Annotated in this window: 46 protein-coding genes (2 of these 46 only partly in view); 21 read left to right on the top strand and 25 right to left on the bottom strand. The window is 69.8% G+C overall.

The annotated features are described in order from the left end of the window. The 3 genes from ACIA8G_RS28455 to ACIA8G_RS28445 all read left to right on the top strand — a co-directional run. A protein-coding gene (locus tag ACIA8G_RS28455) for a DUF4360 domain-containing protein (RefSeq protein ID WP_396421771.1) crosses the window boundary here: on the top strand, positions 1 to 103 show its final stretch. Its footprint begins 521 nt before the window's first position; the window shows 103 of its 624 coding nt (coding positions 522–624); its start codon lies beyond the left edge, outside the window; it ends in the stop codon at positions 101 to 103. 57 nt (positions 104 to 160) lie between these two features. Beyond that, positions 161 to 808: a DUF4360 domain-containing protein gene (locus tag ACIA8G_RS28450; RefSeq protein WP_396421736.1), complete on the top strand. Its 648-nt coding sequence runs from the start codon at positions 161 to 163 to the stop codon at positions 806 to 808. 91 nt (positions 809 to 899) lie between these two features. Further along, positions 900 to 2159 (top strand): hypothetical protein, encoded by a 1260-nt coding sequence (locus tag ACIA8G_RS28445; protein WP_396421735.1) that lies wholly within the window; start codon positions 900 to 902, stop codon positions 2157 to 2159. Here ACIA8G_RS28445 and ilvA read toward each other — a convergent pair. After that, positions 2152 to 3387 (bottom strand): threonine ammonia-lyase IlvA, encoded by a 1236-nt coding sequence (ilvA, locus tag ACIA8G_RS28440; protein WP_396421734.1) that lies wholly within the window; start codon positions 3385 to 3387, stop codon positions 2152 to 2154. The two genes, ACIA8G_RS28445 and ilvA, sit on opposite strands and share 8 nt — an antisense overlap. A 101-nt stretch (positions 3388 to 3488) precedes the next feature. Between ilvA and ACIA8G_RS28435 the strand changes: the two genes are divergently transcribed. Together ACIA8G_RS28435 and ACIA8G_RS28430 are read left to right on the top strand one after the other, a co-directional pair. After that, positions 3489 to 4304 (top strand): lytic polysaccharide monooxygenase, encoded by an 816-nt coding sequence (locus ACIA8G_RS28435; protein WP_396421733.1) that lies wholly within the window; start codon positions 3489 to 3491, stop codon positions 4302 to 4304. A gap of 83 nt (positions 4305 to 4387) precedes the next feature. Next, complete coding sequence (locus ACIA8G_RS28430) at positions 4388 to 5620, top strand: ThuA domain-containing protein (RefSeq protein ID WP_396421732.1); 1233 nt, start codon at positions 4388 to 4390, stop codon at positions 5618 to 5620. A gap of 5 nt (positions 5621 to 5625) precedes the next feature. Here the strand turns inward: ACIA8G_RS28430 and ACIA8G_RS28425 are convergent, their stop codons facing one another. Continuing rightward, entirely contained in the window at positions 5626 to 6036 is a 411-nt protein-coding gene (locus tag ACIA8G_RS28425) for a hypothetical protein (protein ID WP_396421731.1), read from the bottom strand. A 149-nt stretch (positions 6037 to 6185) separates the two neighbouring features. Here ACIA8G_RS28425 and ACIA8G_RS28420 point away from each other — a divergent pair, with 149 nt between their 5' ends. From ACIA8G_RS28420 to ACIA8G_RS28395, 6 genes are all read left to right on the top strand, one after another. Continuing rightward, on the top strand, positions 6186 to 6623 hold the full coding sequence (locus ACIA8G_RS28420; RefSeq protein WP_396421729.1) for a helix-turn-helix domain-containing protein: 438 nt from the start codon (positions 6186 to 6188) through the stop codon (positions 6621 to 6623). Between the two features lie 3 nt (positions 6624 to 6626). Then, entirely contained in the window at positions 6627 to 7139 is a 513-nt protein-coding gene (locus tag ACIA8G_RS28415) for a hypothetical protein (RefSeq protein ID WP_396421728.1), read from the top strand. Continuing rightward, positions 7139 to 8248, top strand: a complete 1110-nt coding sequence (locus ACIA8G_RS28410; protein ID WP_396421727.1) for an MAB_1171c family putative transporter — start codon at positions 7139 to 7141, stop codon at positions 8246 to 8248. Before ACIA8G_RS28415 ends, ACIA8G_RS28410 begins: the two co-directional genes overlap by 1 nt. A 177-nt stretch (positions 8249 to 8425) precedes the next feature. Next, the gene (locus tag ACIA8G_RS28405) at positions 8426 to 9490 is read left to right on the top strand and encodes an ATP-dependent DNA ligase (protein WP_396421726.1); all 1065 of its coding nucleotides are present in this window, start codon (positions 8426 to 8428) and stop codon (positions 9488 to 9490) included. Then, positions 9487 to 10086, top strand: coding sequence for a YigZ family protein (locus ACIA8G_RS28400; RefSeq protein ID WP_396421725.1), 600 nt, complete (start codon positions 9487 to 9489; stop codon positions 10084 to 10086). Before ACIA8G_RS28405 ends, ACIA8G_RS28400 begins: the two co-directional genes overlap by 4 nt. Before the next feature lie 222 nt (positions 10087 to 10308). Then, the gene (locus tag ACIA8G_RS28395) at positions 10309 to 13887 is read left to right on the top strand and encodes a hypothetical protein (protein ID WP_396421724.1); all 3579 of its coding nucleotides are present in this window, start codon (positions 10309 to 10311) and stop codon (positions 13885 to 13887) included. A gap of 39 nt (positions 13888 to 13926) precedes the next feature. On the opposite strand, the gene ACIA8G_RS28390 is transcribed toward ACIA8G_RS28395, so the two are convergent. The 4 genes from ACIA8G_RS28390 to ACIA8G_RS28375 form a co-directional block, all read right to left on the bottom strand. Beyond that, a complete protein-coding gene (locus ACIA8G_RS28390; protein WP_396421723.1) occupies positions 13927 to 16527 on the bottom strand; it encodes a glycoside hydrolase family 3 protein in 2601 nt (866 codons plus the stop codon). A gap of 95 nt (positions 16528 to 16622) precedes the next feature. Then, entirely contained in the window at positions 16623 to 17270 is a 648-nt protein-coding gene (locus ACIA8G_RS28385) for a hypothetical protein (protein WP_396421722.1), read from the bottom strand. 32 nt (positions 17271 to 17302) lie between these two features. Next, a complete protein-coding gene (locus ACIA8G_RS28380; RefSeq protein ID WP_396421721.1) occupies positions 17303 to 17959 on the bottom strand; it encodes a YdcF family protein in 657 nt (218 codons plus the stop codon). A 75-nt stretch (positions 17960 to 18034) separates the two neighbouring features. Then, on the bottom strand, positions 18035 to 19681 hold the full coding sequence (locus tag ACIA8G_RS28375) for a glutamate--tRNA ligase (RefSeq protein ID WP_396421720.1): 1647 nt from the start codon (positions 19679 to 19681) through the stop codon (positions 18035 to 18037). A gap of 100 nt (positions 19682 to 19781) precedes the next feature. Here ACIA8G_RS28375 and ACIA8G_RS28370 point away from each other — a divergent pair, with 100 nt between their 5' ends. Both ACIA8G_RS28370 and ACIA8G_RS28365 read left to right on the top strand, forming a co-directional pair. Beyond that, on the top strand, positions 19782 to 20402 hold the full coding sequence (locus tag ACIA8G_RS28370; RefSeq protein ID WP_396421719.1) for an L-threonylcarbamoyladenylate synthase: 621 nt from the start codon (positions 19782 to 19784) through the stop codon (positions 20400 to 20402). After that, positions 20399 to 20944, top strand: coding sequence for a DUF4240 domain-containing protein (locus tag ACIA8G_RS28365; RefSeq protein ID WP_396421718.1), 546 nt, complete (start codon positions 20399 to 20401; stop codon positions 20942 to 20944). The genes ACIA8G_RS28370 and ACIA8G_RS28365 overlap by 4 nt, the downstream gene beginning before the upstream one ends. Positions 20945 to 20959: 15 nt before the next feature. Here the strand turns inward: ACIA8G_RS28365 and ACIA8G_RS28360 are convergent, their stop codons facing one another. Continuing rightward, on the bottom strand, positions 20960 to 22768 hold the full coding sequence (locus tag ACIA8G_RS28360; RefSeq protein ID WP_396421717.1) for a S8 family serine peptidase: 1809 nt from the start codon (positions 22766 to 22768) through the stop codon (positions 20960 to 20962). Positions 22769 to 23025: 257 nt separating this feature from the next. On the opposite strand from ACIA8G_RS28360, the gene ACIA8G_RS28355 reads away from it, so the two are divergent. After that, positions 23026 to 24054 carry a hypothetical protein gene (locus tag ACIA8G_RS28355; RefSeq protein ID WP_396421716.1) on the top strand — a complete coding sequence of 343 codons (1029 nt, stop codon included), beginning with the start codon at positions 23026 to 23028 and terminating at the stop codon, positions 24052 to 24054. Positions 24055 to 24326: 272 nt separating this feature from the next. Here the strand turns inward: ACIA8G_RS28355 and ACIA8G_RS28350 are convergent, their stop codons facing one another. Then, positions 24327 to 24908, bottom strand: coding sequence for an NUDIX domain-containing protein (locus ACIA8G_RS28350; protein ID WP_396421715.1), 582 nt, complete (start codon positions 24906 to 24908; stop codon positions 24327 to 24329). Positions 24909 to 25030: 122 nt separating this feature from the next. Between ACIA8G_RS28350 and ACIA8G_RS28345 the strand changes: the two genes are divergently transcribed. Further along, positions 25031 to 26134: a helix-turn-helix domain-containing protein gene (locus ACIA8G_RS28345; protein ID WP_396421714.1), complete on the top strand. Its 1104-nt coding sequence runs from the start codon at positions 25031 to 25033 to the stop codon at positions 26132 to 26134. Positions 26135 to 26184: 50 nt separating this feature from the next. Here ACIA8G_RS28345 and ACIA8G_RS28340 read toward each other — a convergent pair whose 3' ends face one another. Together ACIA8G_RS28340 and ACIA8G_RS28335 are read right to left on the bottom strand one after the other, a co-directional pair. After that, the gene (locus ACIA8G_RS28340; protein ID WP_396421713.1) at positions 26185 to 27078 is read right to left on the bottom strand and encodes a ParB/RepB/Spo0J family partition protein; all 894 of its coding nucleotides are present in this window, start codon (positions 27076 to 27078) and stop codon (positions 26185 to 26187) included. A gap of 79 nt (positions 27079 to 27157) precedes the next feature. Next, positions 27158 to 27550, bottom strand: coding sequence for a CoA-binding protein (locus ACIA8G_RS28335; RefSeq protein WP_396421712.1), 393 nt, complete (start codon positions 27548 to 27550; stop codon positions 27158 to 27160). Positions 27551 to 27669: 119 nt separating this feature from the next. Here ACIA8G_RS28335 and ACIA8G_RS28330 point away from each other — a divergent pair, with 119 nt between their 5' ends. After that, positions 27670 to 28095, top strand: a complete 426-nt coding sequence (locus ACIA8G_RS28330) for a YciI family protein (protein WP_396421711.1) — start codon at positions 27670 to 27672, stop codon at positions 28093 to 28095. Here ACIA8G_RS28330 and ACIA8G_RS28325 read toward each other — a convergent pair. Together ACIA8G_RS28325 and ACIA8G_RS28320 are read right to left on the bottom strand one after the other, a co-directional pair. Continuing rightward, positions 28089 to 28853 carry a PucR family transcriptional regulator gene (locus ACIA8G_RS28325; protein ID WP_396421710.1) on the bottom strand — a complete coding sequence of 255 codons (765 nt, stop codon included), beginning with the start codon at positions 28851 to 28853 and terminating at the stop codon, positions 28089 to 28091. The two genes, ACIA8G_RS28330 and ACIA8G_RS28325, sit on opposite strands and share 7 nt — an antisense overlap. A 115-nt stretch (positions 28854 to 28968) precedes the next feature. Then, positions 28969 to 29904 (bottom strand): PucR family transcriptional regulator, encoded by a 936-nt coding sequence (locus ACIA8G_RS28320; RefSeq protein ID WP_396421709.1) that lies wholly within the window; start codon positions 29902 to 29904, stop codon positions 28969 to 28971. Between the two features lie 140 nt (positions 29905 to 30044). Between ACIA8G_RS28320 and ACIA8G_RS28315 the strand changes: the two genes are divergently transcribed. Further along, complete coding sequence (locus ACIA8G_RS28315; protein WP_396421707.1) at positions 30045 to 30758, top strand: Crp/Fnr family transcriptional regulator; 714 nt, start codon at positions 30045 to 30047, stop codon at positions 30756 to 30758. Between the two features lie 25 nt (positions 30759 to 30783). Beyond that, the gene (locus tag ACIA8G_RS28310; RefSeq protein WP_396421706.1) at positions 30784 to 31206 is read left to right on the top strand and encodes a DUF6069 family protein; all 423 of its coding nucleotides are present in this window, start codon (positions 30784 to 30786) and stop codon (positions 31204 to 31206) included. Between the two features lie 51 nt (positions 31207 to 31257). Here the strand turns inward: ACIA8G_RS28310 and ACIA8G_RS28305 are convergent, their stop codons facing one another. From ACIA8G_RS28305 to ACIA8G_RS28260, 10 genes are all read right to left on the bottom strand, one after another. Next, on the bottom strand, positions 31258 to 32259 hold the full coding sequence (locus tag ACIA8G_RS28305) for a beta-ketoacyl-ACP synthase III (RefSeq protein WP_396421705.1): 1002 nt from the start codon (positions 32257 to 32259) through the stop codon (positions 31258 to 31260). A gap of 13 nt (positions 32260 to 32272) precedes the next feature. After that, a complete protein-coding gene (locus ACIA8G_RS28300) occupies positions 32273 to 33967 on the bottom strand; it encodes an aldehyde dehydrogenase family protein (protein ID WP_396421704.1) in 1695 nt (564 codons plus the stop codon). Positions 33968 to 33980: 13 nt separating this feature from the next. Beyond that, a complete protein-coding gene (locus ACIA8G_RS28295; RefSeq protein WP_396421703.1) occupies positions 33981 to 34664 on the bottom strand; it encodes a PAS domain-containing protein in 684 nt (227 codons plus the stop codon). A gap of 382 nt (positions 34665 to 35046) precedes the next feature. Then, complete coding sequence (locus ACIA8G_RS28290; protein WP_396421702.1) at positions 35047 to 37737, bottom strand: ATP-binding protein; 2691 nt, start codon at positions 37735 to 37737, stop codon at positions 35047 to 35049. Beyond that, positions 37737 to 40346, bottom strand: coding sequence for a LuxR C-terminal-related transcriptional regulator (locus ACIA8G_RS28285; protein WP_396421701.1), 2610 nt, complete (start codon positions 40344 to 40346; stop codon positions 37737 to 37739). Before ACIA8G_RS28285 ends, ACIA8G_RS28290 begins: the two co-directional genes overlap by 1 nt. Before the next feature lie 150 nt (positions 40347 to 40496). After that, on the bottom strand, positions 40497 to 40946 hold the full coding sequence (locus tag ACIA8G_RS28280) for a hypothetical protein (RefSeq protein WP_396421700.1): 450 nt from the start codon (positions 40944 to 40946) through the stop codon (positions 40497 to 40499). 73 nt (positions 40947 to 41019) lie between these two features. Further along, on the bottom strand, positions 41020 to 42720 hold the full coding sequence (locus tag ACIA8G_RS28275; protein WP_396421699.1) for a 3-hydroxyacyl-CoA dehydrogenase family protein: 1701 nt from the start codon (positions 42718 to 42720) through the stop codon (positions 41020 to 41022). A 13-nt stretch (positions 42721 to 42733) separates the two neighbouring features. Then, the gene (locus ACIA8G_RS28270) at positions 42734 to 72535 is read right to left on the bottom strand and encodes an SDR family NAD(P)-dependent oxidoreductase (RefSeq protein ID WP_396421698.1); all 29802 of its coding nucleotides are present in this window, start codon (positions 72533 to 72535) and stop codon (positions 42734 to 42736) included. A gap of 24 nt (positions 72536 to 72559) precedes the next feature. Beyond that, complete coding sequence (locus tag ACIA8G_RS28265; RefSeq protein ID WP_396421697.1) at positions 72560 to 100099, bottom strand: type I polyketide synthase; 27540 nt, start codon at positions 100097 to 100099, stop codon at positions 72560 to 72562. Between the two features lie 35 nt (positions 100100 to 100134). After that, positions 100135 to 107919, bottom strand: coding sequence for a type I polyketide synthase (locus tag ACIA8G_RS28260; RefSeq protein WP_396421696.1), 7785 nt, complete (start codon positions 107917 to 107919; stop codon positions 100135 to 100137). A 268-nt stretch (positions 107920 to 108187) separates the two neighbouring features. Here ACIA8G_RS28260 and ACIA8G_RS28255 point away from each other — a divergent pair, with 268 nt between their 5' ends. From ACIA8G_RS28255 to ACIA8G_RS28245, 3 genes are read left to right on the top strand one after another with little or no spacing between them, the layout of a single operon-like run. Beyond that, on the top strand, positions 108188 to 109210 hold the full coding sequence (locus ACIA8G_RS28255; protein ID WP_396421695.1) for an FkbO/Hyg5 family chorismatase: 1023 nt from the start codon (positions 108188 to 108190) through the stop codon (positions 109208 to 109210). A gap of 35 nt (positions 109211 to 109245) precedes the next feature. Continuing rightward, entirely contained in the window at positions 109246 to 110454 is a 1209-nt protein-coding gene (locus ACIA8G_RS28250; RefSeq protein WP_396421694.1) for a 3-deoxy-7-phosphoheptulonate synthase, read from the top strand. A gap of 22 nt (positions 110455 to 110476) precedes the next feature. Further along, positions 110477 to 112084 (top strand): bifunctional 3-(3-hydroxy-phenyl)propionate/3-hydroxycinnamic acid hydroxylase, encoded by a 1608-nt coding sequence (locus ACIA8G_RS28245; RefSeq protein ID WP_396421693.1) that lies wholly within the window; start codon positions 110477 to 110479, stop codon positions 112082 to 112084. A gap of 75 nt (positions 112085 to 112159) precedes the next feature. Here ACIA8G_RS28245 and ACIA8G_RS28240 read toward each other — a convergent pair whose 3' ends face one another. The 3 genes from ACIA8G_RS28240 to ACIA8G_RS28230 form a co-directional block, all read right to left on the bottom strand. Then, positions 112160 to 113014, bottom strand: coding sequence for an IS3 family transposase (locus ACIA8G_RS28240; protein ID WP_396421692.1), 855 nt, complete (start codon positions 113012 to 113014; stop codon positions 112160 to 112162). Further along, on the bottom strand, positions 113011 to 113343 hold the full coding sequence (locus tag ACIA8G_RS28235) for a helix-turn-helix domain-containing protein (RefSeq protein WP_396421770.1): 333 nt from the start codon (positions 113341 to 113343) through the stop codon (positions 113011 to 113013). The genes ACIA8G_RS28240 and ACIA8G_RS28235 overlap by 4 nt, the downstream gene beginning before the upstream one ends. Positions 113344 to 113648: 305 nt before the next feature. Further along, positions 113649 to 115343 carry the 3' portion of an AAA family ATPase gene (locus ACIA8G_RS28230; protein ID WP_396421691.1) on the bottom strand. Its footprint extends 1056 nt past the window's final position, so 1695 of the gene's 2751 nt are visible here — the last part of the coding sequence; its start codon lies beyond the right edge, outside the window; it ends in the stop codon at positions 113649 to 113651.

Raw genomic sequence — 115343 nt, 5'->3', positions numbered from 1 at the left:
TGTGAACGCGGGAACCGCGTCGAAGGCCAACAGCTTCATGACGATGGATTCCACGGACAGCAGCGTCAGCACCAAGTACCAGTTCTCCTGGAAGCGCTGCTGACCCAGGCACCAATACCGCCGCCCGTTCTTTGTTGAACCCTCGTCGGAAAGGTGCCCCATGCTCAACACAGTGGCCGCGGCCGCGTTCGCGATGTCGACCATCATCATCCCGCCTGGAGGCGCACCCGGCACCACGCCTCCGCCGGACAACATCACCATCGACGTCGTGACGATCAACGGCTCTGGCTGCCGGGCGGGAACGGCCGCGGTCGCGGTCTCGCCCGACAACAAGGCCTTCACCGTCACCTACAGCGAGTTCATGGCGCAGGTCGGGCCGCAGGCGCTGCCGACCGACTTCCGCAAGAACTGCCAGCTCAACCTGCGTGTCAACGTGCCGTCCGGTTTCACCTACGGCATCGCGTCCACCGACTACCGCGGCTTCGCGCACCTCGAGGGCGGCGCCACCGCCCTGGAGCGGGCCAACTACTACTTCCAGGGCATGTCGCAGACGGAGTACCGGCAGCACAACTACCGGGGCCCGTTCAGCGACGACTGGCAGGCGACCGACACGACCGACGTGGCCGCGATCGTCTACCACCCGTGCGGCGAGAAGAGAAACTTCAACATCAACACCGAGCTGCGGGTCGCCGCAGGCACCTCGGACCCGAAGAAGGTCACCAGCTTCATCGCGATGGACTCGACGGACGGGTCGATCGAGACGACCTACCACTTCGCGTGGAAGACCTGCCCTCCTCCGAAGCCGTAACCCCTCACCACGTGCCGGGCACTTCGATCAGGGAGTGCCCGGCACGCCTCTGCCTGAGAAGATCGTCCCCGACGATGTCTGGGGGACGACGATGACGACAAACCTGCCCGTGCTCGCCGGGGTGGATCTGGGCAAGAAGTTCCGCGCGATGGTGAACAAGATCGCCTGGAAGGTGCCGCGGCACCGCGGGCGGATCACGGTGCTGCTCGACGACCTGCCGGACTCCTCCGCCCGCCTGGACCTGGTGCGGCTGGCGGTGATCGTCGCGCTCGAGCGCAACGCCAAGAGCGTCCAGGTTCTCCCGATCACCGCCTGCGACTGGAACGGGGGCCAGTCCGAGTGGTTCATCTCCCGGACCGAGCCCGCTCGCGGGTTCACGTTCGCCAACGGACAAGAGCAGTCCGGCGAGCGCACGGTGACCCTGGCCGAGAGCGGCGACCGGATCGTGCGCGTGGCGATCAACGGGAAGAGTGTCAAGGTCCGGCCACCATCCGAAGTGGAGTGTCGGCGGCTGCTGGAATCCGGGGCGCTGGGGACACAGCTGCGGTTCCCGGTCTTCCCCAGCTCGGGTCCCTCGATGCTCGCGCGCGGGGCCGGGCCGCGCGAGCTCGTGCTGTGGCGGTGCGGCCTCGCGACGACCACGTTCCGGCTGCCGGGCCCCGTGCTCGCCGCGACCCACGTGGCCGAGACGTCCACCGAGTCGCTGATCGCGTTGATCGAGGCCGACGGCGAGCTGGTGGTCCACGCCGAGGGCTACCCGGCCGACGGTCTGCGCAGGCTGCACGTACCGATCGACTTCAGCGTCGCGGACGAGGCCGAGCGGGACCTTTCCCCGCTGTACCTCGACATGGACGAGCCGTGGCAGTTCAGCACCTACTTCCGCCGTGCGGGGACCTGGTGGCGGTTGCGCTGGGACCACGGCACGATCTCACTCACCGCGTCGACGTCAGCGGTGCACCGGCCTGGGTCCTTTCCCTTCCACACCAAGCACTGGGGCGCGCCCGACGTGCTGCTGGGGCCTGGCCACACCTACGCCGCCGCAAACGGACCCACGTGGAAGACGTGGGGGACGGAGTGGGACGACACGGTGATCCCCGTCCCGCCGGACGAGGACGTGCTGGGTCTGACGAAGATCGAGGGCGAGCCGGCGCTGCTGACCCGCGAAGGCGGCGTCCTCCGAGCGAGGACGTCGGAAAACGGGCGCACCGTCGTCGACTTCGCCGGGCCCGTGATTCCTCACCACGAGCTGCCGTGGGTCGCGGTGCAGCGCTCGGCCCACCTGGTCGAGGTGCTGGACGTCGCGACCAGCGCGGTCCTGCACCGCGTCGGCACCGCCGGAGCGATCAGATGAGGAAGCGGTAGGCCGTCGACCCCGGCGCCAGGTGCTGGATCTTCAGCGGGGACTCCTTCATCCGCCCCCACAGCAGGTCGTAGTCCTCGCGCCGGCCGAGCTCGATGCACACCAGCGCCGCACCGGTCTCCCGGTTGTCCCGCTTGATGTACTCGAACAGCACGATGTCGTCGTCCTTGCCCAGCACCTCGTCGAGGAACCGCCGCAGCGCGCCCGGCTCCTGCGGGAACTCCACCAGGAAGTAGTGCTTCAGGCCGCGGTGGATCATCGAACGCTCGACGACCTCGGCGTACCGCGAGACGTCGTTGTTGCCGCCCGACAGCAGGCACACGACCGTCGAGTCCGGCGCCACGGAGATCTCCTCCAGCAACGCCGCCGACGCGAGCGCGCCCGCGGGCTCCGCGATGATGCCGTCGATCTGGTAGAGCTCCAGCATCTCGGTGCAGACCGCGCCCTCGGCCACGGTGAGCAGCTCGGCACCGCTGTCGCGCACCATCGGGAACGTCACCTCGCCGGCCCGGCGCACCGCGGCGCCGTCGACGAACGAGTCCACCTCGGGCAGCGTCACGGGGTGGCCCGCCTGGATGGCGGCGATCATGCTCGCCGCACCGGCCGGCTCCACGCCGATGATCTTGGTGCGCGGGAAGCGCTCCTTGAACCACGTGCCGACGCCCGAGAGCAACCCGCCGCCGCCCACCGGGCACACGACCACGTCGGGAGCGCCGCCGAGCTGCTGCACGATCTCCAGGCCGACGGTGCCCTGCCCGGCGACGGTGCGGGGGTCGTCGAAGGCCGGGACGAGGGTCGCGCCGGTGTTGAGCGCGTACTCCTTCGCCAGCGCGGCCGCGTCGTCGTAGGTGTCGCCGTCCACGACCAGCTGCACCATGCCCTGGCCCAGGGCGGAGATGCGGTCGCGTTTCTGGCGCGGGGTGGTGCGGGGGACGTGCACGCGGCCCTCGATGCCGAGGCGGCGGCACGCGTAGGCCATGCCCTGGCCGTGGTTGCCCGCGGAGGCGCAGACCGCGCCGCCGAACGCGAACTCGGTCTGGCAGAGCAGGTTGAACGCGCCGCGCAGCTTGTACGACCGGCCGACCTGGAGGTCCTCGCGCTTGAACCACACGCGCGCGCCGGTCCTCTCGGACAACCGCTGGTTGACCTCCAGCGGCGTCGTGCGTGCGACTCCACCGAGCCGGGCTGCGGCCGCGGACACCTCATCAGCGAAGGACATGTCAATACATCTTCCGTGAACGACTCGGGTCTGGCACGCGTACCCCTAGAAAGACAGGGGAGGTGCCCGTGTTTCGCCTTGTGGGCGTGCTATCGCTGCTCATGTTGCTCTCTGCGGTTCCCGCGCACGCCCATGGTGCGCCCACTGACCCGCCGAGCAGGGCTTTTCTCTGCTCGCCAGGCCAGCCCACAGCATCATCCTCGCCGTGCCGCGCTGCCATTCAGGCGGGGTTGCCGTCCAAGGAGTGGGACAACATCCGGCTGCCGAACGTGCAGGGACGGGACGCGGCCAAGGTCCCCGACGGCAAGTTGTGCAGCGCCGGCCTGACCAAGTACGCGGGTCTCGACCTCGCGAGCGCCGAGTGGCCGGCCACGAAGCTCAAGAGCGCGGACTTCACCTACCGGGCGACGATCCCGCACCAGGGCTCGTTCCGCTTCTACGTCACCCGCGCCGGCTACACGCCGAGCCGGGCGCCGCGGTGGGCGGATCTGGAGCAGTTCCTGACGGTCCCCACTCCCCCGCTGGTCAACGGCGCGTACGAGTTCAAGGTGCAGCTGCCGGCGAACAGGACCGGGCGGCACCTGATCTACACCGTCTGGCAGAACACCGACACACCTGACACGTACTACTCGTGCACCGACGTCGAGATCCCCGCCGCCGCACCGAAGCCGGCGACACCCACGCAACCCCAGCAGGCCGCGCCGGCCGCGCCACCTGCTCCGACCAGCCAGTCCACGCCGGCCTCGGCCACACCGTCGACGCCGAAGTCGAGCACGCCACGACCCGTTCCTGTTGCGTCGAGTGCCGAACAACCTCCGTCCACCGCCGCACGTTTCGGCATGTCAGCCGTGGTCGCGGCATTGGGCGGGCTGGCCGTACTGGGTGGAATCGTCCTGTGGCGCAAGAGAATTCTGTGAACGTCCCGGTCCCCAAGAGGTCTGGACCATCTCTACGATGATCTTCGGGCGCGCAACCCTGCGAGTTGAAGGTGTGTGCCCGCATGGCTCGAAAACTCTCGGTCTTACTGGCGTTGCTCGTCACCGCGCTGTTCTCGGTCATCGTCTCGGTACCGGCCCAGAGCGTTCCGTTCAAGGTCCTCGGCTTCTACAGCGGAACCTGGGACGCCGCCCACATCGCGTTCGTCAACGAGGCGAACCCGTGGCTCACCAGGGCGGCCCAGCAGAACGGCTTCACCTACGAGGCCACGAACAACTGGGACAGGCTGAACAACCTCACGCCGGCACAGGCGCAGGTCGTGCTGTTCCTCGACGACCAGCCGCACAACGCCGCGCAGCGCAACGGTTTCCAGCGCTACATGGAGACCGGCGGCGGCTTCTTCGGCTTCCACGTCTCGGCGTTCACGCAGAACGCGAGCGAGTGGAACTGGTACCACAACACGTTCCTGGGCAAGGGAAACTTCGTCAACAACACCTGGGGCCCGACCACCGCGACGCTGAAGGTCGAGACCCGCACGCACCCGTCGACCCTGCGCCTGCCGGAGAGGTTCACCTCCTCGGTCAGCGAGTGGTACAGCTGGTCGCGTGACCTGCGCACGAACCCGGACATCCAGATCCTGGCGAGCGTCGACCCGTCGAGCTTCCCGCTCGGCACCGACCCGAACCAGCAGTGGCGCAGCGGGTACTACCCGATCATGTGGTCGAACAAGAACTTCAAGATGGTCTACGCGAACTTCGGCCACAACGCCATGGACTACCCGAACAACAGGCCGTTGTCGTCCACGTTCGACTCGCCCACCCAGAACAACTTCCTGATCGACAGTCTGCTGTGGCTGGGCGGTGGCGGCACTCCCCAGCCGCAGCCCGAGTGGAAGACCGTCGTCAACCGCGGCAACAGCAAGTGCATCGACGCGCGTTCGGCCGGTCTCGACAACGGCACCGTCATCCAGCAGTACGCCTGCAACGCGACCACTGCGCAGAACTTCCGCGCGGTGGCGACGAGCGACGGCTACTCGCGCATCGAGTACCGCAACGACACGTCGAAGGTGCTGGACGTCAGCGGTGTGTCCACTTCGGACGGAGCGGGCATCCACCTGTGGACCTACGGCGGCGGCAACAACCAGCAGTGGCGGGTGACGACCGCGGCGGACGGCTACTCGACGCTGACGGCCCGGCACTCCGGCAAGTGCCTCGCGGTGGTCGGCAGTGCCGACAGCACCCAGCTGGTGCAGGCGACCTGCAACGGCTCGGCGGCGCAGAGCTTCAAGATCGGCTAGATCGGCTAGTCAGAGCGTGAGTGGTCGTGGTCGCGGCACAGATCGTCGGCGCGGCCATGACCACTCACGACCGTCCGCACCCGTTCCTCCGGCAACCTGCTCTCGGCCCCCGGCGTGGCGCCCAGGAAGCCGTACATGTCGTTGAGCTGGTGCAGCGCCTGCACGGCATCCCGCCACACGGGGCAGGGCCAGGCGCGGTGCCGCCCGTACCAGGTGTGGCACGACTTGCACCGATGCCGCTCGTTCGGCTCGTGCATCCGCAGCAGCCCGCGCCACCAGGGCAGGGCCGCGCGCAGCTGTTCGCGCAGCTCGAAGACCTCGTTCGGTGAGTCCGTCTGCGCCAGCTGGTTCATGGTCTTGTAGACGACGTCGACCACGGTCCGATGAAAAGATCCCTGTCGTTCCGCAAGCGCCATGTCCGATGCTCCTCCTCACCACGGTTGAGACCGGCTCGCCAGGAGTCTATGTTGGCCATTGGTGGGGTTTCAACTGGCGAAAATCCCGTCACCCAGATAGCCCTTTCCATGGGTGGAAACGCTACTGCGCGCAACGGGGGGAGCAGGCAATGGCGGGGGAACGGTCCCTGGCTGACAAGCTCAACCACCTTTTCGCCTGTCACACCGCGCGCTCCGGCCAGGAGTACAGCAACGAGCAGGTCGCGGGGGCGATCGCCGACACCGGCGTGACGATCTCCCAGAGCTACATCTGGCAGCTGCGCAAGGGCAAGAAGGACAACCCGACTTTCAAGCACTTGCAGGCCCTGGCAGGCTTCTTCGGTGTGCCCGTGAGCTACTTCTTCGACGACGAGGTCACCGACCGCGTGAACGAGCAGCTCAAGTCGTTGAAGGACGAGCAGAGCAGGCTCAACGAGATCGCCTCGGGCAGCGACGCGCAACTCATGGCGATGCGGGCCGGCGAGTTGTCGCCGGACCGCCGTCGTCTCGTCATGGAATTGCTGGACGTCGTCTACCGACAGGAACAGGCTGAGCGCGGCGAAGGATGACCGGTGGCCGAACGAGAACTGCGCAGGCGGTGCCGACGCCTGCTGAACGAGCTGGACATCCAGCCGCCGCTGGACGTCGAGGAGCTGTGCCGGCGGGTCGGTGAGCAGCGGGGCAAACCTGTCCGGCTGCTGGCACACCCGATCCCGGTGCCGGGCCCGTTCGGCGTGTGGATCGCGACCTCCAAGGCCGACTACATCCTGTACCAGCAGGAGACGTCGAAGGCGCACCAGAACCACATCATCCTGCACGAACTCGGGCACCTGCTGGCCGGTCACACGAGCGGCGAGCAGGACGACGACCTGCTCGCGGGCCTGTACCCGGACATCGAGCCGGACGCGGTGCGGCGGGCGCTGCGGCGCACCTCCTACGACACCGCGCACGAGCGTGAGGCCGAGACAGTCGCGACGATCATCCTCGAGTGGGCGTCGGTGCTGGACAAGGTCGCGCCGCGGGCCTCCGAGGGACCGGCCCGCCGCATGTCCAAGTCGCTCGCGGACAGGCTGGGGTGGCTGTAGTGGAGTACCTGAAGTCGACCCAGGGCCTGGTCGCGTTCTCCGTGCTGCTGGTCATGCTGTACCTGCTCTGGCGGCGCCCGCACGACCCGCGCCTGCGGTCGGTCACGTGCCTGGTGGCGGGCTGGGCGCTCGGGCACCCGTTCGGCAGGGCGGCCGCGGACGGCAGGTGGTTCCTCGGGCTCGACCCGATGATCTGCCAGCTGATCCAGCACACGCTGCTGCAGATCGGCGTCTACGGCCTGATCTGCTTCTTCATCTTCTCCGCCCTGGACGACGCGCCGGCCCGCAGGCAGGCGCTGCTCCAGCTGGCGCCGCTCGTCGTGTGCGTCACGATCATGACGTGGGCCGTGCTGACCATCCCGGACGACCTGCGGGTGGCGGCGGCACGGGTGCCGAACTCGCTGGGCGGCGGCCCCACGGGCGTCCTCGCGATCACGGTGTTCTACGCGCTGGCCAACGGCTACCTGCTCTACGGGTTCGCGACGATGTTCGTCTGGGCCCGCCGGTACGCCCGCGGCGCCGAACCGCGGCTGCGCCGGGGCCTGCTGATCACGTCGACCGGTTTCGCGCTGCTGGTGCCGGCCGACGCGATCTTCGTGGCGTCGAACATCTCGCGCTACTTCGCCGAGCCGCTCCCCCGCTGGCTGCTGACCACCGGCGTGTGGTTCCTGCTGCCCGGCGTGGTGCTGTGCTGCGTCGGCGTGGTCTACCCCTTCGCCGCGATGCGGACCTCGGCGACGCGGCTGTGGCTGCGGCACCTGCGCACCTACCACAAGCTCGCTCCACTGTGGACGCTGCTCAACCAGTCGTTCCCCGAGGACGCGCTGCACCGGGTGCCGTCGCGGCGCGACGCGTTCTCGTTGCGAGGGGTGCACCGGCGCTACTACCGGCGGGTGATCGAGTGCCGGGACGGCCTGGTGCGGATCAGCCCGTACGTCGCCGAGACGCCGGACGAGCTGACGCTGGCGCAACGGCTGCGGTCCGGGCTGGAGACGCGCAGGGCGGGTGCGGTCACGTTGCGGCGGCCGATCGCGCTGGCCGTTCCCGAGGACGACGGGCTGGACGCGGACGTGCGGGAGCTGGAAAAGCTCGCGGTCGCCCTGCGCTGAGCAGGCCGTGTCTGGCCCATCTCGTCCGCGATAGTCGCGCCTGAGGGGGTTTGTGGCGGCACCGCCGCGACTTCCGAATACGCCCGGTATGAGGAAGCCGCGGCGGCACCGCCACAAACCCGCTCAGACGTGACTCTCATCGAACGGATGGGCCAGACACGGCCTATGGTCACGGGTGTGGACCTGCCCGTGATGCCGCCGGTGAAGCCGATGCTCGCGAAGTCAGTGCCCGAGCTGCCGCGCGGGGACGGCCTCGCGTACGAGCCGAAGTGGGACGGCTTCCGCTGCATCGTGTTCCGCGACGGCGACGAGATCGAGCTGGGATCGCGCAACGACAAACCGCTCACCCGCTACTTCCCCGAGGTGGTGGAGCTGCTGCGGGAGTCGCTGCCGCCGCGGTGCGTGGTGGACGGCGAGATCGTGCTGGTCACGCCGGACGGGCTGAGCTTCGACACCCTCCAGCTGCGGCTGCACCCGGCCGCGTCCCGCGTGCGCAAGCTGTCCGTGGAGACGCCTGCTTCGTTCGTCGCGTTCGACCTGCTGGCGTGCGGCGACCGGGACCTCATCGGGCTGCCGCTGGGCGAGCGCCGCAAGGTGCTGGAGGAGATCGTCACCGAGATCCCCGGCATCTACCTGACACCGTCCACGACGGACCCCGAGGTGGCGCAGGACTGGTTCACCCGGTTCGAGGGCGCGGGCTTCGACGGGGTGATGGTCAAGCCGCTGGACGGCGTCTACGAGCCGGACAAGCGCGTGATGTGGAAGGTCAAGCACGAGCGGACGGCCGACTGCGTGGTCGCCGGCTACCGGTGGCACAAGGACGGCGAGACGGTCGGGTCGCTGGTGCTCGGGCTGTACCAGGACGGCGAGCTGCACAACGTGGGCGTGGCGAGCAGCTTCACCGCGGTCCGGCGCCGCGAGCTGGTCGAGGAGCTGCGGCCGCTGCTGAACCCCGCCGACCACCCGTGGGCCGCGTGGGCGACGTACGAGGGTCCGGGCATGAACAGCCGGTGGAACCCCGAGAAGCAGCTCCAGGTCGTGCTGCTGGACCCGTCGCGGGTGGCCGAGGTGCGCTACGAGCACGTGCAGGGCGGGCGGTTCCGGCACACCGCCCGGCTGGTGCGGTTCCGGCCGGACAAGACGGCCCCGGAGTGCACGTTCGAGCAGCTGGAAGAGGTCGCGCCTGCTGAGCTGGACGCCCTGTTCGGCGAGGCGGAGCGGCGTCGGACAATCGGCCGGTGAAGGTGATCAGGCGGGACGGCACGCACGAGATCGAGATCCAGCGGTCGCGGTTCCTGTGCCACGTCGCCCGCGTCGCCTCCGACCAGGAGGCCGCCGAGTTCTTCGCGCGGATCCGCAAGGAGCACTGGCAGGCCACCCACAACTGCACGGCGTTCCGGACCCGCGACACACAGCGGTCCTCCGACGACGGGGAACCCGCCGGCACGGCCGGGGTGCCGATGCTGGAAGTGCTGACGCGCCGCGATCTCGTCGACACCGCCGTCGTCGTCACCCGCTACTACGGCGGCATCAAGCTCGGCGCCGGCGGGCTGGTCCGGGCCTACGGCCGCGCCGTGTCGGAGGCCATCGACGCGCTGGGCACGCTCACCCGTGAGCGGCACGAGACCCTGCTGCTGGCCGCCGACCACGACCAGGCGGGGAAGCTGGAGAACGCGCTGCGCGCCGCCGGGTACCATGTCGCGGACACCGAATACGGCCGGGACGTGACCTTCACCGTGCTGACGCGCGATCCGGAGGGGTTCGAGGTGTGGCTCGCCGCGCAGACCGGCGGTGCGGTCAGCGCGATCAGGGGCGAGCCCGTCGACCTGGACCACTAGGTAGGTCCTGAGCGCGCGGACGGCGCCCCACCCTCAGAGAGGCGCCGTCGGCGACGATCGGTCAGGCCGCTAGGTCTTCGGGTCCGGCGGCGGGTTGTCGGGTTTGCGGGTCTCGACGAGCAGGTCGCGAATGTCACCGTTCATGTGCTCTTCATAGAGCGAACGCGTTGTTCGGTTCCGCCGACTGGACGCCGAACAAACAACAAGAGAACAATCCGCCGGGTGCCGAGACCCGAGCGCCCGCTGGATTCCGACGATGACGAGCTGCTCAGGTTCGCCGCGGACTTGAGATTGTTGCGTGAGAAAGCAGGTAAGCCGACCTACCGCGAGCTGAGCAAGGCCGCGCACTATTCGGTGACGGTGCTCTCCGAGGCAGCGAACGGCAAGAAGCTGCCCAGCCTGGCCGTGACCATCGCGTACGTGCACGCGTGCGGCGGTGACGTCGAACAATGGCGGCGAAGATGGCACGAGGCGGCCGAGCTCGCGAGACCGGCCGATCCGGAGCGCGAACCGCCGTACCTCGGGCTCGGCGCGTTCCAGGCGGAGGACGCCGAACGGTTCTTCGGCCGGGAAAAGCTCGTCGGACAACTGCTGGAGAAAGCGAGCGATCGTCCTTTTGTGGGCGTTTTCGGCGCTTCCGGCTCCGGCAAGTCGTCGCTGCTGCGGGCCGGACTCGTGGCCGCCCAGCCCGCGGACGTCTTCTCCCCCGGCGCGCACCCGATGGCCGCGTGGAGCGAGGTGACCGCCGAGCTGGTGGTGATCGACCAGTTCGAGGAGGTCTTCACCCTCTGCCGCGACGAGGACGAGCGGGTCGCGTTCATCGACGCGATCACGTCGGTGGTCGGCAAGAAGGTCGTCATCGGCGTCCGCTCCGACTTCTACGGCCACTGCGGCCGCTACCCCGCGCTGGTCGACGCATTGCACGACGCGCAGGTCCTGGTCGGCGCGATGAGCCCGCAGGAGCTGCGGCGGGCGATCACCGAACCGGCGTTGCGCGCCGGCTACACCGTCGAGGGCGCGCTGGTGTCGGTGCTGGAGGCCGAGCACGCGCCGTTGCCGCTGGTCTCGCACGCGCTGCTGGAGACGTGGCGTCGTCGTCGCGGCACCCGTCTGACCGTGGCGGGCTACGAGGAAACGGGCGGCGTCCGGCACGCACTGGCCCAGAGCGCCGAGGCCGCCTACCTGGCGCTGGACTCCGGTCAACAGGCCATCGCGCGCAAGATCTTCCTGCGGCTGACCGCGCTCGGCGAGGGCACCGAGGACACGAAACGCCGGGTCAGCCGCGACTCTCTCGACAACGATGACGACACGTTGTTCGTGCTCGACCACCTCGCGCGCGCACGCCTGATCACGCTCGACGACACCGGTGTCGACCTCACGCACGAAGCGGTGATCCGGTCGTGGCCGCGGCTGTCCGGCTGGCTGACCGCGAACCGCGACGGCCTGCGCGTCCACCACCAGCTCACCGAGGCGTCGGCGACCTGGGAGTCGCTGAACCGCGACTCAGGTGCGCTCTATCGGGGCGTGCGGCTCGCACTGGCCCGTGAGTGGGCAACGGGCGACGACGACTCGATGTCCACGCGCGAACGCCGGTTCCTCAACGCGAGCGTGGAAGCCGAGGAGGCCGAGCAGGAGGGCGTGCGGCGCCGCACGCGGCGGCTGCGCCAGCTGGTCGCGATGCTGACCGTGCTGCTGGTGCTCGCGGTGACGGCGGTCGGCTACGCGATCAGCGCCGAACGCGAAGCCACGAACCAGCGAAACCTCGCCATCGCGCACAAGGCCGTGAGCGACGCGAAGGCGTTGCAGAGCCAGGACTCGACCCTCGCCCTGCAGCTCGGGCTCGCCGCGCGCGATCTCGTCGACGACGGCGAGACCCGCGACAACGTGCTCAGCGCCCAGTCCGCGCCCTACTTCACGCGGGTGGCGGCCCACGACAAGGACGTGTCCGCGATCGCCGTCGCCGGCCAGATGGCGGCGACGGTGAGCTGGGACGGCAAAGCGAAGCTCTGGGACATCTCCGACACCACGAACACGCGCGAGCTCGGCAGCGTCACCACCACCTCCGAGCTCAACGCCCTCGACCTGAGCAAGGACGGACGCAGGCTCGCGTTCAGCGCCGACAACAGCGTGCCGTTGTACGACGTGAGCGATCCGCGCTCGCCCCGCCGGGCCGGCGTGCTCCCCGGCGGCACGGGTTCGGTGGAGTTCAACTCCGACGGCACCCGCGTGGTCACCGCGCTCTCCGACGGCACCGCGCGGCTCTGGGACATCAGCGACCTCGACCACCCCCGGGAGATCGCCCAGCTGAGGGCCGACGTGCTGCACGTCAAACGCGCCACCATCAGTCCGGATGGCAAGCTCGTCGCCGTCGGCGCCGGCCGGGTCGTCACGCTGTGGGACGTGACCGGAACGCCGGTGAAGCGCGGCACGCTCACCGGGCACACCGACCTGATCGAGTCCATCGCGTTCTCCCCGGATTCCACCAGAATCGGCACCGGCGGCTGGGACCACGTGACCCGCCTGTGGGACGTCCGCGACCCGGCCGCACCGGTGTCGCTGGCCGTGCTGACCGACATCACCGCGATCGTGTGGGGGGTCGCGTTCTCCCCGGACGGCACGATGTTCGCCGCCACCGGCAACCTGACCACCCAGCTGTGGAACGTCACCGAGCCGCGCCCGCGCAAGCTCGCCACGATCCCCGGCGGCGTCTACGCGGCCGAGTTCACCCCGGACAGCGGCACGCTCGTGATCTCCGAGGGCGCCAAGGCGATGCGGCTGCAGCGACTGCGCGACCTGCCGCTCGCCGGGCACGAGAACAACGTGTCGATGGTGACGTTCCGGCGCGACGGCGAAGTCCTCGCGAGCAGCAGCTGGGACGGCACGGTGTGGCTGTGGCAGCTGACACCGGAGCGCACCCGCGAACCGTTGGCGCGGATCATTTCCGACACGGGCGCCATCCTGCGCTGGGTCGAGTTCAGCCCGGACGGCACGCTGCTCGTCACCGGCTCGGACGACGCCGCCGTCCGCCTGTACGACGTGCGCGACGTGCGGAAACCGGTGCTGCTGCGCCAGTTCGAGACCGGCGACGGCAACGTCGCCTCGGTCGCGTTCTCCCCGGACGGCCGCACCCTCGCGGTCGGTGCCAACCGGGTGGCGTCGCTGTGGAACGTCACGAACCCGGCGCAACCGGTGCGGCTGTCCCGCATGGACGGCTTCCCGAACACGGTGTGGTCGGTGGCGTTCACCCCGGACGGCAGGGGCCTGACGGCCAGCACGGGTCTGCGCAGCAGGATGTTCGACATCGGCGACCTCACGGCGCCGCGAGAGCTGCCGTTCCACCTGCCGGACGGCGGCGTGCCACGCGGCGCGATCAGCGCGGACGGACGCTACCTCGCCGTGGTCGTCGGCGACACGGAGATCGTGTTGCTGGACGGGACGGGGCAGCGGGAGATCGGCAGGCTGACCGGGTTCGAGCGCAACGCCTACACCGTCGCGTTCCACGGAGACCGGATGGCGACCTCGCACGCCGACCACCTGGTGCGGTACTGGGACATCAGCGACGCGGCGCATCCGAAGCTGATCACGACTTTCACCGGGCACGCGGTGGACGTGGGCACGGTGGCGCTGAGCCCCGACGGTTCCTACCTGGCGTCCGGCAGCAACGACACCACGATCCGGTTGTGGGACGTGGACGTCGCGCGGACGATCGCGCGGATGTGCGCCCGCCGGCTCCCGCCGATGACGCGGAAGGACTGGCAGGAGCACTTCCCGGACGTGCCCTACCGGCAGATCTGCCGGTAGGGCACGTCGTCGGGCTACTTCGTCTGGCTATTTTTCTGGCTATGTGCAGGGAACGACGTCCGGATCAGCGCCCGCCTTGGGCACCCACCGCACGTTCGCGAACGACGCCTGGAACGCGCCGTCCGTGTAGACCAGGAACGGCGTGTTGACGTTCTCCAGGTCCAGTCCCTTGTCGGAGAAGCACGACACCGGCACCTTGACGGTCGCCTTCTGTCCAACGGGGAGGTTGCGGAACACCTGCGTCGCGTCGATCTCGGCCATGCACGGGTACACGCAGTGCGCGCTGATGACCGTGCGGTTGGCCGGAGCCGCGTGCACGATCACGTCGAACACGATGGCCGCGTTGGCGTTGCCGTAGCCGCGCAGGTCGCTGCCGGTCGGGCTCTGCAGGTAGACCTGCCCGGGCCCGGTGCCGGTCCACGTCGTCTTCAGCGCGTCCTGCTGCACGTTGACGTCGGACTGCACGACGTTGATCTCGGCGTGCGAGGCCTGGCCGTCGGGGCCGATCTCGGTGCCGCCCCAGTTCTCCGCCGAGCCGATCAGGCTCTTGTACGGCGCGACGTCGGTGCGGTTGAAGATCTCCAGGTCCTCAGTGGCCGTACCACCGCCACCGCCGGAGCACAGCGCGCCGGGGCTCGTCTCGTCGAGCTTGCCGACGTTGCCGGTCTGCCAGTCGCGCAGGCCGTAACCGAGCTTGAACAGCGGGGTCTTGGCCGGTTCGCCGGGCAGTGCCGGGCACGCGGCACCGGGCCACGTGTAGGACAGCTTGCCGCTGAACCCGTTGTGGCGTCCCTTGATCAGCAGGTCGGCGATGCCGCCGCCCTCGGTGCCGGGCAGCCACGCGGCGACGAACGCGTCGGAGCGGTTGATCTCCTTGTTCATGTACAGCGCGCGGCCACCGACGTAGACGGTGATGACCGGCTTGCCCTTGCCGGACACCTTGTCCAGCACGGCGAGGTCCTGCGGCTGCAGGCGAGCGGACTCGAACGACCGCTTGCCGAGGTCGCCCACGCCCTCCGCGTACGGCGTCTCACCGATGACGGCGATGACGGCGTCGAACTGCGCCGGGTCCACGTTGTCCGCGGTCTCGGCGAACGTGACGTTGGCGGCGCCCAGGGTGTCCTGGATGCCCTTGAGGATGCTGGTGGCGTTGGGGAAGTCGGCGTTGGTGTTGCCGGTGCCCTGCCACGACAGCGTCCAGCCACCGGTCTGGTTGCCGATGTTGTCCGCGCTCTTGCCGACCACGAGCACCTTGCTGCGCTTGGACAACGGCAGCACGCGCTTGTCGTTCTTCAGCAGCACGGCGGACTCCCGCACGGCCTCGCGAGCGAGTTCCTTGTGCAGCAGCGCCTTCTGCTCGCCCGCGTGGTCACGCAGCGACGGCTTCGGCGCGTCGAACGTGCCGGCCCGCAGCTTGACGCGCAGGATGCGGGTCACGGCGTCGTCGATGCGCGCGAGCGGGATCTCGCCGGACTGGACCTGCGCCATCGTGTTGGTGATGAACGCCTTCCAGTCGTGCGGCACCATGATGATGTCCATGCCGGCGTTGATCGCCTGCGGGCAGCTGGCGTTGGTGCAGCCGGTGACCTGCCCGATGCCGTTCCAGTCGGAGACGAGCAGGCCGTCGAAGCCCATCTTCTCCTTGAGGATGCCGGTCTGCACGTACTTGCTGCCGTGCACCTTGCCTTCCTTGATGACGTCGTTCGTCCAGCTGTTGAACGAGATCATCACCGTCTGCGCGCCGGCGGCCAGAGCACCGTAGTAGCCCTGCCCGTGGACGTTGATCATGTCCTTCTCGGAGGCGGCGTTGATGCCCTGGTCCTTGCCACCGGTCGTGCCGCCGTCACCGATGAAGTGCTTGGCGGTGGCGATCACGCCGTCCTCGCCGATGCGCTTCTTCGCGTTGTCCTGCAAGCCCTTGATGGCCTCGAAGCCGTACGCGCGGGTGATCCGCGGGTCCTCCGAGAACCCCTCGTACGTGCGTCCCCACCGGTCGTCCTGGACGACGGCGAGCGTGGGCGAGAACGCCCAGTCCTGGCCCGTGGCCCGGATCTGCTCGGCCGTGGCCTCGTTGATGTCGCGGATGAGGCACGGGTCGTGCGCGGCGCCAAGCCCGATGTTGTGCGGGAAGACGGTCGCACCGAAAACGTTGTTGTTGCCGTGCACAGCGTCGATGCCCCAGATGACGGGAATCTTGGTGCGCGACTGCTTGGACGCCTCGAAGTAGGCGTCCGCGAGCGCGAGCCAGTCCTGCGGCGTGGCCTTCTTGTTGGCGCCGGGCCAGCTACCGCCACCGTTGAGGACGGAGCCGAACCCGTAGGTCTTGACGTCGTCGGCCGTGATCGCGGCGATCTCGGGCTGCGTCATCTGGCCGATCTTCTCGGCCAGCGTCATGTCCTTGAGGATGGCCTTGATCCTGGCCTCGTCCTTGCGATCACCCTTGAGCTGGCTCTCGACCTTGGGCCAGTCCTTGAGGGTGGACAGGGACTTCTCGATGCGGGCGCACCCGTTCTCCGTGCGGGGCTGCCCGATTACCGGCTGTGTCGGACCGTGCTGCGCCTCGGGCGCTGCAGCGGCCGCTGTCGCGCTGGCGGCGAGCGTCAGCCCCAGCACTGCGGCGAGAGTGCTTCTCCAATGCATGCCGCAGATCCTCAACGGCGTGTTACGTCCACGTCAATGGGAACGCTCTCACGACTTTGTTCCGGAACTCCTGGGAGGAAGCTCCCATACCGGGCTCAGGCGTCTTTCGGCCTTCTTTCAGCCTTCGCCCGGCCCTGCCGACGGTGCTCCGGTCGGGCGGTCTCAAGTGGAGTGGGTGCCCTCGACCAGTCCTGCCGGGAAGGCGTCCAGGGGACCCGTTCGGCCGCGGCGGGGTCGGTGAACGCCAGCACCGACTCGTCGAGCCGGTGGAACTCCAGCTCGTCCTCCCACGTCTCGTACAGTTCGCCCGCCATGAGCAGCAGCGGCCGCCCGCCGATGACGAGGAGCACCTCGGCCAGCTGACCCTCGTCCGCGTAGGCGGTCACCTCCTCGACCTCCCCGACCGGCAGCTCCCGCAACGCCCTCCAGCGGGTGACCCCGCCGTCCTCGGCCCACCGGCTCGAGTCGTGAAGTTTGGCGTCGAACTCCTCCGACCGGTTCCGCCACAGCCCGCTGACGGCTTCGTCGTCGTACGTGCAGATGCTGAACAACCCGCCGTCGTCGAACACCGCCTGCAACCCCCACAGCTGCAGGCAGGGCACCGCCGGGTCGTGGAACTGCGGGCCGCTGCCCGGCACGTCCTCGCGCAGCGCCCACTCGACGCCGACCCAGGACTCGACGCGCCTGCCTCGCAGGTCCGCGAAGTCCCCCGCCCAGCCGGCCCTCCAGCTCTCCTCTGTCACACCGGCAGTATGTGCGCGGGCTCAGCGGAACGTCACCGAATTACGCGGCTGTCGAACCCGGCCTCGAGCAGGCGGCGGTACGCGTCCATCACGTCCGCCGGCACCCGCTGCTCGACCGCGAACCCCTGCCTGGGGTACTCGATGACCCGCTGCAGGTCGCCGACGAGCATGTCCACCACGAGCTTCTCGTCACCGATCGACCGGACGTAGTCGTCGAACTTGAGCGGTTCGGAAGCGCACACCACCTCGGCCTCCGGCCACACCTTGCGGCACGTCGCGAAGGAACGCCGCTCCATGTAGGGCTTCGAGATCAGCAGCACCGAGCGTGGCCGATGACCGTGCGCGGCGAGCAGCGAGCGGGAGAGAGTCACGTTCTGACCGGTGTTCCCCGCCTCTGACTCCACCAGGATCGCGCCGTCCGGCACACCCAGCGCCACGGCGTGCTCCCGGTAATGCACCGCTTCGCCACGCGGAAACCGAGCCGCCGTGGTCGGGCTGTTGCCGCCGCTGAACACGAGCAACGGGAACAGGCCGGCGTGGTACAGCTCGGCAGCGAAGGTCGCCACCCCCAGGTCGTGGCTGCCGAGTCCGATGGCGACGTCGACCGGCCGCAGTTCGTGGCCCATCTGGTGGTAGTCCCAGATGGCCTCGGCATCGCGCCGCTGCTCGTCGGTGATGGACTCGGTCACGGGTGGCGCGCTCCTCTTGGAGGAATACGGAACGGCCCCCGCTCCACCAGGAACCGGGGGCCGCCACAACAACCATCAGCCAGCGAGCGCACGCACCCGCCGCAGCACCTCATCAGCACCAAGCGTCCGAGCCACAGCATGCAGATCCGGGCTGGCCTTCGACCCGGTCAACGCCACCCGGATCAACTGCGCGGCCTCACGGATGGAGCCGGGATAAGCGTCCGGGTTCTTCTTGAGCTCCTTGGGGTTAGGCGCGAACCCGTGCTTCGAGGCGAGCGCGCGGATCTGCCCGAACCACTCCTGGCCGTCCTCGAGGTCGGCGTACCCGTCCGCGAAGTCGGCGGCGAAAGCCGATATGAGCTCCGGCGCCAGACCGCCGAGGCGCTCGTCCGAGCGGTCGGACACGAGCGGGAACAGCGACGGGAAGAAGAAGCCGTAGGCCGTGCGGAAGTCGGACCACTTGCGGAGGTCCTTGCGCGGGTTCGCGACCTCCGGGCCGCGCTCGACCTTCAGGGCCGCCAGTGCCGCGTCGCGCTCCGAGGCCAGGACCGTGACCAGTTCGGGGTCGTACTCCGCCGCCCACACCGACACGCGCTCGATGATCTCCTCGCCGGACAGCGTCGCCACGTAGTCGGCGCAGATGTCGTCGAGCTTCACCAGGTCGACCAGCGGGCCGGCGACACCGCACTCGGCCAGCGACAGCGGCGACGCGAGCGCCTCGGCCAGCGGCAGCTCGGCCAGGCGGGCGTTCACCAGGCCGCGCAGGTAGTACTGGACGGCCTCGGGCGGGAAGCCCGCCTCGATGAAGAACTCGACGGACGCCTCGGGGTCCTTGCGCTTCGAGAGCTTGCGGCGGGAGCCGCCCTGCTGCTTCATGAGCGGCGCGATGTGAGCGTACTCGACGCGCTCGAAGCCCAGGGCGTCGAACAGCTGCAGGTGGGTGGGCACCGAGGAGATCCACTCCTCGCCGCGGATCACCAGGTTCACGCGCATCAGGTGGTCGTCGACCGCGTGCGCGAAGTGGTAGGTGGGCAGGCGCGGCGACTGGTCGGACGCCTTGAGGATCACCACGTCGTTGCGGTTGGCCTCGTGCTCCAGCGAGCCGCGGATCGCGTCGACGAACGACGTGCGCTCCCCCGCCTTGCCCGGCGAGCGGAAGCGGACGACGTACGGACGACCTGCCTCCAACGCCTCAGCAACGTCCTCAGCCGTCTTGTCGCGCCAGATCGCCCACCGGCCGTAGTAGCCGGTGGGGAGCTTCGTGGCCTGCTGACGTGCGGTGATGTCCGCCAGCTCGTCCTTCGTCGCGAAGCACAGGTACGCCTGGCCGGAACGCAGCAGCTCACGCACGTACGTCAGGTAGACCTGCTCGCGCTGCGACTGGTGGTACGGGCCGTACGAGCCCACGGCGTCGGCCTCGTCGGGCTCGATGCCGAAGTACTTGAACGCCTTGTTGAACTGGTCGACGGCGCCCTCGACCTCGCGGGCCTGGTCGGTGTCCTCGACGCGCACGATGTAGGCGCCGCCCGAGTGGGAGGCGAGGTCGCGGTCGATCATGCCGACGTACAGGCCGCCGATGTGCAGGAAGCCGGTCGGCGACGGGCCCAGACGCGTGACCTTCGCGCCCTCACCCAGCTCACGGGGCGGGTACTGCTGCTCCCAGTGGGACGGCTCGGGCAGGTCCGAGGGGAACAGGGCGTCGACGACGGCACGGTCGAGCATCGCTGGAGGTCTCCAAACCGGGGAAAGAAGTACGCCCAGGTTATCAACGCGTGCCAGCCGAAATGCTGGCCCCTCGATGATCGGCCTAAGCTCACCGGCCATGGCCAAGTACTTGGACGTCCACCCGGTCAACCCGCAGAAGCGCGCCATCGACCAGGCCGTGCGGATCCTGCAGGAGGACGGCCTGATCGCGTACCCCACCGACTCCTGCTACGCGCTCGGCTGCCGGCTGGGCAACAAGGACGGGATCGACCGGATCCGCGAGATCCGCAGGCTCGACGACAAGCACCACTTCACGCTGATGTGCGAGAACTTCGCCCAGCTCGGCCAGTTCGTGGTCGTCGACAACGCCGTGTTCCGCGCGATCAAGGCCTCCACGCCGGGCAACTACACGTTCATCCTGCCCGCCACGAAGGAGGTGCCGCGCCGGATGATGCACCCGAAGAAGAAGACGGTGGGCGCGCGCATCCCTGACCACGTCGTGACGCAGGCGCTGCTCGAGGCCATGGGCGAGCCGCTGCTCACGTCCACGCTGCTCCTGCCCAACGAGGCGGAGCCGCTGGTGCAGGGCTGGGAGATCAAGGAACGCCTCGACCACGTGGTGGACGCGGTGATCGACTCCGGGGAGTGCGGCACCACGCCGACCACGGTGGTGGACTTCTCGAGCGGCGAGGCCGAGATCATCCGCTACGGCGCGGGTGACCCCGAGCGCTTCGAATGAGCGTGGACGTCGACGAGTTCTGGCAGCTGGTCAACGAGGCGATCAAGCTCGCCGGCAACCCCGACCACTCCATCACCGCCCCGGACCTGATCGCCCGGCGCGCGATCGAGCTGCTGGCGACCCGGCAGCCAGAGGACATCGCCGCCGCCCAAGGGGTTCTGGACGAGCTGATGGCGCGGGCCGCCCAGCCCGGCCTGCACGCGGCCGCCTGCCTGATGAACGGCGACGGCTCGGACGAGGCCTTCACCGGCTTCCGCGGGTGGTTGATCCTGCAGGGACACCGCACGTTCGAGAACGCACTGTCCGACCCGGACTCCCTGGCCTACCGCGCGGACGTCCGCGAGAACGCCGTCTTCGGCGGCGGCCTCCGCAGCGACAGGGCGCTCACCATCCCGTTCGAGGCGTACCGGAAGGCGACCGGGACCGAGCTGCCCGGCGGCCCGCGGCGCCACCCCGCGCCGGTGCCGGGCCGGGACTACGACGACGACGCGATGTGGGAGCGGTTTCCGGCTCTCGCCGAGGTGAACCTCGGCGAGAGCTGAACCCGAACAGGAAACCTACGACACGACCAGCGCGTAGTCGGCGTCGGTCGCGGCCGTCTCGGTGTGACCGTCCACGTTGACCGACGTGGCGACCACCTCGACGACCCAGGTGCCCGCCGCCGGGGCCTGGATCAGCACGTTCTCCACGGTGTCGACGGTGTTCGCGACACCGCCGGGCGTGGACCAGTTGCCCGCGAGCAGACCGTTGTTGCCCCAGTAGACAGTCCCGTTGGGAGCCGTCACCTTCAGCGTCAGGTCGTTCACGGTCGCCTTGGCCGCGGTCGGCGAACCGGCCGGGTCGGTGTACGCCAGCGTCGCCCGCAGCGGCGTCTGACCGTTGGACGACACGGTGTACCGGCGCGTCTGACCGGTGGTGACCAGGTCGGTCTCGTTCACCAGCACCGGCAGCTTCCAGCCACCGGCCTTCGCGCGGTCGTACAGGTTGCGCACGGACGCCGTGCCCCAGCCCTGGTGCGTGCGGGTCTGGTCGTGCGTGGTGCCGGAGAACGCGTGCTGGTCAGCGGTGTTGACCAGCAGCGCCTTCGCGGTCGCCGCGTGCGGGCGGGACGCGAACACGTCGCGGCCCTTGCCGGGACCGCCGTCGAACACGCCGTCGGCCCACATCTGGAACATCAGACCGGCGTTGCCGCAGGTGATCGGCGTGGCGCCGGACGTGCCGCCGAACGACGGCGTGTACGCGGTGTCGTTGGTGGACGTCGTGGTGTCGATGCGGTCGTAGAAGTTGGAGATCTCCGGCTTGATGCGGCCGTCGGCGGCCGGGCCGATCGACGCCCCGCCGTTCCACTTGTCGTCGGTGCGTGAGGCGGTGTTGAAGTGGTAGTGGCCGCCGACCGACAGCACGTTCTTCGCCCACGCCTGCGGACGCGAGCTGCGGGTGCCCGCGTTGCTCTGCGACTGGCAGATCAGCAGGTCGTGGTCGAACACGATCCGGTCCATCTGCTGCGAGATCGACGTGTACGCGGTGGTGAGCGCGTCGCCCCAGCTGTTGCTCTGGAACACCGCCCGGTACTGGCCCGCCGGGTCGACGAGCTGCTTGGTGTGCGCGTACCGGTCACCCGAGTTGTAGATGGCGAAGATGCCCTGCGCCTCGGGCAGCAGGCCGCGGTGCGCGGACGAGACGCCGGACGCGAAGATCTGCCCGTACGTCGAGGTGCCGTGCGAGGTGCTCGTCGAGTTGCCGGTGTGCATCACCGGCGGACGGGCGCGGAACTCCTGGTGCGTGGTGCGCAGGCCGCCGTCCATCACCTCGCCTCTCACACCCTTGCCGCGGTAGCCGCCCGCGGTCTCGATGTAGTTGGCACCGGACGACTCGCGCGAGATCGCCATGTCCGTCTCGGGCGCGGACGTCGGGTCGACGGCGAGCACGGCCGGCAGCTTCGCGAGCTGCGCGACCTGGCCGGCGTCGAGCGTGGCCAGGATGTGCTCGCGGCTCTCGGACAGCACGTTCACCTTGCCGCCCAAGGACTTCACCTTGGCGGCGACCTTCTGCTGATCACGCGTGTCCTGCTCGACCAGCGTGATCAGGTAGTCGGACGAGCCGCCGAGTGCCGCGATCTGCGGCCTGGCCTCGAACGGTCGCACCTCGCGGACATAGCTCAGCCGCGAGACGCGTGAGGTGCTCGTCATGCGGGCGACGTAGGTGCCGTCCTGGACGAACGCACCGAGCCGCACGCCGAGCCCGTCGAGTTGATGGCGCTGGGCGTCGGACAGGGTGGTGCGGAACTGGAGCAGGTAGGCGCCCTCGACTGGTGCAGCGACGGCAGGAACGCCGCTGATCAGCGCGAACGCGGATATGGTTGACAATATTGTGCGCAGCACGAATACAACCTCCACATCGGCAGGGAAGGCGATGCCTGGAGGGAGTCACCGCCCGTGACCAGCACGTTACCTCGAAACACCTGGTCAGAACATCAGTCGATCGGCGGTGATCATCTTGACGCCCGGTGTAGAACAATCCCTTTGGCCGCCGATATTCACATTCACCCGGATGGTGCATCCGGAGTAACGTCGGACCAGGTAAGCCCGACATGCCCGGCAAAGCATTTCCGCGCGGAGGACGGATGCCTGTCTCACCTGAGCAGCTGATGGAAGAACTGCGGACGTTGTGCCGCGGGCGCGGGGTGCAGACTCCCGGAATCGACCTGCACGTCGGCCCGGCGCTGCGCCAGGTGTGCGGCATCGTGGAGACGGACGGCGCGGAAGCGGTGCGCACGAAACTGCGGGAGTGGGTGGCGAACGCGGTGCGCGGTTTCCCCGCGGAAGCCCGCAACGCCGTTCTGGCGCCGCTCGGGCTGCACGATGAAGCGCAGTTCCGGTTCCTCAACGAACGCATCGAGTGGCTCGCGAAGCAACAGGACCGCGGCGCGCGCACGGTGCGCAGGCGAATGGAGGCCGGGCTGCAGCGGCTCGTGGAGGTCGCGCTGCAGCCGGCGTCCTCGTCGACGGCGCTGGAGGCGCCGTCGGAACACTGGCACGTCAAGGAGTTCGACGCGCTGCTGAAGCTGGACGGCCCGACGCCCGCGTGCACGGAACGCCGGACCGTCGTGGCCGACACAGACGGGGTCAACGAGATCGCGTGGTCCATCACGATCCCCGCGCCGACGCCGGACGGGGCGCCGGGCGACCTCGACATCGAGGTGTTGCACGGGGTGGAGCTCATCGGCCACGAACGGCCGTCCCCGCGGCGCTTTCTCATGAAGCTGCGGTTGCCCCGACCCCTCAACGCAGGGCAAACACACCAGTTCGCGCTGGAAGTGAAGGTGCCGCGGGGGCAATCCATGCGCCCGACCTACGTGTTCTGGCCGGAGCGGTTGTGCGAGTCGTTCCGTCTTCGGGTCCGGTTCGACCGGGAAGACCTGCCCGAATCGGTGTGGCGCGTCCAGGAGGCCCTGGCGCGCGACACCGACGATCTGACGCCGTGGCCGGACAGGCTGCCGCTCGACGAGATCGGCGAGATCGACGTGTCGTTCTCGCACCCCCGCCAGGGACGTGGTTACGGCGTGCAGTGGGCGCCACGAGCCGGCTTCTCGCCGAGCCCGATCAGCGGCACAGGCAGCAGATCAAGCGATGAAATGCGGTTCCACGGCTGACACCTCCCTCTGATGACCAGGGAGAACCGCAGTCCGAGAAGTCAGATCACCGAAATGGTGAAGAAACTGCCGACCACAAAGCCCAGGAAAAGGCAGATGGCGGCGACCTTCACGACGGTGGCGAGTGAGCAGATCATTCTCATCGAGAAATTCACCTTCTCATTCTGACTGACTATCGGGCTGAAGTTCTCGCCGATGCACCAAGAGTGGCGCCGAGCCAATCGAATGAGAACGGGTTTCCTGTTTCACACAAATTCAGGAAACCCTCGGGGCTATTTCTGGACCGTACGGCGCAACGCCATCACGAGCAATGCGTGCGAACTGCCGGCGTGCGGCAGCATGCCCTGCCGGACGAGGTCGAGCGCGCGGCAGAACGGCAGGGTCCGCACGCGCAGGTCGGCCTCACCGGGGCCGAGGTCCTGCTCGCCCTGGGTGAGACCGGTGGCCAGGAAGATGTGGTCGACGTGGTTGCTCAGGCTGTCCGCGCCGTGGATCTGGCCGAGCCGCTCCCACCGCTCGGCCCGCAGGCCGGTCTCCTCGGCGAGTTCACGCCGCGCCGCGGCCTCGGGATCGGCGTCCGCGTCGTCGACGGCCCCACCAGGCAACCGCCACTGCGTGCCGCGATGGGTGTAGATCCACTGTCTGGTCAGCACGACCTGATCGTCTTCCTGCAGCGCCAGGACCGTGACCGAACCCGGTGCCACCACGTGGGTGTACGTGCCGTGGCCACCATCCGGCCGGACGACGTCGTCGGCCCGCACCTCGAACCACGGGGAACGGTGCACCAACCTGGTCGCCAAGCGCTGCCAGACCATCACCACACCAGCCGGCTCGTTCGAGTACGTCGTTGCCATGACTCACATGGAACCATCGCGAGCCTCTTCAGTTAGCCCCAGTTGATCGTCAATCTCCGGCCAATTCGTGGACATTCCGCATCCGCGTGTTTGAAGCCGTAGACACTGCCGGGGAGGGGGTGATGCTGTTGTCGCCCACGTTCGCACAGGAGGTACGTCGCCTGCGCAACGAGCGCGGGCTCTCGCTCAGCCAGATGACCGCGCTCGTCCCGTACAGCAAGGGGCACCTCAGCAAGATCGAGAACGGCCAGACCCGTCCGTCGCCCGAAATGGCCCGCGTCTTCGACAACGCCCTGCAGGCGCAGGGCCGTCTCAAGGCGCTGGCCGACGCCCCGGTCCGCCCGATCCCCAGCGACGACAAGGTTCTGCTCACCTACGACCTCATGTTCGACCAGCACCGCAGCCTCGGCCACCGCTCCAGCCCCGACGTGGTGCTGGCCGGGTTGCGTCCCCAGGTGGACATCATCAGCACGATGGCCCGCTCCGCCGACGATCCCGGGCTGAGCCGCGGCCTGTGGCTGCTGGCCGCCAAGTACGCCGAGTACGCGGGCTGGATGGAACAGGAACGGGGCGACGACGCCTCCGCCGCCGAGCTGACCAGGCGCGCCGTCCAGTACGCGGCCAAGGGCGGCGACCCGGAACTCGAGGCCTACGCCCTGGTCCGCTCCGCGGAGTTCGCGCTGTACCGGGGCGATGCCCGCGCCACCGTCGGTTTCGCCCGCCGTGCAGCCAAGTCCCGTTCCACCGCCGTGAAAGCCGTGGCCGCCCAACGCGAAGCCCAGGGTTATGCCCTGGCCGGCGCCGCCACCCGATGTCAGGCGGCGCTCGACCGAGCCGCCGAGTTACAGCGAGCCGTGAGCGAATCCCCTTACGGCACAAAAAGTGTTGTCGACCAGGTCGCGATCGCCACGGCCTGGTCGTTCCACGACCTGGGCCGTCACGCCGAGGCCGCCGCGATCCTGGACGCCCAGCTCCCCCTGATCGCCCCTGCCGCCCTGCGCGCCCGCACCCGCTTCGGCCTGCGCCGGGCCCTCGCCCACGCCGAGGCGGGCGAGGTGGACCACGCGTGCGAGCTGGTCGCCACGCTGCTGGACGACATCCGGCAGGTGCAGTCGGCGACCGTCCACATCGACCTGACCGCGTTCAGCCGGTTGCTGTCCCGCCTGCGCCCGGCGTCGGGACGCGAGGTGGCGGGCGAGATCAGCGACATCCTGTTCGCCGGTTAGACCGGCGGTGCTGGCCTGCGGCGCGCCCGCCCCGCTCCACCGCCACGCCACTAAACAGCCGCGCGCCCGTCCCGCTCCAGCGCATCAGCCATCTCGGCCCAAGCCTCGGCACACCCACGAGCCAGATCCGCCACCAGCTCCCGGCAGTGCGGCGGCACCCCACCGGCGACCGTCGCCCACTCCCCCGGCGACACCGCGTGGATCTCGAGCCACCGCAACAACAACCGCCCGTGCTCGCTGAACCGCAGCGAGGGATCCCGCCGCAGCACCGGCAGGGCGGCGTCCGGCGACCGGACCTCGGCCCGCACCACCGGTTCCTCGGCGCAGGCCTGCTCGGCGACCCGCATGCGCTCTGGCACCGGGTCCTGCCCCAGGCTGAGGCGCAGCCGGACATCTCGCACGGTCCCCGGCGAGACCCCGGCCGCCCGCGCGATGTCGCGCAACGAGGCGTCCGGCCGGGCCTCGAGCATCTTCCCGGCGCGCCGCCGGCCCGCCGCGGAGTTGACCGGCCGCACCTTCCCGTCCCGCCCGACGCGGTTGGCCGCGCGGCCGCCCACGGCTCGCCGCAGGACCCCGACGGACTTGGCGGCGAGCCCGGCGGCGGCCGCGATCGCCCGGTCCGACCACTGCGGATGCGACCGCAGCAACCGCCGGGCCGCCGCCTCGCGGTCGCCGGTGGACAGGGTCGAGAGGTTCAACGAGACAGCGAGGACGAACAGGTCCTCGGCCGGCCCGTCGACGAACTCCACCTCGACGGAACGCCGGCCGCGCAGCACGGCCGCCCGCAGCCGGTGGGCACCGTCCACGACCTTCATGGTCGGGCGGTGCACCACGATCGGCGGAAGCTGGGCATCGGAAGACGCCAGCGCGTGCACGAACTCTTCGCTACAGCCGCCCACCCGCGGTGAGTCCGCGGGCCGCAGCACAGTGATGTCGACGAACATGCGTGACCAAGCCCCCCACGGCTCAGTGTGTGTCAGAGACCCCCAGTCCCATGACTACCTGCGCAGAGTAGCTACCGAGTCAACGGGAACGCCACTCGATCGCCGGACAGACGTCCATCACCATGTGCAGGCCGGCGTCCTTGGCCCGCCGGTACGCGGCGTCGTCCACCACGCCGAGCTGGAACCAGACGGCCTTGGCGCCGATCGCCACGGCCTCGTCCGCGAACTGTCCCGCGTCCTCGGAGCGGCGGAACACGTCGACGACGTCGACCGCGAACGGGATGTCCGCCAGCGACGCGTAGCCCTGCTCGCCGTGCACGGTCTCGGCCGACGGGTGCACCGGCACGATCTTCTTGCCCCGTTGCTGGAGGAACCTGGCCACGCCGTGGGCCCCGCGCGACGGGTTGTCCGAGAGGCCGACGATGGCCCAGACCTGGCAGTTCTCGAGAATCCACTCAACGTCGTCGCGCATGCCCACCAGCCTAATAGTGTGACCCCAGTCACAATTGAGGGTTGCCGGTCGAAAGGCGGCCAGCCCCGATCGACGCCTGGGTAGAAACGCACCAGACGTACCGGACAGAGGAGATCGAGATGCGGTTCATGGTCATCGTCAAGGCGAACCCGGAGACCGAGAACGGCCAGATGCCGACCGCCGAAGAGCTCACCGACATGGGCAACTTCAACGAGGAGCTCGTGAAGGCCGGCGTGATGCTGGCGGGCGACGGCCTGTACCCGAGTGCGCAGGGCGCGCGGGTCCGGTTCGACGACAAGGGCGCCACGACCGTGATCGACGGCCCGTTCACCGAGGCCAAGGAGCTGATCGCCGGCTACTGGATCTGGGAGCTGCCCGCGCTCGCGGACGCCGTCGAGTGGCTGAAGAAGGCGCCGTTCCAGGGCGGCGAGGTGGAGATCCGGCAGATCCACGGCCCCGAGGCGTTCGAGGGCGTGCTGACGGACGAGCACAAGGCCCAGGAAGACCGGCTGCGCGAGCAGATCACCCAGCAGACCTCTCAGTAAGTGGCCGGGAGCGGCACTTCTAGGGCGGAGTGAGCGGTCAGCGCGACGCTCAACGTGAGCAACGCACGCGGTGAGGTCGGACGGCAGCCCGTCAGCCGTTCGACCAACCGCAGGCGGTGGTCCAGCGTGCTGCGGTGGATGTCCAACCGCCGTGCCGCCGCCGCACGATTGCCGTCCTCGGAGATGAACGCACGCAACGCGTCCAGCAACGGCTGTTGCGCCACGACCGGCTCGATCATCCGCGTCAGCCGTTCGGCCACGTGCGGCTGACGCAGCACCGCGAAGTCCGCCAGCACGTTGCGCAGCTCGTAGACGCCGGGCGCACGCCCGGAGGCGATGCGCAGCACGTCCTCGGTCGTCGCACGGGCCGACGGGAGGTCACGCCGAGACGCCCACGCAACGCCCATCCACACGTCGGCGCCGAGCCGGTCGTGCAGATCGCGGGCGAGCGCCACCTGCTGATCGTGTGCGCACGGCAGCAGCACATAGCCGCCACGGGTGCCATCGAGAACCAGCGCGTCGGCGTTGTCCCGCACCACGTCGAGCACCTCGGCCGCACCGTCCTCGGTGGACGCGCAGAACGCGATCACCGCGTACGCCAGCGCAAGACCGTCGAACGAACCGTTGTCGCGACCGGAAAGCAGCGTTCTGGCGAGCTGACGACGGGTGGCGACGTCCTCCACGGGCGGAAGGTCGTACGGGCTGAGGATGTCGCGCAGAACGTCGTTGAGCAGCCGGCTGTCCAGAACGGTGGTCACGCGTCGCCTCCCTGAGGGCCCTGCGGTGTCTCACCAGAACGTTAGGCAACTGTCGACAGTTGGCACAGCGGGCTTGAGCACCCCTTGACGTTCGCCCGCCGCGTTCGGAAACGGTTCAGCCGAGGGCGTTCGCGCGGCTCATGGCGATCGCCGTGCCGAGAACCGCGAGGTCACGCGGGTTGACCGGGCACAGTCCGGTCAGCTCCTCGATCTGCCACAACCGGTAGTCGATGGTGCTGCGGTGGATGAACAGCTTCTTGACAGCTACGGCCCGGTTGCCATCCGCCTCAAGCAAGGCGAGCACCGTTTCGACGAGGACCGGGTTCGCGAGCAGCGGCGCGGCGACCTTGCCCAGCTCTTCGCGGACCTCCGGGGTGTCCATGACAGCACTCTCGAACAGCATGTCGTCGATCCGGTACACGCCCGGCGGCCTGCCGAGGGTGGCGACGAGCGCGTCGATCTCGTCGACCTCCTTGCGCGCCAGCGGGATCCGGGCGGCCGGTCGTTCCGCGACGCAGAGCCACACCTCCCCGCCCAGCTCGTCGCAGACGTCCTGGCTCAACGGCAGCGCCGCCGCCTCGGCCATCGGCAGCAGCAGGTGACCCGAGGTCGCGACCAGCACGGGGCCGCGGCGGCGGAAAGCGCTTACTGCCCGTTCCGGCAAGGCTCCGCGCACCGAGACGACGGTGTAGAACGGGCTCACCGCGGCGTCGGTGGCACTGCCGCCGAGCAACGCGTCCGCCAGCGCGCCGTCGCCTGTCCCGGTTCCGGTCGAGAACGCGGCCATCGTCTCGACTGCCAGCGCGGTACCGGCGGCGGCCAGCGCACGGGCGTCACCGCCGTCGTCCAGCATGGCCTCGGTCAGCAGCCGGTCGGTGGACCGCAGGGCGACAACGAGGTGCTCGAGAGGGATTTTCGCTGTTGCCAGGCGGGTACCGACGCGGCGCGCGGTCGTCACGGCCGCGTCCTCCCACCCGTCGGCGTCGGCGGCGGCCGCGCGGTAGACGGCGAGGAACTCCTCGTGCAGCAGGCGACCGACGTCGAAAAGCACAGGACCTCCCTCTCTTTCATGCCCCTGAAGGAAATCAGCACTGCCGATGGGGGAAACACCAGCATCCTCCAGCACTACGCCAGTGTTGCCGCCCCTAACGTCGAGTGCACGTCCGGTCGCGCTACGAACAGGAGACGGAAGTGGCACCTCAGCTGCTCGCACCCCCGCGGCCGGCGCCGGTCCTCCCACCCGCGCTCGAGGCCTGGCGCCAGTTCGCCCGCGCGCTCGAGCCCGTCGAGTTCGGCCGGGGCGACGTGATGCTGCGCCTCGGCGCGCGGACCGACGAGCTGTACGTGATGCGTCAGGGCAAAGCCAAGACGTGCTGCACCTCGTCGGACGGCCGCGAGCTGGTGCTGGACTTCCACTGCGCGGGCGACGTGCTGGTCGAGCCGACGCTGTTCGACGCGGCTCCGTCGGTGTCGACGACGGTCGCGATCACCGACGTGCAGGCGGGCCGGATCGCGCGCGCGGACCTGAAGAAGTGGCTCGCGCTGTGCCCGGAGGTCACCGATCGGCTGCTCGGCTGCATCGCGCGCCGGCAGCGCGAGTCGCACCAGATGCGGATGGACATGGTGCAGATGGACGCCTCGGCCCGGCTCGCGAAGGCGTTGCTGCGCCTGGCAGGCCGCTTCGGCAGCGACCGGCGCGGCGCGCTGCTGATGATCGAGGACCTCACCCAGGAGGAGCTCGGCCAGTACATCGGGTCGCGCCGCGACACCGTGAACAAGACGCTCTCGGACTTCGCCCAGCGCGGCTGGATCTCGATCGAGCGCAAGAGCATCTTCCTCACCGACCCGGCGCAGCTCAGCCGCCGGGTACGCGTGGGCACGCCGGTCGTGCCCGCGCAACGCTAGTCGCAGCGATCCTGGGAGTTCCCGCATGTCCGCAGAAAACCGGCCCAGCACGGGTAAGACCGTGCTGGGCGTCCTCGCCGCGATCATCGTGGCGTCGCTCGGCAACGCCGCCGTCTCCTACCTGGCACAAGCGCTCGGTGCCGATCCGATCGCGCACGAAGGTCTGCAGCCCAAGGGTTATGTCGTGCTGACCGCGCTCGGCGTCATCGTCGCCGCCTTCGCGTGGGCGTCGATTCGCAAGCGCGCCAAGGATCCCGCCCGCACCCTGGGCAGGCTCGTGCCGATCGTCGTGGCCGTGTCGTTCCTCGCCGACGTCCCGGTCTTCTTCCTGCCGGGCACCACGGTCGTCGGCGTGGTCGCGCTGATGGTCATGCACGTCGTCGTGGCCGTCGTGGCGGTGCCGGTCTTCCACCGCGTGCTGCCCGTCCGCACACCCGTTGCCGCATAAGAACTTCCACCCAAGAACGGCCGGGAGGTCCACTCCCGGCCGTTCTGCCGTTCACTCGGAGAGGGTGAGATCCGGCCAGGTCAGGGTGGTGGCGCCCCAGGTCAGGCCGCCGCCGAACGCCGTGAGCAGAACCTTCTGGCCCGCTTGCAACTCACCCGACCGCACCCCGTGCGCGAGGGCGAGCGGGATCGACGCGGCGGAGGTGTTGCCGACGTCGGTGATGTTGGAGATGAACTTGTCCCGCGGCACGGCCAGCTCCGCGGACACGGCGTCCAGGATCCGCGTGTTGGCCTGGTGCGCGATGACCTTGTCCACATCGGACGGGATCCAGCCGCTGCGCTTGATGGCGTTGCGGGAGGCGGCGGACATGCGGGCGACCGCGTTGGTGAACACCTCGCGGCCCTCCATCTGGAAGAACTTGTCGCCGTGCGGCACGATGTCGCGCGACGACCGCTGCCGCGACCCGCCGGCGGGCACGGTGATGAGGTCGGACAGGTCACCGTCGGAGCCGAGGTCGAACGGCCCGAGCGCGCCCGGCTCGTCCGGCGTTCCGGCCCGCAGCACCACGGCACCCGCGCCGTCGCCGAAGATCACCGACGTGGTGCGGTCCTGAGGGTTGAGGATCGTGGAGTAGGCGTCACCGCCGATCAGGATCAGGCTGTCCACGATCCCGGACGTGATCAGCCCGGCCCCGACGCCCAGCCCGTACACGAAACCCGTGCACACGGCCGCGATGTCGAACGCCGGAACGTCCACGAGCCCCAGCCGCGACGCGATCTCCGGCGCCGTCGCGGGACAGGGCCGGTCAGGCGTCGTGGTCGCGAGGATCACCCCGCCCGCGCCCGGCACACCGGCCGACCGCAGGGCCCGCCTCGCCGCCTCGACGGAGAGGTCCGAGGTCGCCATGCCGGGTTCGACCACATGTCTTGTGGCGACCCCGATCCGCGTCCGGATCCACTCGTCCGTCGTGTCCAGCTTGGCGGTCAGCTCATCGTTGGTGACCACTCGCGGCGGGAGCCATGACCCGAGTCCCGCGACCACCGCTGCGCGCATTCTGCGACCTTTCTCACCGGTTGACGGCCAGACCTTCCGCCAGCACGGCCGGCAGGAAGTGGCTGGGAAACCCTTGGAACACCACGGGACGCTGGAACCGTTCGACGGCCCGCACGCCGACGGAGGTGTGGAACGGGGAGGTGGTCGCCGGCCAGGGACCGCCGTGGTGCATGGCGGGCGTCGGCGCGATGTCGTTGGGCCACTGGTTCCACACGATGCGACCGGCCCGGCCGGTCAGCTCGCCGATCAGCTCGGGCAGGACGTCGTCGTCCTCGCCGTGCACGGTCGCGGTGAGCTGCCCCGGCAACGCGGCGGCGAGCTCCAGCAACTCATTGCTGTCGCGGTAGGTCACGACAACGGCGACCGGCCCGAAGCACTCGGACAACGCCTCGTCGTGGCCCGCCAGCACATCGGCGGCGGTGGTGCGCAACAACGTCGGCGCGTGCCCACCCGCTCCGGACCCGCCCTCGACGAGCACGTCCAGGAAAGCGGTCAACGCCTCCACGCCGGTCTCGTAGCGCTTGGCCACGAGCTTGTTGAACAACGGCTCCGCCCGCAACGCGCGCACCTCGGCGGCGACGTCGTCGGCGAAAGCCTCTGGTACCACCAGAAGTCCGGGTTTGGTGCAGAGTTGCCCGCTCTGCTGGGCCAGTGCCCCGGCGAACCCGCGCGCGATCTCCCGCCCGCGCCGGCGGGCGGCCTGAGGAGTCACGAACACCGGATTCACACTGCCGAAGCCGCCGTAGAACGGGATCGGCTCCGGCCGGGTGGCGGCGAGGTGGTGCAGCTCGCGGCCGACACGGGAGGACCCGATGAACGCGACCGCCTTGATCCGCGGGTCGAGCACGAGCCGGCGGGCGCGGCGCTGACCGTGCACGAGCGCGAACACGCCTTTGGGCAGCACTTCCTCGACGATCTCGGCGGTGCGGTCGGCGAGGTCCGGGTAGCTGTGGCTCGCCTTCACGACGACCGGGCAGCCCGCGGCGAGCGCGGACGCGGTGTCGCTGCCGGCCACTGAGAACGCGAACGGGTACGACGTCGAGCCGAACACGGCGACCGGTCCGAGCGGGATCAGCATGCGGCGCAGATCCGGCCGCGGACCGGCCGCGTCGTTGGACGGGTCACCGTGGTCGATCACGACCCCGTTGACCGCGCCGGAACGCAGGTACTCGGCGAACGAGCGCAGCTGGAAGGTGGTGCGACCCACCTCCGCGCGCAGCCGGTCGCCGGGCAGGCGGCACTCCCACTCGGCCAGCGCCACCAGCTCACCGGTCTCCCGGTCGAGCGCGGCGGCGACGGCGTCCAGTGCCGCCGCGCGGTCGTCCGGGCTGGTCGCGCCCCAGTCGCGGGCGGCGTGGGCCGCCCGGTCCAGGACCGCGTCGTCGACAGTGGCCGAGCGGTCGTCCAGGCCGGTCGCGCGTTCACGCGGGCCGCGGGCGCCCGGCACTCGGGCCGCCAGGGTGTCCACTGTGGCCGCACGATCTCCCGGCCCACCACCCGCCACTCGGGCCGCGACTGTGTCCGCACGTTCTCCCGACCCGCGAACACCCGCCACTCGAGCCGCCACCGCGTCCTCCGCGGCCGCACGTTCTCCCGACCCGCGGGCACCCAGCGCTCGGGCCGCCACCGCGTCCACCGCGGCCGCACGTTGTCCCGACCCGCGGGCACCACCCGCCGCTCGACCAGCGCCCGATCCCTCGTCGTCCATGACGGCGCGTCTCTTACTTGACGTAGTCCGGGGAGACCCGGGGCGGCCAGCTGGCGACGCTCAGCACGCCGAGGCTGTAGGCCCGGGACACGAGCGCGGCCCGGTTGGGCGCCTTGAGCTTCTTGAGCATCGTGCCGACGTGGTACTCGACGCCCTGCCGCGACAGGAACAGCCGCGAGGCCAGCCGCACGGTCGACTCACCGGTGGCGATGCCCTCGAGGATGCGGGCGTCGAGCTCGGTCAGGATCCGGTTGCGGTCGACGACGACGGCGTTGGGCTGCTCGCCCTTCTCCGGGTTCACGACGACGACGAACTGCACCAGGTCGCCGTGCGCGTCGTGGACGGCGATACCCGTGATGTCGCCGGTGAAGACGGCGTGGCGCGGGCCGATGCCGGCCAGGTGCTCGACGAAGCGCTGGCGGCGGCCCTCGACGAGCCGGTCGAACTGCTTGCGCATGGGGCCGTGCACACCGGGGTGCAGCAGCTCGTAGAAGCTGCGGCCGAGCAACGACTCGCGGGAGTGCCCGAACTGGGTCACGAAGTCGTCGTTGGCCTCGACGACGCGCAGCTGGAGGTCGAGCCGGGCGAGACAGAGACCCGACCGCTCGAGCAGTGAGCGGAACACGTCGGCGTCCGGAACGGCGACGGCGTCGTTGAAGCGGTCGTGTGTGAGAGAACCAGCGGCAACAGTGTTCATCGGAGAGTATCCCTCTCGATCTCGTCGAACTCGGCGTTTCCGCGACTGCAGCAGAAGAGAAACTTGAGCGGGTCATCAAGCGATCTAGGTTTATTTCCCGAATCTGACCTTGACACGATGAATCGTAGGAAGATCTGCCGAACCCGGTCAACGAGGTGTGAGGGGTGGCCCCTAATGTTGTGGTAGGGGTGGTCGGGTGGTTCGGGGAGACGTCCGCGTATTTCGGTAGGACGTTTCGGCTGCGTCTCACCTGACGGCGCGCTGGCGCCGTGAGCTGCGAGTTCTCCTGAAGAGCCGATCAAGACGCCACCGCGGGGTAACTGGCTGGTGGGTCAACTGTGCGGGAAGTACGCACAAGAAATTCGTAGATGTGTCGCCGGTGTTACGCGGAGGGCGGGTACGCCCTGGGCAGTGCGGCGGGCAGTTCCGTGCGGCGGCGGATGCCGAGCTTGCGGAACGAGTTGGTGAGGTGTTTTTCGACTGCGCGCGAGGTCACGGACAGCTCGTCCGCTATTTCGGCGTTGGTGAGTCCGCGGACGACGAGTCCGGCCACCTTGAACTCGGTTCTGGTCAATGCCACGACCATGCCCGGCGAATTACCGTCGAGTTCCTTCGCGATTCTCTGGGCAAGTCTTTCCGCGCCGCTGTGCACCGCGAGCCGGTGTGCCTCGTCGAGGTGCCGTTGCGCGTGCGGGTGGCCATCGGCGCGTTGGCGGGCACCGAGCTGAAGCAGTGCCTTGGCCCGTTCGAACGGGTTGGCGTGCAGAACCTGCACGGCCTCGTCCAGCATCGCGAGGCCCTTGCGGCCGGGCGTGTAGCGGCCGAGCACGTACAGCGCCCGCCCGATGCCGATCGGCGCGCCCCACTCGACCGCGCGATCCCACGCCTGCGCGGCGGCCTCCCGTGCGGCGGGCAGGTTGCCGAGCTGGGCGTGCAGTCGTGCGGTGGCCACGCCCCACGGCAGCAGCACGGGGTTGCGCCACCCCGCGGCGTCGAACACGCGGCCGCAGTCGAGGAGCCGGTCGAGCGCCTGTTCGTGCTCCCCCGCGAGCGCGTCCCCCGCCGCCGCGAGCATCCGGTACACCGCGTCGGCGGCCGCTGGTTCGTCGCGCTCGCGCCGTGAGGACAGGATCTTGGCGATCAACGCGGGATCGCGGAGCTCCGTCGCGACGGCGGTGAGGCCGATCGCGGCGGTCGTCGTGTCACCCCGCCAATCGAGCACCGCGAGGTCGAGGGCGTGTTCGGCCGCCCGGTGTGCCTCGCCGGGTTTGCCCAGGTGCATGAGCACGAACGACTGCTGCGCGCGGATCAGTGCCTGTTCGGCGGTGTTCGTCGCCTGCGCGAGGGCCTGGTCGAGCCACGGCACGGCCAGGTGGGCGGCGTCCGCGGCGGCGAGCGCCTTGATGAGCAACGGGATCGCGGTGTGGATGTGCCTGGGGTGCGGCGGTTCCTGGTTCAGGACAGTGCTCGCGATGTCCGCGACCTCGTGCGCGGGCAGCCGGGCGGTGATCATGGCCGCGTCGAGCAGGATCATCCGCAGTTCCCGCTCGCCGGGTGTGGTGCCGTCGATCTCCTTGAGCCGCTGCACGGAGTCGGCGAGCAGCGCGGGATCGGAATGCCACAGGTACCGTTGCCGCGCCTCCAGCCGGTACGCGAGTTCCTTGTCGTGGCCGAGGTCGGCGGCGACCTTGTCGATGAGGTCGCGCACGGGCCGTGGTGCCTGGCTGAGCGCGGTCGGCGCGATCCGCACCAGTGCGGCCGCGCGTTCCACGACGTCGCGGAACAACGGCACCGCGTAGGAGATGTGCCGGACGGACGCGCCGGGGTCGAAGAACCGTTCGGCGGTCGCGAGGTCGACGAGCAGCCGCGCGCGTTGTTCGGAGTCGTCCGGCACGTCGCGCAGCGCCCGGCGCAGGTAGCGGGCGGCGAATTCGGGCGCGCCGCGGCGCAGGGCCGTCGCGGCGGCCTGACGGAGCGTGTCGATCGCCCACCGGCCCTGCACGGTGGTGATCGTGAGCAGCCGCGCGGCGACCTGTTCGGCGGGCCTGCCGTTGTCGTGCAACAGCTTCACGGCTTTCGCCTGCCACTGCTCGCGTTCGCCGACCGGCATCGACTCCTCGATCGCGTCCCGGACGGCGGGCCGGCAGGTCGGGAGCCCCGCCTGGTCGAGGGTGTAACGCGCCGCGCCGGCCTGCGGTTCGGTGAGCCCGGCGAGCGGCCCGGCGAGTTCGTCGTCGTCGCCGAGCGTGGCGACGGCTTTGGCGTAGTTCCTGGCGTGCAGGGGAAGTCCGGCGAGCCCGCGCACGAGTCGTTCCTTCAGGCGTTCCGGCCGCAGTTCGCGGACGTGCGGCGCCTGGGCGGCGGTGGGGCTGGTGACGTGGCTCAGCACCGCGCACAGGAACAACGGGTTGCCGCCGGTGGCGGCGTGGCAGGCGGCGACGAACTCGTCGTCGGGCTGCTGGCCGGTGCGGCGTTCCACCAGTTCCGCGACGGCGCCCGGCGATAGCGGTCCAGGGCGGATCTCGTTGCGCCCGAACGTGTCCAGCCACGGGCCGCGCTCACCGTCCCTGGTCGTGGCGACCAGGAGGATCGGCTGGCCGGCCGGCGTGCCGGCGAGCCACTGCAGGGACGGGTGGTCGGCCCACTGCAGGTCGTCGATCAGCAGCACCGTCGGGCGGTCGGCACCGATGGTCGCGGTGAGCGCGGTGAGTCCGCTGACCGCGGCTTCCTGCACGGCGAACGCGGCGTCGGCTGGTGCGTCGTCCTCGAACACCTGCCGGGCGAGGCCGGCCGGGCCGGTGAGCCACCGTTGCGCGGTCTCGCGGCCCGCCCGCGACAGCGCGGGGTCGAGCAGCTGGCGGGCGACGCCGAACGCGAAGTCCTGTTCCAGCGCGGAACAGTGGGCCGTGAGCACGCGGAGGCCGGTGGCACGCGCATGAATCGCTTCGAGCAGCGCGGACTTGCCGCAGCCCAGTGGTCCGGTGATGACGATCTGGTCGCCGTGGCCGTCGCGCACGCGCTCCAGTGCGCGGGTGAGCTGCTGTAGTTCGCTGGTGCGTTCGAGCAGGTTCATCACGGGCCCAAGACGTCCGCGAGTTCTGCCCGGCTGGAGACGCCGAGCTTGCGGTACGCCCGCGTCAGGTGCACCTCGACGGTCCGCAGCGTCACGAACAGATCCTCGGCGATCGCACGGTTGGTCACCCCGGCCGCGGCCAGCTCGGCCACCTTGCGTTCGCTGGCGGTCAGCACCGCCAGACCGTCCACAATGGCCGATGAGGGCATCCGGCCGCCGGCACCGAGCAGCATGGTGCGCGCAGAGTCGGCCAGCGCCCTGCTTCCGGCCCGCAACGCCAGCCCGACTGCAGTGCGCAGGTGGGTGCGCGCCTGGCGGGCCTCCCCCGCGCCAGTGCACCGCTGGCCCAGCAGCAGCTCGGTCCGTGCCTGCTGGATGAGCGAGGGCACCGCCGCGAACCCGGCGGAGGCGGCCCGCGCCATGTCCAGCGCCCCAAGCCCGGTCGTGGTGTAAGCCCGTGCCAGCAACGAGAACGCGGCCGCTTCGCGCGTCGGCCAGGCTTTGGCCAGCCGGTCCACCTCCCGCGCCGCGGCGGTGGCGTCACGTCCGGCCAGCGTCAGCACCTGGACGATGTCGACCCACGTCGGCAACGCGCCGGGATCGCTCAGCCCGACCGCCGTCATCGCGGACGCACACGCCGCCATCCGGTCCGCGGCCGCCGCGATCTCGTCCCGCACGTAAGCCAGCCACCCGGACGCGCGGAGGTACTCGCGGTGCGTCGGCGTCAGGTGCCGGATGTCGTCCTCGTTCACCTCGGCGAGCAGCCGTGCCGCGAGCGGGGTGTTGCCGGTCTGCAACGACAGCCAGGACAACAGGATGAGCGCGCGCGGCTGCTGCCAGCCGCCCTCGCGCACCGCACGGACCGCCGCGGACGCGTCCTGGCTGGCGCGCTGGAGATCGCCCAGGGACATGTGCACCAACGCCCGTTGCACCAGCGATCGGCAGTGGGCGAGCGAGTCTCCGTTGTGCGAGAAGGCATCCACGGCCCGATCGAGCACGGCGAGCGCTTGCTCGGTGTGCCCGGCCACGCGCAGCACGGTCGCGGCGGACAGCATCGACCAGTCGGTCAGCGCCTCCGAGTCCACGAGCGCGGCCCGCGCGTAGCCGACGGCGGTGTCCATCGAGCCGCCGCCGCGCATGGTCGCCTCCGCGACGACGCCGAGCAGACATCGTTGTGCCGTAGTGTCCCCAGCCGGTGGTGGCGTGGCTTTCGCGGCCGCGCGCGGCGCCACGTGGGCGTCGTCGAGGTCGATCGACAGCTGCACCGCGTCGAGCAGCGTCGTCAGGTCCTGCGCGAGTCCGGGATCCCTGGCCAGCTTCAGGAAGGTGCGGGTGCGGCCGGTCAGCGCGTGCTTGACGGCGAGCGCGGCCCGCAGGTCCGGGTCGGTGGTGCGGTGGAACGCGGCGGCGAGGTGCTCGCACGCCTGTGCCGGGTCGTGCCGGGACAGCTCGGTCGCGAGGTTCACCCGCAGTTCGACGTCGTCGGGGTGCAGTTCGACGAGGCGCCGCAGGTAGCGGGCGGCGTCCCTGGCCGGGCCGCGCACCGCGGCCTCGTGCAGCACCTGCGACATCCAGGGCGTGTCGACGGCGGGCAGGTGGACGAGCTGGTCGGCGACCTCGCGCACGTCGTGGCCGAACTCGTCGAGCACGACGGCCGCGCGATGCCGCAGGTGCGCGACCTCCTTCGGGTCGAGCACCTCGAGCACCCCGGCGCGGTACCACTCGCGCACGTGGTCGGGCAGGCCGTCGCCGAGCAGATGTTCGCGGCGCAGCACGGAGATCCCGGTCTCGGCGGTCCGGGCGGAGACGCCGGCGAGCGGTGCGACGAGCTCCTCGCTGTCGACGACCACGAGCGCGGTGGCGATCGCGCGCAGGTGCTCCGGTTGGTCGCGCAGCCGTCGTGCGGCGACGAGTTCCACCGACTCCTGCCGGAGGGCCTGGGCCTCGCGGATGTCGGCGAGCACGGTCGTGAGGTGGCGCGGGATGCCGCCGGAGAGCCGCAGGCACAGGCTGGTGAACACCGCGTCCGGCGGGAAGTGCAGCGTCGTGGAGATCATGTCGGCGACCTGCGGCGTGGTCAGCGGCTGCAGGTCCACGACGTGGGCGCGGTCCAGGTCGACGTCGAGCGGGCCGAAGTGGGACAGCACCAGGCTGACCGGCTCGTCCGCGAGGCGGCGCAGCACGAAGTCCGCCCACCGCACGGTCGCGTCGTCGCACGCGTCGAGATCGTCGAGCACCAGGCAGACCGGCGTCCGCCCGGTCAGCGTCAGCACGTCGCGCCACATGCCCAGGTACAGGCGGTAGAGGTCGCTCGCGGCGGCGGCGTTCAACTCCGGGACCACGACACCGGCCTGCGCCAGCAGCCGGCGGGCGACGGCGAGCGGGCGGCGTTCCCCGCGACCGGCCGCCGACAGCACGGTGGTGCCCGCGCGGGACTCGGTGGCGGCGGCACTGCGCAGCACGGCGGACTTGCCGGAGCCGCGGGCGCCGCGCACGAGCACGGCCCGCGCACCCGCACCGCGCCGGGCGGCGGTCGTGTGGTGCGCCACCGTGGTGAGCGCGCTCTCACGACCGAACAGCTCCGCGCCGGGGCCCGCCTGCACGTCCACCGCCTACCGCCTCGGGCTAGAAGAGTGACTTGCGCCGAGGATAAATGCCCCAGGTGGCCGAACCGCAAACTCTGCGAGGCCAGTGCCAAAGTCCGGCACGGTGTTTCCGCATTGTGCGGGGGTGAATCCGTCGGCGTTCCAGCTAGTGAACTAATACGCCACGACGCGGTTGGGCACAACCCGGTAGAGGCTCGGTTTCTCCGGCAGGAACGCCAGGCCGAACCGGGTGAGGAACTCCCCGAACTGCGCGTCGACGAAGCCGTCGTCGCCCGCGCCGTCCCACGTCTCGGCGGCCGCCCTGGCCACCTCGATCGCCGTGCCGTCGTAGACGACCAGGTCGGGGCGGTCGTCGGCGAAATATCCGCGGGCCAGCGAGATCGGTGCCTCGCTGTCGTCGAGGAAGCCCACCACCTCCCATCTGCCGTCGGTCGCGTCGCTCAGCGCGAGGCGCGCGGCGACCTCGGAGGAGGTGGCGTAGGTGACGCGGTAGCCGCGCCGCACCAGTTCCTCGATCACCGCGAGCGCGGGTAGTGCCTGCCCCTGCTTGGGATTGGCGAAGATCGCGACGTGCCGCCGTCCCGTGCCGACCTCCTCGGCCATCTGCGACGACCACCTCTCTGCGAACGACGAGCTGCCTGATGCCGTTCTACGGCATTCAATGCTCGGGAATCCCTCACTTTCCTTTGTTCCCGAGCCGGAATCCGCTTCCCGTTTTGGTCCCGAGGTGACCGGCGGCGACGAGCAGGCGCAGTTCCTCCGCGGGTGCCGGCTCGCCGGTCGGGGAAGCCGCGCTGAGCGTCTCCAGAATGGCGAGCGACACGTCCAGGCCAATGGTGTCCAGGAGCGTGAACGGGCCCATCGGGTGGTGGAACGCGGTGACGATCGCGGTGTCGATCTCCTCGACCGTCACGTCGGTGCGGGCGAGCATGCGAATGGCGTCGTTGAGGTACGGGAACAACACGTGGTTCACGATGAACCCGACCCGGTCCGTGCAGTCGACGGCGGTCTTGCGCAGCCACTTCACCAGCGCGTGCGCCGTCGCGTGCACGTCGTCCGCGGTGTGCTCGGTGCGGACGATCTCGACGAGCTTCATGACCGGCGCGGGGTTGAAGAAGTGCAGCCCGATCACGTCGGACGGGCGGCTGGTGACGTTCGCGCAGTCGGTGACGGAAAGGCTGGACGTGGTGGTGGCGATGATCGCGCCGGGCTTCAGCGCGGCGTCGATGCCCTGCAGGACACCGCGTTTGACGCTCATGTCCTCGGCGACGGCCTCGATGACGATGTCGGCGTCGCCGAGCGCCGCGGGGCTCGTGGCGACGGTGAGCCTGGCGAGGACGTCCTGCCGGTCCTGTTCGGACATCCTGCCTTTCTGCACGAGTCTCGTCAGCGACGAGCGGATCCGGTCCGCGGCCTCGGCGGCTTTCTCCTCGGTGCGGGCGATGAGTGTGGTCGGAACGCCTGCCACGATCAGGATTTCGGCGATGCCGCGGCCCATCAGCCCTGCGCCGACGACACCGGCTTTGCGGATCTCGCGCGGTTCGCCGTTGCCGGCCCGGTTGCGGGGCGGCGGGACGATCTCGCCGCGGTCGTCGTAGCGGTGGAAGCCACGGCCCGTCTTGCGGCCGAGGAGTCCTTCCCCGACCATGCGGTCCAGCAGCGGGCTCGGGATGTAGGAGTCGGAGCCGGTGATCTCGTGCAACCGCAGCAGTGCCGAGCGGACGGTGTCGAGGCCGATCAGGTCGAGCAGGTGCAGCGGCCCGAACTTGAGGCCACAGCCCAGTTTCATCGCGTTGTCGAGGTCCTCGACGGTCGCGTAGCCCTCGTCGGCGAGGTTCATCGTGCGGTTCACGCACGCGTAGAGAAGCGCCGTGGCGGCCTCGACCGGCCGGCCGCCGAGACTCACGATCTCGGTGCCGGCCAGCCGGATCGCCTGGCGGGCCAGGTGGACCGCCTCCGATGAGGCCATGGACGTGGTGATGAGGCTGGCGTGGTGGCCGTAGGGCGGCGGAATCGAGTAGCGCAGCCCGACGACCCGGTCCGGCGCACCGGAGGCGATGGCCAGCTTCGCCACCGAGAGCGTGGACGTGGTGGTGAGGAAGACCGTGCCCGGCGCGCACTGCTCGACGAGCAGTTGCAGCACGGTCTTCTTGTCGTGGAAGTCCTCCGGCAGCGCCTCGATGACGAGGTCGGCGCGTTTGAGGTCGATCAACTCCGTCGCGAGGCCGAGCTGGGGCCCGCCCAGCCGGTGGTGGACGCGGGACAGCACGTCGAGATCGCTGTCCACGCCGATCACCTCGGCCCCGTTGTTCAGCAGGACCTTGGTGAGGCCCTCACCGAGACCGCCGAGCCCCACCACACCGATCACCAGTGGCATGACGTCCCCTTGCCTAGAGACCGAGTTCTTCGTCGAGCATCGCGAACATCTCGTCGTCCGAAGCCGACTCGAAGTCCTTGGTACCTGTGCTGTTGTGCGTCGCCCACCTGGTGCGCAGAACGTCGAGACGGCCGGCGATCTGCTGGTGCAGCGCGTCGTCCACGCTCGCCGCCGTAAGCGCCTTCTCGAACGCGTCGAGGTCGGCGAGCACGCTGGGCAGACCGGCCTGCGGCGCGTCGGCGAGCAGTTCGGTCTTGAGGTGCGCCACCAGGTCGTTCGGTGTCGGGTAGTCGAACACCAGCGTCGCCGGGAGCCGCAGCCCCGTGGCGCCGCCGAGCCGGTTGCGCAGCTCGACCGCGGTGAGCGAGTCGAACCCGAGGTCCTGGAACTGGCGGTCTTCCTCGATCACCTCGCCCTCGCCGTGGCCGAGGACCTCGGACACCTGGCCGCGCACCAGGTCGAGCAGTGCGTCGGTCCTGCCCTGCTCGGTGAGTCCGATGAGGCGGTTGACGAGCGAGTCCGCCGTTTCCTGTCCTGCCACGGCCTTCTTCGACTTGGTGCGCACCAGGCCGCGCAGCAGTGGCGCGATCTCGTGCTGGTTGCGCAGCACCGCGAAGTCGAGCTTGACCGGGATGGTCGCCGCCTCGCCGGTGCTGATCGCCTCGTCGAACAGGGTGATGCCGAGTTCCTGCGTGATGGCGGGCATGCCGGAGCGGGCCATCCGTTCCGCGTCCTGCGCGCTGAGCATGCCGGTGTCCCAGGCGCCCCAGGCCATCGAGATCGCCTTCTGGCCGTGGGCCTTGCGATGTGCGGCGAGGGCGTCGAGGAACGCGTTGCCCGCCGCGTAGTTGGCCTGGCCCGCGTTGCCGAACGTGCCGGCGACGCTGCTGAAGAGGATCAGCTCCGCTTCCGGTGCCAGTTCGTGCAGGTACCAGGCGGCGTCGACCTTCGGCTGCAGCACCGGGTCGATCCGGTCCAGCGTCAGGGCCTCGATCGTGGCGTCGTCCAGGACACCGGCCGCGTGGATGATCGTCGTCGGGTTGTGGTTCTGGAGGAGTTCGCTGACCTCGTTGCGATCACTGACATCGCACGCGGCCACCGTGACGTTGGCCTGCAGATCGCCGACGTCGGCCTGGCCGCTGCGGCTGGCCAGCACCAGGTCCTGAACACCGTGGTTCTCGACGAGGTGCTTCGCGATGATCAGGCCGAGACCGCCGGTACCGCCGGTGATCAGGACCTTGCCCCACTCGACCGCGCCGTCCTCACGTTCCGCCCTCGTCAGGCGGCCGCCGAGGACCTCGCCGTCCCTGATGACGATCTGGGGCTCGTCGGCGTTCACCGCCTGCCGCAGGATCGCGAGGCTGGAGCGCTGGTCGTCGATGTCGAGCAACCCGAAGCTGCCGGGGTGCTCGGACTGGGCGACCCTGACGAGGCCCCAGATCGCCGCGGCCACGGGGTCCGGCGCTTCGCTCTTGTTGGTGGCGATGGCGTTCTTCGTGACGAACCAGAGCCGTCCCCGGCGGAGACTGGTGATCCACTCCTGGACGTTGATCAGCGCGTCGGACACGGCGGCGTGCGTGGAGTCCACGACGTCGTCCGAGTACGCGAGGATCTCGGTGAGGACGACCTCGGCGTCGGCGGTCTCGATGGTGTCGTAGACGCGTCCGGCGACGAAGTGGTCGACCAGGCCGAAGTGGTCCTCGCCCGCGATCGCCACCGTGGCGTCGATCGGGTCCGTGGCGGTGATCGGCGTCCAGTTGAGCGTGAACAGGGCGTCGCGGGTGGTGTTCTCGCTGAGCTGCCCGGCGTTGACCGCCCGGACCACCAGCGACTCGACCGCGGCGACCGGGTTGCCCTGCGGGTCGGCGACGACGATGCGCATCGCCCCGCTCTCGTCGCGGGTCATCTTGACCCTGGTGCTCGCCGCGCCGGTGGCGTGGATCGTCACGCCCTCCCAGCTGAACGGCAGCCCGGCTCCCTGATCACCTTCGGCCAGCAGTGCCGTGTGCAGCGTGGCGTCGAGCAGTGCCGGGTGGATGCCGAACGCGCCGGGTTCCACGCCGTCCGGCAGCGCGACCTCCGCGTACACCGCGCCCTCGTGCCGCCAGGCCTTTTTGAGGCCCTGGAAGGTTTCCCCGTAGGCGAACCCGATCTCGGCGAACTTGTCGTAGATCCCGTCGAGGTCGATCTCGTCCGTGGTCGGAGGCCACGTGTCGAGCCGTTCGGCCTGGGTGTCGTTGCTGCCAAGGGTTCCGCTCGCGTTCTCGGTCCACGGCAGGTCGGTGTCCTCCGGCCGGCTGTAGATCGTGACGCCGCGCCGCCCGTCGTCCTCCTGGCCGATCGCGATCTGCAGCTGCACGCCACCCTGCTCGGGCAGCATGAGCGGCGCGGCGATCGTGAGCTCCTCGAGCGTGTCGAGCCCGAGTTCCTCCGCCGCCTTGAGCGCGACCTCCACCAGCGCCGCGCCCGGCACCAGTGCCCGGCCCATGATCACGTGGTCCGCGAGCCAGGCGTGCGTCCTGAGCGAGATCCGGCTGGTGAACAGGTGCCCGTCCTGCCCGGCGAGCTGCACCGCCGCGCCGAGCAACGGGTGCCCGACGCTGCCGAGCCCGGCGGCCTTGACGTCACTCGCACCCTCGACGACCTTGGGCCAGAACGACTGCCGCCGGAACGCGTACGTCGGCAGGTCGATCTTCTTGGCGCCCTTGAGGAGCGGCGTCCAGTCGACGTTGATCCCGCTGACATGGGCGTTTCCGAGGGCGGTCAGGAACGCCGTGACCTCGTTCTTCTTCCTGTGGAGGGTCGGGATGGCCCCGTCGACCAACGGCGTCAGCGCCGCGTCGGGCCCGATCTCCAGGAACGTGCAGTCGCCGAGCGCGGTGACGTTGTCGTGGAACCGCACCGCGTCCCGGATGTGGTCGACCCAGTAGTCGATCGTCGTCGGGTCTCCGGTGGTCTGGAAACCCGTGGCCGGCTCGCTGAAGGTGATGTCCTCGATCGCTTCCCGGAAGTCCTGCAGCATCGGCTCCATCAACGGCGAGTGGAACGCGTGACTCACCTTGAGCTGCTTGTACTTCCACTGCTTGGCGATCTTGAGAACCTCGTCCTCCTCGCCGGCGAGGACGACCGTGCGCGGCCCGTTGATCGCCGCGATCGACACGTTCCCGGTGAGGTAAGGCGTGACCTCCTCCTCCGAGGCGATGACCGACAACATCGCGCCACCCGCCGGGAGGTTCTGCATGAGAGCCGCCCGCGCCGTGATGAGCCGGCACGCGTCTTCGAGGGTGAGGACGCCCGCGACGTGCGCCGCCGCGACCTCACCGATCGAGTGCCCGGCGACGTGGTCCGGCTTGACGCCGAACGACTCGATCAGGCGGTACAGCGCGGTTTCGATGGCGAAGAGGGCGGGCTGCGCGAGCCCGGTCTGGTTCAACGCGTCCTGGTCCTCGCCCCACATGACCTCGCGGAGTGCCGGGTCGAGGTGCTGCAACGCGTTGTCCAGCGCCTCGGCGAATACCGGGTAGGCCTCGTACAGTTCGCGGCCCATGCCTGGGCGTTGCGATCCCTGGCCGCTGAACAGGAACGCGACCGGGCGCCTCTGCACGCTGCCTCGGGCCACGACGTCGCCGTTGAGCACGACAGCTCGGTGGTCGAACAGCGTCCTGCTGGTCAGCAGCGAGTGCGCGATGTCCTCTGGCTTGCCGCTGGTCTGGCTGATCCGGTCGATCTGGCCGTCCAGGGCGGCTTCGGAGCGGGCCGACACCACCAGCGGGACGGCTCGACTCGACTGCGGCGCCGCTCCACTTGACTCCGGCACCGCTCCGCTCGACTGCGGCGCCACTCCACTCGACTGCGGCACCGCTCCGCTCGACTGCGGCACTGCTCCACTCGGCGGAATCGATCCCGATTGGCTGGCCCCCTGGGGGGATCCACCCCCCATCCCAATCATCTCAGGGAGGTCTGACACTTCCGGAGCCTCGAGGATCACGTGCGCGTTCGTGCCGGAGATGCCGAACGACGACACCGCCGCCCGCCGCGGCCGAGACACTGCGGGCCACACCGTGTTGTCCTGCACCAGCTCGACCGCACCCTCGGTCCAGTCGACGTGCGAAGAAGGCGTCGAAGCGTGCAACGTCCGCGGCAACACACCGTGCCGCATCGCCTGCACCATCTTGATGATGCCCGCGACACCGGCGGCAGCCTGCGTGTGTCCGATGTTGGACTTGATTCCACCCAGCAGCAGCGGCGTTTCCCGATCCTGCCCGTAGGTGGCCATCAGCGCCTGAGCCTCGATGGGGTCACCCAAAGAAGTACCGGTGCCGTGCGCCTCGACAGCGTCGACATCAGCAGCGGCCAACCCGGCAGACGCCAACGCCTGTCGGATGACCCTCTGCTGCGACGGCCCGTTAGGTGCAGTCAGGCCGTTGGAGGCACCGTCCTGGTTGATCGCCGAGCCACGCACGACCGCCAACACCGTGTGGCCATGACGAACAGCATCGGACTGACGCTCCAGCACGAGCAGACCAACACCCTCGGACCAACCGACACCATCGGCCGTGTCGGAGAACGCCTTGCAGCGCCCGTCCTCCGACAGACCCCGCTGACGGGAGAACCCGACGAACGAGCCCGGCGTCGACATCACGGTCACACCACCGGCGAGCGCCAGTGAGCATTCACCGGCCCGAAGAGCCTGCATGGCCCAGTGCAACGCCACCAACGACGACGAGCACGCGGTGTCGATCGACACCGACGGCCCTTCCAGCCCGAGCGCGTAGGACACGCGGCCGGAGATCACCGAAGGCGACGCACCGGTCGAGCCGAAGCCCTCGGTGTCCGCACCGCCGATGAGCTGCGTGTAGTCGTTGTACATGACACCGGCGAACACACCGGTCGAGCTGCCCCGCAGCGAGGCGGGCGCGATCCCGGACCGTTCCAGCGCCTCCCACGCGGTCTCGAGCATGAGCCGCTGCTGCGAGTCCGTCGCGACGGACTCACGCGGCGACATCCCGAAGAACTCGGGATCGAACAGGTCCGCGTCGTGCAGGAAGCCACCGGCCCGGACGTAGGACGTGCCGGGGTGGTCGGGGTCCGGGTGGAACAGCGTGTCCAGGTCCCAGCCGCGGTTCGCCGGGAACGGCGTGATCGCGTCGACCCCGTCCACGACCAGCTCCCACAGGTCCTCCGGCGAGGAGACCCCGCCGGGGTAACGGCAGGCCATGCCCACGATGACGATCGGATCGTCCGTAGTGGACACGAGAGCAGGCAACGACTCCAGAGCCGCGACCGACCCGAGCAGTTCGTCCTTCAGGTAAGAAGCCAGCTGAGCCGACGACGGGTAGTCGAACACCACGGTCGCGGGCAGCTTGAGCCCGGTGACCGCCGTGAGCCGGTTGCGCAGCTCGACCGCGGTGAGCGAGTCGAACCCGAGTTCCTGGAACGCCCGTGCCGGGTCGACCGCCGCGATCGTGTCGTAGCCGAGCACGGCCGCGACCTCCCCGCGAACCAGATCCACCAGCGCGTTCAACCGACCGGCTTCGTCCAAAACGGACAGTCGCTGCACCAGCCCGGACGCCGTTTCCGATCCGGCGACCTTCCGCCGCGCCTTGACCCGGATGAGTCCGCGCAGCAACGGTTTCACGTCACCGTTCTGCTTCAGCGCACCCAGGTCGAGCCGGACCGGCACCACCGCGGCCTCGGCCCCGGCGACCGCCGCGTCGAACAGCCGCAGGCCCAGCTCGGCGGAGATCGCCGGCATGCCCGAGCGCTGCATGCGTTCCGCGTCCTCGGCGGACAACATGCCCGTGTCCCAAGCACCCCAGGCGAGCGACACGCCGGGCTGCCCGTTGAGCTGCCGGTGCGCGGCCAGCGCGTCGAGGAACGCGTTGCCGGCGGCGTAGTTGCCCTGCCCGGCGTTGCCGAACACACCGGCCGCCGACGAGAACACCACGAACCGCGTGGCCTCGGTGGCGAGGTCGTGCAGGTTCAGCGCCGCGTCGACCTTGGCGCGCAGCACGCCGTCGACCCGTTCCGGCGTCAGCGACTCGATCACGCCGTCGTCCAGCACACCGGCCGCGTGCACGACACCACGAACCTTGTGCTGCTTCAACAACTCCCACAGCGCGGTCCGGTCGGCGACATCACAGGCCACCACGGAAACCTTGGCGCCCAACGCCTCCAGCTCACTCACGTCACCCTGACCGCTGCGGCTGGCCAGCACCAGCTCGGTCACGCCGTGCGTCTCGACCAGATGCCGCGCCACGATCCTGCCCAGCCCACCGGTACCGCCGGTGACCAGCACCGGGCTCTCCCACCCTGTCTCAGTGCCACCGGAAACCCGGCCGAGACGGGCCGCGCGAGCCTCGCCGTCGCGGATCACGAACTGCGGTTCGTCGAGGTCCAGCACCCCGAGCAGCGTCGCGAGCGACGACTCCTCGGCGTCCAGGTCGATCAGCCCGAACCGGTCAGGGTGCTCGGTCTGCGCGGTCCGCAGCAGACCCCAGACCGCCGCACCGGCCAGGTCATCACCCTCGACCGCACCGCGCGTGACGAACACGAGCCGCCCGTCGCGGTCGTCCCTGATCCACTCCTGAACCAGCTCCAGCGCCCGGTGCGTGGTGGTCCGAACCGACTCCGCGTTCTGCTCCCCCGCGACCGGCACGAGCACGACATCCGTGTCGGCCAGCGAAAGGAGTCCCTCGACCCGTCCGACGGACAGCCCCAGGACGTCCGGCCCGAGCACGCTGACCGTCTTGCCCGCCTCGGCCGGCGGCACCGCGATCGGCGTCCACTGCACCGAGAACAGCGCGTCCAGCTCAGCCGGCTGCTCCGCCGCGACCGCCCGCATCACCAGCGACTCGACCGACGCCACCGGGTTGCCGGCGGGGTCCGCGAGCGCGATCTTCAGTCCGTTGTCGTCGCGCGTCATCTTGACCCGCAACGCCGTCGCGCCGGTCGCGTGCAGCGACACGTTCTCCCACGCGAACGGCAACCCGGCCGCCCCGCTCTCGTCGAGCAACGAGGCGTGCAGCGCGGCGTCGAGCAACGCCGGGTGCAGCCCGAACGGCTTGACGTTGATGTCGTCCGGCAGCGCGACCTCGGCGTAAGTCGTGTCGCCATCGCGCCACGCCGCCCGGAGTCCCTGGAACATGCCGCCGTAAGCGAACCCGGCCTCGGCGAACTTCTCGTAGCAGCCCTCGACGTCAACAGCCTCGGCCTTGGGCGGCCACACGGTCGCGTCGAACTCGACTCGCTGCTCGCCCTTGCCCAGCACACCGGACACGACCTGCGTCCACTGCGCGTCGACGACCTCGTCCGGCCGCGCGTGGATCGTGAACGTCCTGCGCTCATCCCCGGCGGACACCTTCATCTGCAACGCGAGGCCGCCGTGATCGGGCAGGATCACCGGCGCGGACAGCGTCAGCTCCTCCAGCCGGTCCAGCCCGACCTCGTCCCCGGCCCGCATCGCGAGCTCGACGAGCGCCGCTCCCGGCACCATCACCCGGCCCATGATCGTGTGGTTGCGGATCCACGGGTGGGTGCGCAGCGCGAGCCTGCTGGTGAACAGGAACCCTTCCCCGTCAGCGAGTTCCGCCGACGCGATGAGCAACGGGTGCCCGACCGCGACCATGCCGAGGCCGGACGCGTCGTCCCCGCCGATCCGCACCGCCGGCCAGTACCGCTGGTGGTCGAACGCGTAGGTGGGCAGGTCGATCTTCTTGCCACCCGCGCAGAACCCGCTCCAGTCGACCTTCACCCCGTCGACGTGCAGGCGAGCCAGCGCGGTCAACGCCGCCGTGCGCTCGTCCTTGTCCTTGCGCAGCAACGGAATCGCGTCCTCGACGAGCGCCGACAGCACTCCGTCCGGCCCGACCTCGATGAACGTCGTCGCCCCGTTGTCGCGCAGCTGCTGGACGTTGTCGCTGAACCGCACCGCGTCCCGGACGTGGTTCACCCAGTACTCGACGGTCGTGACATCGCCGCTGGCGACCACCGGAATGCGCGGCTGGTGCAGCGTGATCTCCGCGAGCGACTCGCGGAAGTCGTCGAGCATCGGTTCCATCAACGGCGAGTGGAACGCGTGCGACACCTTGAGCCGCTTGCTCTTCCACCGCTCGGCGATCTGGAGGACCTCCGCCTCGTCGCCCGCGATGACCACGGACCTGGGCCCGTTGACAGCCGCGATCGAGACGTTCGAGGTGAGGTGTGGCACCACCTCTTCCTCGGACGCCTGGACCGCGACCATCGCGCCGCCCTCAGGCAACGCCTGCATGAGCGCCGACCGTGCGGTGACCAGCAGACACGCGTCTTCAAGGCTCAGCACCCCGGCGACGTGCGCCGCCGCGATCTCACCGATCGAGTGCCCGGCCAGCTGATCCGGCTTCACACCCCACGACTCGAGCAGCCGGTAGAGCGCGGTCTCGACCGCGAACAACGCCGGCTGCGTGTACCCGGTCTGGTTGAGCGCCTCCTGGTCGTCGCCCCACATCACCTCGCGGACGGTCGGATCGAGGTACATCAGCACCGCGTCCAACGCCTCGGCGAACACCGGGAACGCCTCGTAAAGCTCACGCCCCATACCGATCCGCTGCGACCCCTGCCCGGAGAACAGCACCGCGAGCGACCGCTGCGACTGCGCCGTCCCCTGCGCCAGCACCTCGTCCCCAAGGACCACAGCCCGATGGTCAAACCGCGCCCGCGTCACCAGCAACGAGTAGGCGACGTCCTCCGGCGCCCCCTCCACAGCCTTGGCCCGCTCGACCTGCCCCGGCAGCGCCTCCGCCGTCCGAGCCGACACCACGAACGGAATCGATCCCGCCTGGGGGCCCCGGGGGGAGACCGAGGTCCCCACTCCAAGCGTCCCACGAGAGGCCGACGATTCCGCGTCCGCAAGATCGACAACCGCCGGGTTGTCCACAGGCGCCGAGTTGTCCACAGAAACAGAAGACGGGCTTGCGGCTTCCAGGATCACGTGGGCGTTAGTGCCGGACAGGCCGAACGACGAGACACCCGCACGGCGCGGCCGCGAGACCGACGGCCACGCGGTGGCCTCGGTGACCAGCTCGACGGCGCCCTCGGACCAGTCGACGTGCGAGGACGGCTCGGTCACGTGCAGGGTCGGTGGCACGATGCCGTTCCGCATGGCCTGCACCATCTTGATCACACCGGCGACACCGGCCGCGGCCTGCGTGTGCCCGATGTTCGACTTGATGCCACCGAGCAGCAGCGGGGTCACCCGATCCTGTCCGTAGGTGGCGAGCAGCGCCTGCGCCTCGATCGGGTCGCCCAGCGTGGTACCGGTGCCGTGCGCCTCGACCGTGTCGACGTCCTGAGTGGACAGTCCGGCCGAAGCCAGCGCCTGCCGGATGACCCGCTGCTGCGACGGCCCGTTGGGCGCGGTCAGCCCGTTAGAAGCACCGTCCTGGTTGATCGCCGAACCGCGCACGACCGCCAACACCGTGTGGCCATGACGAACAGCATCGGACTGACGCTCCAACACCACCAGACCAACGCCCTCGGACCAGCCCACACCGTCCGCGGAATCGGAGAAGGCCTTGCAGCGCCCGTCCTCCGACAGACCGCGCTGCCGGGAGAACCCGACGAACGCGCCCGGCGTCGACATGACCGTCACACCACCGGCCAGCGCCAACGTGCACTCACCGGCCCGCAGCGCCTGCGCCGCGAGGTGCATGGCGACCAGGGACGACGAGCACGCGGTGTCGATCGACACCGACGGTCCCTCGAACCCGAAGGTGTAGGAGACGCGACCGGACACGACCGAAGGTGACGTGCCGGCGCCCTGGTGACCTTCGGAGTCGGCCTCGAGGATCTGCGCGTAGTCCGAGTACATGACGCCGGCGAACACACCGGTCCGGCTGCCGCGCAACGATGTCGGGTCAATTCCGGCCCGTTCCAGCGCCTCCCACGTGGTCTCCAGCAGGATGCGCTGCTGGCCGTCGGTACCGAGCGCCTCACGCGGCGACATCCCGAAGAACGCCGGGTCGAACTGGTCCGCGTCGTGCAGGAAGCCACCGGCGCGGGCGTAGGACGTGCCCAGGTGGTCGGGGTCCGGGTGGAACAGCGAGTCGAGGTCCCAGCCGCGGTTCGCCGGGAACGGCGTGATCGCGTCCGTGCCCGAGGCCACGAGGTCCCACAGCGTTTCCGGCGACGTGACGCCTCCGGGGAAGCGGCAGGCCATGCCGACGATGACGATGGGATCGTCCGAAGTGGACACCAGCGCGGGCAGGTCCGAGATCTCGGCCGTCGCGCCGAACAGTTCGGCGTGCAGGTGGTCGGCCAGTGCGATCGCGGTCGGATAGTCGAACACCAGCGTCGCCGGCAGCCGCAGCCCGGTCGCCTCGGTCAGCTGGTTGCGCAGCTCCACCGCGGTCAGCGAGTCGAACCCGAGGTCCTGGAACGCCCGCGTCGCGTCCACGGCGTCGATCGACGCGTGACCGAGCACCGAGGAGACCTGCGTGCGCACCAGATCCACGAGTGCCGCGTGCCGGTCGGCGACGTCCATCGAGCCGAGCTTCCGCACGAGCCCGGAGGCGGTCGCGGAACCAGCGGCCGTGCGCCGCGCCTTGACCCGGATCAGCCCCTGCAGCAGTGGCGCCACCGCACCACGTGCCCGCAGCGTCGCGAGGTCGAGCCGCACCGGAACGGTCAGCGCCGCCCCGCTCGCCACGGCCGTGTCGAACAGTTCCAGGCCCTGCCGCAGCGTGATCGGCGGCATGCCGGCGGCGGTCATCCGCGCGGCCTCGGCCTCGGTCAGCTCCCCGGTCATACCGCTGACCTCGGACCAGACACCCCACGCCATCGACGTGGCGGGCAGCCCTTGAGCCTGGCGGTGCGCGGAAAGCGCGTCGAGGAACGCGTTGCCGGCGGCGTAGTTCGCCTGACCGGCGTTGCCGAACACACCGACTGCCGACGAGAAGACGACGAACGCCGTCAAGTCGCTCGTCAGCTCGTGCAGGTGCCACGCGGCATCCGCCTTGGGCTTCAGCACGTTCGCGAGCCGTTCGGGCGTCATCGACTCGATCACGCCGTCGTCCAGCACGCCTGCCGCATGCACGACGCCGCGGATCTCATGCCGCGCAACAAGTTCCGCGACAGAGTTCCGGTCGGTGACGTCGCACGCCGCGACAGTGACCTGCGCTCCCAACGCTTCCAGCTCCGCCGTGTCCGCCTGGCCGCGGCGGCTGACCAGCAGCAGTTCCCGCACACCGTGCGCCTCGACGAGGTGCTTCGCAATGACCGCGCCCAGCCCACCGGTGCCGCCGGTGACGAGAACCTTGCCCTCCCAGCGGATTTCCGCCGGTTCGTTCGTGACGCGGGCCAGCCGGGCCGCGAGCACCTGACCGTCGCGGACGACCAGTTGCGGCTCGTCGACACCGAACGCCACCGAGACCATCGCGGTGGAGAGGTTGTTGCCGCACAGGTCGATCAGCCCGAACCGGCCGGGGTGCTCGGACTGCGCCGACCGCACCAGACCCCAGACCGCCGCCGCGCCCATGTCCTCACCCGTGGTCGCGCCACGCGTGACGAACGTGAGCCTGCCGTCCTTGCCACTGCTGATCCACTCTTGCACCAGTTGCAGCACGCGAGCGGTGTTGCCGTGCGTGCTGCCGAGCACGTCCTGGGTCCCGACGATCGGGACCAGCACCAGTCCGGCGTCACTGTCCGCGATCGTGGCGGCCATCGGGAATCCGAGGTCGAGCACGTCCGGCCCGATCACCGCGACCGACTCGGGGGCCGCGACGTCCTCCTGCGTGACGGGCACCCACTCGAGCCCGAACAGCTCGCTCTGCTTGGCATCGCCGAGCTGCTCGACGTTCACCGCCCGCACGACCACGGCCTCGACCGTGGCGACCGGCGCTCCCGTGACGTCGGCGAGCGCGATCGTCCGGCGCATCCCGCCTTCGTCGCGGGTCAGCTTGACGCGCAGTTCGCTCGCGCCGGTGGCGTGAAGTGACACGCCTTCCCACGAGAACGGCAGACCGGCGTCGAGCGTCTCGTCGAGCAACGCCGCGTGCAGCGCCGAGTCGAGCAACGCCGGGTGCAACCCGTACGCCGCGCCATCGACGCTCTCGGGCAGCGCGAGCTCGGCGTAGATCTCGTCGCCGACGCGCCAGGCGGCCTTCAGGTTCTGGAACGCGGGCCCGTAGGCGAACCCAACGTCCGCGAACCGCTCGTAGCAGCCCTCGTGGTCCATCTCGACAGCGCCGGCAGGCGGCCAGACCGCGGTCTCAAACCCACTGCTGGTCACGCCGCTGGCCAGGAAACCGGACGCGTGCTGCGTCCACGGCGAGTCCGGCGCGTCCTCGGGCCGCGAGTAGATCGAGTACTGCCGTCGCCCGTTGTTGTCGCCACCGACCTTGAGATGCACCTGCACGGCCCCGCGCTCGGGCAGCACGAGCGGCGCGGCGAGCGTGAGGTCGTCGACCCGGTCGAGCCCGACCTCGTCGGCGGCCCGCATCGCGAGCTCGATCAGCACCGCGGCGGGCACCAGGTTGCGGCCCATGATCACGTGGTCCGCGAGCCACGGGTGCGTGCTCAGCGACACCCGGCTGGTGAACACGACACCTTCGCCCTCGGCCAGCTCCACCGCCGCGCCGAGCAACGGGTGCGCGATGTCGACCAGGCCGAGCCCGGACGCGTCCGACGCCCTCCCGGCGCTCGCCGGCCAGTACCGCTGCCGGTTGAACGGGTAGGTGGGCAGCTCGATCCGCTTGCCGCCGCCGTAGAACCGCGTCCAATCAACATTGATTCCGTCAATGTGTACTTGACTGAGTGCAGTCAACATTGATTCAACATCAGACTTGACTCGCGTCAACGTCGGAATCAACCCGTCAACCATCGCCGTCAACTGCGCATCAGGCCCGAGCTCCAGCAGAGTGACGTCACCCAACCGAGTGACGTTGTCGTAAAAGCGCACGGTGTCACGCACGTGATCGACCCAGTAGTCGACCGACGTGACATCGCCAGACGCACTGATCGGAATGACCGGCTCGTGGAACGTGAGCCCGCTGATCGCCTCACGGAAGTCCTCGAGCATCGGCTCCATCAACGGCGAGTGGAACGCATGGCTGACCTTCAGCCGCTTGCCCTTCCACCGCTCGGCAAGAGCCAGCACCTCGTCCTCAACACCAGCGATCACCACGGACCGCGGCCCGTTGACGACGGCAATGGACACGCCCTCGGTGAGGTGCTGACGCACTTCTTCTTCGGAGGCGATGACGGACACCATGGCCCCGCCGGCCGGCAGCGCCTGCATGAGCGCGGCACGCGCGGTGACCACCAGGCACGCGTCCTCAAGGCTCAACACCCCGGCGACATGCGCCGCCGCGATCTCGCCAATCGAGTGCCCGGCAAGCTGCGCCGGCCTCACCCCGAACGACTCCAGCAGCCGGTACAGCGCGACCTCGACCGCGAAGATCGCGGGTTGCGCATACCCGGTCTGGTTGAGGAGTTCCTGGTCCTCGCCCCACATGACGTCTCGCAACGCCGGGTCGAGGTTGACCAGCGCAGCATCGAGCGCCTCTGCGAACACAGGGAACGCCTCGTACAGCTCACGCGCCATGCCGAGCCGCTGCGACCCCTGCCCTGAGAACACGAACGCGAGCGGCCGGTTCCGCACCACACCACTGGCGAGCTCGACGCCGTTCCACACCACCGCCCGGTGGTCGAACAGTGCGCGAGTCGTCGCCAGCGAGAACCCGACGTCGACCGAGTCCGCGTCCAGCGCCGCGATCTGCTCTACCTGAGCGCGCAGCGAAGCGGAGGACTTCGCCGAAACAACCAGCGGGGCCCCCAAGGGGGGACGCGAAGTCCCCACTCCAATCGTCTCAGAGGGGTCTGACAATTCCGGGCCGGCCGCAACAGGCGCCGCCGGGGCGGCTTCCAGGATGACGTGCGCGTTCGTGCCCGAGACGCCGAACGAGGAGACGGCGGCGCGGCGTGCGCGTTCGACGGACGGCCACGCGGCGTTGCCGGTGAGCAGCTGCACCGCGCCCGCCTCCCAGTCCACGTGGGACGAAGGCTGGTCGACGTGCAGCGTCTGCGGCACGACGCCGTGGCTGAGCGCCTGCACCATCTTGATCACGCCCGCGACGCCGGCCGCGGCCTGCGTGTGGCCGATGTTGGACTTGATCGAGCCGAGGAGCAGCGGCTCGGCGCGGTCCTGGCCGTAGGTCGCGAGCAGCGCCTGGGCCTCGATCGGGTCGCCCAGCGTCGTGCCGGTGCCGTGCGCCTCGACGACGTCGACGTCCGCGGTGGACAAGCCGGCCGACGCGAGCGCCTGCCGGATGACGCGCTGCTGCGACGGTCCGTTCGGCGCGGTCAGGCCGTTGGAGGCGCCGTCCTGGTTGACCGCGGAGCCACGCACGACAGCCAAGACCTGGTGTCCGTTGCGCCGCGCGTCAGACAGACGCTCCAGCACGACCACACCGACACCCTCGGACCAGCCGACGCCGTCAGCGCTGTCGGAGAACGCCTTGCAGCGGCCGTCCGGCGAGAGTCCGCGCTGCCGGGAGAAGCCGATGAACGCACCCGGCGAGGCCAGGACGGTCACACCGCCGGCGAGGGCGAGCGAGCATTCACCGGCGCGGAGGGCCTGCATCGCCCAGTGCATGGCGACCAACGACGACGAGCACGCTGTGTCGAGAGTGACCGCCGGTCCCTCGAAACCGAACGTGTAGGACACACGGCCGGACACAACCGAGGGTGAGCCACCGGTCGTCTGGTAGCCCTCGGAGTCGCCTTCGAGCAGCAGCGAGTAGTCGTTGTACATGACGCCGGCGAACACGCCGGTCGGGCTGCCCTTCAACGCGACGGGGTCGATGCCCGCGCGTTCCAGCGCCTCCCACGACGCCTCGAGCAGCAGGCGCTGCTGGGCGTCGGTCGACACGGCCTCGCGCGGCGACATGCCGAAGAACTCCGGGTCGAACAGGTCGGCGTCGTGGATGAAACCACCGGACTTCGTGTACGAGGTGCCAACGTGGTCGGGGTCGGGGTGGTAGAGCGAGTCGAGGTCCCAGCCGCGGTTGCCGGGGAACTCCGTGATGGCGTCACGGCCGTCGACCACCAGCTCCCACAGCTGTTCCGGCGTGGCGACACCGCCGGGATAGCGGCACGCCATGCCGACGATCACGATCGGATCGTCCGAAGTGGACGTCAGCGCGGGCAACGCCGTCAGCGTCTCGGCGGCCCCGAACAGCTCGTCCCGCAGGAAGCCCGCGAGCACCGCCGCCGTCGGGTAGTCGAAGATCAGCGTGCTCGGCAGGCGCAGGCCGGTGACGCCGGTCAGGCGGTTGCGCAGGTCGACCGCGGTCAGCGAGTCGAACCCGAGGTCCTGGAACGCCTTCGCCGGGTCGACCGCGGCGACACCGTCGTGGCCGAGCACGGCCGCGACCTCGGTGCGGACCAGGTCGAGCAACGCCGTCAGGCGCGCTTCCGGCGCCATCGCGGTGAGTCGCTGCACCAGTCCGGAGTCGGCCTGGGCCGCGGTGCGCTTGGCCCGCGTGCGGATCAGGCCGCGCAGCAACGGGCGGATCTCGCCGTGGTTGCGCAACGTCGCGAGGTCAAGCCGCAACGGCAGCAGCACCGCGTCCTCACCGGCGATCGCCGCGTCGAACAGCGCCAGCCCCTGCTCGACCGTGAGCGGCGGCGTGCCGCCGCGGGCCATGCGTTCGGCGTCGGCCTCCGACAGCATGCCGGTCTGGTTCCAGGCACCCCACGCCAGTGAGATGGCGGGAAGTCCTTGTGCGCGGCGATGTTCGGCAAGCGCGTCGAGGAAGGCGTTGCCCGCCGCGTAGTTGGCCTGTCCGGCGGCGCCGAACGTGCCGGCGGCGCTGGAGAAGATGACGAACCTGTCGAGGTTCTTGGTGAGCTCGTGCAGGTGCCACGCGGCGTCGACCTTGGGCTTCAGGACAGTCGCCAGACGCTCCGGCGTGAGCGACTCGACCACGCCGTCGTCCAGCACACCCGCGGTGTGCACGACCGAACGGATCTTGTACTTCTTCAGCACCTTCTGCAGCGCCTTGCGGTCACTGACATCGCACGCGACCACGGTGACCTTGGCGTCCAAATCGGACACATCTGCCTTGCCGGTGCGGCTGACCAGTACCAGTTCCCCGACGCCGTACCGTTCGACGAGGTGCTTCGCGACCACGCGCCCCAGCCCGCCGGTACCGCCGGTGATCAGCACCGGCCCGGTGAACTCGCCGGGCTCCGCCGCCTCGGCGCGCGCGAGCCGTGCCGCGAACACCTGGCCACCGCGCACCCGCAGCTCCGGCTCGTCGATCGCGAGAACCTGCTCGGACACCTCGGCATCGGAGTTGATGAGCGTGAACCGGCCGGGGTGCTCGTTCTGCGCCGCCCGGACCAGACCGTGCACGGCGCTCGCCGCCAGGTCGTCCCGGCGCGTCACGAACACGAGCCGTTCCGCCCGCTCCTCCGCGATCCACCGCTGCACCAACTCGAGCGCGCGGGCAGCGAGAGCGTGCGTCTGCTGGACGATATCGCCGTCACCGACGAACTCCTCCACCACCACGGCAGCCGCACCGGCGTTCGGCAGCGACACCGGGACCCAGTCGAGCCGGAACAAGGAGTCCCGGTCCACCGCGCCGATCTGCGGCGCCGACACCGCCCGCGTGACCAGCGAACCGATCGTGGCCACCGGTGCACCCGCCGCGTCGGCGACCGCGATCACCCACGCGTCGCCGTTGCGCTGCAGCCTGACCCGGACCGCCGAAGCGCCGGTGGCGTGCAACGACACGTTCTCCCACGAGAACGGCAGCCCCGCCTCGACCTCGCCGAAGAAGCCGCCGGCGTGCAACGTCGCGTCGAGCAACGCCGGGTGCAGCCCGAACGCCGCCCCGTCGACTCCCTCGGACAGCGCGACCTCGGCGAACACCTCGCCGTCCCGGCGCCACACGGCCCGCAGCCCCTGGAACACCGGCCCGTACTCGAACCCGTTCTCCGCGAACCGCTCGTACGCGCCGTCGATCTCGACGACCTCGGCCCCGGCAGGAGGCCACACCGTCGCATCAAAAGCAGGCGCATCGATGCCGCTCGCCAGGAAGCCGGTCGCGTGCTGCGTCCACGGCACATCCGCGCCGTCCGGCCGTGAGAACACCTCGACCGTGCGACGTCCGTTGTCCTCAGCACCCACCGCGACCTGAACCCTCACGGCGCCCTGCTCAGGCAGCACGAGCGGCGCGGCCAGCGTCAGCTCGTCGACGGTGTCGAGTCCGACCTCGTCGCCGGCCCGCAGCGCGATCTCCAGGAACGCGGTGCCCGGCAGCAGCACCTGGCCGAACACCGTGTGGTCCACGAGCCACGGGTGCGAGCTCAGCGACAACCGGCTCGTGAACAGCACCCCGTCCGCTCCAGCGACGTCGACCGCCGCACCGAGCAACGGGTGCTCGACCCGCGTGAGGCCGAGTGCGCCGACGTCTCCGGCCTTACGCACCGCCTTCGGCCAGAACATCTGGTGCTCGAACGCGTAGGTGGGCAGATCAACCTTCCGGCCGCCTGTGTACAGCGGCGTCAAATCAATGTTGATTCCGTCAACATGTACTTGACTGAGTGCAGTCAACATTGACGCGACTTCACCGCGGTCACGCCTCAGCACCGCCGTCGAGCCGTCCACCATCGCGCTCAACTGCGCGTCGGGACCGACCTCCAGCAGCGTGACGTCACCCAGTCGCGTGACGTTCTCGTGGAACCGCACCGCGTCCCGGACGTGGCCGACCCAGTAGTCGACGGTGGCGACATCGCCGGAGGTCGACATCGGGACAAGCGGCTCGCCGAACGTGATGCCGCTGATCGCCTCGCGGAAGTCGTCGAGCATCGGCTCCATCAGCGGCGAGTGGAACGCATGGCTGACCTTGAGCCGCTTGTTCTTCCACTTTTGCGCGATGGCTTCGACTTCTTCTTCGACACCAGCTATCACGACCGTGCGCGGCCCGTTGATGGCAGCGATCGACACGCCAGCGGTCAGATGCGGCAGCACCTCTTCTTCGGACGCGATGACCGACACCATCGCGCCACCAGCCGGCAACGCCTGCATGAGCGCCGCACGCGCCGTCACCAACAAACACGCGTCTTCAAGGCTGAACACACCCGCAACGTGCGCGGCCGCGATCTCACCGATCGAGTGCCCGACCAGACGGTCCGGCTTCACCCCGAACGACTCCAGCAGCCGGTACAGCGCCACCTCGACCGCGAACAACGCCGGCTGCGCATACCCGGTCTGGTTCAGCAGCTCCTGGTCGTCACCCCACATGACCTCGCGCAACGCCGGGTCGAGGTTGACCAGCGCGGCGTCGAGTGCCTCCGCGAACACCGGGAACGCCTCGTACAGCTCGCGCCCGGCCCCGATCCGCTGCGCACCCTGCCCGGAGAACAGGAACGCCAACGGCTTCCCAGCCGCGACCCCTTCAGCGACAACTTCACCGTCGAGCACAACGGCCCGGTGCTCGAAGCGGGAACGCGTGGTCGCCAGCGAGAACCCGACGTCCACAGCGGACACACCGCTGTCGACCAGTGCCTTGATCCGCTCGACCTGCCCGGCCAGCGCCCCGGCCGATTTGGCCGACACGACCAGCGGAATCGATCCCGATTGGCCGGCCCCCTGGGGGGAGATACCCCCCATCCCAATCATCTCAGGCAGGTCCGACAATTCCTGACCGGCCGGAGCCTCGATGATGACGTGCGCGTTGGTGCCCGAGACGCCGAACGAGGAGATGCCGGCGCGGCGAGCACGGTCCGTCGAAGGCCACGTGCGGGGAGACGTCAGCACCTCGACGGCACCGGACTCCCAGTCGACCTGCGTGGTCGGCGTGCCGACGTGCAGGGTCTGCGGCAGCACTCCGTGCTGCAGCGCCTGGACCATCTTGATGACGCCGGCGACACCCGCGGCGGCCTGCGTGTGGCCGATGTTCGACTTGATGGAGCCGAGGTAGAGCGGCTCGGAACGGTCCTGGCCGTAGACCGCGAGCAGGGCCTGGGCCTCGATCGGGTCGCCGAGCTTCGTGGCCGTGCCGTGTGCTTCGACGGCGTCGACATCGGCGGGTGACAGTCCGGCCGACGCCAACGCCGCGCGGATCACGCGCTGCTGCGAGGGGCCGTTCGGAGCGGTCAGGCCGTTGGAGGCACCGTCCTGGTTGACGGCCGAGCCGCGCACGACCGCCAGCACGGTGTGGCCATTCCGCAGAGCATCCGATTGACGCTCCAGCACCAGCAGACCGACACCCTCACCCCAGCCGGTGCCGTCCGCGTCGTCGGAGAACGCCTTGCAACGCCCGTCGACGGAGAGGCCGCGCTGGCGGGAGAACTCGACGTAGGTGGTGGGCGTCGACATCACGGTCACACCACCGGCGACCGCCAGCGAGCACTCACCGGAGCGGAGCGCCTGCGAGGCCAGGTGGAGGGCCACCAGAGAAGAAGAGCAGGCCGTGTCGATCGTGACGGCCGGGCCTTCGAAGCCGAACGCGTAGGACACGCGGCCCGAGGCGATGCTGCCCGCACTGCCCTGGCCCTGGTGCCCCTCGAACTCGCCACCGTCCAGAATGGACGCGTAGTCGTTGTACATGACACCGGTGAAGACGCCGGTCGCACTGCCGCGCAGGGAGGCCGGGTCGATCCCGGAACGCTCCAGCGCCTCCCAGGTGGTCTCCAGCAGCAGGCGCTGCTGGGAGTCCGTGGCCAGGGCTTCACGCGGGGACATGCCGAAGAACGCCGGGTCGAACTCCCCCGCGTCGTGCAGGAAACCGCCCGAGATCGAGTAGGTCGTGCCCGCGTGGTCGGGGTCGGGGTGGTAGATGCCGTCGGTGTCCCAGCCGCGGTTCGTCGGGAACTCGGTGATCGCGTCGACGCCGTCGGCGACCAGTCGCCACAGGTCCTCCGGCGACGACACGCCTCCGGGGTAGCGGCAGGACATGCCGACGATGACGATCGGATCATCCGAAGTGGACACGAGCGCAGGCAGTGAGGAGACCGGCGACTCGGCGCCGAACAGTTCGTCCTTCAAGAACCCTGCGAGCACCGCGGCGGTCGGGTAGTCGAACGTGAGCGTCGCGGGCAGCCGCAGCCCGGTGACCTCGCCGAGGCGGTTGCGCAGCTCGACCGCGGTCAGCGAGTCGAAGCCCAGTGACTGGAACGCGCGTGACGGGTCGATCGTCTCGCCGCCGCTGTGCCCGAGCACCGCGCCAACCTCGGCGCGCACCAGGTCGAGCAGCGCCTCCAGGCGACCGGCGTCGTCGAGGCCGGACAGCTTCTGCACCAGCGAAGCCGACGTGCCCGAGGTCGCGGTGCGGCGTGCCCGCACCTTCACGAGGCCCTGCAGCACCGCCGGAACCTCGCCGCGCGCACGGAACACCGGCAGGTCGAGCCGCAACGGCAGCACCAGCGCGGCGCCGGAAGACAGTGCGGCGTCGAAGAGTTCAACGCCTTCCGCGGGCGTGATCGGCGGCATGCCCGACTTGGCGAGACGCTCGGCGTCGGCGCCGGACAGCATGCCCGCCTCCGCCCACGCGCCCCACGCCAGCGAAACGCCCGGCAGGCCCTGTGCCCGCCGGTGCTCGATCAGCGCGTCGAGGAACGTGTTGCCGGCGGCGTAGTTGCCCTGGCCGGACGAGCCGAAGATGCCCGCACCAGAGGAGTAGACGACGAACGCCGAGACGTCGCCAGCAAGCTCGTGCAGGTTCCACGCGGCGTCCACCTTGGGTCGCAGCACCGCCGAGAGGCGCTCAGGCGTGAGTGACTCGATCACGCCGTCGTCCAGCACACCGGCGGTGTGCACGACGGACCGGATCTGGTGGCTCGCAAAGAGGTTCGCGACGGCGTGCCGATCAGCGACGTCACACGCTGCGACGGTGACCGAAGCGTCCAGCTCCGCCACCCAGTCCGGTGTCTCACCACGCCTGCTGACCAGCACCAGGTCGCGGATGCCGTGCGCGGCAACGAGATGCCGCGCGATGACCTGCCCGAGACCACCGGTGCCACCGGTGATCAGGACGGGTCCTTCCAGCACAACGCTGTCACCGGCGGCAATGCGGACGATGCGCGGCACGAACACCTCACCGCCGCGAACCCGCAGCTGCGGCTCGGCGCTCACGAGCGCCGCGTCCGGCACGTCGCCGTCGGTCTCGATCAACGCGAACCGGCCGGGATGCTCGGACTGCGCGGACCGCACCAGGCCCCACACCGCCGAAGCGCCCAGATCCCCTTGCCGGGTGACGAAAACGAGCTTCTCCGCGCGTTCGGCCGCGACCCATCCCTGGATCTTCGCGAGGACGGCCGCCGTCACCGTGTGCGCACCCTCGACGGGAGAACCTTCTGTGGTCACGTGTTCCACGACGTGGGCCGCGGGAACAGCTTCGGTGAGCGTGATCGGCACCCAGTCCGCCCCGAACAACGCGTCCTGGGCGGCGTTGAGCTGCTGCGCCGTCACGGCTCGCGTCACGAGCGACCCGACCGTCGCCACCGGCGCGCCGGTCGTGTCGGCGACGGCGATCTCCATAGAACTGTCGCCGGTCGTCGTCAGGCGCACCCGCAGCGACGTGGCGCCGACCGCGTGCAGCGCAACGCTTTCCCACGAGAACGGCACCGCGCCCTCGGTCCGCTGGTCGGCGAACGCCACCGCGTGCAGCGCCGCGTCCAGCAGCGCCGGGTGGATGCCGAAGCCGGCGGCCGCGACGTCATCGGGCAACGCGACCTCGGCGAACACCTGGTCGCCGAGCTTCCACGCGGCACGCAGTCCTTGGAACGCGTGCCCGTAGTCGAACCCGAGCTCCGCGAACCGCTCGTAGGCACCCTCGACCTGCACGGCCTCGGCACCGGCGGGCGGCCACACCGTCGCATCGAAGTCGTTGCTCACGGCGCCGTTCACCAGGAAACCGGTGGCGTGCTCGGTCCACGGCAGGTCGCTGTCCTCGGGACGGCTGTGAATCGCGACCGACCGACGCTCGCCGTCCCCGACCCGGATCTGCACCTGCACGGCGCCGGACTCGGGCAGCACGAGCGGCGCCGCGATGGTGAGCTCGTCGACGCGGTCGAGGCCGGCCTCATCCGCCGCTCGCAGCGCCAGCTCGACGAGCGCCGCGCCGGGCACGAGCACCTTGCCGTGCAGCGAGTGGTCCCGCAGCCACGGATGCGTGCGCAACGACAGCCTGCTCGTGAACAGCAGGCCCTCTCCCCCGGCGAGCTCGACGGCGGCGCCGAGCAGCGGGTGCTCCACCGCGCCCAGTCCGGCCGACCGGACGTCCGATCGGGTGGACACCTCGGGCCAGAACCGCTGCTGGTCGAACGCGTACGTCGGCAGCTCGACCTTCTTGCCGTGCTGACTGAACTTGCTCCAGTCAACGTTGACGCCGTCAACATTGATTCGGCTCAGCGCAGTCAACATCGACTTGATCTCGTCAACGTTGCGCCGCACCGCGGGCACGCAGCCGTCGACCATCGCGGACAGCACGCCGTCCGGTCCGATCTCCAGGAACTTCACGTCACCCAACCGCGTAACGTTGTCGTGGAAGCGCACGGTGTCGCGCACGTGGCCGACCCAGTAGTCGACGGTGGTGACATCACCAGACGCACTGATCGGAATGACCGGCTCGTGGAACTGGATGTCCGCGATCGCCTCACGGAAGTCCTCGAGCATCGGCTCCATCAACGGCGAGTGGAACGCGTGGCTGACCTTCAGCCGCTTGTTCTTCCACTTCTGCGCGATGGCTTCGACTTCTTCTTCAACGCCGGCGATCACCACGGACCGAGGCCCGTTCACCACCGCGATGGACACACCGTCGGTCAGGTGCTCACGCACCTTCTTCTCGGACGCGACAACGGACACCATGGCGCCACCGACCGGCAGCGCCTGCATGAGCGAGGCACGCGCCGTGACCAGCTGGCAGGCGTCCTCCAGGCTCAGCACACCGGCGACGTGCGCGGCGGCGATCTCACCGATCGAGTGGCCCGCGATGTGGCCGGGCTTCACGCCGTAGAATTCGAATAGCCGGTACAGCGCGACCTGGAACGCGAACAGCGCCGGCTGCGTGTACCCGGTCTGGTTCAGCTGCTCCTGATCGTCGCCCCACATGACCTCGCGCACGGCGGGATCGAGGTGCACGAGCACCGCGTCGAGCGCTTCGGCGAACACCGGGAACGCCTCGTACAGCTCGCGCCCCATACCGACGCGCTGCGACCCCTGCCCGCTGAACAGGAACGCCAGCTCCCCGGCCCTGGCCACACCGGAGGCCAGCACCTCACCATCGAGCACCACAGCCCGGTGGTCGAACTGCGACCGTGTGGTCAGCAACGAGAACGCGACGTCCGCCGCGTTCCCCGGCCAGCTCTTGATCCGCTCGATCTGCGCGGCCAGCGACCCGGCCGACTTCGCCGACACGACCAGCGGAATCGATCCCGACTGGGGGCCCCGGGGGGAGACCGAGGTCCCCACTCCAATCGTCCCACGGGGGTCTGACAATTCTGGAGTCGTCGTGTCGTGAGTGGACCGTTCACTCGAGGGCGCTTCCAAGATCACGTGGGCGTTCGTGCCCGAGACACCGAACGACGAGACACCGGCGCGGCGTGGACGGGACACGGAGGGCCACGAAGTCGCCGTGGTCACCAGCGAGACGTCGCCCGCGGTCCAGTCGATGTGCGTGGACGGCTGGTCGACGTGCAGCGTGGCGGGCACGACGCCGTGGTGCATCGCGTGCACCATCTTGATGATCCCGGCGACACCGGCGGCAGCCTGGGTGTGGCCGATGTTCGACTTGATCGAGCCGAGGAGCAGAGGCGCGGGCCGATCCTGGCCGTACACCGCCAAAAGCGCCTGGGCCTCGATCGGGTCGCCCAGTGTCGTACCGGTGCCGTGAGCCTCGACGACGTCGACATCGGAAACCGCCAGACCGGCGGAGGCGAGAGCGGAACGGATCACGCGCTGCTGCGACGGGCCGTTGGGGGCGGTGAGGCCGTTGGAGGCGCCGTCCTGGTTCACCGCGGAGCCGCGCACGACGGCCAAGATCGTGTGGCCGTTGCGCACCGCGTCCGACTGACGTTCCAGCACGAGCAGGCCGACGCCCTCGCCCCAGCCAGTGCCGTCGGCGGCGTCGGCGAAGGACTTGCAGCGGCCGTCCATCGCCAGACCGCGCTGCTTGGAGAAGGCGACGAAGGATCCCGGCGTCGACATGACGGTGACGCCACCGGCCAGGGCCAGCGTGCACTCGCCGTTGCGCAGCGCGGAAGCAGCGAGATGCAGCGCCACCAAAGAAGAAGAACACGCCGTGTCGACAGTGACCGCAGGGCCTTCGAGGCCGAACGTGTAGGCGACACGGCCGGACAGCACGCTCTGGGCGGTGCCGGTGCCTTGGTAGCCCTCGAAGATGTCGTCAGACACCAGAGTCGAATAGTCGTTGGACATCACGCCGGCGAACACGCCGGTCTTGGAGCCACGCACGGAAGCGGGGTCGATGCCCGCACGCTCGAAGGCCTCCCACGCGGTCTGCAGCAGCAGTCTGTGCTGCACGTCCGTGGCGAGTGCTTCGCGCGGGGACATGCCGAAGAAGTCCGGGTCGAACGACGGGGCGTCGTGCAGGAATCCACCCTGCATGACGTGGGTCCTGCCCGCGACATCCGGGTCCGGGTCGTACAGCGAGTCCAGGTCCCAGCCGCGGTTCGCCGGGAAGCCCGTGACGCCGTCGCGCTCCTCGAACACCAGGCGCCACAGGTCTTCCGGCGATGCGACGCCGCCGGGGTACTGGCAGGCCATGCCGACGATCACGATCGGATCATCGGATACCGCACCGGTCACCACCTCCGGCACGATGACGTCCGCGCCGAACAGTTCATCCAGCAGGTAGGAGGCTAGGGCGCCGGCCGTCGGGTAGTCGAAGATCAGGGTCGCGGGCAGGCGGATACCGGTGGAGGCGGTCAGGCGGTTGCGCAGTTCGACGGCGGTCAGCGAGTCGAAACCGAGTCCCTGGAACGTCCGCGTACGGTCCACTTCGGACGCGCTGCCGTGGCCGAGCACGGCGGCGACCTCCGCGCTGACCAGGTTCAGCAACGCCTCCAGGCGCGCGTCCGGGGTCAGCCGCGCCAGGTCGGCGACAAGTCCTTCCGCCGCAACGGACTGGGCGGCGGCGCGGCGCTTCGGGGTCTTGATCAGGCCGCGGAGCAACGGCGGCGGCGCGCCCTGGGCGCGCAGTGCCGGAAGATCCAGCCGAAGTGGCAGCAGGAAAGCGTCCGAGCCGGCGGCGCCGGCGTCGAAGAGGGCAAGCCCCTCGGCGACCGTCAACGGCGGCATGCCCGAGCGGGCGATGCGCTGCATGTCGGCGTCCGACATCGCGGCGGTCATGCCCGAGGTCTGCTCCCACGCGCCCCACGCCAGCGCGACGGCGTGCTGACCGGACGCACGGCGCACGCGCGCCAGGGCGTCGAGGAAAGCGTTGGCTGCGGCGTAGTTCGCCTGGCCCGCGCCACCGAACGTGCCCGCCGCCGAGGAGAACAGCACGAACGGCACGTCAGGCAGCAGGGCATGCAGGTGCAGCGCCGCGTCGGCCTTGGGACGCAGTACCGTGTCGATCCGCTCCGGAGTCAGCGACTCGACCACACCGTCGTCCAGCACGGCGGCCGTGTGCACGACCCCACCGACGGAATGCCTCGACAGCAACGATTCCAGCGCCGCGCGATCGGAGACGTCACACGCCTCCACGATTACGTCGGCGCCCAGCTCCCGCAGTGCCGACACGTCCGCGGAACCGCTGCGCGAGACCAGCAGCAGCTCACGAACACCGTGCGCCTCAACCAGATGACGGGCGACCAGCTGGCCGAGACCACCGGTGCCGCCCGTGATCAGCACACGACCGGACCACGACGGCTGTGTGGACGGCAAAGCCGCGCGGGCCAGCCGTGCCGCCAGCACGACGCCGTCGCGGATCGCCAGCACCGGCTCGTCGGTCGTCAACGCGTGCAGCACCGCACCGGCCGACGCCTCGGACAGGTCCAGATCCACCAGGACGAAGCGGCCGGGGTGCTCGGACTGCGCCGACCGCACCAGACCACGCGCCGCGGCGGCGGCGAGGTCGTCGCCGTCCACCGCGCCCCGCGTCACGAACGCGAGCCGCCCGGATCCAGGAAGCGCTTCCTGGATCAGCGACAGCACTCGCGCGCACGTCTCGCGCACATCGGTGCCCACCAAGGGAACCAGCGTCAGATCGGCGTCCGTCAGCGAGTCGACGACCGGACCGGCGGCGAGCGACAGCACGTCCGGCCCGAGGACCGCCACGGTCTGCTCGGCGAATCCGACCGGCAACTCGACCGGCGCCCACTCGACGCGGAACAACGAATCCCGCTCGACACCGGAACCCAGCTCATCGACGGGCACCGGCCGCGTCTGCAGAGCCTCAACGGACGCAACGGGTGCACCGGTCGCGTCGGCGACCGCGATCTCCATCGAGCCGTCCTCGCCGCGCGCCAGTCGCACCCGCACCGCGGACGCGCCCGAAGCGTGCAGGGAGACGCCCTGCCAGGAGAACGGCAGCCCGCCGCGGCTGATCGAGCCGAGGTCACCGAACCCGGCGGCGTGCATACCGGCGTCCAGCAGCGCCGGGTGCAACCCGAACGCGCCACCGTCGACACCTTCAGGGAGTGCGACCTCGGCGTAGACGATGCCGTCGCCGCCGCGCCAGACCGCTTGCAGGCCCTGGAAAACCGGCCCGTAGTCAAAGCCCATGTCGGTGAAGCGCTCGTACGACCCGGCGATGTCGACCGCCTCGGCGCCGGCGGGCGGCCACACCGCAGCGTCGAACGACACGGCCGAGGCGCCCGATCCGAGCACACCGGAAGCGTGCTGGAGCCAGGGCGCGTCAACAGCTCCCTCGGCCCGCGAGAAGATCGCGACCGAGCGGCGTCCCTCGGAGTCCACGGCACCAACGGAAACCTGCACCTGTGCGGCGGTATCCGGCGTCAGCACCAGAGGCGCGGCAAGCGTCAGTTCTTCGACGCGATCGCAGCCCACCTCGTCCGCGGCCCTGACTGCGAGCTCCAGGAAAGCTGTGCCCGCGAACAGCACCCGGCCCATCACCACGTGATCGGCGAGCCACGGGTGGGTCGTGAGCGAGAGCCGCGACGTGAACAGGTGCCCGGCGGAACCCGCCAGCTCGACCGCGGCGCCCAGCAGCGGGTGCCCGACCGAGCCGAGGCCCGCGCCGCGCACGTCACCGGACTGCGTCTTCGGCCGCGGCCAGAAACGCTGGCGCTGGAACGCGTACGTCGGCAGGTCGACGCGAACCGCGCCGGAGCCCTCGAACAGCCGCTCCCAGTCGACGGCGACGCCCGCGACGTGCAGCCGCGCGAGGGCGGTCACGAACGCCAGTTCCTCGCCGCGGTCCTTGCGGGAGGTGGGCACCGCGCCGTCGACCATCGCGGCCAGCACGCCGTCCGGGCCGACCTCGACGAACGTCTTGTCGCCCATCGCGACCACGGTGTCGTGGAAGCGCACGGCGTCACGGACGTGCTCCACCCAGTACTCAGATCGTTGAACAATCCCCTTGTCGGATTGTTGAACGATCCCACGAGTCACCAATGGGATCGTTGGATTGTTGAACGAAATGCCGGAGATCGCCGCGCGGAAGTCCTCCAGCATCGGCTCCATCAGCGGCGAGTGGAAGGCGTGGCTGACCTGCAGCTGCTTGGACTTGCGATCGTTGAATTGTTCAACGATCCTACGAGCCTCCTCCTCGACACCGGCGATGACCAGCGCAGCAGGCCCGTTGATGGCGGCGATCGACACGCCCGCGGTGAGGTGGGGCAGCACCTCGTCCTCGGTGGCCTGCAGGGCGATCATCACGCCACCGGCGGGCAGCGCCTGCATCAACGACGCCCGCGCGGTCACGAGCGTGCAGGCGTCCTCCAGCGACAGGACACCGGCGACGTGCGCGGCCGCGATCTCACCGATCGAGTGGCCGGCCACCTGCTCCGGCACCACACCGAACGACTCCAGCAGCCGGAACATCGCCACTTCAAAGGCGAACAGCGCGGGCTGCGTGTACCGGGTCTGTTCCAGAGCAGCGGGGTCCTCACCCCACATGACCGAACGCAAAGTCGGGTCGAGGTGCGCGAGCGCCTCGTCGAAGGCCGAAGCGAAGACCGGGAACCGAGCGTGCAGCTCGCGGCCCATCCCGAGCCGCTGCGATCCCTGACCGGAGAACAGGAACGCGAGCGTGTTCTCCTCGGCAGCAACCCCGCGAGCGAGCTCGGTGCCGTCCGGCAGAACGACGGCCCGCTGCTCGAACGACGCACGGGCGACCGCCAGGGTGAACCCGATGTCGAGCGGCGACAGGGCATCCACGACCGACTGCAGGCGAGAACGCTGCGAATCCAGGGCAGCCGGCGTCCGGCCGGACAAAACCCACGGCACCACAGCAGGCACAGAAACCTCAGAAGCGGCATCAACGACAAGAGCCGGCGCCTGCTCGAGGATCACGTGCGCGTTCGTGCCCGAGACACCGAACGCGGACACACCAGCACGCAACGGGCGATCCACCGACGGCCACGGCCGGGCGTCCTGCAGCAGCGAGATGTTGCCCTTCGTCCAGTCGACCTGGGTGGAGGGCGTGCCGAGGTGCAGCGTCTTGGGCAGCAAGCCGTTCTGCAGCGCCATGACGACCTTGATCACGCCCGCGACACCGGCCGCCCCCTGGGGGTGGCCGATGTTGGACTTGACCGACCCGAGGTACAGGGGCTCGGTGCGATCCTGTCCGTACACCGAGAGGATCGCCTGCGCCTCGATCGGGTCACCCAGGGTCGTGCCGGTGCCGTGTGCTTCCACAGCGTCCACATCGGACGGTGCGAGGCCGCCGTTCTCCAAGGCCTGGCGGATGACGCGCTGCTGCGATGGGCCGTTCGGCGCGGTCAGGCCGTTCGAGGCGCCGTCCTGGTTGACGGCGGAGCCGCGGACCACGGCGAGGATCTTGTCGCCGGCGCGTTGCGCGTCGGACAGCCTCTTGAGGACCAGCACGCCGACGCCTTCGGACCAGCCGGTGCCGTCCGCGTCGTCGGAGAACGCCTTGCAGCGCCCGTTTCCGGCGAGCCCGCCCTGCGAGGTGAAGGCGGCGAACCCGGCGGGGGTCGTCATGACCGCGACACCACCGGCCAGGGCCAGGTCGCACTCACCGGCGCGCAAAGCGGACGAAGCGAGGTGCAGGGCGACCAAAGAAGACGAGCACGCGGTGTCGACGGTGACGGCGGGGCCTTCCAGCCCGAGCAGGTAGGAGATGCGGCCGGACAGGACCGAGGCGGCGAACGCGGTCGTGGCGTAGAGGCCGACGTCCTCGCCGGAGCGCGAGAGCAGGTCGGCGTAGTCCTGCGAGGTCGTGCCCATGAACACGCCGGTCCGGGTGCCGCGCAACGACTGCGCGTTCACCCCGGCCCGTTCGAGCGCCTCCCAGGAGGTTTCCAGGAGCAGGCGCTGCTGGGGGTCCATGACGACGGCTTCACGGGGCGAGATGCCGAAGAACCCGGCGTCGAACGACGCCGGGTCTTCGAGGAAGCCACCTTCGATGGTGGCGGAGTTCAGGTCCGAGACGTCCCAGCCGCGATCGGCGGGGAATCCGCCGATCACGTCCCTGCCTTCCGCGACGACCTGCCAGAGGTCCTCCGGCGAGGCCACCCCGCCGGGGTACCGGCACCCGATGCCCACGATCGCGATCGGTTCCACCGCTGCCGCGATCAGCTGCTGGTTCTGCTTCCGCAGCCGGTCGATCTCCTTCAGTGACGACCGCAGAGCCTCGACGTACTGGTTAGCAGAGGTGGTCATCGCGCTTCCTTCTCGGATCGCCCGTCAGTCCATGGCGTCCCCGATCGCCAGACGCAGGAGGGCTTCGCCGTCCATGTCGTCGATCGATTCCGCCTCGGCTGCAAGCACAACATCCGGAGCGCTGTTGTTTTCCCCACTCTCCTGGGCAAGTTGCAGCACCAGATCCAGCAGACCGGCCTGGCGCAGCCGGCTGATCGGGATCGACGCGAGCGTCTCGCGCAGGTGCGCTTCCGGGTCGTTGCCGGTGGTCACGATCTCGCCGAGCAGCTCCGTGCGGATGAACTGGGCCAGCGCGTTCGGCGTCGGGTAGTCGAACACCAGCGTCGCGGGCAGCGCCACGCCGGTGACCGCCTTGAGCCGGTTGCGCAGGTCCACGGCCGTCACCGAGTCGAATCCGACGTCGCGGAACGCCCTCGACGGCCCGAACGCCTCCGCGCTCTCGAAGCCCAGCGTCGCCGCGGCCTCCGTGCGGACGAGGTCGAGCAGTGTCCTGGCGCGTTCCGCTTCGGGCAACGCCAGCAGCCGCTCCTTGAGCCCGGAATCGGTCGTCTCCGGTTCTTCCAGGGCCTTCTGGACCGACGGGATGCCCATCAGCAACGGACTCGGCCGCGACGCGGTGAAGCTCGGCGCGAACTTCTCCCAGTCCATGTTGGTGATCGTCAGCGAGGTGTGGCCGTCCTCGACCGCCTGTTGCAGCGCGGTGATCGCGAGGTCCGGTTTCATCGTGTGGACGCCGCGCCTGCGCAGCTGTTCGGCGCCTTCCTCGTTCTCCGACGCCATGCCGGTGTCGGCCCAGGCACCCCAGGCGATCGACGTCGCCTTGAGCCCGTGGGAGCGGCGGAAGTGCGCAAGGCCGTCGAGGTAGGCGTTCGAGGCCGCGTACGCGGGTTGCGCGCCGCTGCCCCAGCTCGCCGCACCGGACGAGAACAGGATGAACGCGTCCAGATCGCTCGTCAGCTCGTGCAGCAGCCAGGCCGATGTCATCTTGGCCTTGAGCAGCCGGTCCAGCTGGTCGATGCCGAGCGCGTCGGTCGGTGCGTTGCCCTCGACGATGCCGGCGGCGTGCACCACCGCCTTCAGGTCTGTGACGCTGTCGATCACCGCCTTCAGGCTTTCGCGGTTCGACGCGTCGCAGGCCGCGATGGTGACCCTGGCCCCCAACGCTTCGAGTTCCGCGCGCAGTTCCGCCGCGCCTGGGGCTTCGTCGCCGCGGCGGCTGGTGAGCAGCACGTGCTCGGCACCGCGCCCGGCGACCCAGCGGGCGACGTGGCCGCCCAGGGCGCCGGTGCCGCCGGTGATCAGGACCGTGCCGCGCGGCGTCCACTCGGTGGACGTGGCCGCGCGCTGGGCCGGGACGAGGCGCCTGCCGTAGACGCCGGTGTCGCGGACCGCCAACTGGTCCTCGCCGCCGCCGTTGGTGATCGCGGCGACCAGGCCTTGCTCGATCTGGCCGTCGATCGTGTCCGGCAGGTCGACCAGGCCGCCCCAGCGGCGCGGGAGGTCGAGCGCGGCGACCCGGCCAAGGCCCCACAGTGCGACCTGGCCGGGGTTCGCGACGTGGTCGGTGGCACTCGTGGAGATGGCCTGCCTGGTGACCGCCCAGAACGGCGCGGTGCTGCCCACGTCACCGAGCGCCTGCACGAGCAGGACGTTCAGCGCGAGGCCGAGCGGGGTCGAGGTGAACTCGGCGTGCGGCGTGTTCTCCGTGCCGAGCAACGAGATCACGCCCACCGGTTCGATGCCGACCAGTTCGGTGGCGAGCAGCGCTCGTTCGGCGTTGGGTTTGACGACGACCTTCACGACGTCCTGCCCGAACGCCTCCAGGACCCTTTCTGCCCACTCGTCGTGGCCCTCCGGGACCGCCGCGAGCCAGGTGCCGTTGATGCCGGTGGCCTGGACGCCGCGCAGGAGCTGCCACGAGTCGCGGTAGCGCCAGCCGTCCACAGTGGACTGCGTCTTCTGCTTCGCGCGCCATTCCCTGAGCGCGGCGACTCCTTGCGCGTCGATGCCGAGCGTCTCGGTGAGGTCGCCGTTCTCGACGAGCTGCCAGAACGCGCTGTCCTCGGCGTTCGTCGTCTGCGTGCCCGCCTTCGGCCAGAACCTGCTGCGGCTGAACGGATACGTCGGCAGGTCGATGCGTTTCCCGCCGGGGTACCGCCAGTCGACGCCGAGTCCCGCGACCCACGCCTCGGCGAGGGAAGTGGTGAACCTCTGGTTGTTGCCTTGGTCGCGGCGCAGCGAGCCGACCGTGATGATCTCCGTGCCGTCCGCCTCGGCCGTGGCCTGGGCGGACATCGTGAGCACCGGGTGCGGACTCGACTCGACGAACACCCGGTAGCCGTCCTCGATCAGCTTCTGCGTGATCGCGACGAACTCGATGGGGCGGCGGGCGTTCTCGTACCAGTAGTCGGCGTCGAGGGTCGTCGTGTCGATGCGTTCTGCCTTGACCGTCGAGTAGAACGCGATGTCGCTCGAGCGCGGCGTGATGGTGCCGAGGAGGTTCATCAGCTTCTCGCGCAACGGCTCGACCTGCGGGCCGTGCGAGGCGACCGTCGACGCGACGATCCTCGCGCGGATCTCCCTGGCCTGGCACAACTCCACGAACGCGGTGAGCTCGGGGATCGCGCCCGCGACCGTGCACGCGGTGGGGCTGTTGATGCCCGCGATCGACAGCACCGGCCACTGCTCGATGAGCGCGCGGGCTTCCTCGACCGGCAGTGCCACGCTGGCCACCGCGCCATTGCCGACGAGCTCGTCCGCGAACAGCTGGGACCGCAGCACGACGATCTTGGCCGCTTCGTCGAGGCTGAGCGCCCCGGCGATGTAGGCGGCGCCGATCTCGCCCTGGGAATGGCCGACGACCGCCGTGGGCTCGACACCGTTCGCGCGCCAGGTCTGGGCCAGCGACACCATCACCGCGAACAGCGTCGGCTGCAGGATCTCGATGCGGTCCAGCAGTTCGGCCTCGCCCCGCAGGACATCGATCACCGACCAGTCGACGAGCTTGCCGATCGCGGTGTCGCACTCGCGGATCCAGTGCGCGAACGTCTCGTCCTCGTCCAGCAACTCGACGGCCATGCCGTGCCACTGCGAGCCCTGGCCGGGGAAGATGAACACCGGCGCACTGTCCTGCGCCACGCCCTGGATGACTTCGTCACCGATGAGCACCGCGCGGTGGTCGAACAGCGACCTCGTCGTCAGCAACGAGAACCCGACGTCCGCGACCTCGCCCTCGAGCGCGCGCACCTGGTCGATGCGGGCGCGCAGCGACCCCGGCGACTTCGCCGACACGACCAGCGGAATCGATCCCGACTGGGCCCCCCAGGGGGAGACCGAGGTCCCCACTCCAATCGTCCCACGAGGGTCTGACAATTCCGGAACCGTCGCGTTGTGAGTGGACCGTTCATGCGCGGGGGCTTCTTCGAGGATCATGTGCGCGTTCGTGCCCGAGATGCCGAACGCGGAGACGCCCGCGCGGCGCGGATGGCCGTTGGTTTCCCACTCACGAGCCTCGGTCAGCAGCTCGACCGTGCCCTCCGACCAGTCGACGTGCGACGACGGCGCGGCCACGTGCAGCGTCTGCGGGAGCAGGTCGTTCTGCAGTGCGAGGACCATCTTGATCACGCCGGCGACACCCGCGGCCGCCTGGGTGTGGCCGATGTTCGACTTCACCGACCCCAGCCACAGCGGCGTGGCCCGGTCGGAACCGTAGGTGTTGATCAGCGCCTGAGCCTCGATCGGGTCGCCCAGCGCCGTGCCGGTGCCGTGCGCCTCGACGACGTCGACATCGCCAACGGACAGACCGGCGTTCGCGAGAGCAGCACGGATCACCCGCTGCTGCGACGGACCGTTGGGCGCGGTCAAGCCGTTGGAGGCGCCGTCCTGGTTCACCGCGGAACCGCGAATCACCGCCAGCACCTGGTGCCCGTTGCGCACGGCATCGGACAGACGCTCCATCACGACCATGCCGACGCCCTCGGACCACCCGGCGCCGTCCGCATCGTCGGAGAACGCCTTCGAGCGGCCGTTGGCCGCGAGAGCGCCCTGACGTGTCAGTTCAGCGAACGCGTACGGCGTGGTCATGATCGTCGCACCACCCGACACCGCGAGAGAGCACTCGCCGCCTCGCAACGCCTGCACCGCAAGGTGCATCGCGACGAGAGAAGCGGAGCACGCCGTGTCGACCGTGACGGCCGGCCCCTCGAAGCCGAACGTGTAGGACAGGCGGCCCGAGATCACAGAGGCCGCGAGACCCGTGGCCGCGTGGCCCTCGGTGTCCTCGGCCGAACTGGTCAGCAGGGTCGCGTAGTCCTGGCCGTTCGTGCCGACGAAGACACCGGTCTGCGATCCGCGCAACGACAGCGGATCGACGCCCACCCGCTCCAGTGCCTCCCACGTGGTCTCCAGCAGGAACCTCTGCTGCGGGTCCATCGCGAGCGCCTCACGCGGCGAGATCCCGAAGAACGCCGGATCGAAGTCCGCGGTGCCGGCCAGGAACCCGGCCTCGCGGGTGATCGACGTGGACAGCACCGACTCGACGTCCCAGTCGCGGTCAGCGGGGAACGCGCCCATGCCATCCCGCCCGTCGAGTAGCAGCTGCCACAACGCTTCGGGCGAGTTCACGTCGCCGGGGAACCGGCACGCCATACCGACGATCGCGATCGGCTCGTCCGCGCGCACCGACGCCACCTCGGTCTCGACGGCTCCACCACGCAGGTGGTCGGCGAGACGGCGCGGCGTCGGGTAGTCGTAGACCAGCGACGCGGGCAGCGTCTTGCCAGTCGCGGCGGACAGCTGGTTGCGCAGCTCGACGGCGGTCAGCGAGTCGAACCCGAGATCGCGGAACTCCTTGTCCACGCCCACCGCGTGCGGGCCGGCGTAGCCGAGCACCGACGCGACGGCCGTGCGCACGACCTCCAGCACGTCACCGCTGATCTGAAGCTTCTTACGCGCCTTGGGCTTCTCCGGCAAGATCGCGATGGCAACGGTCGGCGCGTCCTCCGCGACCGCACGCCACATCGACTCCACGGCGAGGTCCGGACGCATCGTGATGCCGTGCGCGTCAACGCTTTCGGCCATACCGGCACCCGCCCACGCACCCCACGCGATCGACGTCGCGGGCAGGCCGTGTGCACGCCGGTCCCGCGCGATCGCGTCGAGAACGGCGTTCGCGGCCGCGTAGTTGGCCTGGCCGGGGTTGCCGAGAGCACCCGCGACCGACGAGAACAGGACGAACGCGTCCAGCTCCACCGACCGCGTCAGCTCGTCGAGCACCAGGGCGGAGGCGACCTTCGACCGAAACACGTCCGCGAACCGTTCCGGCGCAAGGCCTTCCAGCACACCGTCGCTCAGCACACCGGCCGTGTGCACGATGGCGTTCGGCGGGTACTGCTCGAGCAGTTGCTGAACAGCCTCACGATCCGCGACGTCGCACGCCACGATCTCGGCACCCAGTTCGTCGCGCAGCTCAGCGGCACCCGGCGCCTCCAGACCGCGCCGGCTGACCAGCACGATCTTCTCGACGCCGCGGTCCTTGAGGTCGCGGGCGACGTGCGTGCCGAGTGCACCCGTGCCGCCGGTGACGATGACGGTGCCGTGCGGCTCCCACATCGCGTCGGTCGGCGTTGCCGCGTCGTAACGCCGTGCGAACACGCCCTCTTCGCGGATCTCGACCTCGGCCTCGTCGCCGACGAGTACGGCGGCGAGCTGCGAGACGTCACCGGTGACGTCGACGAGTCCGCCCCACTGCGCGGGCAGCTCCAGAGCCGCCACCCGGCCGAGGCCCCAGACCGCGCTCTGCGACGGGCTGGTCGCCGCGCCGCGCGTCACCGCCCACACCGGAGCACTGACACCCTTGCGCGCCAGCGATTGGATCAGCTCCATCGTCGCGATCACGCCCCGTGGCACGCCGTTCTCGTCGACCTCGGCGTCCAGTGCGAGCAGCGACACGACCCCGTCGAACGGTGTCTCCGGGAGCTCCTGCACCACCGTGCCGTTGATGGCCGCCGCGACCTCACGAGCGAAGTCGTCGTCGGCGCCGAGCACCAGCCAAGTTCCGGAGGCCGAACCACGCGGGGTGATCCGCTCCCACGATTCTCGGTGCCGCCACGAGTCCACAGTGGACCTGGCGCGGTCGGCCGGTGCGACGTCGAGCACGGTCGGCCAGTAGCGCTCGTGCTGGAACGCGTAGGTCGGCAGGTCCACCCGCCGCGCGCCCGTGCCCTCGAACAGCGCGCTCCAGTCCACGGTCGCGCCGCTGACGTGCAGGCGGGCGAGCCCGGCGACGAACGCCTGCTCCTCGCCGCGGTCCTTGCGCAGCAACGGGATGCCGCTGACCATCGCGGACAGCACCCCGTCCGGGCCGATCTCCAGGAACGTACTGCCGTCCAGCGCGCGCACCGTGTCGTGGAACCGCACGGCCTCCCGCACGTGCCGGACCCAGTACTCGGATTGTTGAACGATCGCATCGTCGGATCGTTCAACAATCCCACAAGTCAACAACGGGATCGTCGGATTGTTGAACGAAATGCCGGCGATGGCCGCGCGGAAGTCGTCCAGCATGGGCTCCATCAGCGGCGAGTGGAACGCGTGGCTGACCTTGAGCTGCTTGGACTTGCGCCCGCGATCGTTGAGTTGTTCAACAATCCCACGAACCTCTTGTTCAACACCGGCGATGACGACGGCGTTCGGCCCGTTGACCGCGGCGATCGAGACACCAGAAGTCAGCAGCGGCGTGATCTCGTCCTCGGCGGCCTCGATCGCGATCATCGCGCCACCGGTGGGCAGTGCCTGCATCAACGAGGCACGCGCGCTGATCAGCGTGCACGCGTCCTCGAGGCTGAACACACCGGCGACGTGCGCGGCCGCGATCTCACCGATCGAGTGCCCCGCGAGCCGGTCGGCCTTCACGCCGAACGACTCCACCAGCCGGTACAGAGCAACTTCGAGCGCGAAGATCGCGGGCTGCGCGTTGCCGGTCTGGTTGAGCGCCTCCGCGTCCTCACCCCACATGACCGACCGCAGCGCCGGGTCGAGATGCGCGAGCACGGCGTCGAAAGCATCCGCGAACACCGGGAACCGCTCGTAGAGGTCACGACCCATGCCGAGCCGCTGCGAGCCCTGTCCCGTGAACAGCAGCGCCAGATCGCGCTCGGCCGCCTCTCCCCTGGCGATCTCGACACCGTCGGCAAGCACCGCCCGGTGCTCGAACGAGCTGCGCGACACCGCGAGCGAGTAAGCGAGATCGAGCGGAGAAGCATCAACGGTGCCAAGGCGCACGAGCTGGTCGGCCAGCGCTTCCTCAGAACGTCCGGACACCACGAGCGGCACCACCGCAGCAGAGCTGGTCGTCGCGGGAACCGGAGCCGTGCACTCCGGCGCCTCCTCGATGATCACGTGCGCGTTCGTCCCGGAGACACCGAACGACGAGACACCAGCGCGGCGCGGGCGGTCGGCAGCCGGCCAGTCGCGGCGTTCGGTGAGCAGCTCGACGTTGCCGACCTGCCATTCCACGTTGGACGACGGCGCGTCGACGTGCAGAGTCTGCGGCAACACACCGTGCCGCAAAGCCTGCACCATCTTGATCACACCGGCGACACCGCCCGCGGACTGCGGGTGGCCGAGGTTCGACTTGATAGAGCCGAGCAGCAGCGGTGTTTCCCGGTTCTGCCCGTAGGTCGCCAGCACGGCCTGCGCCTCGATCGGGTCACCCAGGGTGGTGCCCGTGCCGTGCGCCTCTACAGCGTCCACTTCGGACGGTGCGAGTCCGGCGTTCGCCAGCGCCTGCCGGATCACGCGCTGTTGCGACGGACCGTTCGGCGCAGTGAGGCCGTTCGACGCGCCGTCCTGGTTGATGGCCGAACCACGCAACACAGCCAGAACCTCGTGGCCGTTGCGGCGCGCATCGGACAGTCGTTCCAGCAGGATCACACCGGCACCCTCGGACCAGCCGGTGCCGTCGGCGGCCTCGGCGAATGCCTTGCAGCGGCCGTCCGGCGCGAGCCCGCCGGCCGCGGTGAAGGCGGAGTAGGCGTTCGGCGTGGTCATGACCGCCACGCCACCTGCCAAAGCCAGGTCGCACTCGCCGTTGCGCAGCGCGTGTGCGGCCCAGTGCATGGCCACTAGCGACGACGAGCAGGCCGTGTCGATGGTGACCGCGGGGCCTTCGAGGCCGAGCAGGTAGGAGATCCGGCCGGACAGCACCGACGCGGAGAACGCGGTCGTCGCGTACGGGCCGGTCTCCTCCAGCGACCGGTTGAGCAGCGACTCGTAGTCCTGACCGGTCGTGCCGACGAAGACTCCGGTCAGGCTGCCCTTCAGGGAAGTCGGGTCGATGCCCGCGCGTTCCAAAGCCTCCCAGGAGGTTTCCAGCAGGAGGCGCTGCTGCGGGTCCATCACGACGGCTTCGCGGGGCGAGATGCCGAAGAAGCCCGCGTCGAAGTCGGCCACGGCGTCGAGGAAGCCGCCCTCGAACGTCGAGCTGGCCAGCCTCTCCAGGTCCCAGCCGCGATCGGTCGGGAACCGCGAGATGACGTCGCGGCCCTCGAAGACCAGGTCCCACAAGGCTTCCGGCGTCGTGACACCACCGGGATAACGGCAGCCGATGCCGACGATCGCGATCGGGTCGTCCGTCGCGTGCATGGCCGCGCGGACCTCGATCTGTTGCGCGCCACCGAACAGCTCGTCTCGCAGGTGCTGCGAGAGCGTCGTAGCGGTCGGGTAGTCGAAGACGAGCGTCGCGGGCAACGCGAGCCCGGTCGCGGTCTTGAGGCGGTTGCGCATCTCGACCGCGGTGACCGAGTCGAATCCCAGCTCGCGGAACGCCCTGCCGACCGGCACCTGCTCGCTTTCCGCGTAGCCCAACGTCTTCGCGGCCTCGGCGCGGACCAGGTCGAGCAGTGCGCGGTCACGTTCGGCGGCGCTGAGCTTCGCCAGGCGCTGCTTGAGTTCCGACTCCTCTACCGGCTCGTCGGCGAGTGCCGCACGCACCTCGGGAATGCCGGTGAGCAACGGGCTCGGGCGTTCCGCGGTGAAGCTCGGCGCGAACTTCGCCCAGTCGATGTCGGTGACGGTGAGCTGGGTCTGGTCGTCGGCGACGGCCTGGCGCAGCACCTTCATCGCGAGCTCCGGCGGCATCGACCCGATGCCGATCCGCCGCAACGCGTCGTACATGCCGTGGTCGGCGGCCATTCCGGCTTCCGCCCACGCACCCCACGCGACCGATGTAGCCTGCAGCCCCTGCGACCTGCGCAGGTATGCAAGACCGTCGAGGTAGGCGTTGGCCGCGCCGTACGCGGGCTGGCCGCCGCTGCCCCAGCTCGCCGCACCCGACGAGAACAGGATGAACCGCGCGTGCGGGGCCAGTTCGTGCAGATGCTTGGCCGCGGTGATCTTCGTGTCGAGCAACGCCGTGACGTCCTCGTACCGCAGTTCGTCGATCGGGGCGTCGCCGGTGCCGATGCCCGCCGCGTGCACGACCGTCGTGAGATCGTCGATGGTCTCGAGAAGGGTCGCCAGCGCTTCCCGGTCCGCCGCGTCGCATGCCGCGATCGTGACGCGCGTGGTGCTTTCCAGCTCTGCCTTGAGTTCTTGAGCTCCAGGTGCGTCGAGGCCGCGGCGGCTGGTGAGCACCAGGTGCTCAGCGCCGGCTTCGGCCATCCAGCGGGCGACGTGGCCGCCCAACGCGCCGGTGCCGCCGGTGATCAGGACCGTGCCAGAAGCCTGGAACTCGGGGCTGTGGTGGGCGTTCGTGCGGACGAGACGGCGGGCGAACACGCCGTTCTCGCGGATCGCGACCTGGTCCTCGGTGCCGGTGAGCACCGCAGCGAACCGTTGGGCCGCCTTGGCGTCAAGCGTGCCGGGCAGGTCGATCAGGCCGCCCCAGCGGCGCGGCAGGTCGAGCGCGGCGACGCGGCCGAGACCCCAGAGGGCGGTCTGCGCCGGGTCGACCGGCTGGTCGCCGACCGCGACGGCGCCCCGCGTGACGGCCCAGACCGGTGCCGTGACACCGGCTTCGGCCAGTGCCTGGACCAGCGTGATCGTCGCCTGCAGGCCGGTCATCGCGATGACGCCGTCGATCGACTCCGGCAGGCGTGCGATGAGGTCCGCGCGGCTGATCTGCTCGTCGATATCGAGGTGCGTGGCGTTCACCGCGTCGATGACATCTTGAGCTTCGCCGCCGGACGTGACGACGAGCCATGTTCCGGTGGGCGTGCCGGTGACGGTGACCGGCGTCCACCGGTCGCGGTAGCGCCAGGTGTCCATTGTGGATTCGGACTTTCGGCGGCTGCGCCACTGCGCGAGTGTTTGCGCGACGCCCTGCTCGACGCCGATGTCTTCCAGACCACCGTTGTCGACGAGCTCCCAGAACTCGGCGTCCACCGGGTCGGAGATGTCCTTGGCCAGCGGCTCCGGCCAGAACCGCTGGCGGTCGAACGCATACGTGGGCAGCAGGACGTTCTTGCCGCCGGGGTACTGCCACCCGATGTCGAGACCCGCGACCCACGCCTCGGCGAGCGAGATGAGGAACCGGTTCTTCCCGCCCTGGTCACGGCGCAATGAACCGATGGCGACGATCTCGGTGCCGGCGGCTTCCGCGGTCTGCTGCGCGGGCAGCATCAGCACGGGGTGCGCGCTTGACTCGATCAGCACGCGGTGGCCGTCCTGGACGAGTTGCTCGACGACCTTCGCGAAGCTGACCGGCCGGCGGGCGTTCTGGAACCAGTACTCGGCGTCGAGGGTGGCGGTGTCGATCCGCTCCGCGGTGACGGTCGAGTAGAACAGGATGGTGCCGCTCCGCGGGGTGATGTCCGCGAAGAGTTCGAGGATCTGGTCGCGGAGGCGGTCGACCTGCGCGCAGTGCGAAGCGACCGTGGAGCCGATCACACGGGCACGGATGTCCTTGGCGACACAGCTCGCGACGAACTTCTCCAGCTCCGGGACCGCGCCGGCGACCGTGCAGGCGTGCGGGCTGTTGACGCCCGCGATCGCCAGCTCCGGCGGAAGCAGCTTCTCGACCTCGGTCGCGGGCAGCGCGATGCTGGCGACAGCGCCGTTGCCGACGAGTTCGTCCGCGAACAGCTGCGAGCGCTTGACCACGATGAACGCGGCCTGCTCGAGAGTGAGCGCGCCCGCGATGTAGGCGGCGGCGATCTCGCCCTGCGAGTGGCCGACGACCGCCGCGGGCTCGATGCCGTTCGCGCGCCACGTCTGGGCGAGCGAGATCATGATCGCGAACAGCGCGGGCTGCAGGATCTCGATGCGGTCCAGCAACTCGGCGTCGCCGCGCAGCACGTCGATGACCGACCAGCCGACGAGCTCCGCGATCGCGCGGTCGGCTTCGGCCATCCAGTGCGCGAACGTCTCGTCCTCGTCGAGCAGCGCGACCGCCATGCCGGGCCACTGGCTGCCCTGGCCGGGGAACACGAACACCGGCCCCGGACCCGCCTGCACCACGGAACCCTCGACGACCTCGTCGCCGACGATCACCGCCCGGTGCTCGAACCTGCTGCGCGCCGCCAGCGAGAACCCGACGTCCACGGGCCGCTGCCCACCGTCCACCAGCGCCCTGACCCGTTCGATCTGAGCGCGCAGCGACGCCGCGGACTTGGCCGACACCGCCAGCGGAATCGATACCGACTGGCTGGCCCCCTGGGGGGATTCGCCCCCCATCCCAATCATCTCAGGCAGGTCCGACAATTCCGGGGCCTCGAGGATGACGTGGGCGTTCGTGCCGGAGATGCCGAACGACGACACACCCGCGCGGCGCGGCCGCTCGACCGCCGGCCAGTCGCGGGCCGAGGTGAGCAGCTCGACCGCGCCCGCGTCCCACTCGATGTGCGAGGAGGGCGCGGACACGTGCAGGGTCTGCGGCAGCACGCCGTGGCGCAGCGCCATGATCATCTTGATGACGCCGGCGACACCGGCGGCCGACTGGGTGTGGCCGATGTTCGACTTGATCGACCCCAGGTACAGCGGCTCCGCGCGTTCCTGCCCGTACACCGCCAGCAGCGCCTGAGCCTCGATCGGGTCACCCAGCGACGTGCCCGTGCCGTGCGCTTCCACGGCGTCGACGTCCGTGGGCGAGAGACCGGCCGTCGCGAGAGCAGCGCGGATCACCCGCTGCTGCGACGGGCCGTTCGGAGCGGTGAGGCCGTTGGACGCGCCGTCCTGGTTGACCGCGGTGCCCTTGAGAACCGCGAGGATGTTGTGGCCGTTGCGAAGCGCATCGGACTGGCGCTCCAGCACGAGCAGGCCGACACCCTCGGAGAACCCGGTGCCGTCCGCGCCCTCGGAGAACGCCTTGCAGCGCCCGTCCGACGACACGCCGCGCTGCCGGGAGATCTCGACGAACGTCGCGGGCGTCGACATGACCGCGACGCCACCGGCGAGTGCCAGCGACGACTCGCCGGTCCGCAGTGACTGCTGGGCGAGGTGCATCGCGACGAGCGACGACGAGCACGCCGTGTCGATCGTGACCGCCGGTCCTTCCAGCCCGAGCACGTAGGACACCCGGCCGGACGCGACGGACGGCGACGATCCGGTGCCGTGGTGGCCCTCGAACTCACCGCCGAGCAGTTGCGCGTAGTCGTTGTACATGACGCCGGCGAACACGCCGGTCGCGCTGCCCCGCAACGAAACCGGGTCGATGCCGGCCCGTTCGAACGCCTCCCACGCCGTCTCCAGCAGCAGGCGCTGCTGCGAGTCGGTCGCGAGCGCCTCGCGCGGGGACATGCCGAAGAACGCCGGGTCGAACTCGCCCGCGTCGTGCAGGAAGCCGCCGAGACGCGTGGCCGAGGTGCCGATGTCGTTGCCGGAGAACAACGTGTCGAGGTCCCAGCCGCGGTCGGACGGGAACTCGGAGATCGCGTCGGCGCCGTCCAGCACCAGCTGCCACAGGTCCTCGGGCGTGCTGACGCCACCGGGGAACCGGCACGCCATGCCCACGATGACGATCGGATCGTCGTCGACGGCGGTGCGCACTTCGACCGTCGAGCCGCCGTCCGCGCCGAACAGTTCGTCGCGCAGGAACGCCGCCAGCACGTGCGCGGTCGGGTAGTCGAACACGAGCGTGGCGGGCAGCCGCAGTCCGGTGACGGCGGTCAAGCGGTTGCGCAGGTCGACGGCGGTCAGCGAGTCGAAGCCGAGGTCGCGGAACGCGCGCCCGGCGTCGAATCCCTCCAGCGCCAGCACGGCGCTGACCTGCGCGCGGATCAGGTCGAGCAGTGCGTCGAGGCGTTCGCCGTCGCCCAGCGGCCGCAGCTTCGCGGCCAGTCCGGTGGCCGCGTCCGATCCGGCGACCACGCGGCGTGCGCGGGTGCGGATCAGGCCGCGTAGCAACGCGTGCACCTCGCCCTGTGCTCGCAACGTCGCGAGGTCGAGCCGTGCGGGCAGCAGCACCGCTTCGCCCGCCGCGACCGCCGCGTCGAACAGCGCGGTGCCCTGCTCGGGGGTGATCGGTGGCATTCCGGCGCGCACCAGGCGTTCCCGGTCGGCGTCGGTCAGCGACCCGGTCAGGCCGACCGTGGCCTCCCACGTGCCCCACGCCAGTGAGACGGCAGGAAGTCCTTGTGCGCGGCGATGTTCGGCGAGTGCGTCGAGGAACGCGTTGCCCGCCGCGTAGTTGCCCTGGCCGGCGCCACCAAGAATGCCCGCGGCGGACGAGAACAGCACGAACGGCACCTCGGGCAGCAGCTCGTGCAGGTGCCACGCGGCGTCGACCTTGGGCGCCAGCACGGTGTCGAACTGCTCGGGGGTGAGCGACTCGATCACGCCGTCGTCCAGCACGCCGGCTGTGTGCACGACCGACTTCACGGTGTGCTTCTTCAGCAGTCGCTGGAGAGCCTTGCGGTCACTGACATCGCATTTGACGACCTTGACGGTCGCGTCCACCTCCCACGCGGGCTTCCGGCCGCTCCTGCTGGCCAGGATCACCTCAGTGACACCGTGCTCCGCGACGAGGTGCTGCGCGATCACCCCGCCGAGCCCGCCTCCGCCGGTGATCAGCACCGGGCTTTCCCACGTGATGTCCTGTGCCGCCGCGGCACGGGCCAGCCGTGGCACCAGGACCTGTCCCTGCCGGACGCGCAGCTGCGGTTCGTCCGCGGCCAACGCCTGCGGCAGCACCGCGTCGTCGTCGATGTCCGCCAGCACGAACCGGCCGGGATGCTCGGTCTGCGCCGACCGCACCAGCCCCCACACCGCCTGCCCGGCCAGATCGCCTTCGCGGGTCACGAAAACCAGTCGCTCGGCGCGTTCCCCGGAGATCCACTCCTGGAGCCGGGCCAGAACTCGGGTGGTCAGCGTGCGCGTCGACTCGATGACGTTGCCGTCGCCCACGACGTGCTCGACGACCACGTTCTCGGCCGCGTCGGCCGGCAAAGCGATCGGCGTCCACTCGACGCGGAACAACGAGTCACGGTCGACCTCGTTCTCCGGCAACACGACCGGCCGCACGACGAGCGACTCGACCGTGGCGACGGGCCGGCCGGTGGCGTCGGCGAGCGCGATCTCCATCGCGTCACCGTTGGAGCGCAACCGAACCCGCAGCTCCGTCGCGCCGGTGGCGTGCAGCGACACGCCTTCCCACGCGAACGGCAGCCCGGCGCCGTCCTTCGCCAGCAACGCGGCGTGCAGCGCGCAGTCGAGCAACGCCGGGTGCAGGCCGAAGCCCGCGGTGTCCTCGGTCGTGGTGACCTCGGCGTACACGTCGTCGCCGTCCCGCCACACGGCCCGCAGCCCCTGGAACGCGGGCCCGTACTCGAAGCCCATCCCCGCGAACCGCTCGTAAGCTCCTTCGACATCAACGCTTTCCGCGTTCGGCGGCCACACGCTCGCATCGAAGTCGCTAGTAGCGTTGCCCATCGACAACGTGCCGGAAGCGTGCTCGATCCACGGCGCGTCGTCCTCGTTGCGCGAGTAGATCACGACGGGCCGACGCCCGCTCGCGTCCTCGGCCCGGACGGCGACCTGCAGCTGCACCGAGCCGGCGAGCACGAGCGGTGCGGAGATCGTGAGCTCGTCGAGCTTCTCGCAGCCGACCTCGTCCCCGGCGCGCACCGCCAACTCGACAAAAGCCGTGCCGGGCAACAGAACCGCGCCGCTGACGGCGTGGTCCGCGAGCCACGGATGCGATCGCGTCGACAGACGCGACGTGAACAGCACGTCGTCGCCGCCCGCGACGCTGACCTCCGCGCCGAGCAGCGGATGCCCGACCGCGCTGAGGCCCAGGCCGGACGGATCGCCCGACCGCACCCGCCCGGACGGCCAGAACCGCTGGCGCTGGAACGCGTACGTCGGCAGGTCGATCAGCTCACCGCCGCGGAAGAACTCGTCCCACGTGACGCCGAGGCCTCGGACGTGCGCCTGGGCGAGCGCCGTGATCAGCTGCTTCGTGCCGCCTTCGTCGCGCCGCAACGTACCGAGCACCACCGCGTCGTGTTCTCCCGCGGTCTGCTCGACGCCGTACGTCAGCACCGGGTGGGCGCTGGGCTCGACGAAGAACCGGAACCCGTCGCGCAGCAAGGCGTTCGTGGCGTTCTGGAACTCCACGGTCTGCCGCAGGTTGGTGAACCAGTAGCCGGCGTCCATGATCGCGGTGTCGATCGGCTCGCCCGTCACCGTGGAGTAGAGCGGAATCGCCGAGGTCCGCGGCTCGACAGCCGCGAGCTCCTCCAGCACCCGTTCCCGAATCGCCTCGACCTGCGGCGTGTGCGACGCGTAGTCGACCGCGATCATGCGCGCCCGGACGCCCTGCGTCTCGCACTCCAGCACGATCTCCGACAGCGCCTCGACCTCACCCGCGACGACCGTCGAGCTCGGCCCGTTGACCGCCGCGACCGCCACGCGGTCCTGATAACGCGCGATCCGCGGCCGCACTTCGTCCACCGGCAGCGACACCGACAACATGCCGCCCCGCCGGGACAACGCTTCATCGACGGCCTGCGACCGCAGCGCCACCACGCGCGCCGCGTCGTCGAGGCTCAACGCCCCGGCGACCGCCGCCGCCGCGATCTCACCCTGCGAATGCCCGACGACCGCGTCTGGCTCGACCCCGTACGAACGCCACACTTCGGCCAGCGACACCATGACCGCCCACAGCACCGGCTGCACGACGTCGACCTGGTCGAGCGGCAACTCGTCCGTCAGCACCTCGGTCAGCGACCAGCTCACGAACGGCGCCAGCGCTGTTTCGCACTCCGCGATCCTGCGAGCGAACACCTCGTTGGTCCTCAGCAGTTCGCGGCCCATGCCGACCCACTGCGAGCCCTGGCCGGGGAACACGAACACCGTCTTGCCCGCGGTCGTGACCTGCCCGACGATCGGTTCGCCGGCTCCGACGACCACCGCCCGGTGATCGAACGCGGCCCGCGCGGCCAGCGTGAACCCGATGTCGACCGGGTCCGCGTCCACCGCTCGCACGCGCTCGAGCTGAGCCTCCAGCGCTTCCGCCGACTTCGCCGTCACCAGCCACGGCACCTCACCGCGCTGGATCGATCCCGCCTCGCCCCCTCCGGGGGAGACCGAGGTCCCCACTCCAATCGTCCCACGGAGGTCTGACAATTCAGGAACCGTCGCGTCGTGAGTGGACCGTTCACGCGCGGGAGCTTCCAAGATCACGTGTGCGTTCGTGCCCGAGACGCCGAACGACGAGACACCTGCGCGGCGGGGACGGGAGACGGCGGGCCACGAGCGCGTGGTGGTCAGCAGCTCGACGTCGCCGGCCTCCCAATCGACGTGGGACGACGGCTCAGTGACGTGCAGGGTGCGCGGCAGCACACCGTGGTGCAGCGCCTGCACCATCTTGATCACCGACGCGACACCCGCGGCGGCCTGAGAGTGGCCGATGTTCGACTTGATGGAGCCCAGCAGCAGCGGCTCGGTGCGGTCCTGGCCGTACGTCGCGAGTAGCGCCTGGGCCTCGATCGGGTCGCCCAGGGGCGTTCCGGTGCCGTGCGCCTCGACCGCGTCGACATCGGCGACCGACAGACCGGCCGAAGCCAGCGCGGCACGGATGACCCGTTGCTGCGAAGGACCGTTCGGCGCGGTGAGGCCGTTGGACGCGCCGTCCTGGTTAACGGCGGAACCGCGCACCACAGCCAAGATCCGGTGGCCGTTGCGCAGAGCGTCGGACTGGCGCTCAAGCACGACCTGGCCGATGCCCTCTGCCCAGCCGACGCCGTCGGCGGAGTCGGAGAACGCCTTCGACCGGCCGTCCTCGGAAACCCCGCGCTGCCGCGAGAACTCGATGAACGTCGACGGCGTCGACATCACCGTCACACCGCCGGCCAGCGCGAGCGAGCACTCCCCCGACCGCAGCGACTGGATCGCCCAGTGCATCGCGACCAGCGACGACGAGCACGCCGTATCGACCGTGACCGCCGGGCCCTCGAACCCGAACACGTAGGACACGCGGCCCGAGGCAACGCTGCCCGCGCTGCCCTGTCCCTGGTGTCCTTCCATGTCGCCGCCGCCGACGACGGACTGGTAGTCGTTGTACATCAAGCCGGTGAACACACCGGTCGCGCTGCCCCGCAACGCGGCCGGGTCGATGCCGGCGCGTTCCAGCGCCTCCCAGGCGGTTTCCAGCAGCAGACGCTGCTGGGTGTCGGTCGCCAGCGCCTCACGTGGCGACATGCCGAAGAACGACGGATCGAACTCGGCCGCGTCGTGCAGGAAGCCGCCGGAACGCGTGTAGGAGGTGCCGATGTGGTCGGGGTCCGGGTGGTACAGGCCTTCGAGGTCCCAGCCGCGGTCTGCCGGGAAGCCGGTGACCGCGTCGGTCTCGTCCAGCACCAGCTGCCACAGCTCTTCCGGCGTCGTGACGCCACCGGGGTAACGGCAGGCCATGCCGACGATCACGATCGGATCGTCCGAAGTGGACACGAGGGCGGGCAGATCCGGTGTGACGGCGACGCCACCGAGCAGTTCGTCGCGCAGGTAGGAGGCCAGCGAGCCGGAGGTCGGGTAGTCGAAGATCAGGGTCGCGGGCAACCGGATGCCGGTCGCGGCCGTGAGGCGGTTGCGCAGCTCGACGGCGGTCAGCGAGTCGAAGCCGAGGTCGCGGAACTGCTGCGCCGGGTCGATCGCGTGCGCGCCACCGTGGCCGAGCACGGCCGCGGCTTCAGCGCGCACGACGTCAAGCAGCGCTTCGAGCCGGCCGGTCTCGGACAGCGCCGACAGCCGGGAGACGAGCGTGACCGCGGTGTCAGAGCCCGCGACGGACCGCTTCGAACGCGTCCGGACCAGGCCGCGCAACACCTGCGCCACCTCGCCCTTCGCGCGCAGTACAGCGAGGTCGAGCCGGAACGGCGCCAGTGCCGGGCCGCCGTGCGCGAGGGCGGTGTCGAACAGCTCGATGCCCTGCTCCACCGAGATCGGCGGCATGCCGGCGCGGCGCATGCGTTCGACATCCACTTCGGACAGATGCCCGGCCATGCCGCCTTCCCAGGCACCCCAGGCGAGGGAGATGGTGTTGGGCCGGTGCTGGGCGAGCGCGTCGAGGAACGCGTTGGCCGCCGCGTAGTTGCCCTGGCCCGCGCTGCCGAGCGTGCCGGCGACGGACGAGAAGAGCACGAACCGGTCGAGTTCGCCCACCAGCTCGTGCAGGTTCCAGGCGGCGTCGACCTTGGGCCGCAACACATTCGACAACCGTTCGGGCGTCAGCGACTCGATCACACCGTCGTCGAGCACACCCGCGGCGTGCACGATCGACCGGACAGCGTGCCTTTTCAACAGCTTCTGCACGGCCTTGCGGTCCGCCACGTCGCACTTCGCGACGGTGACACGCGCATCCAGCTCAGCGACCCACTCGGGCTTCTCGCCACGCCGGCTGACCAGGACGAGTTCCTCGACACCCTGCGCAACAAGGTGTTTCGCGATGACGCCGCCGAGACCGCCGGTGCCACCGGTGATCAGCACCGGCCCCTGCCAGGTGACCTCACGTGGCACCGCGGCGGCTCGCGCGAGCCGGGCGGCCTTCACCACGCCGTCACGGATGATCAGTTCGGGCTCGTCGATGCCCAGCGCCTGCGGCACGAGTTCGCCGGAGTCCGTGTCGATGATGCCGAACCGGCCGGGGTGCTCGCTCTGTGCCGACCGCACGAGACCTCGCACCGCCGCGCCCGCCAGGCATCCCATGCCGGTGACGAACACCAGCTTCTCGGGACGTTCGTCCGCGATCCACTCCTGCATCCGCGCCAACGCCTGCGCAACCAACGCATGCGTGGCCTCGACGACGTCCCCAGCCGCAACCACGTCTTCCACCACGACGTCCGTCGCGGGCTCGGCCAGCACCGGCACCTCGACCCAGTCGACCTGGAACAGCGAGTCGCGGTCCGTCGTGCTGAGCTGCTCCGCGGACACCGCGCGCACCACCAGCGCGTCCACAGACGCAACAGGTGCACCGGTGGGGTCGGCGAGCGCGATGGCGAGGTTGCCGCCGTTGCGAGTCAGCTTGACGCGCAACGCCGTGGCACCGGTCGCGTGCAGCGACACGCCTTCCCACGAGAACGGCAGCCCTGCGCCCTCATCAACGAGCAGCGCCGCATGCAGTGCGGCGTCCAGAAGTGCCGGGTGCAGCCCGAACGCCGCCCCGTCCACGCCCTCCGGCAGCGCGACCTCGGCGAAGATCGTGTCGCCGTCGCGCCAAGCCGCCTGCAAGCCCTGGAACGCGGGCCCGTATTCGAACCCGTTCGCCGCGAACCGCTCGTACGCGTCCGTGACGTCGATGGCCTCCGCGCGCGGCGGCCACTCACCGACCTCGGCGACGACGGCGCCGGACCCGAGCACACCGGTGGCGTGCTCCGTCCACGGCGCGTCGACCGCGCCTTCGGGCCGGGAGTAGAGGGAGAGCGATCGGCGGCTGTTCTCCTCGACGCCCACGATCAGTTGAATCTGGACGCCACCGCTGTCCGGGAGCACCAGCGGCGCGGCGAGCGTGAGCTCCTCGACGCGGTCGAGGCCGACCTCGTCGGCCGCCCGCACCGCCAGCTCGACCAGCGCCGCGCCCGGCACGAGCACCGCGCCGTGCACGGTGTGGTCGGCGAGCCACGACCGGCACGACAGCCGCGCGGTGAACAGGTAGCCCGCTCCCCCGGCGAGTTCGACGGCAACGCCGAGCAGCGGGTGCTCCACCGCGCCCAGTCCGGCCGACCGCAGATCCGGCTTCGCGCTGGTCTCGGGCCAGAACGACTGGTGGTCGAACGCGTAGGTGGGCACGTCGACACGTCGCCCGCCTGTGTACAGCTGCGTCCAGTCAACATTGATTCCGTCAATGTGTACTTGACTGAGTGCAGTCAACATTGATTCAACATCAGACTTGACTCGCGTCAACGTCGGAATCAACCCGTCAACCATCGCCGTCAACTGCGCATCAGGCCCGAGCTCCAGCAGAGTGACGTCACCCAACCGAGTGACGTTGTCGTGGAAGCGCACGGTGTCACGCACGTGGCCGACCCAGTAATCGACCGACGTGACATCACCAGACGCGCTGATCGGAATAGCCGGTTCGTGGAACGTGAGCCCGCTGATGGCCTCACGGAAGTCCTCGAGCATCGGCTCCATCAACGGCGAGTGGAACGCATGGCTGACCTTCAGCCGCTTGCCCTTCCACTTCTCCGCGACAGCCAGCACTTCTTCTTCGACACCGGCGATCACGACAGACCGCGGACCGTTGACGGCGGCAATGGACACGCCATCAGTCAGGTGCGCGCTCACCTCTTCTTCGGACGCGATGACCGACACCATCGCGCCACCGGCCGGCAACGCCTGCATCAACCACGCACGCGCGCTGATCAACGTGCACGCGTCCGCGAGGCTCATCACGCCCGCAACATGCGCGGCGGCGACCTCACCGATGGAGTGCCCGGCGACCTGAGCGGGCTTCACGCCGAACGACTCGAGCAACCGGTAAAGCGCCACCTCGATCGCGAAGATCGCGGGCTGCGTGTTTCCGGTCTGGCTCAACGCATCGGCGTCCTCGCCCCACATGACCTCGCGGACGCCTTCGAGGTGCTCCAGCACCTCGTCCAACGCGTGCGCGAACACCGGGAACGCCTCGTACAGCTCACGTCCCATGCCGAGCCGCTGCGAACCCTGCCCGGAGAACACGAATGCCAGCGGCTTCCCGCTCACCGCGCCCTGAGCGACGACCTGACCGTCGAGCACCACGGCCCGGTGGTCGAAGCGCGTCTTCAACGCGAGTGAGTAGCCGATGTCCCGCGGGTCGCCATCCAGCGCCAGCACCCGCTCGAGCTGCGCGTCCAGCGCTTCCGCCGACTTCGCCGACACCAGCCACGGCACCTCGCCGCGCTGGATCGATCCCGCCTCGCCCCCTCCGGGGGAGACCGAGGTCCCCACTCCAATCGTCCCACGGGGGTCTGACAGTTCTGGTGCGGTCGTGTCGTGAGTGGACCGTTCACGCGCGGGAGCTTCCAAGATCACGTGTGCGTTCGTGCCCGAGACACCGAACGACGAGATGCCAGCGCGGCGCGGGCGGGAAACGGCAGGCCAGTCGGTTGCGGAGGTGACGAGGCTGATGTCGCCGGCCTCCCAGTCCACGTGGGTGGACGGCGAGTCCACGTGCAGGGTCGCGGGGACCAGGCCGTGGCGCATCGCGTGCACCATCTTGATCACGCCCGCGACACCCGCGGCGGCCTGGGAGTGGCCGATGTTGGACTTGATCGAGCCCAACAGAAGCGGCTCGACGCGGTCCTGGCCGTACACCGCGAGCAACGCCTGGGCCTCGATCGGATCGCCCAGTGTCGTGCCGGTGCCATGAGCCTCGACGACGTCGACGTCGGAAACCGCCAGCCCGGCGGAGGCCAGGGCGGAGCGGATCACGCGTTGCTGGGAAGGGCCGTTCGGGGCGGTGAGGCCGTTGGAGGCGCCGTCCTGGTTGATCGCGGAGCCGCGGACGACGGCCAGGATGGTGTGGCCGTTGCGCAGCGCGTCGGACTGGCGCTCGAGCACCAGGAGGCCGACGCCCTCGGACCAGCCGACGCCGTCCGCGGAGTCGGCGAAGGACTTGCAGCGGCCGTCGGCGGACAGACCGCGCTGGCGGGAGAACTCGACGAACGTGGACGGCGTCGACATCACCGTCACGCCGCCGGCGAGGGCCAGGGAGCATTCGCCGTTGCGCAGGGCCTGTGCCGCCAGGTGCAGGGCGACCAAGGACGACGAGCAGGCGGTGTCGACGGTGACGGCCGGGCCCTCGAAGCCGAAGGTGTAGGAGACGCGGCCGGACGCGAACGTGCCGGCGCTGCCCATGCTCTGGTAGCCCTCGAACTCGCTGCCGCTGATCACGACCGAGTAGTCGGTGTACATGACGCCCGCGAACACGCCGGTCGCGCTGCCCCGCAACGAGGTCGGGTCGATGCCCGCGCGTTCCAGGGACTCCCAGGCGGTTTCCAGCAGCAGGCGCTGCTGGGTGTCGGTCGCCAGCGCCTCACGCGGGGACATGCCGAAGAACGCCGGGTCGAACAGGGGCGCGTCGTGCAGGAAGCCGCCAGAACGGGTGTAGGAGGTGCCGATGTGGTCGGGATCCGGGTGGTACAGCGAGTCGACGTCCCAGCCGCGGTTCGCCGGGAAGTCGGTCACCGCGTCCACGCCGTCGACGACGAGGCGCCACAGGTCCTCCGGCGACGTGACGCCGCCGGGGTAGCGGCAGGCCATGCCGACGATCACGATCGGGTCGTCGGCGACCGCGGACCGCACTTCAAGCGACGGAACGACCGCGTCGGAACCGAAGAGCTCATCGCGCAGATACTCGGCGAGGACACCGGCGTTCGGGTAGTCGAAGATCAGGGTGGCCGGCAGGCGCAGGCCCGTGACGGCGGTGAGCTGGTTGCGGAGTTCGACTGCGGTCAGCGAGTCGAAGCCGAGTGACTGAAAGGCCCGGCCGGGGTCGATCTCGTCGGTGCCCGCGTGGCCGAGGACGGTGGCGACCTGGCCGCGCACGACGTCCAGCAACGCTTCCCGGCGCGCGGTCTCGTCGAGGCTCGCCAGGCGGCCCGTCAGCGAGACGGCGGTGTCGGAGCCCGCGACGACGCGGCGTGGGCGGGTCTTGATCAGGCCGCGCAGCATCGGCGGGATGTCGCCGCGGCCGCGCAGGACGGGCAGGTCGAGGCGCACCGGGACGGCGTTGCCGCCTCCCATGGCGGCGTCGAAGAGTTCGATGCCCTGCTCGACGGTGATGCCGGGGATTCCGGTGCGCGCCATGCGTTCCGCGTCGGCACCGGACAGCATGCCCGCGATCCACGGGCCCCACGCCAACGAGGTGCCGGGGAGGCCCTGAAGGCGGCGGTACTCCATCAAACCGTCGAGGAACGCGTTCGCCGCAGCGTAATTGCTCTGTCCGGCCGTGCCGATCGTGCCCGCGACCGAAGAGAACACGACAAAGGCGTCGAGGTCTACGGTCAGCTCGTGCAGGTGCCACGCGGCGTCCACCTTGGGACGCAGGACGGTGTCGACGCGGTCGGCCGTCAGGGACTCGACGATGCCGTCGTCGAGGACGCCTGCGGTGTGCACGACGGCGCGGATCTCGTTCCGTGCCAGCAGATCGGCGACGGCGGCGCGGTCGGAGACGTCGCACGCCTCGACGATCACGTTCGCGCCCAATGCTTCCAGCTCGGCGACGTCGGCCTCGCCGCGCCGCGAGACGAGCAGCAGATCGCGCACGCCGTGGGTGGCGACGAGGTGCCGGGCGATCACCAGGCCGAGGCCGCCGGTGCCGCCGGTGATGAGAACCCTGCCCTGCCAGGAGAAACCGCTGGAGGGGGCGAGCCGGGCCAGGCGCGGGACGAAGACCTCGCCGGAACGGAGCCGGACCTGCGGCTCGTCCAGCGCGAAGACCTCCGCCGGGACGTCGCCGTCCGCCTCGACCAGTACGAAACGGCCGGGGTGCTCGGTCTGGGCCGATCGGACCAGGCCCCAGACCGCGGCCGCGCCGAGATCGCCGGGGCGGGTGACGAACGCGAGGCGGTCCTGCCGCTCGTCCGCGATCCACTGCTGGAGTCGCGCGAGCACCCGCGCCGTCAGGACGTGCGCGGACTCGGCCGGGGAGCCGTCGGAGACGACGAAGTCCAGCTCGGCCTCAGCGGTCTCGGCGGGCAGGGCGATGGGCGTCCAGTCGACGTGGAACAGCGCTTCCCGCGCGATCCCGGCGTCGGTCGACAGCGGGCGGGTGACGAGAGAGTCGACCGACACGACCGGCGTGCCGTGGGGGTCGGTCGCGGCGATCGCGAACGACTCGCCCCGAGGCCGGATGCGTACGCGCAGCGCGGAGGCTCCGGTCGCGTGCAGCGAAACGCCCTGCCACGCGAACGGCATGCCGCCCTCGGACGTGGTGAGGTCGGCGGCGTGCAGGGCGGCGTCGAGCAGGGCCGGGTGGAGACCGAAGCGGTCCGTCTCCTCGGTGACGGCGACCTCGGCGTAGACGTCGTCGCCGAGCCGCCACGCCGCGCGGAGCCCCTGGAACGCCGGCCCGTAAGCGAAGCCGTTGTCCGCGAACCGCTCGTAGAAGCCGTCCAGCGCAACCGGTTCCGCGCCAGCGGGCGGCCAGGTGGCGGGGAAGTCGCTGCTGACCGTGCCGGACGCGAGGACACCGGTGCAGTGCTCGAGCCACGGCGCGTCCGGGTCGAGCCGCGAGTACATCGCGATGGAGCGGCGGCCCGAGCTGTCCGGAGCGCCGATCGCGACCTGGAGTTGCACCGGAGCATCGAGAACCAGCGGCGCCGACAGCGTCAGCTCGTCGAGGCGGTCAAGGCCCAGTTCGTCGCCCGCGCACAACGCGAGCTCGACGAACGCCGTGCCGGGGAACAGCACGCGGCCGCCGACGACGTGGTCCGCGAGCCACGGCTGGGTCGCGGCGGAGAGCCTGCTGGTGAACAGCACGCCCTGCCCGTCGGCCAGCTCCACGGCCGCGCCGAGCAACGGGTGCCCGACAGCGGTGAGACCGAGGCCGGCGGCGTCGGCGATCTTCGCGGTGGACGGCCAGAAACGCTGCCGCTGGAACGCATAGGTCGGCAGGTCGGCCCTGCTCGCGCCGTCGAAGAAGGGCCGCCAGTCGACGCCGGCGCCTTGGACGTGCAGGCGTGCGAGCGCGGTGATCAGTCCGAGGGCTTCCGGACGGTCCTTGCGCAGGACCGGGATGCCGTCGTCGACCAGCGCGGACAGCACGCCGTCGGGGCCGATCTCCAGGAACGTCTTGTCGCCCAACGCCTGCACGGTGTCGTGGAAGCGGACGGTGGCGCGGACGTGGCGGACCCAGTACTCGGCGTTCGCGACGTCACCGAGGCCGGGGATGACCGGAGCGTGGAACTCGATGCCCGCGATGGCGTCGCGGAAGTCGTCGAGCATCGGGTCCATCAGCGGTGAGTGGAACGCGTGGCTGACGGCCAGTTGCTTGGATTTGCGGCCTTCGAACTGCGCGACGATAGCGCGGGCTTCGTCCTCTACCCCGGCGAGGACGAGTGAGTCGGCTGCGTTGATCGCCGCGATGGACACACCTGGGGTCAGGGTGATCTCGTCTTCGGTGGCCTGCAGCGCGATCATCACGCCACCGGGCGGTAGAGCCTGCATGAGTGATGCGCGGGCGCTGATCAACGTGCAGGCGTCTTCGAGGCTGAACACGCCCGCGATGTGTGCGGCGGCGATCTCGCCGATCGAGTGGCCGGCGACGTGGTCGGCCTTGACGCCGAACGACTCGACCAGGCGGTAGAGGGCGACCTGGAGGGCGAAGATCGCCGGCTGGGCGTTGCCGGTCTGGTTGAGCGCGTCGGCATCTGAGCCCCACATAGTGCCCAGGTCGAGGTGCTGGGCGACCTCGTCGAACGCCGCGCGGAACACCGGGAACGCCTCGTACAGCTCGCGGCCCATGCCGAGGCGCTGTGAGCCCTGGCCGGTGAACAGCATCGCGAGCTGCTTGTCGCTGGCGATGCCGCGCGCGATCTCGGCGCCGTCGAGGACGACCGCGCGGTGGTCGAAGAGCGTGCGCAACGACAGCGCGTACCCGACGTCCTTCGGGTCCGCCGCTGTCTCCACCGCTGGGTCCGCCGACGCGTCGGCCAGCTGCGCGATCTGGCCGGTGAGCGCCGCCTCCGACTTGGCCGAGACCAGCCACGGCACGCTCGGAATCGATACGGATTCGCGGGCCCCCTGGGGGGATCCACCCCCCACTCCAATCGTCTCAGAGGGGTCTGACAGTTCCGGGCGAGGCGGCGCTTCCAAGATCAGGTGTGAGTTGGTGCCGGAGACACCGAACGACGAGATGCCGACCCGCCGGGGCCGGTCGACCGAAGGCCATTGCGTGGCCGAGGTCAGCAGGGAGACGGAGCCGGCCGACCAGTCGACGTGAGAGGAAGGCTCGGTGACGTGCAAGGTGCGGGGCAGCACGCCGTGCTGCATCGCCTGCACGACCTTGATCACGGAGGCGACGCCCGCCGCCGCCTGCGTGTGGCCGATGTTCGACTTGATGGAACCGATGTACAGCGGAACGGAGCGGTCCTGGCCGTAAGCGGCGATCAGCGCCGCGGCCTCGATCGGGTCGCCCAGCGAAGTACCGGTGCCGTGCGCCTCGACGGCGTCGACATCCGCCGGAGACAGGCCTGCGGAGGCCAGGGCGGCGCGGATCACGCGCTGCTGCGAAGGACCGTTCGGCGCGGTCAGGCCGTTGGAGGCACCGTCCTGGTTGACGGCCGACCCGCGCAGCAGACCCAGCACCTGGTGACCGGCGGCAACGGCGTCCGACAGTCGTTCCAAGACCAGCATGCCGGCGCCCTCTGCCCAGCCGACGCCGTCGGCCGAGTCGGAGAAGGCCTTGCAACGGCCGTCGGAGGCCAGGCCGCGCTGCAGGGTGAACTCGATGAACGAGCTTGGCGTTGCCATGATCGTGACGCCGCCGGCCAGCGCCAGTGAGCACTCGCCGGAACGCAGTGCCTGCATGGCCAGATGCATGGCCACGGAAGAAGAGGAGCACGCAGTGTCGACCGAGACCGCGGGGCCCTCGAAGCCGAACGTGTAGGAGAGACGGCCCGACAGCACGGATGCGATGAGGCCGGTGGAGGCGTGCCCGTCGCCGTCCACCGACACCAGATCCGCGTAGTCCTGGCCGTTCGTACCCACGAAGACGCCGGTCGAAGAACCGCGCAGCGCAGCGGGATCCAGGCCCGCACGCTCCAGGGCCTCCCACGTGAGCTCCAGCATCATGCGCTGCTGCGGGTCCATGCCGAGGGCCTCGCGCGGCGAGATGCCGAAGAAGTCCGCGTCGAACGAGGCCAGGTCGGCCAGGAAGCCGCCCTCCTGCGCCAGCGACCGGTCACGCAACGAGGACAGGTCCCAGCCGCGGTCCGCCGGGAACGGGGTCACCAGATCCCGTTCGGAGACAACGGCTTCCCACAGCTGCTCGGGAGTGACCACACCGCCGGGGAAGCGGCACGACATGCCCACGATCGCGATGGGCTCGCTGTGCTTCTGCTCCAGTTCGAGGACGCGTTCACGAGCCCGGCGCAACTCGACCGTGACTCGCCTCAGGTAGTCGGCAACCTTGTCCTGCTGCTCTTCCTGCACTGGTCCGTCCTCATTTCGTGCGGGCAACACTGCTTCTACGAGAGGTCGAGCAACTCGTCGTCGATGATGTTCAGGAGGTCCTCGACGGAGACGTTGCGGATGTCGTCGTCCGAAGTGGACACAGGCTTCTTCAGGCGCCCGAGCAGCTTCTCCAGGCGTTCGCGGATCGCGTCGTGGTCGTCGGCGGACGAGACCAGGGCGTCCTCGAGCCGGGTCAGCTCCGCCAGGGCGGAACCGTCTGCGCTGGACAGGCCGGACAGCAGGTGCTCGGCGACCAGGCGGGGCGTCGGGTAGTCGAAGACCAGGGCGGACGGCACCGGCAGGCCGGTCGCGGCCTTCAGGCGGTCGCGCATCTCCACGGCGGTCAGCGAGTCGAAACCCTGGTCGCGGAACGCCTTCTCCGCGTGGATCGACTCCACGCCCGCGTGGCCCAGGACGGCGGCCGCCTCGGAGCGCACCAGGTCGAGCAGGACGCGGGACCGATCGGCCTCGGACAGGCCGGCGAGCTTCTCCTGCAACGCGTTCTCGTCACCGGCGACCTCCTCGCCCACGCCCAGGGCCGCGACGACCTCGGGGATCGACGAGAACAACGGCGACGGGCGCGACGCGGTGAAGCCCGGAGCGAAACGGGCCCAGTCGGTGTTCGTGACGGTCAGCACGGTCTCGCCGTCCGACACGGCCTGCACCAACGCGGTCAACGCCAGTTCCGGGTCCATCGGCAGCACGCCGTGGCGGCGCAGCTGGTCGTAGGCCTCCGGATCGGTCGCCATGCCCGCCTCGGCCCAGGCGCCCCACTGCACACTCGTCGCCACCAGGCCCTGGCCGCGGCGGAGCTGGGCGAGGCCGTCCAGGTAGGCGTTGGCGGTCGCGTATCCGGGCTGACCACCGCTGCCCCACGCGGCCGCACCCGATGAGAACAGCACGAACGCGTCGAGGTTCCCGGTCAGCTCGTGCAGGTTGCGCGCCGACACCATCTTGGCGCGCAACAACTCCCCGAGCTGCTCGGCGGACAGCGAGGCCAGCGGGGCGTCGCCGGAGTCGATGCCGGCGCAGTGCACGACGGCGGTCAACGACGGGAAGCGGCCCAGCAGTTCTTCCAGCGCGGCACGGTCGGCGACGTCGCAGGCCTCGACCGAGACCTCGGCGCCGAAGCCTTCGAGCTGCGCCACCAGGTGCTCGATGCCCGGGGTCAACGGGCCGCGCCGTGAGGTCAGCACGATGTGCGAAGCTCCGCGCGCGGCAACGGCACGGGCCACGAACCCGCCGAGCGCGCCGGTGCCGCCGGTGATCAGGACCGTGCCCGACGGCGCCCAGTCCTCGCCGTGCTCACCGCGCGGCGCGGGCACCAGGCGACGGGCGAACACGCCGTTGCCGCGCACCGCGATCTGGTCCTCGCCCAGCGAATTCGTCAACGCGGCCTGCAGGCCTTGTGCGATCTGGTTGTCCACCACGCCCGGCAGGTCGATCAGGCCACCCCACCGGCGCGGCGACTCCAGGGCGGCGACGCGGCCCATGCCCCACAGCGCGGTCTGCACCGGTGACGTCACGACGTCCCCGTGCCCGGTCGACACGGCACCCCGTGTAACAGTCCACAGTGGAGCGTCGATGCCGGCTTGCAGCAGCCCCAGCGTCCCGGACAGCGGATACGGCACGTCGCCCGAGTCGTCCGCGACGCCGAGCAGTGACACCACGCCGGTGAACTCGCGGCCGGCCAGGCCGGGAACCTTGTCGAGCGGCACCGCGACCCCGCCGAGGATCTCCACGACGTCGCGCGTCCAGGTGTCCTGCTCCCCCGGTGGCACGACGACCAGCCAGGATCCGGTGAAAGCACCGGACAGCGACAACCGCGTCCACGACTCCCGGAATCGCCAGGAGTCCACCACGGTCTGCGAACGCTGCCGGATCCGCCACGAGGACAGCGCGGGCACGACGGCCGCCGCGACATCGGGATCGAGGTCCAGCACCTCGGCCAGCTCGTCGTTCTCCACCAGCTGCCAGAACGCCGCGTCCAGCGGATCGGCCTTGCCGACCGCGACCTCGGGCTCCGGCCAGAAACGGGACCGCTGGAACGCGTAGGTCGGCAGGTCGACGCGCAGCGCACCGGCGCCCTCGAACAACTTGGTCCAGTCGACGGTGACACCCGCGACGTGCAGGCGTGCCAACGCCGACACCGCGGACGCTTCCTCTGGGCGTTCCCGGCGCAGCACCGGCACCACCGCGGTGTCCAGCGGCACGGCACCGGTCTCGGTCAGCTCCGCCACGAGCGCCGACAGCACGCCGTCGGGGCCGAGCTCCAGGAACGCCGACACACCCTGACGCCCCAGCGCCCGCACGCCGTCGGAGAACCGGACGGCTTCACGCACGTGCCGCACCCAATAGTCGGGCGAGGTCAGCTGTTCGCGCACGGCCAGCTGCCCGGTCACGTTCGACACGACCGGGATCTGCGGTTCCGCGAACGACAGGTCCTCGACGACCGCGCGGAAGTCGTCCAGCATCGGGTTCATCAAGGGCGAGTGAAACGCATGGCTCACCGTGAGACGCTTAGTCTTGCGGTCCGCGAAGCTCTCGGCGACGGCGCACACGCCGTCCTGCGAGCCGGCGATCACGACCGAGCGCGGGCCGTTGACCGCCGCGATCGAGACGTCGTCGCTCAGCAGCGGCAGCACTTCCTCTTCGGTGGCCTGCAACGCGACCATCGCGCCACCCGGCGGCAGCGCCTGCATCAGCCGCGACCGCGCGTCCACCAACCGGCACGCGTCTTCCAGCGAGAACACCCCGGCCACGTGCGCGGCGGCGATCTCACCGATCGAGTGGCCGCCCACGAAGTCCGGCCGCACCCCGAAGGAGGCGACCAGCCGGAACAGCGCCACCTCGATCGCGAACAACGCCGGCTGTGTGTACCGGGTCTCGTTCAGCGCATCGGCGTCGTGGCCCCACATCACGTCCCGCAGCGAGACGTCCAGGTGCTCCAGCACGGCGTCGAAAGCGTTGGCGAACACCGGGAACCGCTCGTACAGCTCGCGTCCCATGCCGAGCCGCTGCGAGCCCTGCCCGGAGAACAGCACGGCCATGGGCCGTTCGGACGCGACACCGCGCGCGATCTCCCCGCCGTCCACGACGACCGCGCGGTGCTCCAGCTGGGTGCGCGTGGACACCAACGAGGAAGCCACGTCCAGCGCGGGAGCCTGCACCGACCGGAACCGCTCCAGCTGCGCGTCCAGCGCGGCGGAAGTCTTGGCCGACACCACCCACGGCACCACCGAGAGCACGGACGACGGCTCCTCCGGCGTCACCTCGACCTCGGGTGCCTCCTCCAGGATCACGTGCGCGTTCGTGCCGGAGACACCGAAACCCGAGACGGCGGCACGGCGGGCGCGCGACACCGAAGGCCAGGGCTGATCCGAGGTCAGCAGCTCGACCCGGCCCGCGCCCCACTCCACGTGCGAGGACGGTGACGTCACGTGCAACGTGCGGGGCAGAAGCCCGTGCCGCAACGCCATCACCATCTTGATCACGCCCGCGACCCCGGCCGCGGCCTGCGTGTGCCCGAGGTTCGACTTCACCGACCCCAGCCACAGCGGCACCTGGCGGCCCTGGCCGTAGGTGGCGAGCAACGCCTGCGCCTCGATCGGGTCGCCCAGCGTCGTGCCGGTGCCGTGCGCCTCCACCGCGTCGACGTCCGAAGTGGACAGACTGGCGGACGCAAGCGCTTGCCGGATCACCCGCTGCTGCGACGGGCCGTTCGGCGCGGTCAGGCCGTTGGACGCGCCGTCCTGGTTGATCGCCGAACCACGCAGCACCGCGAGAACGGTGTGGCCGTTGCGCCGGGCATCGGACAACCGTTCCAGCACCACGAGTCCAGCACCCTCGGACCAGCCCGTGCCGTCGGCGGACTCGGAGAAGGCCTTGCAGCGGCCGTCCGCGGACAGCCCGCCCTGCCGGGAGAACTCGACGAACGTCTGCGGCGTCGACATGATCGTCACACCACCGGCCAGCGCCAGCGACGACTCACCGGACCGCAGCGACTGCGCCGCCCAGTGCAGCGCCACCAGCGACGACGAACAGGCCGTGTCGACGGTGACCGCCGGGCCCTGCAACCCCAGGGTGTAAGCGACGCGGCCGGAGACAACACTGCCCGCGGTCCCCGTCGTCCAGTACCCCTCGGTACCGGCGGGCGCGTCCAGCAACCCGGCGCCGTAGTCGTGGTACATCACGCCGGCGAACACGCCGCCGTTCGTGCCGCGCAACGAGACCGGGTCGATCCCCGCCCGTTCCAGGGCCTCCCACGACACCTCCAGCAGCAACCGCTGCTGCGGGTCCATCGCCAGCGCCTCGCGGGGCGAGATGCCGAAGAACTCCGCGTCGAAATCCGCCGCGTCGTGCAGGAAGCCGCCCGAGCGCGTGTGCGAGGCACCGTCGAACAGCTTCTCCAGGTCCCAGTTGCGGTCCGTCGGGAACGACGACACCACGTCCGCGCCCGACGTCACGAGCCGCCACAGGTCTTCCGGCGACGACACGCCACCGGGATAGCGGCAGGCCATGCCCACGATCGCGATCGGCTCGTCCGGCGCGGACCGCACCACCTCGGACGTCACGACGGAAGCCCGCTCCCCCAGCAGCTCTGCGCGCAGGTGCCGCGCGAGCACGACCGGGGTCGGGTAGTCGAACGCCACCGGCGCGGACAGGTGCAGGCCCGTCGCCGCGGTCAGGCGGTTGCGCAGATCCACCGCCGTGACGGAGGTCAGGCCCAGCTCGCGGAACGTCTTCTTCGACTCGGCGCGCTCCGCGCCGGTCAGCCCGAGCACGCCCGCGACCTCGGTGCGCACCAGGTTGAGCAGGAAGATGTCCTGCTCCTCCGGCGACATGGCCACCAGCCGCTGGCGCAACGCCGAGAGGTCGCGCTCGTCGGGCGTCGCGAGCCGGGCGGACACGTCGATCAGGCCGCGCAACAACGCAGGCACCTCGGTCGACGAGGTCTGCTCGCGCAACGCCGCGCTGTTGATCCGCATGATCACGGCCTGCGCCAGGCCCGCCGACGTCGCCACGTCGAACATCGCGGTGAACTCGTGCGCGGACAGTTCGCCCACGCGCGACGCCGTCGTCGGCGCGTCGGTCGAGCCGACCGCGAGGAACGTCGCAGCAAGCTCGCGCTTGCGGCGGTAGCGGGCCAGCGCGTCCAGGAACGAGTTGGCCGCGGCCTGTTCCCCGGAGCCGACGAGGCCCAGCGCACCGGCGACGGTGCAGAGCATGACGAACGCGGTGACGTCGCCGCCCTTCGTGAGCTGGTGCAGGTTCACCGCACCGTCCACAACGGACCGGAACACGTCGCTCTTCTTCTCCCGCGAGAGGGTCGGCTTCGCCGGGTGCTCGCCCTCGCTGTGGATGACCGCGGTGATCGGCCGCTTCAGCTTGCCGAGGACCTCAGCCAGCGCGGCGCGGTCCGCCACGTCGCAGTCCGCGACGGCGACCCGTGCGCCCAGCTCGGACAGCTCCGCCTCGAGCTGCGCGGTCGCCTCGTCGGCCCGGCCGCGCGGGCTGATCAGCAGCAGGTGCCGCGCGCCGTACGCGGCCACCAGATGCCGGGTCAGCGCGGCGCCCATGGTGCCGTCCGCGCCGGTCACGACGACCGTGCGCCTGGGGTCGATGCGCAGCACCTCGTCGCTGTCGACCGAGGCCGACACCCGCTTGAGGCGAGGCATCAACGCGATGCCGGAACGGATCGCGAGCTGTGGTTCGCCGGCGGCGACCGCGAGCGGCAGCACCCCCGCGGACGGCGGCAGGTCGTCGATGTCGATCAGCGTGAACCGGTTGGGGTGCTCGACCTGCAACGACCGCAGCAGCCCCCAGACCGGGGCGTGCACGAGGTCGCGCACGTCCTCGACACCCGCCGCCACCGCGCCGCGCGTCAGCACGACAAGGCGTGAGTGCGCGAACCAGTCGTCGTTCACCCACGTCCGCAGCACGCCGCCGACCTTGAGCAACGCCTCCTGCGCGGCCGTGGTGAGCTTGCCGCCGGTGTCCATGTCGTCCGGGCAGCACAGCACGGCCACGTCCGGCGCGGGCTCACCGTCCACAACGGACATGTGCAGCGTGGCCGCGTCGGGGTAGGTGGCGACGTGCACGCCCGCCGACGCGAGCGAGGCGGTGAGGCCGAACATGTCCGGGCCGACGACGGCCCAGCGCTTGGCCAGTTCGAGGCTGGTCGTGCGGACCGACGGCATCGGTGCCCAGTCCATCCGCAGCAACGACTCGTGCTGCCCGCCGCTCGCGGCCCGCAGCCGGGCCGGGCGGTCGAGCAGCACGTGCCGCGTGATCTTGCCCGATGTCGTGCGCGGGATGTGGTCGATCTCGTACAACTCTTCGGGCACCTTGAAGTTCGACAGCTGCTCGCGGCAGGCGTCGTACAGGCGCACCGGGTCGAGGCCCTGCTTGCCGGGCACGACGAACGCGATCGGCACCTCGCCGAGGATGTCGTGCGGCTTGCCGACCACCGCGGCGTCGGCGACGCCGGGGACCTTGAGCAGCACCTCCTCCACCTCGCCGGGGTGGATGTTCTCCCCGCCGCGGATGATGAGTTCCTTGACCCGCCCGGTGATCGTGACGTAGCCGTAGAGGTCGCGCCGGGCCAGGTCGCCGGTGCGGTACCAGCCGTTCGGCATCGCCTGCGCCGTGGCCTCCGGCTGGTTGTGGTAGCCGACCATGAGGCTCGGGCCGCGCACCCACACCTCGCCCTCGGCCTCCGCGTCCACGTCGGCACCGGTGTCCGGGTCGACCAGCCGCACCGCCAGACCGGGCACCGGCAGGCCGCACGAACCGGGAACCCTGGTGCCGTGCGCCCAGTTCACCGCGATCAGGCCGCACGTCTCGGTGCTGCCGTAGCCGTCGAGCAGCGGCACACCGAACAGCGCCTCGAATTCCACGCGCAACGCGGGCGGGCACGCGGATCCCGCAGTGAGGCAGCGGGTCAGGGAGCTCGACGACACCTCGCGCGTGCGCGCGACTTCCAACAGATGGTGGTACATGGCGGGCACACCGCACATGAAGGAGTAGTCGTCGCCTTCCAGCGCGGCGAGCACCTCGTCGGCGGCGAACCCGTCGAGGATGCGCGCGGTCGCGCCGACCGAGGTGACACCGACGACACACAGCACGTGCGCGAGGGAGTGGTGCAACGGCAGCGGCCACAGCACCTTGTCGTCGTGGTGCAGCCCGATGACGGGGGCGTAGCAGGCGGCGACCGACCACAGGCAGCTGCGCTGGGTCGACAGCACGCCCTTGGGCTTACCGGTGGTGCCGGAGGTGTAGAGCATGAACGCGACGTCGTCGAGGCCCTGGTCGTCGCGCGCCGGGTTCGCCGGGTCCTTCGTCGTCAGGTCCGCGTAGGAGACGATGGAGTTGCCGCGCGGGAGCGGTTCGTCGCCGCTGACGACCACCTTGAGATAAGGACGGCCCGGCAGCAGCTTGCGGACCTGGTCGAGGTGCGCGGTGTCGGTGATGACGACGCGGGCGCCGCTGTCGTCCAGCACGTAGGCGAGCTCGGCGTCGGCGGAGTGCGGGTTGAACGGCACCGCGACCGCGTTCGCGCGCGTGACACCCAGATAGCTCTCGACGATGTCGACGCTGTTGCCCAGAAAGATCAGTGCCCGATCACCGGGCTGCAGCCGCAGATCCGCGAGGTGCCCGCCGAGCCGCCCGGTGCGGCGCTCCAGTTCCGCGTACGTGACCGCGCGCCGCGCGTCCGCGAACGCGACCTTCTCCGGCGCGTTCCCGGCGTGGTAGCGCAGCAGGTCGGACAACGGCCGGATCAGCTCGGTTCGAAACATCCCGACGGCGCTCCCTATTTACTGGCGACGTGGCGTGCACCTCGAGCGATGCTAGCCTCGGCCTCATCGGTCCAGTAAGTAGGAAATCCCCTAGCACCCCCCTAAGACCCCCCTATCATCGCGCATTGAAGTCCTTTCCCCTGACGGAGCAGTTTTGCGAAGCCTGCCCGGTGCTAATCTTTGATCACCGGCCCGGAAGAGAAGTCCGAAACAAAAATCCGGTTTAACTCCGCAAAATGTTTTACCTACTCCTCGGAGGGGCATTCAAATGACTCAGGCGCAGCAGACGGTGAACCTTCCCACCTCTCAGTTCACCGGCCTGAACGAAGTCAGCCACGTGGCGGCCACCGAAAACGTCCTCGGCGTCATCAACTACACGACCGAGTGCCGCGACCCCCGCGTGGAGAATGGCCTTCTCACACTCGACCTGCACATGGCCGTGGACCTCGGTGAGGCATTCGCGGAGGTGTGGTCGACCAGCCGGCCCGTCGAGACCGGCGAGCACCACGGCATCGTTTACGCCCACGACGGCGAGTACCTGCTCGTCACGGGCCGGATCGCCCCGACGGGGCGCTACACCGAGGAGACCCGCGCGGCCTACGTGGCGGCGCTCGACCTGATGGACACCCTCGGCTACAAGAACTGCTTCCGCATGTGGAACTTCATCAACGACATCAACGCGGACAACACCGAGGGCCTGGAGATCTACCGGGACTTCTGCAAGGGCCGCGCGGAGGCGTTCGAACTGTTCCACTTCGGCGACAAGGAGGTGCCGAGTGCGACCGGAATCGGGTCGCAGGGCGGCGGGATCGCGTTCTACTTCCTCGCCTCCCGCTCCGCCGCGCTGACGTCGGTGGAGAACTCCAAGCAGATGGCCGCCTACCACTACCCGAGGCAGTACGGCCCGCGCCCGCCCAAGTTCGCGCGGGCCACCTACCTCGCCGCCACGCACACCGACCGCAGGTCAGGGCAGATCTACGTGGCCGGTACCGCCAGCATCCGCGGGCACGAGACGGTGCACGACGGCGACCTCGCCCGGCAGGTCGAACTGTCCCTGGACAACATCGAACACCTCATCTCCGACGAGAACCTGGCGGAGTACGAGATCGAGCAGGGCAATTCCTTGCTGAACCTCGACAACATCAAGGTCTACGTCCGTCACCGCGCTGACATCCCGGCCGTGCGGAAGATGTGTGAACAGCGTTTCTCCCCGAACGCTCGAATCCAGTACCTGAACGTCGACGTGTGCCGTGCCGATCTCCTCGTGGAGATCGAGGGCGTCGTCGCCTGAAACGTCCGGCCGAACCAGAACCAGGAGCCAGCACAATGCCTCAGACGGTGAAGCTGACGGAGTTCACGTACACCCAGACCGCCGCCCCGTGGATGACGTTGCCCGCGACGCAGCAGCCCCACTGGCACCACCACCCGGAGTACGACCTCGTCGAGGCCGAACTGTCCGGCGCACTGCCCCTGGTCGCTCATTCCGAAATTCGCGAGGCGAAGCGCGCACTCGGTCTCGCCGCCCTCGGTGAGGCGCGTGTCTTGCAGCTCGGTGACTGCGCGGAGTCCTTTTCCGACGCCGACCCGCTGACAACTTCCCGAAAGGTGCGGAACATCGGCCGGATCGCTTCCCGGTTGGCGGAACGGACCGGGCAGCAGGTGGCACGTTTCGGACGGATGGCTGGCCAGTACGCGAAGCCTCGTTCGAGCAACTTCGAAACGGTCGACGGGGTCGACGTGCCCTCGTTCCGCGGTGAGCTGGTCAATTCGTTCGAAGGCGATGTTTTCTCCCGCCGGCACGACCCCGAACGAATGCTGCTGGCTTATGACGCGTCGGCTTCAGTTATCCGAGAAGTGCGCGCCCATTGGTCGGGAAGTGCCGAGGAACTGGCCGGTGGACCGTGGGTGGCCCACGAGGCATTGGTGCTGGATTACGAGAACTCGCTCATTCGCACGGACGAGCGCACGGGCGAGCAGTTCCTCACCTCGACGCACTTCCCGTGGATCGGCGAGCGCACCCGCCAGCTCGACCACGCCCACGTCTCGATGTTCGCCGCGATCGCCAACCCGATCGGCGTCAAGGTCGGCCCGACCGCGGACCCGGAGACCGTCGTCCGCCTGTGCCAGCTGCTCGACCCGCACCACACGCCCGGCCGCCTGACGCTGATCGTCCGCATGGGACGCGAGGACATCCACGTCGCCCTGCCGCCGATCGTGCGTGCCGTGCAGCGCGCCGGTCACCCCGTCGTCTGGCTCTCGGATCCCATGCACGGCAACACCGTCACGGCCGAAACTGGGCAAAAGACTCGACATGTCACTCATATCATCGAGGAGGCCACGGCGTTCCGGCACATCCTGGAGCACGAGGGCGCACACGCGGCCGGCTTGCACCTGGAAGTGGCCGCGACCGACGTGACGGAGTGCGTCGGCGGGCCTGTCCCCGACGAGAAGGCTCTCTCCGAGCGCTACGAGACCCTCTGCGACCCGCGGCTGAACCCCGAACAGGCGCTCGGAGTGATCGACTCGGTTTTCTGACTCTCGCAGACAGGGAAACTAGATGACGTCACCGCAGCTGGCCGGCCGGGCCGCCGCCGACAACACTGCCGACGTGGCGGTGGTCGGCTGCGGCCCGGTCGGCCTCGTTCTGGCCATCCTCCTGGCCCACAAGGGATGGCGGGTCGTCATCCTGGAGAAGTACCGCGGCCAGTACCCGTTCCCGCGCGTCGTCGCGTTCGACGGCGAGACCGCGCGCTCGTTCGCCTCGGCCGGCATCGGCGCCGACCTGATGGAGCTCGGGGAACCCCTGGGCCAGTACATGTTCCAGAACGCCGAGGGCCGCGAGCTGTTCTCGTTCGAGGCGCCTTACGAGCCCGGCCGCGACGGCTGGCCGATCGCCACGGTGATGCACCAGCCGACGTTCGAACGGGCGCTGCGCGAGCACGTGCTGACCCTGCCGAACATCACGACCCTGTTCGGGCACAAGGTGGAGGCGATCACCGACCACGGCTCACACGTGTCGCTGACCGCGCCCGGCCCGGACTTCGAGGGTGACGTCACGGCGTCCTGGGTCATCGGCTGCGATGGCGCGAACAGCTTCGTGCGCGACGTCATGGGCTCGCGCATGATCGACCTGAACTTCAAGCACGACTGGCTGCTGGTCGACGTCGTCTTCCACGAGAAGCGCGCCTTCCGCCCCAACGACGTGCAGGTGTGCGACCCGGCGCGGCCCACCACGATCGTCGCCTCCGGGCGCGGGCACCGGCGGTGGGAGTTCATGCGGCTGCCCGGCGAGTCCATCGAAGAGATGTCCACTGTGGAGCGGATGTGGGAGCTGCTCGCCCCCTACGACGTGACGCCGGACAAGGCCGACCTGACGCGGAACATCGTGTACACGTTCCAGGCGGCGATAGCGGACAAGTGGCGCAACGGACGTCTGTTGCTGGCCGGTGACTCGGCGCACCTCATGCCGCCGTTCGCCGGGCAGGGCATGTGTTCGGGCATCCGCGACTCGGTGAACCTGGCGTGGAAGCTCGATCTCGTGATGCGGGACCTGGCCTCGGATTCGCTGCTCGACGCGTACCAGGCCGAACGTGCTTTGCAGGTGCGGCACACGATCGAGATGTCCATCGAGGTGGGCAAGATCGTGTCGGAGCTCGACCCGGTCGCGGCGGCCCGGCGGGACGCGTTCCTGATCGCCATGCAGTCCAAGCCCGAGGGTGTGGACCTGGCGCCTTCCGCCTATGCGCTGGAGGACGGCGTCGTCCGGCGTGGTGCCGAGGGGATCTCGCTGCCGGATGGCGAGCTGTCGCCGCAGGGGGTGGTGGCGCGCGGGGCTGTGCGGGATCGGTTCGACGAGGTCGTGGGGCGTGGGTGGCAGTTGATCACCACGCTGGATCCCTATGAGGCTTTGGGTGAAGACGAGTTGGAGTTCCTGAAGACCTTGGGGACTGTGCTCGTGCGGGTGATGCCGGCCGGGATTCCGCCTAAGATCGCTCGCGCGCATGAGGTGGTGGACGTCGAGCGGATGTACCTGCCTTGGTTGGCGGGGCACAAGAAGGTGGCTGCGTTGGTGCGGCCGGATTACTACGTGTTCGGGTTCGCTCGGGATCGGGCTGATCTGCCGGAGTTGGTTCGGGAGCTCAAGGAGCAGCTGCCGCTGCTCTGACCTCTGCTCTGGCCGAGCTGCCGCAGGGGTCCCCCGCCTGCACTGCTGCCCGAAAGTTGGACTGAGGGCTGAAGGTTAGGTGGTGGGGGCCTGGGCTCGGTAGTCGGCCGGGCTCAGGTTTCCTAGCGCGGTGGAGATGCGGGTGGTGTTGAACCAACCCATGTAGTCGTCGAGGGCGGTGGTGAAGTCCTCGACGCTGTCGAACTTGGTGTGGTGGAAGAGTTCTTCTTTGAGGTGGCTGAAGAAGTTCTCGGCGATGGCGTTGTCCAGGCAGTTGCCGCGTCGTGACATGGACTGGGTCAGGCCGGCGTCGGTGAGGATCCGCTGCCAGGAGATGTGCTGGTAGTGGAAGCCCTGGTCAGAGTGCACCAGCGGCCGCTGCCCTGGCTGCAGGGTGGCGACGGCCTTGCGCAGCGAGGAGTTCGCCAGCTCCAGTGACGGCGACAGCCCGTGGCTGTAAGCGACGATCGAGCGGTCGAACAGGTCGATCACCGGCGACAGGTAGACCTTGCGGTCAGTGATCTTGAACTCGGTGAGGTCGGTGACCCACGCGGTGTTCGGGGCCGGCGTGCCGAACTGGCGGTCCAGCACGTTCGGCGCGGCCATGCCCGGCCGGCCCGCGAAAGCCCGGTAGCGCCGACGCCGCCGTATCTGACAGACCAAACCCAGGCTGTTCATCAGTTTCAGCACGGTCTTGGCCGCGACCTGCCAGCCCGCGCGCCTCAGCATGACGTGGACCCGCCGATACCCGTAGCGGCCTTGGGCCTGCGTGAACACCCCGGTGATCGCGGCCTTGAGCGCGGCCTGCGGATCCGGCCTGTCCAGCCGGGCCTGGTGATAGAAGAAAGTCGAGCGGGCCAGTCCCGCGACCTCCAGCAGCACCACCAGCGGAAACTCGGCCTTGAGAGTGGCGATGACCTGGGTCTTCACCCTCGCCCCTGCTCCCTCAAGGCCCGCAGTTTTTTCAAGTAGGCGTTCTCCGCCGCCAGCCGCTGATTCTCCGCCCGCAGCCGCTCCAGCTCAGACACGTCCGAGGTCTCAGAGGTGCCCGGGACGGCCTTAGGCGGTCGTTTCGGCTTGGGCCGCAACGCGTCCTCACCCTCCCGCCGATACACCCGCACCCAGCTCTGCACCAGCTTCGGCGAGGACAACCCGTACTCGGCGGCCAGCTCGATCGCGGTCGCCTCACCACTGACGAACCTGCGCACGACCTCGAGCTTGAACTCGAACGCAAACGCCCGCCCATTCGGCCTGATCATCAGCGCTCCCGCGCCTCGCAACCTCCATCGATCATGCAAGCGTGCCACCGCGGCACGACCCACACCCAGCCGGGCCGCCACCACACCACGACCAAACCCGGCCTCGAACAACAGCACAGCAGCCTCACGCTGCCGCTCAGACAACGAACTCCTCGAATACACAACACTCCCCGAAAGCCGGAACCGATCAACAGTCCAACTTCCGGGGAGCAGTGCAGCCCAGGGGGACCCCTGTTTGTCATTCTCCCAGACGGGTCTGACAGTTTCTGTTCGCGCAGGTCAGCGCAACCCACGCCACGCCAAGGTCAGGCCGTGCTCGGCAGATAGGAGTGCAGATCCGCCGGCAAATCCTTCCGGTACTTGACGTTGAGCTTCCGATAGACCCGAGTCAGATGCTGCTCAATCGTCGAAGGCGTGATGTACAACTTGGAAGCGATCTCCCGATTCGTGTACCCAACAGCGGCCAACGCAGCAACCCGCCGCTCAGCATCGGTCAAGGTAGCGATCGGATCCGCCGGCTTCTCCTCAGCAGGAGCGTCCTCACCCTCAGCCTTAGCCCGAGAAGGCAACAACTCCTCGCACAATTCAGCGGCATCACACACGTTGGCCACGTGCCAGGCCCGCCGCGCCACCGTCCAGGCCCGCCGGTGTTCCCGCAAAGCCTGATGCGCCTTGGACAGATCGGCCAGCGCGCGGGCGAGCTCGTACTGGTCCCCGTACTCCTCCAGGATCACCACGGCGTCTTGCAACAGCTGCGGCCGGTTGTGCGGCTGGTTCGTCGCGGCCAAGAGCCGCAACGCGACCCCACGCGTCCGCGAGGAATCCGGCCCCAGCCGGGCCAGTTGCTCGTTGATCAGCCGCTTGGCCTCGTCCCGATTCGCGCCGTGCAGCAACCACGCCTCCGCGGCCGAGGTCCTCCACGACACCACGCCGGGCTGATCAACGCCCCACGACGTCATCAACTCACCGCAGGACAGGAAGTCCGCCAGCGCCGCGTAGTGCCGCGAGGTCGCCAGGTAGTGGTGGCCGCGCGCGTAGAGGTAGTGCAACCCGTACCGCGACTGGAACATCGCCTCCGGCACGGACTGCTCCAGCAACGACGCCGCTTCCTCGTGCCGGCCCATCTTCGTGGCGGCGTTGATCAGGATCCCCAGCGGCATGCCGAGCGCGACACCCCAGCCGCCGGCCGGCATGAAGTCCAGTGCGTTCTGCGCGTGCTCGTGGGCCGACGTCAGGTCACCGCGGCGCAAGGACACCTCGGCCCGGACGCACGAGAAGAACGCGCGCGCCACCCCGAGGTTCTTGCTGCGCGCCTCCTCCAGCAGCTTGTCGCACCACTGCGCCGCTACGTCCAGCCGGTCCGCGTACACCAGAGCCTGCAACGCCAGCATCGCCGACTCCGGGCCCCACGAGCCGCTGTCGGACGGCCGCGCCGCCTGCAGCACGTGCTCGGCGTCGGTCGCGGACGCGTCGTTGGACCCGTACGTCAGCACGTTCGCCAGAGCGGTGACCGCCTTGAGCATCGGGCCGGACGTCAGGCTCACCATCCGGGTCTTCACCGACTCCGGGGCGGTGGTGGCCCGCCGCGCCAGTGTCGGGTGCGAGCACGCCAGCCACAGCTCCATCGCGCGCAGCCCGGTGGTCGTGGCGGCGGCGCGGCGGACCCGTTCCAGGGCCTCGGTGGCCTCGTCGACCTGGCAGTTCCACAGCATCGGTTGTACCAGCGAGGTCACGTCGCGGTCGGAGAGCTGCCCGGCGCGCATCGCCGGCACCACGGTGCCCAGGCGGCGCCCGCCGGCCGACGGGTTCACCCGCCACTCCACGCGGACCAGCTTCGCCGCGATCGCCGCCCGGCCGTGCACCTCGACGCAGGCGCGGTGGGCCAGTTCGAGGTAGCGCAGGGCGGTGTCGATCTGCTCGTCGCGCAGGGCGTGCTCGGCGGCTTCTTCGAAGACCGGGACCATCCAGGGGTTCTCGGAGTGGTCGGCCATCACCAGGTA

This window comes from Lentzea sp. NPDC051213, from assembly GCF_044455585.1.
Lineage (GTDB): Bacteria > Actinomycetota > Actinomycetes > Mycobacteriales > Pseudonocardiaceae > Lentzea.
Note: the sequence above shows the minus strand (reverse complement) of the source record. Positions and strands in the feature narration are given on the sequence as shown.

Bases quoted from the DNA above. Each gene is read 5' to 3' on its own strand.
- ACIA8G_RS28450 (WP_396421736.1), top strand. From the start codon at position 161: ATGCTCAACACAGTGGCCGCGGCCGCGTTCGCGATGTCGACCATCATC.
- ACIA8G_RS28445 (WP_396421735.1), top strand. From the start codon at position 900: ATGACGACAAACCTGCCCGTGCTCGCCGGGGTGGATCTGGGCAAGAAG.
- ilvA (WP_396421734.1), bottom strand. From the start codon at position 3,387: ATGTCCTTCGCTGATGAGGTGTCCGCGGCCGCAGCCCGGCTCGGTGGA.
- ACIA8G_RS28435 (WP_396421733.1), top strand. From the start codon at position 3,489: ATGTTGCTCTCTGCGGTTCCCGCGCACGCCCATGGTGCGCCCACTGAC.
- ACIA8G_RS28430 (WP_396421732.1), top strand. From the start codon at position 4,388: ATGGCTCGAAAACTCTCGGTCTTACTGGCGTTGCTCGTCACCGCGCTG.
- ACIA8G_RS28425 (WP_396421731.1), bottom strand. From the start codon at position 6,036: ATGGCGCTTGCGGAACGACAGGGATCTTTTCATCGGACCGTGGTCGAC.
- ACIA8G_RS28420 (WP_396421729.1), top strand. From the start codon at position 6,186: ATGGCGGGGGAACGGTCCCTGGCTGACAAGCTCAACCACCTTTTCGCC.
- ACIA8G_RS28390 (WP_396421723.1), bottom strand. From the start codon at position 16,527: ATGCATTGGAGAAGCACTCTCGCCGCAGTGCTGGGGCTGACGCTCGCC.
- ACIA8G_RS28375 (WP_396421720.1), bottom strand. From the start codon at position 19,681: ATGCTCGACCGTGCCGTCGTCGACGCCCTGTTCCCCTCGGACCTGCCC.
- ACIA8G_RS28370 (WP_396421719.1), top strand. From the start codon at position 19,782: ATGGCCAAGTACTTGGACGTCCACCCGGTCAACCCGCAGAAGCGCGCC.
- ACIA8G_RS28365 (WP_396421718.1), top strand. From the start codon at position 20,399: ATGAGCGTGGACGTCGACGAGTTCTGGCAGCTGGTCAACGAGGCGATC.
- ACIA8G_RS28355 (WP_396421716.1), top strand. From the start codon at position 23,026: ATGCCTGTCTCACCTGAGCAGCTGATGGAAGAACTGCGGACGTTGTGC.
- ACIA8G_RS28350 (WP_396421715.1), bottom strand. From the start codon at position 24,908: ATGGCAACGACGTACTCGAACGAGCCGGCTGGTGTGGTGATGGTCTGG.
- ACIA8G_RS28345 (WP_396421714.1), top strand. From the start codon at position 25,031: ATGCTGTTGTCGCCCACGTTCGCACAGGAGGTACGTCGCCTGCGCAAC.
- ACIA8G_RS28340 (WP_396421713.1), bottom strand. From the start codon at position 27,078: ATGTTCGTCGACATCACTGTGCTGCGGCCCGCGGACTCACCGCGGGTG.
- ACIA8G_RS28335 (WP_396421712.1), bottom strand. From the start codon at position 27,550: ATGCGCGACGACGTTGAGTGGATTCTCGAGAACTGCCAGGTCTGGGCC.
- ACIA8G_RS28330 (WP_396421711.1), top strand. From the start codon at position 27,670: ATGCGGTTCATGGTCATCGTCAAGGCGAACCCGGAGACCGAGAACGGC.
- ACIA8G_RS28310 (WP_396421706.1), top strand. From the start codon at position 30,784: ATGTCCGCAGAAAACCGGCCCAGCACGGGTAAGACCGTGCTGGGCGTC.
- ACIA8G_RS28305 (WP_396421705.1), bottom strand. From the start codon at position 32,259: ATGCGCGCAGCGGTGGTCGCGGGACTCGGGTCATGGCTCCCGCCGCGA.
- ACIA8G_RS28300 (WP_396421704.1), bottom strand. From the start codon at position 33,967: ATGGACGACGAGGGATCGGGCGCTGGTCGAGCGGCGGGTGGTGCCCGC.
- ACIA8G_RS28295 (WP_396421703.1), bottom strand. From the start codon at position 34,664: ATGAACACTGTTGCCGCTGGTTCTCTCACACACGACCGCTTCAACGAC.
- ACIA8G_RS28290 (WP_396421702.1), bottom strand. From the start codon at position 37,737: ATGAACCTGCTCGAACGCACCAGCGAACTACAGCAGCTCACCCGCGCA.
- ACIA8G_RS28280 (WP_396421700.1), bottom strand. From the start codon at position 40,946: ATGGCCGAGGAGGTCGGCACGGGACGGCGGCACGTCGCGATCTTCGCC.
- ACIA8G_RS28275 (WP_396421699.1), bottom strand. From the start codon at position 42,720: ATGCCACTGGTGATCGGTGTGGTGGGGCTCGGCGGTCTCGGTGAGGGC.
- ACIA8G_RS28270 (WP_396421698.1), bottom strand. From the start codon at position 72,535: ATGACCACCTCTGCTAACCAGTACGTCGAGGCTCTGCGGTCGTCACTG.
- ACIA8G_RS28260 (WP_396421696.1), bottom strand. From the start codon at position 107,919: ATGTTTCGAACCGAGCTGATCCGGCCGTTGTCCGACCTGCTGCGCTAC.
- ACIA8G_RS28255 (WP_396421695.1), top strand. From the start codon at position 108,188: ATGACTCAGGCGCAGCAGACGGTGAACCTTCCCACCTCTCAGTTCACC.
- ACIA8G_RS28250 (WP_396421694.1), top strand. From the start codon at position 109,246: ATGCCTCAGACGGTGAAGCTGACGGAGTTCACGTACACCCAGACCGCC.
- ACIA8G_RS28245 (WP_396421693.1), top strand. From the start codon at position 110,477: ATGACGTCACCGCAGCTGGCCGGCCGGGCCGCCGCCGACAACACTGCC.
- ACIA8G_RS28235 (WP_396421770.1), bottom strand. From the start codon at position 113,343: ATGATCAGGCCGAATGGGCGGGCGTTTGCGTTCGAGTTCAAGCTCGAG.